The organism is Streptomyces sp. PL-25, from assembly GCF_058344915.1.
In genome coordinates this window covers 2,336,560-2,451,902 of the sequence record NZ_CP136997.1, presented here as the reverse complement: position 1 = coordinate 2,451,902, position 115,343 = coordinate 2,336,560, and the positions used below count along the sequence as shown (strand labels likewise).

Below are 115,343 nucleotides of genomic sequence, written 5' to 3'. Positions count from 1 at the left end.
GCCACGACCGCGACGTCGGTCTTGCTGTTGCCCGCGTCGATGGCGAGGACGCTTGCGGTCAGGCCCACGCGAGATGCTCCCGGTTGTGTGCGATCAGCTGGTCGGTGAGGGTCTCGGCGTAGGAGTACTGGCCGATCAGGGGGTGGGCGAGCAGCGCGCGGAAGACCCGCTCCCGGCCGCCGTGCAGGGCCGCCTCCAGGGCGAGCTGCTCGTACGCCGTCACATGGGCCACCAGGCCCGCGTACAGCGGGTCCACGGGGGCCACCGGCAGCGGGGTGGCGCCCTTGGCGCCGACGGCCGCCTGCACCTCGATCACCGCGTCGTCCGGCAGGAAGGGCAGCGTGCCCCGGTTGTAGGTGTTGACCACCTGGTACGGGCTGCCGCCACCGCCGAGCAGGGCCGCGGCCAGGTCCACGGCCGCCTCCGAGTAGTAGGCGCCGCCGCGCTTGGCGAGCAGGGCCGGCTTCTCGTCCAGCGCCGGGTCGCCGTACATCTCCAGCAGCTCGCGCTCCATCGCGGCCACCTCGGCGGCCCGGGACGGCTTGGTGCGCAGCTCCTCCACCACCTGGTCGTGCGCGTAGAAGTAGCGCAGGTAGTACGAGGGGACCACGCCGAGGCGGTCCAGGACCGGGCGGGGCAGCCGCAGGTCCTCGGCGACGGCGTCGCCGTGCTCGGCCAGCAGCCGGGGCAGCACGTTCTCGCCCTCGGGGCCGCCCAGGCGCACCCCGGTCTCCCAGGTGAGGTGGTTCAGGCCCATGTGGTCCAGGTGGACGTCGTGCGGGGCCACGCCGAGCAGCTTCGCGAACTTGCGCTGGAAGCCGATGGCCACGTTGCACAGGCCGACCGCCCGGTGCCCGGCCTCCAGCAGGGCGCGGGTGACGATGCCGACCGGGTTGGTGAAGTCGATGATCCAGGCGTCCGGGTTGGTGCGGCGCACCCGCTCGGCGATGTCCAGCACGACCGGAACGGTGCGCAGCGCCTTGGCCAGGCCGCCGGCGCCGGTGGTCTCCTGGCCGACGCAGCCGCACTCCAGCGGCCAGGTCTCGTCCTGCTGGCGGGCGGCCTGGCCGCCGACGCGCAGCTGGAGCAGCACGGCGTCGGCGCCCTCCACGCCCGCGTCCAGGTCGGAGGTGGTGACGATCCGGCCGGGGTGCCCCTGCTTGGCGAAGATCCGGCGGGCCAGGCCGCCGACCAGCTCCAGCCGGTCGGCCGCCGGGTCCACCAGGACCAGCTCCTCGACGGGCAGGGTGTCCCTGAGCCGGGCGAAGCCGTCGATGAGTTCGGGGGTGTAGGTCGAGCCGCCGCCGACCACGGTGAGTTTCATGTCTGTCAACCCTTTACTCCGGTGAGCGTGACACCCTCGACGAACGCCTTCTGCGCGAAGAAGAACACGAGGATCACGGGGGCCATGACCAGCACGGTGGCGGCCATGGTGAGGTTCCAGTCGGTGTGGCGGGCGCCCTTGAAGGACTCCAGGCCGTAGGACAGGGTCCAGGCGGCCGGGTTCTCCGAGGCGTAGATCTGCGGGCCGAAGTAGTCGTTCCAGGCGTAGAAGAACTGGAAGAGGGCCACGGCCGCGATGCCGGGCTTGGCCATGGGCAGCACCACCCGCACCAGGGTGCGCAGCTCGCCGCAGCCGTCGACCTTCGCCGCGTCCAGGTACTCGTTCGGGATCGTCGTCAGGAACTGCCGCAGCAGGAAGATGGAGAACGCGTCGCCGAACGCCATGGGGATGATCAGCGGCCACAGGGTGCCGGACAGGTCCAGCTGCTTCGCCCAGAACAGGTACATCGGGATGATGATCACCTGCGGGGGCAGCATCATCATCGAGATGACCAGCATCAGCGAGAGATTGCGGCCGCGGAAGCGGAACTTGGCCAGCGCGTAGGCCACCGGGACGGAGGACACGACGGTGAGGACCGTGCCCGCTCCGGCGTACAGGAGGGTGTTCCGCCACCAGGTGAGGAAGCCCGGGGTGTCGAAGACCTTCCTGTAGTTGCCCCACTCCCAGGTGTGCGGGATCAGATCGCGGCTGAGCGCCTGGCTGTCGCTCATCAGCGAGGTCAGGAACACGAACACGAAGGGCAGCACGAAGAAGAGGGCGGCGGCCACGCCGAGCGCGTGGACCGCGATCCACTCCAGGAGGGCCTTGCGGCGGGCGGTGCGCTCCGCGGGCGAGACGGGGGCCTTGAGGGCGGCCGGGTGGTCCAGGACCTGGGTCATCGTCAGTCACCTGCCTGCATGAGACCGCCCCGGCGCCGCATCAGCAGTGAGGTGAACGCCATGGACAGGACGAACAGCACCAGCGCCACCACACAGGCCGAGCCGTAGTCGAAACGCTGGAAGCCGAGGTTGTACACGAGCTGGGGGAGGGTCAGCGTGGACTTGTCCGGGTAGCCGGGCTCGAACATGGTGCCCGCGCCCTGGATCACGCCCGAGGCGACCTTCCCGGCGATCAGCGGCTGCGTGTAGTACTGCATCGTCTGGATCACCCCGGTGACCACGGCGAACATCACGATCGGCGAGATGTTCGGCAGGGTGACGTACCGGAAGCGCTGCCAGGGCGAGGCGCCGTCCAGCTCGGCCGCCTCGTACTGCTCGGTGGGCACGTCGAGCAGGGCGGCCATGAAGATGACCATCAGGTCGCCGATGCCCCACAGGGCGAGCAGGGTCAGGGCCGGCTTGGACCAGGTGGGGTCGTTGAACCAGCCGGGCGCGGGGATGCCCGCCTTCTCCAGCAGGGAGTTGACCGGGCCCGTGCCGGGGTTGAGCAGGAAGGCGAAGGCCATGGTCGCGGCGACCGGCGGGGCCAGATACGGCAAGTAGAACAGGGTGCGGAAGACACCCGTGCCCGTCTTGATCTTGGTGATCAGCAGTCCGATGCCGAGTCCGAACAGGACCCGCAGGGCCACCATGATCACCACCAGCCACAGGGTGTTGCGCAGGGCCGGCCAGAACAGCGGGTAGTTCTCGAAGACGTACGTCCAGTTCTTCGCGCCGCTCCACGTCGGCGGGTTGAAGCCGTCGTAGTGCATGAACGAGAAGTAGACCGTGGAGATCAGCGGATACGCGAAGAAGACCGCGAATCCGATCAGCCAGGGCGACATGAAGGCGAGGGTCCGCAGGGCCGCGCGGCGGCGTTTCGACGCCAGGGTGACGGTGGTCATCGCGTGCCTACTCCGCCTGCGCGATGTCCGTGTCGATCTGGTGGGCGGCCTTTTCGAGACCGGCCTTCAGGTCCTTCTGCTTGCCGCTCTCGTAGTCGTAGCCGAGCTGCTGGACCGTGACCAGGTACTGGCCGCCGTTGATCGAGGCGGGCGTGGTCGTCGAGTTCGTGTCGGCCGCGATGTCCAGGAACGTCTTGAACCGCGGGTCGTACGTGAGCTTCGGGGACTTCAGGGCGGCCAGGGTGGAGGGCACGTTGTGGATGGCGTTGGCGAAGCCGACCACCGCGTCGGTGTCCGTGGAGATGTACTTCACGAATTCCCAGGCCGCGTTCTGCTTGCGGCTGGTGGCGGCGATACCGGTGATGGTGCCGGTGATGTAGCCCTTGCCGTACTGGCTCTCCTGGCCGTCCGGCACGGGCAGCGGGGCCACGCCGATCTCGAAGCCCGGCTTGGCCTCCTCGGCCATGCCCAGGCGCCATTCGCCGTCGAGCTGCATGGCCACCTGGCCGGTGTGGAAGGGGTGCTTGGGGCCCCATTCGTCCCCGAGCGTGGCGCGGTACTTCTCCAGCTTCTGGAATCCGCCGAGTTCGTCGACGAGCTTCTTCTGGAAGGTGTATGCCTTTTCGAAGGCCGGGTCCTTGGCGACGTTCGACTTGCCGTCGGCGTCGAAGTACCGCGGGGAGAACTGCGCGAAGAGGTGCTCGGTCGTGGTCTCCCAGCCGTGGTACGTCGGCATGACACCGAGCTGCTTGAAACCGTCCCCGTCGGGAATCGTCAGCGCCTTGGCGTCCGCCTCGAACTCGGACCAGGTCCTGGGCGCCTGCTTGATCCCGGCCTTCTCGAAAGCGGTCTTGTTGTAGTAGAGCCCGTACGCGTCGCCGAGCAGCGGTGCCGTGCACCGCTTCCCGGCGAACTGCGTGTATTCGTTCATCGCCTTCGGGAATGTTCTGCCGGCGTCGATGCCCGCCTTCTTGAAGAGGGGGTTGAGGTCGACCAGCGCGCCCGAGGAGCAGAACTTGCCCACGTTGTTGGTGGTGAAGGACGAGATCACGTCCGGTGCCTTGTCACCGCCGGTGCGCAGCGCCTGGTTCATCTTGTCGTCGGTCATGTTGCCGACGACGTTGACGTGGATGTTGGGGTGCGCCTTCTCGAAGCCGTCGACCAGCGCCTGGACGCCCTTCACCTCGTTCGGCGCGCTCCAGGCGTGCCAGAAGTTGATCGTGGTGTCCTTCGAGGCGTCGTCGTTCGCTCCGGAGCCGGGCTGGCCGGTGCAGGCGGTGGCGAACAGCGCGACGGAGACGGAGACGGCGAGGACGAGGGCCGCTTTCCGGGGCACTTCGGGCATGACGGGATCTCCCTGGGGCGGGGGGCGGGACGGTGCGGTGCGGACGGGGGAGGACGGGTGGTGCGGGGGGCGGTCGTGCGGTGGTTCAGCGCGAGGTGTCGAAGACCTCGTCGCGGGTGGCCGCGAGGGCGCTCTCCAGCGCGCCGCGCAGCACGGGTTGTTCGCGGACGTCGCCGACCACGAGGCGCGGCCGGGCGGCGGCCAGGTCCTCCAGCTCGGCCTGGACCAGGGCGCGCAGCACCTCGCCGCCGGCGGTGAGCGCGCTGCCGCTGAGCACCACCAGCTCCGGGTCGAGCACGGAGACCAGTGAGGCGAGACCGGTGGCCAGATGGGTCGCGTAGGTCGTCAGCAGGGTGCGGTGCGGGCCGCTCGCGTGGTCGGCGGCGCGGGCCACGAGCGCGGCGGCGGCGTCGGTGTACGGCCCGGTGGGCACGTCCGCGAGGCCGAGCGCGCGGGCCAGCTTGGGTACGGCCTGGGCTCCGGCGAGTTCCTGGTAGCCGCCGCTGTTGGCCTTGGTCACCTGGCGGACCAGGGGCGCGCCGGGCACCGGCAGGAAGCCGACCTCGCCGGCGCCGCCGGTCCAGCCGCGGTGCAGCCGGCCGCCGAGGACCAGGGCGGCGCCCATGCCCTCCTGGTTCCACAGCAGCACGAAGTCCTGGTGGCCGCGGGCCGCGCCGAGGCGCTGCTCGGCGATGGCGACGAGGTTGACGTCGTTCTCGTACTCCACCGGCATCGGCAGCGCCGCGGCCAGTTCGTCGAGGATCGTGGGGGAGTGCCAGCCGGGCAGGTGGGAGGCGTAGCGCAGCCGGCCGGTGTTCGGGTCGAACGCGCCGGGGGTGCCGATGACGAGGCGGTGCACGTCGGCGCGGGCCAGGCCCGCCGCCTTCACCGCGCCGTCCAGCGCGTCGGTGACCTGCCGCACGACCGGCTGGGTCGGGTGCCGGCCGGGTGTGGGCAGCTTGAACTCGCCCACCGTGCGGCCGGTGACGTCGGCGACGGCGGCGCGGATGCGGTGCGGATTGACGTCGAGTCCGGCGGCGTGCGCGGCGGCCGGATTGACGGAGTACAGCTGCGCGTTCGGACCCGGCCTGCCCTCGCTGGTGCCGGTGGCGAGCACCAGCCCGGCGGCCTCAAGACGCGCCAGCAGCTGCGAGGCGGTCGGCTTGGAGAGACCGGTCAGCTTGCCGATCCGGGTGCGCGACAGCGGCCCGTGCTCCAGCAGCAGATCGAGGGCGGCCCGGTCGTTCATGGCGCGCAGGACGCGCGGGGTGCCCGGCGTACCGGCGGTCCCTGCCATGCGTCTCGCCCCCTGCCCTGGAAGATCACTGTTAGGAAAGTTTCCTGTTCGAGTGCCAGGAACCTAAGCCCGAGATGAAGGGGGCGTCAAGACCGGGCGACGGGGAGGCTGCGGAGTCGTTATGCGCGGGTGCCGGAATCCGGGCTCAGCCCGCGACGAACGGGGCGGTGTCGAGCGTGGGGTACGGGACGGGCAGAGGGAGAGCCTGTCCCAGGTCGACCTTTTCCTCGGTGTCGTAGTAGGCCCTGGTGGGCTCGCCCCCGGGAACGACCGGGTCGGTGAGGCAGTGAGCCGTCCTCGACTCGCGGTTGATGAGAACGTAGACGGGGACGCCCGCTGCGGCGTATGTGCGGAGCTTCGGGCCGGTGTCCGTCTCGTGGTTGGTGGAGGTGACCTCGCCGACGAGGGCGAGCATGTCGATCGGGTACCAGGACTTGTGCGCCCGGTGGTAGGACTCGTCCAGCTCGGTCGGCCTCCGACGGCGGACGTAGAAGTCCGGGACGACCAGGGCCATGGTGCTGCCGTCCTTGTGGGCGGCGCGATAGCTGTTTCCCATGCCGACGAGGCGGAAGCCGGCGGTACGGAACTGATGGGCCAACTCGAACACGCCGTCGTTGTGGTTGTCGTTCGGCTGCGGTGGCACGATGGCCGTCCCCTCGACGTACTCGGGTCGAATCGGCGCCACGGACGCCTTCTCGATCGCGATCAACAGATCGATGGGGTCCTGCTGCGTCATGACCGGCTCCGTGATGGGTTCGGCGCTCACCGCTGGTTCTCCTTGTCGCGGCTGGTTCTCCTTGTCGCGCTGCTGCCAGGCTAAGCCCGCGCCGGGTGCCCCGGCGCAACGATGGAGCATGCGACCCGCGCGTCACGCCGTAGCAGCGGGTCCTTCACTCGAACGAGTGTGCTGAACCGTTCCGTCCCGGCCCGTCCCTACTTGCCCGTCGGCTGCTGCGGCGGGATCGGGGTGGTGGCCTTGGCCTGGTCGGAGGCCGGGTTGGCGAAGGCGGAGGGGGCGGCGATGGTGGCCGTCGGGTCGGGGGCCTCGTCGTCGGCGGGGGCCGTGGCGCCGCCCACGATGCGGATGTCCGCCTCGTCGAAGGCGCGCTTGATGCGCCAGCGCAGCTCTCGCTCGACCGCCGTCGACCTGCCCGGCATCGTCTTGGCCGAGACCCGCACCACCATCGAGTCGATCAGCACGCTGTCCAGGCCCAGCACCTCGATCGGGCTCCACAGCAGCTCGTTCCAGGGCTCTTCCTTGCCCATCTTCTCCGCGACCTCGGTCAGCGTCGCCCTGAGCCGGTCCAGATCCTCACCCGCCCGGACGGTCACGTCCACGCCCGCCGTCGCCCAGCCCTGGGAGAGGTTGCCGATCCGCTTGACCTCGCCGTTGCGGACGTACCAGATCTCGCCGTTGTCGCCGCGCAGCTTCGTCACCCGCAGACCGACCTCGATCACCTCACCGGAGGCCACGCCCGCGTCGATCGTGTCCCCGACGCCGTACTGGTCCTCCAGGATCATGAAGACACCGGAGAGGAAGTCCGTGACCAGGTTCCGGGCGCCGAAACCGACCGCGACACCCGCCACACCGGCCGACGCCAGCAGCGGCGCCAGATTGATCTGGAACGCGGACAGCACCATCAGCGCGGCCGTCCCCATGATCAGGAAACTCGCCACCGAGCGCAGCACCGAACCGATCGCCGCCGACCGCTGCCTGCGCCGCTCCGCGTTGACCAGCAGCCCGCCCAGGGCCGTACTGCTCGCCTGCTGCGCGGTGCGGTTCATCCGGTCGATCAGCTTGGTGATCGCCCGCCGCACCACCACCCGCAGCACGCTCGCTATCACCAGGATCAGCACGACCCGCATACCGATCGCCAGCCAGGTGGACCAGTTCTGCTCCACCCAGCTCGCGGCCTGGTTCGCGCTCTCCTGGGCGTCCTGGAGCGTGGGGACCGTCACGGAGGGTGACTCCGAGGGGGACGGCGAGAGGCCGGCGGCCAGCAGGACGGCGGACAAGGACACGGCGGGTACCTCCAGGTGCGCCTGCCCGCCGGCGCCGCGATCCGAAACGCGGCGGTCGATATCGTCTGGGTCACGAAGTGGTCACCGCACGGGCAGGGCAACCACACTAACGGGGCACGGAACGCCGCTCCCCGCGAACTCCCGGACCGGCCCGCCCCCGGCACCGCCCTTCCCCCTCTGATCAGGCCGTGTGGGCGCGCGGCGTCCCGAGGCCCGCGCCGGGTGTGGTCGAAAACACTCCCGGCCCGTTACCGGGACATGGTGGCGCGTCCACCAGGCATGAGGGGAGACTGACTCCAGATCGTCCCGGCGCGAGCCACGCGCCGCCGGCGTACAAGGAGGCACCCGTGCCGCATGTCCTGGTCCTCAACGCGTCGTACGAGCCCCTCGGCGTCGTACCGCTCCGCCGCGCGCTCGTCCTCGTGCTGGAGAACAAGGCGGTCTGCCTCGAGGAGTCCGGCGCCCATCTGCACAGCGCGACCGTCACCGTCCCCGCACCCAGCGTGGTCCGGCTCAAGCGTTTCGTCCGGGTCCCCTACCGGGGGCCCGTCCCCCTGACCCGCAGGGCGCTGTTCGCCCGGGACGGGGGCCGCTGCATGTACTGCGGCGGCGTCGCCACCAGCGTCGACCACGTCGTCCCGCGCTCGCGCGGCGGGCTGCACGCCTGGGACAACGTGGTGGCCTCCTGCCGCCGCTGCAACCACGTCAAGGCCGACCGCCACCTCGTCGAACTGGGCTGGCGCCTGCGGCACAAGCCGGCCCCGCCGACCGGTCTGGCCTGGCGCATCATCGGCACCGGCCACCGCGACCCGCGCTGGCTGCCCTATCTCCAGCCGTACGGCGCGGACGACGCGCTGGCGCGGATCGACGGGATCTCCGCCTGAGGGGCCGCCCCGCCTCGGCCTGCCGCGCCTCTCGGGACGAGACCGGTCACCCGCGTTCCGCCGTCCGCGCGGGCGGAAGTGGCCGCCGGGCCGTGCGTAGCGCAACCTGGTGGGAGCGGAATGTGACCGAGAGCACGTAGTTCGCTCGCGTGCGTCTGCCATCGCGCGCACTGGGTAGGGCTGCGGTAATCCGCTCGATGCCGTAGCCGACAAGGAGACCCCCGTGACCGCACCGGCGCACCTGCTGCTCTCGGCCCTGACCGACACCGTCCTCTCGGACACCGCCCTGTCCGACGCCACATCCGAGGGCACCACCTCCTCCGATGTGCCCGGACCCGACCGGACCCTGCCCAAACCCGCGGCGGGGCCGGACCACCGGCTCCGCCCGGACACCACCGGTCTCGTCCAGACCGGTCTGGACGCCCTCCACCCCGGCGCCCCCTACCCGGACGTGTTCACCTCGGAGGCGCCCTGGGCCGAGGCCCCGCTGACCAGCGAACCGCCGCTGCCCGACGCCGAACCGCTCACCAGCGAACCACCCCTCGCCGAGGCCGCGCCGCTGACCAGCGAGTCCACCGCCGACCCCGGCCCGCGCGACGCGGAGCGGTAGATGGCCGCGCCACGGCCGGCCGGAACCGCCGGACCCGCCGGATCCGCCAGATCCGCCGGGGATACCAGGGGCGCGGGGGGCGCCGGGGACGACGACCTCGCCCGGCTCGCCGCGCTGCACGGCGTCGCCACCTCCTACAGCCCCGCCCCGGGCCGTACGGTGGCTGCCTCGCCCGGCGCCGTCGTCGCCGCGCTCGCCGCCCTGGACGTCGACGCGAGCACCCCGGAGGCGGTCCGCGCCGCGCTCACCGCCCGCGAGAGCGCCCTGCGGGAACGCTTGCTCCCGCCCACCCTGGTCCACTGGACCGACGCCGGACCCCCCGAAGCCCTCACCGCGCTCCCGCCCGGTACCCGGCTCACCGTCGAGACCGAGCAGGGCGGGACCCGCTCCGGCGCCGACGACCTGCCCCCGGGCGTCCACCGGCTGACCGCCACCGCCCCCGACGGCCGGAGGGCCGAGGCGCACCTGATCGTCGCCCCGCCCCGGCTGCCCCCGCCGCCCGGACGCTCCTACGGGCTGCTCGTCCAGCTCTACTCCCTGCTCTCCCACCGCTCCTGGGGCATGGGCGACCTGGGCGACCTCGCCGAGCTGAGCGGCTGGGCCGGGCGGACCCTGGGAGCCGGGTTCGTCCAGGTCAACCCGCTGCACGCGGCCGTGCCCGGCGACCCCACCGATTCCGCCGGCCCCACCGACCCCTCGCCCTACCGCCCCTCCTCGCGCCGCTTCCCCGACCCCGTGCACCTGCGGATCGAGGACGTCCCCGAGTTCGCGTACGTCACCGGCGACGCGGACCGCGCACGGCTGCACACCCTGGGGGAACGGGCCGCCCGCCTGCGCGCCGAGGTCCTCGGCAAGGGCGCCCTGATCGACCGGGACGCGGTGTGGGACCTGAAACGCGAGGCCCTGGAGATCCTGCACCGGGTCCCGCTCGGCCCCGGCCGAGCCGCCGCCCACGCCGCCTTCCTCGCCCGCGAGGGCCGGGCCCTGACCGACCACGCCACCTGGTGCGCCCTCGCCGAGGCGCACGGCTCCGACTGGAGCCGCTGGCCCGAGGGCCTGCGCGATCCGCGCTCGCCGCAGACGGCCCGCGCCCGCGCGGAACTGGCCGACCGCGTCGACTTCCACTCCCGCCTCGCCTGGCTCACCGACGAACAGCTCACCGCCGCCCAGCGCGCCGCCCGCGAGTCCGGCATGCCGCTCGGGATCGTGCACGACCTCGCCGTGGGCGTGCACCCCGGCGGCGCCGACGCGTGGGCGCAGCAGGACGTCTTCGCCGCCGGGATGTCCGTCGGCGCCCCGCCGGACGCCTTCAACGCGCACGGCCAGGACTGGGGCCTGCCGCCCTGGCGCCCCGACCGCCTCGCCGCCTGCGGCCACGCGCCCTTCCGGCGGCTGCTGCGCGCCCTGTTCCGCTCCGCCGGCGCCCTGCGCATCGACCATGTGATGGGCCTGTTCCGGCTCTGGTGGGTGCCGCGCGGCCACCCGCCCACCGAGGGCACCTACGTCCGCCACGACGCCGAGGCCATGCTCGCCGTGCTGGTGCTGGAGGCCGCGCGGGCCGGCGCCGTGGTGATCGGCGAGGATCTCGGCACCGTGGAACCCGGGGTGCGCGAGACCCTGGACCGGCGCGGAGTGCTCGGCACGTCGGTCCTCTGGTTCGAACGGGACTGGGACGGCGACGGCCGCCCGCTGCCGCCCGCCCGCTGGCGCGCCGACTGCCTGGCCACGGCCACCACGCACGACCTGCCGTCCACCGCCGCCCGCCTCACCGGCGAGCACGTCGCCCTGCGCCACCGCCTGGGCCTGCTCACCCGCCCGCTGGAGCAGGAACGCGCGGAGGCCACCGCGGACGTGGACGAGTGGCTGGCCCTGCTGGGGGAACTGGGACTGCTCCTGGGGGCGGCGGGTGAGGGAGCGGGGGCCGGGACCACGGCAGGGGGCCCCGGGGACGAGGCCCGGGTCGAGGCCGGGATCCAGGCCGTCCACCGCTTCCTGCTGCGCACCCCCGCCCGGATGGTGGGCCTCTGGCTGCCGGACGCCGTGGGCGACCGCCGCCCGCAGAACCTGCCCGGCACCTCGGCCGAGTACCCCAACTGGCGCCTGCCCGTCGCCGACGCCGAGGGCCGCCCGGTGACCCTGGAGGACCTGGCCGCCTCGCCCCGTCTGCGCGCCCTGGCGGACGTGCTGCGCGCCGGGGTGCGGGCAGGGGTGCGGAAGGACGAAGGAGGAGGGGCGGAGGGCTGACGGCGGGGGCGCGCGGGCGGTCCGCGCGCCTCATACGGCACCCCGGACGCGCGGCCCGTTCCGGCGTTCGCTACTTTGGCACCGTGGACAAGAAGAACGCCCTGCGCGCCGGCACCCTGGCGGCCGGTACGACGCTGATGATGCTGCTCATGTCGTCCCCCGCGCTCGCGGTGATCCGTGACGACGGCGACGACCCCGGCAAGGGCCTGGGCGTCGCCGAGACGCTGGGTCTGTTCGTCGGGATCCCGCTGGCCCTGTTCGTGATCATCGGCGGTCTCGTCATGGTCCTGGACCGGTCCCACAAGCACCAGGACACCAGCCGGAACGTGAACGTCAAGGCCTGACGGCCACCGGCGGTCCCACGCCTGGTCCTACGCCGAGGGCGCCCGCCCCGCCGTACGTACGCGCATGAGCCGTACGTACGCGACGGGGCGGGCGCCCTCGCCGTGTCCGCCCCTCGGGCCGGGCGCGGTCAGGGGCTGGGCGCCGTGAGATAGCGCTGCACGGTGGGCGCCAGCCAGGCCAGCGCCTCCTGGCGGGCCAGGGCGACGGCCGCCGGGATGCGCAGCACGTACCGGGTGAGCGCCAGCCCGAGCAACTGGGACGCGCACAGCGCCGCCCGCGCCGGAACCTGCTCGGGGTCCGGGCACACCGCCTGCGCGACCGGCAGCAACTGCTCCCGGAACACCCGTTGCAGCCGCTCGGCCCCGGCGGTGTTGGTGACACCGACGCGCAGGATCGCCGTCAGCTCGCCGCTCTCCTCCCAGAGGTCGAGGAAGTGCGAGACGAGAGCGTGGCCGACCTGGTCGCGGGGGAGCGCGGACAGGTCCGGGAGCCGCAGATCCACGGAGACGGCCGCCGCGAACAGGCTCTCCTTGTTGCCGTAGTAGCGCATGACCATCGACGGATCGATCTTCGCGTCCTTGGCGATGGCCCGGATGGTCGCCCGTTCGTACCCGTCCGCCGCGAAACGGGCCCGCGCGGCGGCGAGGATGGCGGCGCGGGTGGCGTCGGAACGTCGGGCCGAGGCGGAAGGGGGAGGAGAGGCGGGTGCGGCAGAGGAGGCAGGTGACGTGGCTGGGGTGGCGCGATCTGGCATGCCTACGAACGTAGGCCAACACTCGTAGGCCAACAAGCGTTGACGCGCCCGCGTCGCCGGGTTTACGTTTGCCAACAGATGTTGGCCCACGCATGTTGGCCGACGCATGTTGGCCCGCAAGCGTTCACTCACGGGCGTTCGCCTACAAGTGTTCGCCCACGAGTGTTGGCGCCCGAACCACCACGCACTCGCTCGCCCACAAGCGTTTGCCCACAAGCGTGGACCGGCCGAAGCAGCCATCGAGGAGGCCCCTCATGACCACCACCCCCGTGATCGTCGTCGGCGCCGGCCCCACCGGACTCCTGCTGGCCGGCGACCTCGCCGCCGCCGGTGTCCCCGTCACCCTCGTCGAGAAGCGCCCCCACCGGATCAGCAACCTCTCCCGCGCCTTCGTCCTGCACGCCCGCACCCTCGAACAGCTCGACGCCCGCGCGCTCGCCGACGAACTGGAGGCGATCGGCCGCCCCCTGGACCGGCTGAACCTCTTCGGCCGCCTCTCCCTCGACCTCACCGCCCTGCACTCCCGTTTCCGCCATGTCCTCGTCCTGCCGCAGTACGAGGTCGAGAAGGTGCTGGAGCGGCGCGCGGCCGAGAGCGGCGTGGACTTCCGCTACGAGACCGAGGTGACCGGACTCGCCCAGCACGCGGACGGCGTGACCGTGGCGGTGCGCGGCGCCGACGGCCGGTCGGCGTCGCTGCGCGGGTCGTACGTCGTCGGCGCGGACGGGATGCGCAGCGCGGTGCGGCGGGCGGTCGGGCTGCCGTTCCCGGGGCGGTCGGTGATCCGTTCGGTGGTGCTGGCGGACGTACGGCTGGCCGAGCCGCCCGAGACGCTGCTGACGGTCAACGCGACCGGGGACGCGTTCGCCTTCCTCGCGCCCTTCGGGGACGGCTACCACCGGGTGATCTGCTGGCGCCGGGGCCGGGAGGAGGCCGACGACGCGCCGGTCGGCCTCGACGAGGTCAAGGAGATCACCCGGCTCGCGCTCGGCCGCGACTACGGCATGCACGACGCCCGCTGGACCTCACGTTTCCACAGCGACGAGCGACAGGCGCCCGCCTACCGCGTCGGCCGGGTCCTGCTCGCCGGGGACGCCGCCCATGTGCACAGCCCGGCCGGCGGGCAGGGCATGAACACCGGCCTCCAGGACGCGGCCAACCTCAGCTGGAAGCTCGCCCAGGTCGTCACCGGGCACGCACCCGAGGCGCTCCTCGACACCTACCAGGCCGAACGCCACCCGGTCGGCAGGGCCGTGCTGCGCAGCAGCGGAGGCATCGTGCGGCTCGCGATGGCCGGGCGCCCCTGGACCCTGGCCCTGCGCGCCGCGCTCGTCACCGCACTCGGCGCCTGCGCCCCGCTCCGCCGCCTGGTCACCGGCCAGGTCACCGGCATCGGCTACCGCTACCGGGCGCCGCGCGGCGCGCACCGGCTCGTCGGCACCCGCGTCCCGGACGTGGCGCTCGCGGACGGCGGCCGGCTGTACGAGGCCCTGCGCGGCGGCCGGTTCGTCCTCCTCGCCCCCCAAACCCACGAGGTGACCCCGGAGCGCGCCGCCCGCCTGACCGCCGCGCGCTGGGCGAGCGGGCGCCGTACGGCCCTGCTGGTCCGCCCCGACGGCTACGCGGCCTGGGCGGCGGACACGCCCGACCCGGCGGAGATCGAGGCCGCGCTCGCCGCCCACGTGGGCTGAGCCGCCACAGCATCCTTCAGCCGCTCATCAACCTTTCAGTTCTGCTGAAAAGACCGCTCGAAAAGTTTCGATGGACCTGACAGGTCGGCCGCTGTCACGGTGGTTCCGGACCGGGTGGGACGCCTCCGCCCCGCCCGCCGTCCCGCCCCGTCCAGCGAAAGGACCCCCGTGGCCTCCGTCCGGAACCGGACACCCCGCCCACCCGTGGCGCCACCGACCCCGGCGACCGCGTCCGCCGCGCGGCCCGTCGCCCTCGGGACCGCCCTCGCCGCGCTGGCCACCGTCGTCTGGGCGGGCAGTTTCGTCACCTCCCGCGCGCTGCACGACAGCGTGCCGCCGGTGCAGCAGGCGTTCTGGCGCTGGGTGGTGGCGCTCGTGGCGGTGGCACCCTTCGGTGCCCGCGCCGCCTGGCGGCAGCGGGAGCTGATCCGCCGCCACGCGGCCTTCGTCCTGCTGGCCGCGCTGCTCGGCATCGCCGTCTACAACACCCTGGTCAACCAGGCCGGACTGACCACCCCGGCCGCCAACATGGGCATGATCATGGCCGCCTCGCCGGTGCTGATGGCGGTCCTGGAACGGGCCGGCGGCGCCCGGCTCGGCGCCCGCCGGGTCGCGGGCCTGCTCACCGCCTGCGCGGGTGTGGTGCTGCTGGTGGCGGGCGGCGGCGGGGCCTCCTTCGCCGCCGGGGACCTGTGGATGATCGCCGCGGCCTGCTGCTTCGGCGGCTACAGCGCCCTGCTGCGCCGCCGCCCCGCCGGGCTGGACGGCGCCGGGTTCCTCTTCACCACCTTCCTGGCCGGCACGCTCATGCTGGTGCCGTGCCAGCTCGGCAGCCTCGCGCTCCAGGGCGGGTTCGCCCCCGCGCCCGGCACCCTGCTCCCGCTCCTCTACGTCGGCGTGATGTCCTCCGCCCTCGCCTTCTTCGCCTGGAACAAGGCGATCTCCCTGGTCGGCCCGACCCGCGCCGGACTCGTCTACTACCTCCAGCCGGTCTGTGTGGCGCTGCTGTCCTGGGCGCTGCTCGGCGAGGCGGCGGGTCCGCGCCAGGCACTGTGCATGGTGCTGATCCTGGGCGGCGTCGTCCTCGGCTCGGCGGCCCGCCGCTGACGCCGCTGACGCCGCTGAGGACCGTACGGCCGTACGGGTCGTACGGCCGTATAGGTTGCCGCCATGGCCGAGTGGGAGATCCGGAAGCTGCGCATCCTGCGGACGCTGCGGGAGCGGGGGACCGTGACCGCGACGGCCGAGGCGCTGCACATGACCCCGTCCGCCGTCTCCCAGCAGCTGACCAACCTCGCCGCCCAGCTCGGGGTGCCGCTGCTGGAGGCGCGCGGGCGGCGGGTGCGGCTCACGGACGCGGCCCGGCTGGTGCTGCGGCACGCCGACGCCGTGTTCGAGCAACTGGAACGCGCGGACGCGGAGATGGCGGCGTACACGCGCGGCGAGGCCGGTGAGGTGCGGGTCGCGGCCTTCTCGACCGCGGTGCCCGCCCTGGTGGTCCCGGCGGTACGGGCGCTGCGCGCGAGCCGGCCCGGGGTGAGCGTACGGGTGCGGGAGGCGGAGGCGGGCGAGGCGTACGACCTGCTGGCCGCCGGTGAGGTGGACCTCGCGCTGTCGCTGGCCGCGCACGCGCCGACCGCGGTCGACCCGGGCTTCACCCGCGTACCGCTGCTCGCCGACCCGCTCGACCTCGCCCTGCCGCCCGGCCACGCGCTGGCCTCGGCGCCCGAGGTGCGGCTGGCCGATCTCGCCGCCGAGGCGTGGATCTTCGGCGGCAGCGGCCCGTGGTCCGACATCACCCGTACGGCCTGCGAGGCGGCCGGGTTCAGCCCGCACCAGGGGCACACGGCGGCCGGCTGGACGGCCATCCTGGCGATGGTGGAGGCGGGCATGGGCGTCGCGCTCGTACCGCGCATGGCCGCCCTGCGCCGCGACGGCGTGGTGCTCCGCGAACTGGCCGCCGACCGCCCCCGCCGCCACGTCGTGGCCGCCCTGCGCAAGGGCGCCCGTGACGCCCCCGCCCCCCGGACCGTCCTGGCGGCCCTGCGCACAGCGGCCACGCACCTGACGACCGCCCAGGACGCCCGGACCGAGGCGGGCGAGGGCTGACCGGGAAGCACGCAGACAGGCGCCCCGGCGGTCAGTCGGGTGTGAACTCGTACTGCAGCTCGTAGAGGTGCCCGGCCTTGACCATGACCTTGGCCTCGATGGGGAAGTCGTCGTCGCTGAACACCACGCGCAGGGTCCGCAGCACCGGCAGGTCACTGGGCAGTGCCAGCGCCTGGAACTGCTCCTGCGTGGGGACCCGGGCCGAGACCCGGTCCACGCTGAGGCGCGGGGGATACCCGAGTCCGGCGAGGAGCGCTGGGGTGCCGCCTCGGATCTTCCGCTTCTCGGTGATGGCGGTACCGCGGGCCACCGCCATCGGGTAGTAGGACTTGACCAGTTCCACAGGTTCGCCGTCGAGGGAGAGGACCTGGTGGCGCAGAAGCGCCGTCTCACCGTCCGCGAGGTCCAGCGCGGCGCGGACGTCGGCAGGCGGGTTCGATTCCCGTACGTCCAGGAGCGTGCTGTGCGCGCGGCTGCCGAGCTTCGCCGCCTCGGTCAGCCACCTGTAGGGCTCTCCCGGGGTGGCCGGGCTCATGAACGCGGCCGGACGCATGGTCCGCTGGCGGTGCTCCCGCACCGTGATCGCGGCACCGGCGCGGCCGACCACCAGTTCCTCGTCCTTGAGGATCTGCACCGCCTTCTGGATCGTGGCGTTCGAGGCGCCGAACCGGTCCTTGAGCTGGGCGGTGGAGGGCAGGCTGGTGCCCGGCGCCAGGTCGCCGCTCATGATGTCGTCCCGGAGGTCGGCGGCGATCCGCTCGTGCAGTGAGCGCCGGTCCGGGAGTCCGTTGTCGTCGGGCACGGTCATCCGATTCGCATCTCGTAGCGCAACTGCTGCCGGTGGGCGGGCATGAGCATCTGATCGACCTGGATGGGCCGGTCGGTTCTGTCCAGCGTGACGCGGCTGAGGCGAAGCACCGGCTGGTCCGGTGCCATGCGCAGGGCCTCGCACTCGTCCGGATCGGGCATACGCGCTGTGACGTCCTCGCGTACGCGCGCGCCGACATGGCCGAGTCCGGCGAGAAGGGTCACGGCCCCGCCCGGGATCCTGGCACGCTCGGCGAGGCGGGTGCCGCGCGCGATGGCCAGGGGATAGTAGGTGTCCGTCAACTCGGTGGGCCACCCGTCCAGTTCGATGACCCGGCGGCGTACCACGACGGCTTCTCCGGCGGGCAGTTCGAACAGTGCGGCGACCTCGTCCGGAGCGGGCACCTCGCCCGCGTACGTGATGCGCTGGCTGCCCTTCCCGCCTCGCGCCGCCGCTTCGGCCGCCCAGGCGTCAGGCTGCCCGGATTCGTGCGGAGCCAGGTACGGCATCGAGGTGCTGACCCAGGTGCTGTCACTCACGCGGTCCTCCTGTGTTCGGGCCGACCTTCTGCCGCCCACCGCGTTGGCGACCGGCTTCACGGCCACTCGGCCGCAGAGCGGTGGGCAGGGCGCGGCACGGTCCGTGCCCGTGCCGGTGGCCCGGGACGGGGACGCAGGGCCGGTCACACGCTGAAGAGGCGCGCGCAGGTGGGCGTACGCACGCCCGCGCGCGCCAACAGCGGGGGGCGCCCGGCATGCGCACCGGGCGCCCCTCAACTCGCCGTCGCGGGCAGCGCGGCGGGCGCCTAGCGGCCGCCCGCCGCCGCGTCCGCCGCCTGGGCGCGCAGGGAGCGTTCGATGCCCGCGCGGGACTCCGAGACGAGGCGGCGCAGGGCCGCGTTCGGCGGGGTGGAGGCCAGCCACTCGTCGGTGCGGCGCAGGGTGTCCTCCGAGACCTGGACCGACGGGTACAGGCCGACCGCGATCTGCTGGGCCATCTCGTGGGAGCGGGAGTCCCAGATGTCCTTGAGCACCTCGAAGTACCGCTCGGTGTACGGCGCCAGCAGCTCGCGCTGGTCGGTCTGGACGAAGCCGCCGATGACCGCCTCCTGGACGGCGTTCGGCAGCGTGTCGGAGTCGACGACCGACGCCCACGCCTCGGCCTTGGCCTCCTCGGTCGGGCGGGCGGCGCGGGCGGTGGCCGCGTGCCGCTCACCGGCGGCGGTGCGGTCGCGCTCGTACTCCCCGGCGATCTCCGGCTCGTCGAACCGGCCCACCGCCGCGAGCCGCTGCACGAAGGCCCAGCGCAGCTCGGTGTCCACGGCCAGGCCCTCGATCGTCTGCGAGCCCTCCAGCAGCGCGTTCAGCAGGTCGAGCTGCTCGGGCGTGCGGGCGGTCGCCGCGAAGGCGCGGGCCCAGGCCAGCTGGTGGTCGCTGCCCGCCTCGGCGGTGCGCAGATGGGCCAGCGTGGCGTCCGTCCAGCGGGTCAGCAGCGCGTCGCGGGCGGCCGGGTCGGCGTACAGGTCGATGGCCAGCTTCACCTGGCGCTGGAGCGACTGCACCACGCCGATGTCGGACTCCTTGCCGATGCCGGACAGCACCAGCGACAGGTAGTCGCGGGTGGCCAGCTCGCCGTCGCGGGTCATGTCCCAGGCCGAGGCCCAGCACAGCGCGCGCGGCAGCGAGGACGCGAAGTCGCCCAGGTGCTCGGTGACGACCGCGAGCGAATGCTCGTCAAGACGGACCTTGGCGTACGACAGGTCGTCGTCGTTGAGCAGGACGACCGCCGGGCGGCGCCGGCCGGCCAGCTGCGGCACGGCGGTCAGCTCGCCGTCCACGTCCAGCTCGATCCGGCCGTCCTCGGCGCGCACCAGCTTGCCGCTCGCCTCGTCCAGGTCGTACAGGCCGATCGCGATGCGGTGCGGGCGCAGCGTGGGCTCGCCCTTGGCACCGGCCGGGAGCGCGGGGGCCTCCTGGCGGACGGCGAAGGAGGTGATGACGCCGTTCTCGTCGGTCTCGATCTCCGGGCGCAGGATGTTGATCCCGGCCGTCTCCAGCCACTTGTGCGACCAGGTCCTCAGATCGCGGCCGGAGGTCTCCTCCAGGGCGCCCAGCAGGTCCGACAGGCGGGTGTTGCCGAAGGCGTGCCGCTTGAAGTACGCCTGCACGCCCCGGAAGAACTCGTCCATGCCGACGTAGGCCACCAGCTGCTTGAGGACGCTGGCGCCCTTGGCGTAGGTGATGCCGTCGAAGTTGACGAGGACGTCGTCCAGGTCGTTGATGTCCGCCATGATCGGGTGGGTGGACGGCAGCTGGTCCTGCCGGTACGCCCAGGTCTTCATGGAGTTCGCGAACGTGGTCCACGAGTGCGGCCAGCGCGAGCCGGGGGCGTGCGCCTGGCAGGCGATGGAGGTGTAGGTGGCGAACGACTCGTTCAGCCACAGGTCGTTCCACCACTCCATGGTGACCAGGTCGCCGAACCACATGTGGGCCAGCTCGTGCAGGATCGTCTCGGCCCGCATCTCGTACGCCGCGTCGGTCACCTTGGACCGGAAGACGTACTGGTCGCGGATGGTCACCGCGCCCGCGTTCTCCATCGCGCCCGCGTTGAACTCGGGCACGAACAGCTGGTCGTACTTGGCGAACGGGTAGGCGTAGTCGAACTTCTCCTGGAACCAGTCGAAGCCCTGCCGGGTGACGTCGAAGATCGCGTCGGCGTCGAGGAACTCGGCGAGCGAGGGACGGCAGTAGATGCCGAGCGGCACGGACTGCCCGTCCTTCTCGTACACGCTGTGCACGGAGTGGTACGGGCCGGCGATCAGCGCCGTGATGTACGTCGAGATGCGCGGCGTCGGCGCGAACTCCCAGACGTTGTCGCGGGGCTCGGGGGCCGGCGAGTTGGACACGACGGTCCAGCCCTCGGGCGCCTTCACGGTGAACCGGAAGGTCGCCTTGAGGTCGGGCTGCTCGAAGGCGGCGAAGACGCGGCGGGCGTCCGGCACCTCGAACTGCGTGTACAGGTACGCCTGGTCGTCGACCGGGTCGACGAAGCGGTGCAGGCCCTCACCGGTGTTGGTGTACGCGCAGTCGGCGGCGACGCGCAGCACGTTGGGGCCCGCCAGCAGGCCGGGCAGGGCGATCCGGGAGTCCTTGAAGACCTCCGCGGGGTCCAGCGCGTCGCCGTTGAGGGTCACCTCGTGGACGGCCGGGGCGATCAGGTCGATGAAGGACTCGGCGCCGTCCTCGGCGACGTCGAAGCGCACCGTGGTCACCGACCGGTAGGTACCTCCCCCGCTCTCGGCTTCGTCCGAGCGGGAGGTGCCCCCACCCTGCGCGCCGGAGAGGTCGAGATCGATCTCGTACGAGTCAACGGTCAGCAGCTTCGCCCGCCGCCGCGCCTCTTCGCGAGTCAGGTTTGTGCCAGGCACGCGGTCATCTCCTCGTGATGTGTGGATTGCGTCATCCTTCCATGCGAGCCGCACGGAACGCGACGACCGGATTCCGCCGGTGGGCGGCCGGTCGCGGCGCGAGGCTGGAGCCATGACGACAGGGCGAGACACCATGGTCCACCAGGCACGCGCCGTCGAACCGGCCGTGCTGAGCCGACTGCGCGAGCGGGACGACGCCGGACGCCCGGCGATCCCCTTCACCGACCCGGAAGGCGGCGCTCCGCTGCGCTGCTGCCTGCGCAGGAGCGAGCCCGGCGAGCGGCTCGCGCTGGTCTCCTACGCGCCGCTGCGGCGCTGGGCGGCCGCGACGGGCGCCGACCCCGGCGCCTACGACGAGCAGGGGCCCGTCTTCGTGCACGCCGGGGAGTGCGCGGGCCCGGACGCCGGCGACCGGCTCCCCTTCGCGAACGCGCCCCGCGTGGCGCGCCGCTACTCCGCCCAGGGCCGCATCCTGGGCGGGGCGCTGGTGGAGGCGGGCGCCGGGCGTTTCGACGCCGCCCTCACCGAGGCGTTCGACGACCCGGCCGTGGCACTGGTCCACATCCGGGCCGTCGAGTACGGCTGCTTCCTCTACGAGGTGCGCAGGCCGTAGGGCCTCCACGAGGTGCGCGGGCCCCGGGTGCTTTGGGGCCCGCCGCCCGGGTCAGCCCTTCAGCTCCGCCGCCACCAGCTCCGCGATCTGCACCGCGTTCAGGGCCGCGCCCTTGCGGAGGTTGTCGTTGGACAGGAACAGGGCGAGGCCGTGCTCCACGGTCTCGTCGCGGCGGATGCGGCCGACGAAGGACGGGTCCTGGCCGGCGGCCTCCAGCGGCGTCGGGATGTCCGAGAGGACGACACCGGGGGCGCCGGCCAGCAGCTCGGTGGCGCGCTCCGGGCTGATCGGCCGCGCGAAACGGGCGTTGACCTGGAGGGAGTGCCCGGAGAAGACGGGCACCCGCACACAGGTGCCGGAGACCTTCAGCTCCGGGATCTCCAGGATCTTGCGGGACTCGTGGCGGAGCTTCTGCTCCTCGTCGGTCTCGTTCAGACCGTCGTCGACGAGGTTGCCCGCGAAGGGCAGCACGTTGAAGGCGATCGGGCGCTTGTAGACGGCCGGCTCGGGGAAGTCGACGGCCGAGCCGTCGTGGGTCAGCCTGTCGGCGTCGGCGACGGTCTTCTGCGTCTGGCCGTGCAGCTCGGCGACGCCCGCGACGCCCGAGCCGGACACCGCCTGGTAGGTGGCGACGACCAGCGCCTCCAGACCGGCCTCGGCGTGCAGCGGCCTGAGGACCGGCATCGCGGCCATGGTCGTGCAGTTCGGGTTGGCGATGATGCCCTTGGGGCGGTCCGCGACCGCGTGCGGGTTCACCTCGGACACCACCAGCGGCACGCCCGGGTCGCGGCGCCAGGCCGAGGAGTTGTCGATCACCACGGCGCCCTGCCCGGCGACCTTCTCGGCCAGCGCCTTCGAGGTCGCGCCGCCCGCCGAGAACAGCACGATGTCCAGGCCGGAGTAGTCGGCGCTCGCCGCGTCCTCCACCGTCACGCCGTCCAGCACCCGGCCCGCCGAGCGGGCCGAGGCGAACAGGCGCAGCTCGGTGACGGGGAAGTCGCGCTCCGTGAGGATCCTGCGCATGACCGTGCCGACCTGACCGGTGGCTCCGACGATTCCGACCCTCACGGTGTCTCCTCTGTGTGCTGTGCGTGCGTCTGCCGCGCGTGTCGCCCGGCCGCGGCCTTTCCATCATGCGGCCGACCCGGGCCCGGGTGTCCAGTTCTTTGCGCCGCGTGCCCGGCGCCCCCGCGGAAATGGGGACGACTCGGACCGCCCCGCGGTTGCGGTTCTGCGGCACGCACCCGGTGTGAGCTGGAGAAATTCGCCCGTCCTCGGCCGTGCGCCGCAAGCTGTGCTGCTGGGTGCCTGCCCATCCCGCGCGGGCGTATCCGACGATGTGACGTACGCAACGGGAGCGGGCGGCCGTCCGTGGCACGGGAAAGGGCGGGCGCCCCGGTGGACGCCCGCCCCTCAGCCGTCACGGCGGCCCCGCGCGAGAGCTACGGCAGGACGGTGCCGATCCGCACGCTGCCGGTGCCCGCGACGGTGCCCCGCGCGTTCACCAGCCGCACCTGCCCGAAGAACTCGCGTCCCTCGGGTGCCTGGGCGGCGGCGGTGACCTGGCCGGTCACGGTCGCGGAGGCGCCCGTGCCCAGCTTCACCGGCGCGCCGTCCACGGAGACGGTGCCGAGCGTGGTGGAGAAGAACACGTCACGGTAGTCGTACTCCGTCGAACCGGACGGCACCGAGTACGCGGCGACCTCGACGGTGTACGTCCCGGCGGCCGGCGAGGCGATCGACACCGACTCCTCCGAGTCGCCGTCGGCGGACTTGGCGACCTGCTTGCCGCTCGCGTCGTAGACCGCGAGGTCCAGGTCGGCCGACTTGTCGGAGACACCGCCGATGGCGACGTCCAGCGAGGCGGCGCCCGCGGGCACCGTCACCGTCGTGGTCTGCTTCTCGCCATGGGACACGGTCGGCCGGGCGGACTTGGCCGAGCCGAGCGGGCCGCCGGTGAGGCGGCCGTCCAGCGCGGCGTACGTGTTCGTCACCTTCCAGGAGGCGGTCACCGGCGTGCCGGTCTTCGCCTCGGGCACGGTCACGGTCTGCGGGTCGAAGGCCGCACCCAGCACGGTGACGTCGAGCCGGTAGGGGTTGTCGAGCTGCGGCGAGGTGCGGCGCGCCTCGACCTCGACCTCCCACACGCCCGGCTGCGGGTCGGCGTAGGAGCGGACGTCCGGCTTGCAGCCGTTGCCGTCGAGGTAGTTGTTGTAGCAGTACGGGGTCGAGGTGTTGTCGACCGGGACGCCGTACGGGTGGATGGCGATGAACCGGGTCTGGCTCTTGTCGGCGAGGCCGCCGATGGCCACCTCCAGCGACTTCGCGCCCGCGGGCACGGTCAGGAAGTAGGAGCGGGTGGCGTTGCGCTGCACCGACGCCTTGGCGGAGTAGGTGTACGCGACCGGGTCCGCGACCACGACCGTGGTGAGGATCTGCCGGTCGACGCCGGTGGTGAACGGGTCGTCGACCTCGAGGATCGCGCTCTTCAGGCCCGCCGAGCGCGGCGCGGCCTGCACCTTGACCGTCACCGGCCGGTTCAGCGGCAGCCGCACCAGCGGCGAGCCGACGACGCGGAACGTCTGCTCGGCGTTGTTCGCCAGGCGCAGCGTGTGCCACACGGCGGCGGGCGAGCCCGAGGTACGGGTGACGGTGATGTCGTACGTCTTCTTCTGGCCGGCCTTCAGGCCGCCCTCGCGGTCGTAGAGGCCGGTGCCGTGGCCCGGGGTCTTCAGCGCCTCGTCGATCGCGGTGTCGACCGGGGCGTCGACCGTGTAGTCGTGCGCGCCCGCGCCCAGCCGGATCAGCTTCCAGGCGTCCACGATGTCGATGCGGCCCGCGCCCTCCTCGTAGGCCTGGACGCCCGGGATGTGGTGGGCGCTGGAGGTGAGGGCGGTGCGCAGCTTGGCCGGGGTCAGCCCGATGCGGTGCTGCGCGGCGGCGCTCAGCAGCAGGGCGGCGGCGCCGGTGGCCTGCGGGGAGGCCATCGAGGTGCCCTGGAGCATCGAGTAGCCGGCCGGCAGCGTGTAGCCCGCCTCGGCGACCGGGCCGCCGGGCAGCCAGGTCTGGGTGGTGTTGATGGCGGCGCCGGGCGCGACCAGGGTCGGCGTGAAGCCGCCGTCCTCACGCGGGCCGCGCGAGGAGAACGGCATCATCGCGTACGGGGTGCGCACCGCGGAGCCGTAGTCGGCGGCCCAGGTCTCCTTGGAGATGCCCGCGCCGACCGAGATGACCTTGTCGGCGAGGCCGGGGTCGCCGATGGTGTTGGCGCCGGGGCCGGAGTTGCCCGCGGAGATGACGAGCTGGACGCCGTAGGTGTCGATCAGGCGGGTGTACAGCTCGGCGCGGGCGTTGTTGCCGTCGTTGAGGGCGGGCAGTCCGCCGATGGACATGTTGACGATGTCCACGCCGCGCTCGGCGACGAGGTCGATCATGCCCTCGGTGAGCGCCACGTTGGTGCAGCTGCCCGTCCAGGTGCAGGCGCGCGAGGAGACGATCTTCGCGCCGGGCGCCGCGCCGTTCATCTTCCCGCCGAACAGGCCGTTGGCGGCGGTGATGCCGGCGACGTGGGTGCCGTGCTCGGACTCGATGAGGCCGATGTTGACGAAGTCGGACTTCTTGCCGGTCCAGGACCCGCCGTAGGGGTCCATCGGGACGTCCTTGCGGATCTGCACGACGAACGGCTGGCGCTCGGCGACGTCCGTCTTCGGGTCGTCGGTGCCGAACCAGCCGACCTGGTAGCCGTCCTTGTACGGCTTCATCGGGGTGTCGTCGGTGAAGTCGTGGTTGTTGTTCAGGTCGACGCGGACCGTGCCGGCGGCCGCGTCGTAGAGGACGCCCCAGGAGTCGGTGGTGTCGCCGTCGCGGTTCACGTCGCCGCCCGCGTCGCCGCCCGTGGTGGCGGACTCCTTGAAGGTGCTGATCCGGTACGAGCCGGCCGGGGCCTTCCAGGTCTGGCCGCCGTAGGCGAAGGCCGGTCCGGACACCGCGTCGACCATGGGGCGCCAGGTGGCGTCGCCGTCGACGATCGGGTCGGTCGCGGTCACCCAGTCGACGATCTTGCGCTCGCCGGTGGTGGTGCGCTGGAGCGCCGGGTGGGAGAGGTCCACACCGGAGTCGAGGATGCCGATGGTGACGCCCCGGCCGTCCGCCTTCGGGTTCTGCCGCACGAAGTCGACGGCACCGGTCTCGAAGGACGGGTTGTACGGGTTGACGGCGGGCGTGTTCTTCCCCGGGGCGGAGGGGGAGGCGCCGCTTCCCTTGCCGCCCTTGCTTCCCTTGCCGTCCTTGCCGTGCGCGGTCCCGGCCGGGTCGGTGTCCGGGCGCGGGTCGTCGAGGGTTATCTCCTGGCGCAGGTCGATGGCGTGCACCGTGGACAGCTTCTCGGCGGCGGAGATCACCGCGTCCGCCTGGGCGGTCGGCACGGTGGCCCGGACGTAGCCGAGCTTGTCGTGCGTGCGGCCGACCGAGCCGCCCTTGACCGCGTCGAGCTGGCGCGCGACCTGGTCGGTGCGGCCGGGCGCGGTCGCGATCATCATCGTGACGTTCTTGTCGCCGTCGGCCTTGGCGGTGGCGAGCAGATCGGCGTCGTCCGCGCCGAGCTTGGCGCTCGCGGACCGGACGGGCGGGTCGGCGGGGAGCGGGCCGTCCTGGGCGAAGGCCATGGGGAGCGGTCCGGCGGCGCAGAGCGCGGCGGCCACGCCGGTGGCCGCGGCGAGGCGTGCCAGGCGTCTCGCGCCCGGAGCGCGGGGGGAGTCGGGGGTCATCGGCATCCTCTGTCAATGAAGGAACCAGGCGAGGTGCGACCGGATGTGATCGCGGTCGTCCGGAATTCGGTGCCGGACGATCGCTCAGCTTTACTCAAGCGACAGAAGTTTGGGGAGAGTTGGTCGGGACGGGATGGACACATGGCGGGATCCCGCCATACGCCACGGTGGACGCATACCCTCAAACCCCCTTGTTCCGCCGTATGTCGCGGGCGGACGAACGCGCTCGGTGGCGTCCCGGGTCCGCTGGGTGGCCGTCGCGGCGGACCGCCCGCGCCTGGCGCGTACCGCCCCTTGACCGCCGCTCGGGGGAGGGCGCCCGCAGGCCGCCCGCGCGCCCCTCGGTGCCCGAACGGCCCCCGCCCGCCGCCGTGCTGCCGTAACGTCTCCCCATGCGTGAGGAGTTGCGGGTGGCGGCCTACGCCGTGTGTGTGCGGGACGGACAGGTACTGCTGGCCCGCTGGGTCGCGCGGGACGGCGCACGCCGGTGGACCCTGCCCGGCGGCGGCATGGAGCACGGCGAGGACCCCTACGACACCGTGGTCCGCGAGGCCGAGGAGGAGACCGGCTACGCGGTCGAACCGGTCACCCTGCTCGGCGTGGACTCCATCCGCCGCACCTATCCGCGGCCCCTGGGCAGCCACGCCGACTTCCAGGGGCTGCGCATCGTCTACGAGGGCCGGGTCACCGGCGGCGAACTGCGCCACGAGACGGGCGGTTCGACCGACATGGCGGCCTGGCACGACCTGGCCGCGGTGGGCGGACTGGAGCGGGTCGGCCTGGTCGACGTGGGGCTGCGGCTGTGGCGGGAGCGCCCGGCGGCGGGCCGTGTGGCGCCGGAACGGGCCGAGGAGGCGTAACGGCCGGATCCGGCTCAACCGGACCACCGCCCGGCAACCGTCCGCACCGCCCCCGGGTCCTTGCGCCCGACAGGAGCGGACGGCGACGAGGGGAAAGACGATGTCGGTACGGACGAGCTGGGTGGGCGCGACGGCCCTGGTCATGGCGGTGGCGGCGGCGGGACCCGCCGCGGCGGCACCGTCCGCGCGGGGCGGCCACGGCCCCCACGAGGCGACCCGCGCGGCGGTCCGGGCGCTCGTCGCGGACGGGGTGCCCGGCGTGACGGCGACCGTGCGCGGGCGGGCGGGCACCTGGAGCACCACGGCGGGCACGGGCGACCTGCGCACCGGCGCCCCGCGCGGGGCGCACGACCGCTACCGGGTGGGCAGCATCACCAAGACCTTCACGGCCACGGTGCTGCTCCAACTGGAGGCGGAGGGGCGGCTGTCGCTGGACGACACGGTCGAGCACTGGCTGCCCGGCGTGGTGCGCGGTCACGGCAACGACGGCGGCCGCATCACCCTGCGGCACCTGCTCAACCACACGAGCGGCCTCTACAACTACACGGCCGACGACACGTTCGGCCGCACGTATTTCCAGAAGGACGGCTTCCTGAGGCACCGCTACGACACGGTGTCCGCCGAGGACCTGGTGCGGATCGCGGTCTCCCACGCGCCGGACTTCGCCCCCGGCACCTCCTGGCAGTACTCCAACACCAACTACGTCCTGGCCGGCCTGGTGATCGGACGCGTCACGGGCCGTTCCTACGCCGACGAGATCCGTGACCGCGTCCTGCGGCCCCTGCACCTGAACGCCACCTCGCTGCCCGGCACCCGCACCGCCGTGCCGCACCCGAGCGGCCGCGCCTACTCCAAGCTGTCCGACAAGACGACGGGCCCGACGTACGACGTCACCGAACTCAACCCCTCCATCGCCTCCTCGGCAGGCGAGATGATCTCCGACTCCGCCGACCTGACCCGCTTCTACACGGCCCTGCTGCGAGGGCGGCTGCTGCCGCCGAAGCAGTTGGAGGAGATGAAGACCACGGTCCGGGACACCGGCGACCCGCACATCGCCTACGGCCTCGGCCTGATGGACCGCCGGCTCTCCTGCGGCGTGCACGTGTGGGGCCACGACGGCGGCATCCACGGCTCGTCCTCGCTGGCCGCGACCACGGCCGACGGCCGCCACGCCGTGGCCCTCAACCTCGACGCCGACTGGACGGGCGACCCGGAGACGGTGCTGGAGGCGGAGTTCTGCGGCCGGTGACCGGCTGACCGACGGCGACCGTCGCGCCCCCCCGGCGCCGAGGGGGGGCGCGACGGTCGGCAGGTCCTAGCGGGGCAGTACCACCACGTACGCGGCCGGGTCGCGGTCGGCCGCCGCCATCAGGGCCGTGCGGACGACCGTGGCCTGCTGGTCCATCGCGTCGCGCAGCTTGCGGGGCGTGAGGTGGACGACCGTGATGCCCAGCCGCTCCAGGTGCTCGCGCTTGCGGGTGTACTCCACGCCCAGGGTCTCGTCGCCCGGCCGGCCCGGCAGCGGGGCGCGGGTGTCCAGTTCCAGGGCGACCGCGTGGTCGGGCCAGTAGGCGTCCAGGCCGCCCAGGTGCGGGCCGCCCGGCAGGCGCAGGTCCACGTTCCACACCGGGTCGGGCAGGCCGTGCTCGGCCACCATCCGGTACAGCCGGTCCTCCGCGACCGAGCGGCCCTCGGCGAGCAGCGAGTCCACCGCGTCCACCACGTGCGGCCGGGTCAGCAGCCGCGCACCGGTCAGCGCCCGCACCACGGCGGCCGGTTCGCAGTGCCCGTCGCGCACCGCCTCCGTCAGCAGCCGCTGCACGGCGAACGCGTCGGACAACCGGGCCACCGCGTCCGCCAGCGCGCGCGGCACCGGCGCCACCGGCACCCCGCCGGCCGTCTCGGGCACGGGCGGCTCGGCCGCCTTGACGACCCGGGCGCAGCCCGTCGAACGCAGCCGGCGCAGCCGCGGCACCAGCACGTCGATCATGTCCAGCGCGAGCAGCGCGGGCGCCGCCGCGAATCCGTGCAGGGCGAGCGCCGCCAGACCGGTGATCATCACCTCCGCGCGGGCCGGGCGGTGCGGCTCCCGGGCGGTCGGCTGGGCCGGCACCCCGTCCCTCCGGCGCGGCACCGGCCCGCGCGTGGCGTACGCGAGCACCGCGCGCAGCCGCTCCTCCCCGGTGGGCGGCCCCGGATGGAGCAGATAGACGCCCGGCAGGAACTGCTGCCAGGGACCGCCGGGCCGGCACTGCGCCGACGTCTCGGCCGCCGACACACCGTGCGCGCGCAACTGGGCGGTGGTCAGGACCCGGTGGTGCGCCTCGGCCAGATGGCTCAGCGGGCGGGGGGAGAGCGGGGTGTCGTGGTTCATGCCACGGGACGTTCCCGCACCCGGTCCCCGCGCTAACCGCTGTTACAAGAGCGTGGCGCAATACGCACAACACCGCCCGTATGCACAGGCGTTCGGGTGCCGGAAACCCCTGGTCCGCCGGGCACGGACCAGGGGTTACGGCCTCCGGGGCACGCGTTCTGTAACGGTTACCGCGCGCTCCGGCTCTGGCCAGAGCTGCGGCCGCAGGGGTGACGGCTCAGCGCGGGCCGGCCGCCGCGTCGCACGCCTGTCCGCGCAGCGCCCGCGCCAGGTCGTCGCGCTCCTCCAGGACCAGTCGGCGCAGCGCGGGCGCGGCCTGCCCGTGCGCGGCGAGCCACGCGTCCGCGGCCTCCAGCGTCTGCCGCGAGTCGCGCAGCGAGGGGAAGAGACCGCGCACCACGACCACGCCGATCTGGATCGACCGCTCCCGCCACACGCGCTCGATCTCGGCGAAGTACTTCTCGGTGTACGGCGCCAGCAGCTCGCGCTGCGAGGGCCGGACGAAGCCCGCGATGGTCGCCTCCACCAGCGCGTTCGACAGCGAGTCCGACTCCACGACCCGCTCCCACGCCGCCGCCTTCACCGCGACCGAGGGGCGCGCGGCCAGGCAGCGCACATGGTGCCGCTCCCCGGAGGCGGTGTCGTCCCGGGCCAGCTCCTCGTCGAGGCGCTGCTCGCCGGCCGCCCCGTGGGTGGCCAGCGGCTCCAGGAACGCCCAGCGCAGCTCCTGGTCCACGGCGAGACCGGGGATCTCCTCGGTGCCGTCCAGCAGGCCCGCCAGCAGGTCGAGGTCGCCCGGGTCCGACGCCAGCGAGGCGAAGAACCGCGCCCAGGCGAGCTGGTGCTCGCTACCCGGCTCGGCCTGCCGCAGCTCGGCCAGCGCGCCCTCGGCCAGCGCCCGCGCACCGCTCGGGCGCCACGCGGGCGCCGCGTAGTGCACCAGCGCCGACTCCGCCCAGGCGTGCAGCATCTGGAGCACGCCGATGTCCGTCTCGCGGCCCGCGAAGCGCAGCACCAGGTCCACGAAGTCACGGGCCGGCAGCAGCGCGTCCCGGGTCAGGTTCCACAGCGCCGACCAGCACAGCGCGCGGGCGAGCGGGTCGGTCAGCGCGGCCAGGTGCTCGCGCAGCGTGGCCAGCGACGTCTCGTCGAAGCGGATCTTGCAGTAGGTGAGGTCGTCGTCGTTGACCAGCACCAGCTCGGGCGCGTCCTGCCCGGCCAGCTCCGCCACCAGCGTGCGGGGGCCGTCCACGTCCACCTCGGCGCGCGCGTACCGCTCCAGCGCGCCGACCTCCGAGCGCCGGTACAGGCCGATGGCCACCCGGTGCGGGCGCAGCTCGGGATACGCCTCCACGGCCTCCTGCACCACCGCCAGCTCGGCGACGCGCCCCTCGGCGTCCAGGATCACCTGCGGGGTCAGCGTGTTGACGCCCGCCGTCTGGAGCCAGGACCGCGCCCAGGCGCCCATGTCCCGGCCGCTGGTCTCCTCCAGCACCGCCAGCAGGTCGCCCAGGCGGGTGTTGCCGTAGGCGTGCCGCTTGAAGTAGCGGCGGGCGCCCTCCAGGAACGCGTCCCGGCCCACGTACGCCACCAGCTGCTTGAGGACGCTGGCGCCCTTGGCGTAGGTGATGCCGTCGAAGTTCAGCTTGGCGTCCTGGAGGTCGCGGATGTCCGCGGTGACCGGGTGCGTGGACGGCAGCTGGTCGGCGCGGTACGCCCACGCCTTGCGCCGGTTGGCGAAGGTGATCCAGCCGTCGGTGAAGCGGGTCGCGCCCACCAGCGAGAAGGAGCCCATGAAGTCCGCGAAGGACTCCTTCAGCCACAGGTCGTCCCACCACTCCATGGTGACCAGGTCGCCGAACCACATGTGCGCCATCTCGTGCAGGATGACGTTGGCCCGCGCCTCGTAGGACGCCTGCGTCACCTTGCCGCGGAAGATGTACTCCTCGCGGAAGGTCACCAGGCCCGGGTTCTCCATCGCGCCGAGGTTGTACTCGGGCACGAACGCCTGGTCGTACTTGCCGAACGGGTACGGGTAGTCGAAATGCTCGTGGAAGAAGTCCAGGCCCTGCTTGGTGACCAGGAAGACGTCGTCGGCGTCGAAGTGCTTGGCGAGCCCCTTGCGGCACAGCGCGCCCAGCGGGATCTCCAGCCGCGTCCCGTCCGGCAGCTCCCGCTCGTAGGAGTCGGTGACGTAGTGGTACGGGCCCGCGACCACGCAGGTGATGTACGTGGAGATCGGCTTGGTCTCCGCGAACCGCCACACCCCCTCCTGCTCCGTGCCGACGCCGTTGCTCCACACCGTCCACTCCTCGGGCGCCCGCACCTCGAAGCGGTAGGGCGCCTTGAGGTCGGGCTGCTCGAAGTTGGCGAAGACACGGCGCGCGTCGGCCGGCTCGTACTGGGTGTAGAGGTAGACCTCGCCGTCCTCCGGGTCGACGAAGCGGTGCAGGCCCTCGCCGGTGCGCGAGTAGGCGCACTGCGCGTCCACGACCAGTTCGTTGTCGGCGGCCAGGTCCTCCAGGGCGATCCGCGTGCCGTCGAAGACCTCGCTGGGGTCGAGGTCCTTGCCGTTGAGGGAGACGGCGGTGACGCTCGGCGCGATCAGGTCCGCGAAGCTGGACGCGCCGGGCTCGTTGCACCGGAACCGGATCGTGGTGACCGACCGGAACGTCAGCGGCCCCTCGCCCTCTGTGTCGCCGACCGCCGACCGCACGTCGAGGGACACCTCGTACCCGTCGACGGACAGCAGGGCGGCCCGCTCCCGGGCCTCGTCGCGGGACAGATTCTCACCGGGCACTGACGGCACTCCCTCAGATGTGTTCAAGATGCGGACAGCACCGATCCTGCCATGCGGTCCTGTTGCGCGACATTGGGGAATGCCCTGCGTGACGATCGATGTTGCCCGAGACGAGGGCCCCGTCGGGCCCGCCCCGTACGCGCACACCCCGTACCGAGGAGAGCCATGTCCCAGACCGCCCCCGAGGCGACCCCCTCCGGCAGGACCCCCGTCGACTTCTGGTTCGACCCGCTGTGCCCGTGGGCCTGGATGACCTCCCGGTGGGTGCTGGAGGTGCAGAAGCAGCGCGACATCGAGGTCCGCTGGCACATCATGAGCCTGGCCGTGCTCAACGAGCCCCGGATCGACGAGCTGCCCGAGGAGTACCGCGAGCTGCTCACCACCAAGGCGTGGGCACCGGTCAAGGTGGTGACAGCGGCCTGGCAGAAGCACGGCGAGGATGTCCTCGGCCCGCTCTACACCGCGCTCGGCACCCGCTTCCACAACCGGGGCGAGGGCCCCACCCGCGAGGCCATCGCGGGCGCGCTGGCGGACGCGGGCCTGCCCGCCGACCTGATCGACTACGCCGACCAGGAGGACTTCGAGTTCGACGCCGAACTGCGCGCCTCCCACAAGGAGGGCATCGACAAGGTCGGCCAGGAGGTCGGCACCCCGGTCATCGCGCTGCCCGGCCCGGACGGCCGGCAGCTCGCCTTCTTCGGCCCGGTCGTCACCCCGGCCCCGAAGGGCGAGGACGCGCTGCGCCTGTGGGACGGCACCATCGCGGTCGCCTCGGTGCCCGGCTTCTACGAGATCAAGCGGACCCGCACCGAGGGGCCGGACTTCAGCAACCTGTAGTCAGAAGCGACCTGTGGTCAGAAGCGGCCTGTGGTCAGGGGCCGCCGCCCGACGGGAGAACCCCCGCGAGTCATGTCCTCGCGGGGGTCTCCTTCATTCCGCCCGCCCGCGCGAAAGGTGAGAAGACGATCACGAGGGGGGACGATCCGGGGTGCGCGGTCAGGGCGCGAGGAGCAGGACGTTGGTGCGTTCCTTGGCGGCGGCGTAGCGCCTGGCGACGTCCTGCCAGTTGACGACGGCCCACATGGCGTCGATGAAGTCGACCTTCTGGTTCTTGTACTGGAGGTAGAAGGCGTGCTCCCAGGCGTCGAAGACGAGGATGGGGGTGGAGCCCTGTCCGACGTTGCCCTGGTGGTCGTAGACCTGTTCGACGACGAGGCGTCCGCTGAGGGGTTCGTGGGCCAGGACGCCCCAGCCGGAGCCCTGGGTGGTGGCCGCGGCCTTGGTGAGCTGGGCCTTGAACCCGGCGAAGGAGCCGAAGGACTCGGTGATCGCGTCGGCCAGCTCGCCCACGCCGTCCTGGGCCAGCGGCTCGCCGCCGCCGTCGCCCGTCATGTTCTGCCAGTAGATCGAGTGCAGGATGTGCCCGGACAGATGGAAGGCCAGGTTCTTCTCCAGGCCGTTGATCGAGCCCCAGGTCTCCTTGTCACGCGCCTCGGCGAGCTGCTCCAGCGTGTCGTTGGCGCCCTTCACATAGGCCGCGTGGTGCTTGTCGTGGTGCAGCTCGATGATCTCGGGGCTGATGACCGGCGCGAGCGCCGAGTAGTCGTACGGCAGTTCAGGCAGCGTGTAGACGGGCATGACAGGTCCCCTCCGACCATTATTGCAAAGGGCTTGCAACTACAAACTACCAACAACAGTGCGGGCGCGAGCAACAGGAAGGCCCCCACGTGTCCCGTGGGGGCCTTGCGGTGAGCGGAACCGGTACCGGTGTGTGTCAGTCGCGGGCGCGGGCGCGCTGCCAGGCGTACCCGGCCGCCGCCAGCACCAGGGCCATCGTGCCCGTCGAGTAGAGCTGCACCCGGGTGCCGGGCTGCCGGGCCATCAGGACGAAGATCGCCGCCATGCCCGCCAGGGCCACCCAGGTGAGCCAGGGGAAGGCCCACATCCGCACGGCAAGCCGGTCCGGTGCCTCCCGCTCCAGCCGTCGCCGCAGCCGCAGCTGCGCGGCGGCGATGAAGATCCAGACGACCAGGATCACCGCGCCGATCATGTTCAGCAGCCAGGGGAAGACGTCGTCGGGCCGCCAGTAGCTGAGCAGCACACAGCCGAACCCGAAGACGCTCGACACCGCGACCGCGGTCCGCGGCACCCCGCTCGGGGCCTTCGCCAGCACCCTGGGGCCCTGGCCGCGCCCCACCAGCGAGTACGCGATGCGCGACGATCCGTAGATGTTGGCGTTCATCGCGCTGAGCAGCGCCACCAGGACGACCACGTTCATCAGCTGCCCGGCGCCCGGTATGCCCAGGTGGTCCAGCGTGGCCACGTAGGGGCCCTTGTCGACGACCTCCGGCGCGTCCCACGGGACCAGGGTGACGATGACGGCCATCGAGCCGATGTAGAAGAGGGCGATGCGCCACATGGAGGTGCGCACCGCGCTCGCCACGCCCCGCACCGGGTCCCGCGACTCGGCCGCCGCGATGGTGACCGTCTCCAGGCCGCCGTAGGCGAACACGGAGGCGAGCAGGCCGACGATCAGCCCCTGGCCGCCGTGCGGCAGGAAGTCGCCCAGATGCGAGGTGCCCGGCGAGTCGGTGCCCGGCAGCACGCCCGCGACGGCCAGCACGCCCAGCACCAGGAACAGGCTGATGGCGCCGACCTTCAGCGCCGCGAACCAGAACTCGAACTCGCCGAAGTTCTTCACCGCGGCCAGGTTCGTCCCGCAGAACACCACCATGAACAGGGCCACCCACAGCCACTGCGGGGTGCCCGGCAGCCAGCCCGTCACGATCTTCGCGGCGCCCATGCCCTCCAGGCCGACCGCCGTGCACAGCAGCACCCAGAACGACCAGCCCGCGGTGAAGCCCGCCCAGGGCCCGAACGCCCGTTCGGCATGCGCGGAGAAAGACCCCGAGGAGGGATACGCGGCCGACATCTCGCCGAGCATCCGCATCACCAGCATCACGAGGACACCGGAGACGGCGTAGGCGACGACGATCGACGGCCCGGCGGCGGCGATACCCGCCCCGGAGCCGACGAACAGCCCGGCGCCGATCACCCCGCCGAGGGCGATCATCGACAGATGGCGCTGCTTGAGGCCATGGCTCAGAGAAGCCTCGCCCGACTGCTCCGTGGGGGGAGCGGGGGAGGCGGTGGTGCGGTGGGGCATGAACACGCTCATCCAGTGGGGGGAGGGGCGAAAGTGCCCACAGTGTGGGCAGCCCGTCCGCTCAGGGCGAGGAGCTGCCCACTATCCGGACGTGTGTCCTACGGTACGTGAACGCCGGGTTACGCGGCGACGGCGACCGGGGCGACGGCCGTGTAGTGCGAGGCGTCCCCCTCCAGGGAACGGCTCTCCGCGCCGTCGACGCCGACCGGGACGTCACCGGCCACCGTCACCCGGTTCAGGCGGCGCGGCAGGCCGTCGTAGTTGTCGATGGCGTAGTGCTGGGTGATGCGGTTGTCGAACAGCACCAGCTGGTGCTCCGACCAGCGCCAGCGCAGCACGTTCTCCGGCCGGGTGACGTACGCCTGGAGCAGGTCCAGGATCTTGCGCGACTCCGGCACCGACAGGCCCGCGATCCGCTGCGCGAACCCGCCGATGAACAGCCCGCGCTCGCCGGTCAGCGGATGCACCCGCACCACCGGGTGCACGGTGCGGTACCGGATCGAGGTGAACTGCGCGCGCCGGACGGCCTCCTCCTCGTCGACCGCCTCCTCGGGCACGGCGTAGTCGTAGTCGTTGGTGTGCTCGGCCCACAGCGTGTCGGCCAGTCGGCGCAGCGGCTCGGGCAGGTCGCGGTAGGCCGCCGCGGCGTTCGCGATCAGTGTCTCGCCCCCGTACGGCGGGACCGTGACGCTGCGCAGGGTGCTGGCCTGCGGCGGGTTGAGCACGAACGTGACGTCGGTGTGCCAGTGGTTGGCACGGCCCTGCTCGCTGTCCACGGGCAGCACGTTCGGGGCGCCCTCGACCGCCGGCACGGTCGGATGGGCGGTGGTGAGGTCGCCGAAGTGACGGGCGAACGCCTCCTGGCCCGCGTCGTCCAGGCGCACATCGTCGAAGACGAGCGCCTTGTGCGTGTTCAGGGCCTCGCGCAGCGCGGCGACGGTCCGCGCGCCGAGCGGCCGGGCGAGGTCGACGCCGCCGACCCGGGCGCCGATGCGGGCGGTGACCTTGTGGATCTCGATGGACATGATCAGGTCCTCTCGGAGAGCGGCCGGTCCGCGGACCGGCCGTCGGACGGCGGACGGTCAGACGGTGGTCAGGGCACTGGACAGGGCGGGGGCCAGGTGCTGGTTGGCGGGCCGCGGCAGGCCGTAGCGCTCCCGCAGGGTCTGCCGCGGCCCGTACCCGGAGCGCAGCAGCCCGCGGGCGCGCAGCAGCGGGACGACATGCTCGACGAAGGCGTCGAGACCGGACGGCAGCACCGCGGGCATGATGTTGAACCCGTCGGCGGCGCCCTCGGTGAACCACGTCCCGATCGCGTCCGCGACCTGCTCGGGCGTCCCCGCGAAGGTCAGATGGCCGCGCCCGCCGCCGAGCCTGCCGATCAGCTGCCGCACGGTCAGCCGCTCGCCGCGGGCCAGCTCCACCACGAGCGTGTACCGGCTCTTGGCGCCCTCGACGGCCGACTCCGGCGGCAGGTCGGCGGGCAGCTCGCGGTCCAGGTGCAGCGTGCCCGGCTCCAGCCGCAGCAGGTTCTCCAGGCGGAGTCGGCCGTGCTCGGGCACGATGTGCTCGTCCAGGACCTGCTCCGCCGCCCGCGCCTCCGCCTCGGTCGACCCGAGCACCGGCACGATGCCGGGCAGCACCTTCAGCAGCTCCGGGTCGCGGCCCGCCCGCCGGGTGAGCCGCTTCAGATCGGCGTAGAACGCCCGCGCGCCCGCCAGCGACTGCTGCGCGGTGAACACCGCCTCCGCGTACCGCGCCGCGAACGCCTTCCCGTCGGCGGAGGAGCCCGCCTGCACCAGCAGCGGGTAACCCTGCGGGGAGCGGGGCACGTTGAGCGCGCCCGCCACCTTGAAGTACGACCCCTCGTGCCGGGCCGGATGGATCTTCGCGTCGTCGCCCCACACCCCGGCCGCCTTGTCGGCGACGATCGTGTCGTCCTCCCAGCTGTCCCACAGCTTGCGCACCACGTCCACGAACTCGGCGGCCCGCGCGTACCGTTCGGCGTGCGCGGGCTCCGCGTCCAGACCGAAGTTGCGGGCCGCCTCGGCACCGGCGGTGGTGACGATGTTCCAGCCCGCCCGGCCGCCGCTGACGATGTCCAGCGAGGCGAACCTGCGCGCCAGGTTGTAGGGGGAGTTGTAGGAGGTCGACGCGGTGGCGATCAGACCGATGTGCTCGGTGGCGGTGGCCAGCGCGGTGAGCAGGGTGAGCGGTTCCAGGGCGCCCGCGGGCCGCTGCGCGACCGTGTTCCACAGCTGCGGGCCGTCCGCCAGGAACAGCGAGTCGAAGGTGCCGCGCTCGGCGGTCCGGGCCAGTTGTGTGTAGTGCGCCAGGTCGACGTGCGCGTACGGGTCGCTCTCCGGCAGCCGCCACGACGCCTCGTGGTGGCCGGTGTTCATCAGGAACGCGTTGAGGTGCAGCGTGCGCGGGCCGGGGCCGGTGCTGCCGGGTGCGGGGGTGCGGATGGTCATGCGGGGTCCTCCGTGACGCCCAGGGCGGTGAGCAGCCGCTCCCGGTACGCGCCGAGCAGCGGGTCCCGGTACGAGCGCGGATGCGGGCGGTCGATGGTCAGGTCGAGGCCGATACGGCCCTTGTCGAGGACGAGGACACGGTCGGCGAGCACGATCGCCTCGTCCACGTCGTGGGTGACGAGCAGCACCGAGGGCCGGTGGCGCTGCCACAGCCGGCGCAGCAGCGCGTGCATCCGGATCCGGGTGAGGGCGTCCAGCGCGCCGAACGGCTCGTCGGCCAGCAGCAGTTCGGGCTCGCGGACCAGGGAGCGGGCCAGTGCCGCGCGCTGCGCCTCACCGCCCGACAGCTCGCTCGGCCAGGCCCGCTCCCGGCCCGCGAGGCCCACCTCGGCGAGGGCGGCCCGGCCGCGTGCGGCGGCGTCCTTGCCGTCCGCGCCGAGCAGGACGTTGTCCAGCACCCGCCGCCAGGGCAGCAGCCGGGAGTCCTGGAAGACCACCGACACCCGCTCCGGCGCCCGCAGTTCACCGCTGCCGGCCACCTGGTGGTCCAGGCCCGCCACGGCCCGCAGCAGGGTGCTCTTGCCGGAGCCGCTGTGCCCGAGCAGCGCGGTGAACTGCCCGGCCGGCAGGCTGAGATCGATGCCGTCGAGCACCGTACGGCCCTCGAACGACCGGGTCAGGGAGCGCAGTTCCACCGCGGTGGAGGTGGCAGGGCCCCCGGTCAGCTGCTCAGTGTGCGGCGCCACGACAGCACCCTCCGTTCGATCAGGCGGACCACGCTGTCGGAGACCAGGCCGAAGACGCCGTAGATCAGCAGGCCGACGAGGATCACGTCCGTCTGGCCGTAGTTCTGCGCCTGGAACATCAGATAGCCGAGGCCGCTGGTGGCGTTGATCTGCTCCAGCACCACCAGGCCCAGCCAGGACCCGGTGACCCCGAGGCGCAGGCCGACGAAGAAGCCGGGCAGCGCGCCGGGCACGACGATCTGCCGTACGAACGCCCACCGGGACAGGCCCTGCACCTCGGCCAGCTCCACATAGCGGCTGTCGATGCCGGACAGCGCGGCGTGCGTGTTCAGATAGACCGGGATGTAGACGACGATCGCGATGATCGCGACCTTGAAGGTCTCGCCGATGCCCAGCCACAGGATGAACAGCGGGATCAGCCCCAGGGTGGGGACGGCGCGGTTGAGGTTGACGGTCCCGTCGATCAGCGCCTCGCCGGTCCGGGTGAGCCCGGCGGCGAGCGCCAGCAGCACCCCGCCGGTCAGACCGAGCGCGAAGCCGTAGGCGGCCCGGCGCAGCGAGGTCAGCACATCGGTGGGCAGCGTCCCCTCGGTCCACAGGTGACCGGCGGTGCGCAGCACCGTCCAGGGCGCCGGGACCGCGCCCGGGTCGAGCCGCCCGGCGGCGGAGGCCGCGGCCCACAGGACCAGGACGAGGAGGGGACCGGCCAGCCGGGCGGCGGGCAGCCGCCGGCCGGGCGTCAGCGGGCGCGGCCGACGGGGGCGCCGGGTGCGCGGCGCCGGACCCCCGGGGGCCGGTCCCGCCGGTCCCGCGGAGACCCGGGCGTCCGGGGCGTCGGGGATGCCGGGGGTGTCCGAAGGCGTGGTGGAGGGGGTGGCCGAGGTCGTCACCGCGCTCACCTCCGGTACTCGGCCGGTACGGCACGGGCCGCGAGCGCCTCGAAGCGCCGGTCGAACAGCGAGCCGACCTCGAACCGCTTCACGAACCCGCCCTCGGCGAGCAGATCCGCCGTCTCCTGCTCCCACCTGACCGCCTCGTCCCAGCTCGGCGGGAACAGCGGCTTGTTGGCGAGCTTCGTGACCGCCTCGGCCTGCGCCAGGGACAGGTTCTGCGTCTTCACGTAGAACTCCCGGTTCCACTCGTCCGGGTGCTCCCACTGCCACACCTGGCCCCGGGCCCAGTGCGGTATGTACGCGGCGATCGCGGCGGCCTTCGCCCGGTCGGCCAGCACCGCGGCCGGCGCCCACAGCAGATTGAGCAGGTCGACGACGTCGGTGGGGATGGTGCGCGCGCCCTTGGACCCGTACTGGTTCAGATAGGCGGGCGCCTGGCTGTTGCCGAGCGGGGCCACGTCCACCTGGCCGGACTGGAGGGCGGTGAGGAACTGGTTGCTGGTGAGCGGCACCAGCCGTACGTCGTCGTGGGCGAGGCCCGCCTCCTTCAGCGCCCGCAGCAGCACCACCCCCTGCGCCTGCCCCTGGGAGAAGGCGAGTTTGCGCCCCTTGAAGTCCGCGGTCGTGCGGATGTCGCTGCCGGGTGCGGTGGCGAACAGGTAATTCGGCTTGCGGGTCAGGCCGATCGCGACGATCCGCGCGTCGTAGCCCTGGTAGTGCGCCTGGATCGGCGGAATGCCCGCGTTGGTGGCGACGTCCAGGGAATGCGCGCGGAAGGCGTTGATGACATCCGGCCCGGCGCCGATGTTCAGCCAGTCCGACACGGTGAACGGCAGCTTCCCCAGTTTCCCCAGCCGGAACTGGAGCTGCTGGGTCTCCTGGTACGAGGCGATCTTCAGGCTGGTGCCCGGCGGCACCGTACCGGCGAGCGGGGCGGACAGGTCGGCGGACGACCCGGAGGCGGCGGCACTCGGCCCGGCGCAGCCGCTCAGTCCCGTCACCGCGACGGCGGCACCGAGCAGGGAGGAGAGGAGCAGGCGCCGGTCGGGGCCGGACACCGGTACGGAAGGCATGGCGGAACTCCACGGGTTCACGGGGGCGGCAGACATGCGGAATTCCGGGCGGCGGCCTGCGCGGCGGGCGGCAGGCACGGGCAACACGGAGGGAATTCACACACGACGGGAACGAGTGCCGGAAGCACACGGGGATCGAGTGCCGGAAGCACACAGGGATCGAGTGCGGAAAGCACACGGGAAGAACCGGAGGGAAAGCGCTCCGGGGCGCGTCAACGGGTCAGCAACAAAGAGTGCGACAGCTCGTGAGCGGGCTCATGGGGAAATGTTCCCGTTCTCGCGCAACCCCTGTCAACATTCGGAGTTTTTGAATTAATGAACGTCGTGTGACACGGCCAGTGGATCCCGGTACAGCACGTCCAGGGCCACCGCGCCGCCCGCCACCGCGAGCACGGAGTCCGTGAATCCGGTGGGCACCACCGCCTGCGCCCGCCGCGCCCCGACCGCCTCCCGCAGCGCCGCCAGACAGTCCGCCCGGTACATCGCGCCGACCTCGGTGACCACCACGGTCTCCGGGTTGAGCACGTCCAGCAGCAGCCCCGCCGCCCGCCCGGTCAGCCGCGACCGCTCCACCAGCAGCCGTACGGCCGCCGGGTCGCCCGCCCCGGCCGCGGCGAGCACGCGCATCGGGTTCGCCCCGGCGGCCACCCCGGCCGCCCGCGCCCGCCGGCACAGGGTCCGCTCGCTCAACTCCGCCTGGAGGCAGCCGGTCCGCCCGCACGCGCAGGGCTCCGTACCGCCCGGCAGCGGCAGATGGGCGATCGCTCCCGCCTGCGACCGGGGCCCGTGGTGCACCTCGTCGTTGGTGGCGAAGGCCGCGTCGACCACATTGCCGACGAACAGCTTCAGCACGCTCCGGCTGCCGCGCGCCCGCCCGAACAGCCGCTCCGCGTTGACCAGCGCCCGCGCGTGCCCGTCCACGTGCACCGGCAGCCCCGTACGGGCGCGCAGCACGTCCCGCACCGGCACGTCCCGCCAGTGGAGCAGGGGGTGTTCGACGACGGTCCCTGAGTCCCGGTCCACCCAGCCGCCGGAGGCGAACCCGATCCCGAGGGGCCGTGCGCCGGGCACCTGGGCCAGCAGCGCGGCGAGCCCCTCGGCGGCGCGTTCGAGCACCTGGAGCGGCCCGGCACCGGCGTGCCCGGTCCGCCGCTCGGCGACGACCCGGCCGCGCAGGTCGAGCAGGGCCACCGTGGTGTACGGCACGGCCAGGTGCACCCCGCCGACCAGGAACCCGCGGCCGTCCAGCTCGACGGGCACATGTGGCCGGCCCGCGCCCCTGGACCGGGCGGGCACCGCGGCCTCGCGGATCAGCCCCAGCCCGGCGAGCCGGGCGCAGTGCTCCGACACGGAGGCCGGGGAGAGACCGGTCAGCCGGGCGATGGTGCTGCGGGCCACCGGTCCGTGCTCCAGCACCGAGCGCAGCACACCGCTGGCGCTGGTGCGGCGCCGGTCGGGATCGGCCACCCGGGAGACCGGGGGCGCGGGAGGCACGGGGCCGGGCGCGGGCCCGGGGAAGGACGTCCGGGTGGTTGCCGCGGCGGCTCGGGGCATGAGGAAGCTCCTGGCGGGATGAGGGGGAGGGGGCCGGCACTGCACCGTCTGCGAGGAGAAGCGGGGCGGACCGGTCTCCCGCCCCTACCGGGAGCGGCGACAGGTGGCCGTGCCCTGGCGTCGCAGGTCGACATAGCGACGCGACGAGAAGTACCGGGCCTGGGCAACCACGTGTTCGAAGCTAGCGCAACGCCCCACCGCTGCCCAGACCGCGACCGACGGGCGAGACGACGACCGGCGACCGGGGGCCGGGCGGGGGGAGGAGGAGAAGAGGGGGACCGGAGCACGCGCCGGGCCGCGGGCCGTGTCGGGGAGGCCACGCCCGCTCAGTGACCGGTGTCACGTCGGGCCGCTTGCCCCCGCCGTTCTTTGTGCGGAGCCGACCAAGCCCGCGTTCCAGCCTTTGTCGAGCGCGGACGGTGATCGGTTCGAGCACGCTGGGATAGCGTCACGGTGTTCCCGACTGTCCTCACCCCGCGGAGTCCCCATGAGCACCGCTGCCGTTCCTGCCCGCACCGGCCAGGTCCTCGCCGACCTCCTGCCCGCCTCCCGTGTCCGGGACGCCGCTCTCGTGCTCGGCGGCGCCGCGCTCACCGGGATCGCCGCCCAGATCGCCGTCCCCGTGCCCGGCTCCCCGGTGCCGGTGACCGGCCAGACCTTCGCCGCGCTGCTGGTCGGCACCGCGCTCGGCGCCCGCCGCGGTCTGCTCTCCCTGATGCTGTACGCGGTCGCCGGTGTCGCGGGCATGCCGTGGTTCGCGGAGGGCGGCTCGGGCGCGGGCGCCCCCTCCTTCGGCTACGTCCTCGGCATGCTGCTCGCCTCCGCCGCCGTCGGCGCGCTGGCCCGCCGCGGCGCGGACCGCGACGTGTGGCGCATGGCCGGCACGATGCTCCTGGGCGAGGCGGTCATCTACGCCATCGGCGTGCCCTACCTGGCCCTGGCCACCGGCATGTCCGCCTCCGCCGCCGTCGCGGCCGGCCTGACCCCGTTCCTGATCGGCGACCTCCTCAAGGCCGCCCTGGCGATGGGCGCGCTGCCCACCGCCTGGAAGTTCGCCGGCAAGCGCTGACCCGCCCGCGCGGCGAAGCCCGCGAGCGAGCGCACAAGAGCGGAGGGAGCCTCTCGGGGCTCCCTCCGCTCTCGCGTTCCCGCGCCCGCCGCCGGCGGACCCGCGGGGCGGTCAGCCGGCCGTGACGTGCTCGGTCCCGCCCGCGCCGTCCGCGCTCTCGTCGGTGGCGGCGGTGTCAGCGGCCGTACCGGCCACGGCCGCCCGCCGGTGCCCGCCCAGCCGCTCCCTGGCCACGGCGATCACCAGTACGACCGCCGCCACCAGCAGCGACAGCAGTACGGTCTCGCGGCCGTCGTGCTCGGTGTCGGTGAGCATGTAGCCCAGGACGAAGACGATCACGGCCGCCGCTGCCCAGGTCAGATACGGGTACAGCCACATCCGCACGACCAGCTTCTCCGGCGCCTCACGCTGGATGATCTTCCGCATGCGCAGCTGGGAGAAGCAGATCACCAGCCACACGAACAGGGCGACCGCACCGGAGGAGTTGACGAGGAAGAGGAAGACGGAGTCCGGGAACTTGTAGTTGAAGAAGACGGCCACGAAGCCGAAGGCGACCGAGACGAGGATCGCGGTCCGCGGCACCCCGCGCCCGGTGGTGCGGGCGAACGCCCTCGGCGCGTCCCCGCGCTCGCCGAGCGAGAAGGCCATGCGGGAGGCGGTGTAGAGGCCGGAGTTGAGACAGGACAGCACCGAGGTCAGCACGATGAAGTTCATGATCTGACCGGCGTGCGCGATACCGAGGGAGTCCAGGGCGGCGACGTAGGAGCCCTTGTCGGCGATCGACTTGGCGTCCCAGGGGATGAGGGAGACGACGACGAGGATCGAGCCGAGGTAGAAGACGGCGATGCGCCAGATGATGCTGTTGGTCGACTTGGTGACCGCGCGCTGCGGGTCCTCGGACTCACCGGCCGCCAGGGTGGCGATCTCGCTGCCCATGAAGGAGAAGACGACGAGCAGCACACCGGTGAGGATCGAACCGGGGCCGTGCGGCAGGAAGCCGCCGTGGCCGGTGAGGTTGCCGAAGGACGCCTGGTCGGCGTGGACGCCGGGCAGCACGCCGAAGATGGCCAGCAGGCCGACGACGATGAAGGCGCCGATCGCCACGACCTTGATCCCGGCGAACCAGAACTCGAACTCGCCGTAGGAGCCGACGGAGATCAGGTTGGTGGCGGTGAGCACCAGCATCACGATCAGCGCCCAGCCCCACTGGGGCACGGCGGGCACCCAGCCGGAGAGGATCTTCGCGCCCGCCGTGGCCTCGACGGCGAGCACGACGACCCAGAAGAACCAGTACAGCCAGCCGATGGAGAACCCGGCCCAGCGCCCGAGCGCTCGGTCGGCGTGCGCGGAGAAGGAGCCGGAGGCGGGGTTGGCGGCGGACATCTCGCCGAGCATGCGCATCACGAGGACGACGAGGGTGCCGACGAGGGCGTAGGAGAGGAGGATGCCGGGGCCGGCGGTGGCGATTCCGGAACTGGAGCCGACGAAGAGGCCGGCGCCGATGACGCCGCCGATCGCGATCATCGACAGATGTCGGTTCTTGAGTCCGGCCTGGAGCCCGGAACCGGGTCCGTCCGGGGTGGGGTGGCCGCTTCCAGCCTGCTGCAGGGTCGGCTGCGAGGTCATGGGGGATTCCTTTTGCGCCGGGTGAGCGTTTTCCCGTACGAGCGGCGTACGAGTCGGTTCAGTGAATCGGAGGCAAAGGAATTCGTGAACCTTCGAAACGTAATCGTTACTTGAGGTTTCTTTGAGGTTCGCAGTTCGCCCTGCATTTCTTCCGTGCATATCCCGGACACAATGCGGGCACGCCGCGGGCACGATCCGGGCGGCGGGGCGGGCTCGACCCGAGCCGCCCGCCCGGGATCCGCCGTGTCACACTCGGACCATGCGCGTGTATCTCGGCTCGGACCATGCGGGCTTCGAACTCAAGAACCACCTCGTCGAATGGCTCAAGGAGGCGGGCCACGAGCCCGTCGACTGCGGACCGCACCTCTATGACGCCCAGGACGACTACCCGCCCTTCTGCCTCCGCGCCGCCGAGCGCACGGCGGGCGACCCGGACGCCCTCGGCATCGTGATCGGCGGCTCCGGCAACGGCGAGCAGATCGCCGCCAACAAGGTCAAGGGCGTCCGGGCCGCCCTCGCCTGGAGCGAGGAGACCGCGTCCCTCGGCCGCCAGCACAACAACGCCAACGTCGTCGCGGTCGGCGCGCGCATGCACTCGACCGAGGACGCGACGAAGTTCGTCGAGACCTTCCTCGCCACCCCCTTCTCCGGTGACGAGCGCCACATCCGCCGCATCGACATGCTCTCGGCCTACGAGACCACCGGCGACCTGCCCCCGATCCCGCCCCACCACCCGCAGCAGTAGCGTCCGGACACCCGCCCCTCCGACCGGCCGACCGGGGCTTGCCCCCTCGGAAGGGGCGGGACCGGCCGGCCTCCCCAGGGCCGTCCCAGAGCCTGTCCCCAGGGGCTCCCCAGGCGTCCCGTAGCCTGTCCTCCCCGGGGCGGCTTCCCGAGGGATGCCCTCTCCAGGAGGCTTCCCGAGGATGTCCTCTCCGGGTGTCCCCCTCGGTGTCCTCCCCGGGGCCGCAAGGGGCGGAGGATGGAGAGCTTCAGGTACTCCCTGCTCATCGTGTCCTCCCCGGGGGCGCAGGGGGCGGAGCCCCCGCCGGGGGCCGGGGGCGGAGCCCCGGGGCGGGTGACTTCTCGACTCACCGAGACGGGCGGGTGGGTGGGAAAGGACGGGGTCCGGGGCGAAGCCCCGCATGGGCGCCCGTCCCCACCCCGACCACCCCCACCGCGCCCCGCGACAACTCACCCACGCCCACGAAAGGAACCCGCACCGTGCCGGAAGGGCACACCATCCACCGCCTGGCACAGGACTACGCCGCCCGCTTCGCCGACGGCACCCCCACCCACGTGACCAGCCCCCAGGGCAAGTTCTCCGCCGCCGCGACCCTGCTCACCCCAGCGGAGCTGACCCGCACCGAGGCCCACGGCAAGCACCTCTTCCTCCGCTTCCGCACCGCCGACTGGGTCCACATCCACCTCGGCCTCTTCGGCAAGGTCACCTTCGGCGACGCCCCCGCGCCCCCGCCCACGGACACCGTCCGCCTCCGCCTCGCCAACGCCACCGCGTACGTCGACCTGCGCGGCCCCACCACCTGCGCCCTGATCACCGAGCCCGAGAAGCAGGCGATACACGACCGCCTCGGCCCCGACCCGCTGCGCCCCGACGCCGACCCGGCCGCCGCCTACGCCCGGGTGCGCCGCAGCCGTACGACGATCGCCGCCCTGCTGATGGACCAGAAGGTCATCGCGGGCGTGGGCAACGTCTACCGCGCCGAGGTCCTCTTCCGGCACGGCATCGACCCGTACCGGCCGGGCAAGGACATCACCCCCGCCGAGTGGGACGCGATCTGGACCGACCTCGTCGCCCTCATGCGCGAGGGCGTCCGCAACAACCGCATCGACACGGTCCGCCCCGAGCACACCCCCGAGGCCATGGGCCGCCCGCCGCGCGTCGACGACCACGGCGGCGAGGTCTACGTCTACCGCCGGGCCACCCTGCCCTGCCACATCTGCGCGACCGAGATCCGCACCGCCGACCTGGCCGCCCGCAACCTCTTCTGGTGCCCCGCCTGCCAGCAGCGCTGACCGCCGCTCCGCCCGCCGCCGTTCTGCCCGCCGCCGCCCCGCCCCCACCCCGGGGCAGGCGACGGGAACGTACCGGCCGGTCCGGTCCTAGAACCCGTGCGGCAGCCAGGGCGCGACCGCCGAGCCGAACCCCACGGCCGCCTCCGCCAGCGTCCCGCCGCGCAGCTCCCGTACCCGCCCGGCCGCGGCCAGCGCGGTCAGCGGCACCCCGCCGAGATACGCCGCCCCCAGCTCCCGTACGGACAGCGCGAGATCGGCGGCGTCCGACGTGCGCTCGCACACCGCGCCCTTCGCGTCCCCGCTCAGCCGCCACCGCCCGGCGTTCCACCCGCAGAAGGCGTCCTCCACCTCCAGGACCACGTCCACCGGCGCCTGGTACGTCCGCGCGGCCAGCGCCGCCCCGACGTCCACGAGACGTACGTACAGCGAGTCCCGCTGCCGCGTCCGGCACCGCCGGATGTCGCTCACCAGGTACTGCCAGGCGTCGTCGACCGGCCGGTTCCGCAGCGACAGCCGCGACGTCAGGTCGATGTCGAACAGGAACCGCCACAGCGCCGCGTCGGACAGCGGATCGAGCGCGCCCAGCTCGGCGAGTTCCACCGTGCCCTCGGGCCCGCCGTCCTCCCAGACCGGCCTGACCCGGTACCGGGCGTACCCGGTGACCTCTCCGCCGCGCTCGGCGAGCACGCACTGCAACGGCGAGGCGCCCCCGCGCAGGCTCTCCACGTCGAGCAGCCCGAGCCGTTCCCAGCCCGGCCGCCGGGCCAGCATCCCGGGCCGGCCGGGCACCAGCCGTGCGTACACCGCCTCGCACGCGTCGACCGCGTCGGCGGGCTCCGCGTACCGCAGCCGTACGCCGTCCGTGCCGTCCGGGACGGACAGCCCGGCCCGGCCGGTGTCGATGTCGGCGCGCAGCTGGAAGCTCGCCGCGCCGTACCCGAACCGGCCGTAGATCCCGGGCTCGGAGGCCGTCAGCAGGGCCAGCGGCTCGCCCGAGGACCGCACGTCGTCGAGCTGGCGCCGCATCATCGACGTCAGCAGTCCGCGCCGCCGGTGCGTGGCGGCCACGCCGACCATGGTCACTCCCGCGGCCGGCACCGCGGCGCCGCCGGGCACGGTGACCCGGAAGCTGAACGCCCCCGCCGTGGCCACGCACGTGTCCCCGTCCCAGACGCCCAGCGAACGGCCGCACTCGGTCAGGGTGCGGTAGAGGTCCCTCTCCTCGCCCGGCTCCGGGACACCGCCGAAGGCGCGGATCAGGTTGTCGTACCACGTGTCCCACTCGTCGGGCCGCAGCACCCTCAGCTCGGTCGCAAGATCGGTTGCCATGTGCCATCCCTACCAGCACCCCACGGCCCGGTCGAAACAATTTTGCCGGGGGTGGCGACGCGGAGGCTTCCTGTGAAGTTCACTGTGAAGTCGAGCCCCGGACGGGGGATAAGTCGGACCTCCCGTGCCAACCGGCGGGTCCGATGGATAGGGTCCCGAACTAATGGCAGCAGAACGAGGGCGGCGCGCGGAAGCCGAGACGTTCACGGCCCGGTTGAAGATGCAGTGGCACCGGGCCCGCGTCGGCGTGCGCCGAGCCGCCGTCGACTACTTCCGCGGCGACGGCTCGGACTGGATCGCGCTGGGCGGTCTGCTGGTGACCATTCCCGTGATCGCCGCGCTGACGCTCGTCGACTCGGTGTGGTTCTCGCCGGTCGCGCTCGTCCTGCCCATCGTCGCCGGCGGCCTCCTGCTGCGCCCGGCCAGCCTGCTCGGCCTGTACGCGGCGGCGGCCACGGCCCTCATCGTGGAGTCCGTCCGGCTCGGCCCGTACACCGAGGGCCCCTCACGGGTGACACCGGGCGTGGTGCTGGTGGTCGCCGCCTGCGGCTTCTTCGGCCTGCTGATCGCACAGTTCCGCAGCCGCGTCGGCGTGCCCTGGCGGCGCGGCGGCACCATGCTCTTCGACCTGCGCGAACGCATCCGCGTACAGAGCCAGCTGCCCCGGCTGCCCGGTACCTGGCACCACGAGATGGCGCTGCGCCCCGCCGGCGGCCAGTCCTTCTCCGGCGACTTCGTCGTCGCCGCCCGCACCAACGGCGGCCGCACCCTGGAGGTCGTCCTCACCGACGTCTCCGGCAAGGGCATGGACGCGGGCTCGCGGGCGCTGCTGCTCTCCGGGGCGTTCGGCGGTCTGCTCGGCAGCCTGCCCCCGCACGCCTTCCTGCCCGCCGCCAACGGCTATCTGCTTCGCCAGGACTGGGAGGAGGGCTTCGCCACCTCCATCCACCTCGTCCTCGATCTGGACTCCGGCGACTACGAGCTGTACTCCGCGGGCCACCCGCCGGGCCTCCAGCTCAGCGCGGGCACCGGCCGCTGGGAGGAGAAGGCCGCCGAGGGGCCCCTGCTCGGCGTGTACGACGGCGCCCAGTTCGACTCGGTCAAGGGCTCCCTGCGCCCCGGCGACGTCCTGATGCTCTTCACCGACGGCCTGGTGGAGACCGCCGAGCGCGACATCGCCGAGGGCATCGACCGCCTCACCGGCGAGGCCGACCGCTATGTCGCCGGCGGCTTCCACGGCGCCGCCTGGCATCTGATCGAGGCGGTGGCCAAGGACGTCAACGACGACCGCGCGCTCCTGCTGATCTGCCGCGAGGGCCCGACCGCCACCGCCCGTTGAAGACCGGCCACCCTGGCCGGTATGTGATGCATCTGTGGATGTTCCGACCCCGGATTGCACCCGCGATCCGGCAGTTGGTAGAGATGGGACGGCTGTGTCGTGACTCCGGGACCCGGACGTCGACGGTCCACAGCCCTGGACATCCGTCATGTCTCGTACATCTCGAATGTCCAGATGTTCGGAAGTCCTGATGGGGGAGGCGAGTTCGGCGTGAAGTTCGATATGGGTGCGCAGACGTTGTCGACGTTGACGCGTGATTCGCGTGGGTCGAGTGATGATCTGGGGTCGTTGATCCGTCAGTTGGTGCAGGCGGTGGAGCCGTTGGAGGGGAAGTTCAACGGTACGGGGCGGCGGATGTTCGATGAGTTCAAGGGGCGGGCGGACGGGATCGCGCGTGAGTTGAATGCGTCGTTGTCGGCGATTGTGGGTGGTCAGTCGGGGATGGACGGTGCGTTCTCGTCGGGTGATCAGGAGCAGGGTGACAATGCGCGGCATCACATGGGTGCGGCGAATTTCGATGCGGCGCGGTTCCGCTGATCCGTCGGGGTCGTTCGTGTCGTTCGTGTCGTTGGTGTTGTCTGTTCGGTTGTTTTTCTGTTTCACGGGGAGTGGTGTGTGATGGCGGGTTCGGGTTCGGATCGTCGTTCGTATGACACGGGTGCGTCGTCGGATGTGCAGGGGAGTCTTCAGGCGGTGGTGGCGCGGTTGGAGGAGGTGATCGGGCAGCGTGATCGTCAGGTGAAGGCGGCGATGGCTGATTTCACGGCTGATGGTGTGGCGGATGAGTATCACGGCAAGGAGCAGCGGTGGAATCGTGCGTCGCAGGAGGTGCGGAACATCATCGGGCTGGTGAAGTCGACGTTGGAGAAGAATGATGCGACGGCGCAGTCGACGTTGGCGAAGGCGAAGTCGGCGGTGGACAACATCGGCTGAGGGGCCGGTTTCGTGGGGTCTGCTGTAGGTCGTGGTGGGTACGGGGGTTGTCGGTGTCGGGCTGGGATCTGAAGCCGCAGGGTATTTCGGGTGTGTTGAGGACGACGGGTGAGTCGGCGTCGCATCTGGAGACGTACGGGAAGGCGTTCGGGGAGCATTTGACGTCGGCGGCGACGTATGCGGGGACGATCTCGGCGGATGCGGGCGGGGGCGGTGGCTCCGGGGGTAAGGACGGTAAGGGGCAGGGGGGTCTGGTGGCGTTGGCTCTGTCGCAGTGGGCGGAGCATGCGTCGAAGGATCTGCAGTTCGTGGCGGCGCGGGCGGGTAAGTCGTTGCAGGGTGTGGTGGATGCGACGACGGCGTATCTGAATGGTGATGAGGAGATGGCGGCGCGTGCGCAGCGTGCTGCGTTGAAGGCGCCGAAGCTGGATGCTCCCGGGGTGGGTGCGGGGTGATCAAGCCTGAGGAGATTCCGCAGTTCACGGGTGATCTGGAACTGCTGGAGAAGGCGTACGGGAACCTGAAGACGGACGCGGGCCACATCCGCTCGACCGGTCAGGACGTCCATACCAGGTTCCAGGGGTTGTCGGCGTATTACAGGGCTCCGGAGGCGGAGCAGTTGTTCGCGTCGACGAAGCCGGTGAAGGATCGTGCGGACACGTTCGCGACCGGGCTGGAGTCGGTGTCGGGGGCGTTGTCGGGGTATGCGACGGAGATCCGTCCGCTGGTGAAGAAGCTGGAGGATCTGAAGGACGAGGCGACGACGTTCGTCGATTCGGTCAAGGACGATGACGACTGGCAGTACGACGGTGACAAGGTCGATCACCACAACCGGATCCGGGACGAGATCACGCGGACGGTCGCGGCGTTCTGGGCGGCGGAGCGTACCTGTCACAACAAGATCACCGCGTTGTTCCACGGTACGCAGATGGTCGCGGGGGACGGTTCGGACCGCAAGGACCAGTACGGGTTCGACGCGGATGATCTGAAGAACGCGAAGCTTCCCTGGGGTGACCCGGTGGAGGAGAAGCATCACTGGTACGAGGTGGGTCACTGGGTCAAGTCGTTCGTGTGGGACGGCCTGATCGTGGACGGTGTGTGGGGCACGATCAAGGGCCTGGGGACGCTGGTCGGTTTCGGTGGCTGGGAGGCGATGGGCCAGGCGTGGAAGGGCCTCGCGCAACTCGCCACCGGCCTGGTCCTGACCTCCCTGCCGGGTCTGGGCACGCTGTTCTGGGCGCTGCCCGACGACAAGCTCCCGTCCTGGATCCGTGATTCGCGCACGGCGATGAAGGAGACGGGGAAGGCGCTGGTGGCGTGGGACGAGTGGGGCAAGAACCCCGCCCGCGCGGCCGGTGCGGTCACGTTCAATGTGCTGACCACGGTGTTCACGGGTGGTGCGGGGGGTGCGGCGTCGGGTGCGGGCAAGGCCGGCGCGGTCGCCAAGGCACTGTCGGTGGCGGGCAAGGCGGGCAGGGTCATCGATCCGATGACGTATGTGGCCAAGGGTGCGGGTGCGGGCCTGTCGAAGATCGGGGACATCACCAAGGCTTTGAAGGGCATCGGCAAGATCGACATGCCGACGCTGCCGGACGGTTCGGTCCACCTGCCCGACGGACGGCTGCTGGACCCGCACGGCAACATCACGGCTGCCAACGGCATCCCCGAGACCACACCGGTCCCGCACGAGACCGTCCCGAACGCCCCGAAGGTCCCGGGCCTTCCCGACAGCTGGACGATCCACGGGCAGCAGCCTGTCCACACCGGCGTACACACCGGCGCGGACGGCGTGTCCCACACGGCCGACCCGGCCGCGCACTACGGCCACACGCCGTCACCGTCGCCGTACGACCACACGGTCCCGCCGTCCTCGTACGACCACACGCCGCCGCCGTCGTCCTACGACCACGCCCCGGCCTCGTACGACCACACCCCGACGCACACGCCGACGCACGACGTCCCGACGCACACGCCGACCCACGACGTGCCCACGCACGACGTCCCCGGCAGCGGCGGGCACGGTCACACCTCGGACGCGCCGAACGGCCACGGTCACGGTCACGGCCATGACGGCACGGGACACACCGAGCACGGCGGTGGTGACCACACCGACCACCACGGCGGCGGGCACCACACGGACGGCCATGCCGACGACGCCTCGCACGTGGGCGACCACGTGGACCTCGACCACCCGGTCCTCGACGCCACCGCGCACCACGGCGCCGACGCCCCGGCGACCCCGGTCCACGACCACGCGGACGTGCCGGGACACGGCACCGGGGAACCGTTCGAGTACAAGCCCCTCATGTCGGGGGACGAGTTCGACAACCTGGCCACCGACGCGGAGAAGCACGCGGTGGCCGCGGCCGAACTGACACCCGGCACGAACCTGGAGCCCAGCTTCAGCGACGAGGCGGGACAGGCGTACGGCGACAGTTACTGGAACGATTTCCTGGACGACCTCGATCCGGACGCCAGGGATGCGCTGTACACCTACAGCGATCACTACTACACACAGATCAACGGCCATCTCCGCTCCGGGATGGACGTGTCCCAGCACATCCTGGACACCATTGACAACATGGACGAGGTGATGGGCACCCGGCCAGTGCCCGAGGACGTCATGGTCATCCGAGGCACCGGCATTGACCACCTCAATTTGAGGTCGCCCCTCGAGATGGAGGGCCGTGTCTTCGGCGATCTCGCCTACACCTCCACGGCGTTCGGCGAGACGGTACCGCCAGCGTTCAGGTACAAACCGGTGGTCATGCACTGGAGGGTCCCCAAGGGTACGCCCGCCCTCTGGATCGACCACATCTCAGCCAACCCGGGAGAACGGGAAATCCTTCTTGCCCGCGGTACGGACTACAAGGTGACGCGGGTCTTCATGGACGACGCGGGCAAGTGGCATGTTTACGGTGAGGTCCTCCCGAGGCCGTAACCTCGTTGAGCATCGGGCACAGGTAAAGGAACGTGGACTTCATGAGTAATGAACAGCCGGTCAACCCGCGCTTGGAAGATGACCTGAGGTTCGTGGAGAGGGCGGGTGGCCCGCCCCGCTATCAGGACTGGACCGAGAAGCCGGTGCGGTACTTCACGGTGGTCGACAAGCAGGGCGGGGCCATTCTCGGTTACGTGTGGGCCGGTGACGAGGATGATGCCGCCGCGTACGAGCCTCGGCAGGCGGCCGGTCCTCGTGGCGTGAACGAGGGCGGCTCCTGGGGACGTCGGCTGCGTGCGGCCAAGGAACGGGGAGTCCGCCCGACCCAGGCGCTCGCGGAGCTGTACGGCGACCCCGAGCCGGGCGGCAAGGGACGCCCCCTTTCTGGTTCCTTGGCGGATGCACCGAACGCGGCGGCCGTCGAAGCCCTCGCCAAAGGCGACTGAACTGCCGCCTCTCGGCGGGTGAGCTGCCTTTGTGAAGGAACCCGCCCCGGCCGCCGGGACCGGTCCGCCGGATGCCGTGGCGGTCTCGCCGGGTACGTGGCACGCTGCCCGTCAGGGCACGGGGGAAGGGGCCGTGGGGCTCCACCCCGGGTGTACGGGCGGCCCGGCCATGCCATATGTTGCGGAAGCGAAGTAGGGGGATCCGCGATGCCGCAGGAAAGGCCGCCCCGGACGGGGCGGGCGCAGGCGCCGGTGCGCGCCGGGGCGGAGATGAGTCCGGCCGAGGTCGAGGCCGTCGCCCGTGCCGCGCACGCCGGGCAGACGGACAAGGCCGGACGGCCGTACGCCGAGCACCTGTCGGCCGTCGCCGAGGGCGTCCGCGCCCGCGGCGGAGGCGACGACCTGGTCGCCGCCGCCTGGCTGCACGACGCCCTGGAGGACGGCGCGCTCAGCGAGGAGTGGCTCGACGCGGCCCCGCTGCCCGCCCGTACCAAGGACGCCGTACGGGCCGTGACCAAGCGGCCGGGCGAGGAACCGGAGGCGTACGCGCGCCGGATCCTGGCCGCGCCCGGCGCCCGTCTGGTCAAGGCGGCCGACCTCGCGCACAACGCCGACCCGCGGCGCCTGGCCGCACTGGACGAGCCCACCGCACGGCGGCTCGCGCACAAGTACGCCACGATGCGCGGCCACCTCGGACTCGGCCCGGACGACTGACGAGCGCGCGGACGACGGGCACCGGCACGGGCGACGAGCACGGGCGCGGAGCCACGAGACACGGTCACAGCAAACAGCTACTGCACAGGACGACGGGATGGCACGGGACTACGACAGCCAGCTGCTCGAGTCGGTGGCGGTGCGCCGGCGCCGGATGCGCGACGCACTGCTGTTCGGCGCGCAGCGCGGACGGCGCACGGTCGACGAACGGCTCGGCAAGGTCTTCGCGGGCATCGCCATCGCCGCCGTCCTGTGCGCGGGCTGCGTCGGCTGGTCGTTCCTCCAGGCGACCCTGGCCAAGCAGAAGGCCGACCAGAAGAAGCAGCAGCAACAGCAGGAGCAGATGTACAACCCGTCGGGTACGCCGGCCCCTTCGGCGACCGGCGGCGCCAAGGCTACGGAGAAGCCGTGAAGACGATGTGCGTGGTCACCATGGTCACGTCACGCGGACCCGTGACGGAGAAGACGCGATGATAGGTTCCGGTGAGTGGTGAGCACAGCAACGACGTCCCGGACCCAGCTGAGCCGGGTCACCCTGGTCGGTGAACGCCGACGTGCCGACATCGTCCTGCCGTCGGACACCCCGATCGGCCAACTGCTCCCCGACATCCTGCGGCTGCTCGACGACCGGGCCTCCACCCGCCCGGCCACCCGGCAGCTGATCACCTCCGACGGCTCGGTCCTGCCGCACGACGCGACCCTGTCCTCGGCCGGGATCCCCGACGGTGCCGTCCTCCAGCTCGTGCGCGCCCACGCCGCGCCGCCGGCCCCGGTCGTGCACGACGTCACCGACCAGGTCGCCGACGACCTCGACCTGCGTGCCTGGCGCTGGCGCCCGGCCGCGCGCCGGGCCAGCGCCGGGGTCGCCACGGTCGGCTTCGCGGTGGCCGCGGGCGTGCTCGCCCGGCGCGAGTTCGCGCTGGAGAGCGTCACCACCGCCCTCGCGGTGGTCACCGTGGTCTGCCTGGTCGCCGGCGCCCTGGTGGCCCGGATCGGCCAGGGCAACCGGGGGCTCGCCACCGCGCTGCTGCTCGCCACCGGCGGACTCGGACTGCTCACCGCCTGGACCGCCGCCGACGCCTACGACTGGTCCGGGACCGCCCGGCTGGCCGGTGTCGTCGCGGCCCTGGTGGTCACCCTCGTCCTCCTCGCGTACTTCTCGCCCCTGGGCCGCGGCGGACTCGTCGGCGCCGGTGCGGCGACCGCGATCGCCGTCGTGTGGGAGGCCGTCGCCGCGCTCCAGGACCGGCCGGACCGGCTGGGCGCGGTGATGGCGGTCTTCTCCGTCGTGCTGCTCGGCCTGCTGCCCCGGCTCGCGCTGATGGCGTCCGGGCTCACCGGACTCGACGACCGGCGCTCCTCGGGCGCGTCGGTCAGCCGCCACCAGGTCGCCAACGCGCTCGCCGCCACCCACCGCGGACTCGCCCTGGCCACGGTGGTCACCGCGGTCTCGGCCGCGGCCGGCGGCTGGCTGCTGACCACCGCCCACGAGCCGACCGTGTGGACGGTGGCGCTGGCCGCGCTGACGGCCGTCGTCCTGCTGTCGCGGGCGCGGGCCTTCCCGCTGGTCGCGGAGGTCGTGGCGCTGCTCGCGGCGGCGGCCGTGCTCGTCGTGCGGCTGGCGGTGCTGTGGCTGCACCACGCGGGCGGGGCGGGCGCGCTGGTGCTGCTCGGCGCGGCCGGGCTGCTGCCGCTGCTCGTCCTCGCGGTGGAGCCGCCCGAGCACGTACGGGTGCGGCTGCGCCGGTTCGCCGACCTGATCGAGTCCCTCGGCGTGATCGGGCTCTTCCCGCTCGCCGTCGGGGTGTTCGGCATCTACGGGCAACTGCTCGACAAGTTCTGAGACTCACGGACCACTCACGGACGACGCGCCGGCGCTCCGGGCGGGACGACGAGGCGGGGAAGAAGGCGACATGCCCAACGGGGACAACTGGCAGAACGACGTGCTGCGCGACTTGAGGAACACCGCGCCCCGGCGCGGCCCGCAGGAGGAGACCGCGGCGCCGCGGCCGGCGGGACCGGAGGGGCAGCAGCCCCCGGCTCCGGGCCCGGCCGCACCGGCGTACGGCTATCCGCACCCGAACCCGAACCCGCAGGCGGAGGCCCAGGCCCCCGCTCCGGCGTACGGCTACCCGCACGCCCAGACCCCCGCCGGGCCGCAGGCCCAGGCCGCCCCCTACCCGGCCCAGCCCCAGGCACCCTTCCCCGCGGAGGCCCAGGCCCCGGCCCCTTTCCCGGCGCAGGCCCCGGCCCCGCAGGCGTACCAGCCCCCGCGGGCCCAGCCCCAGCAGCCGTACCAGCCCCAGCAGCCCGCCGCGCCCCAGCAGCCGTACCAGCCGCAGCAGCCCGCCGCACCCCACCAGCCCGCCGCCCAGTACCCCGGCACCCCGCAGCGCGGCGCCGCCCCCGACTCGCGTCCCGTGGTCGACAAGCGGCTGGCCGCCACCGGGGGCAAGCCGCGCCGCGGCGAGCCGTTCGCGGCGCGGGCGCTGCGCGCGGTGCGCCGTACCGTGTCCTCCTCGGCCGCGCGCGAGGTCGCCGAGACCACCGCCGTCGCCGAGGTGCTCCAGCAGGCCGTCACCACCGGCCGGCAGATCGCCGTGACCTCCATCCGCGGCGGTTCCGGCAAGACCACCGTCGCCGCGCTGCTCTCCACCACCTACGCGCACTACCGGCAGGACCCGGTGCTGGTCGTGGAGGCCGACCCGGCGCTCGGCTCGCTGCCGCTGCGCCTGGGCGCCGAGAGCCTGCGCTGGACCACCGGCGACCTCGCCGGACTGGTCGAACCGCAGATGTCCCTGCTGGACGTCACCGGCTACCTGGTCCAGCTGCCCGACAACGCCTGGCTGCTGCCCGGCAGCCAGGGCCAGGTCGGCGCGATGCTCGACACCCGCGGCTACGAGCGCGTCATGGTGTCGTTGCGCCGCTACTTCGGCGTGACCGTCGTGGACTGCGAGACGCTGCCCGCCGAGGTCGCCCGCACGGCGCTGTCCGCCGCCCAGGCCCGGGTGCTCACCGTGCCCGCCACCCTGGAGGGCCTGGCCAGCACGCACGCCGTCCTGGAGTGGATGCGCGGCCTGCCCCGGTCCGTCACCACCTCCACCGTCGTCCTGCTCACCGAGACCGTGCCGCACACCGGGCTCGACCTGGACAAGGCGGCCGAACAGCTGAAGGAGACCGGGGCGAGCGTGCGCGTCCTGCCCTACGACCGGCATCTGGCGGCCGGCGGCGCGATCCGCACCGACCTGCTCGCCCGCGCCACCCGGCAGGCCGCCACCGAACTGGCCGCCGAGGTCTTCCGGCTGTCCCAGACACGCCGCTGAACCCCGTAGCCGAAGGGCACTTGAGGACGACGAGGCACCCACGATGAGCACCCGACTGATCCACCGGCCCGCCCGGACCACCCGGCCCGCGGCGGCCCCCGAACCGCGCACCATAGAGGCGCCGCCCAACCTGCCCGAGGGCAAGGCCGGTTCCATCGCGACCTCGCTGCTGCCGGTGGCCGGTGTGATGTCCTCCGTCGTGATGATGACGGTCGTGCGCAACAGCCAGTTCGCCGGTCTGGGCGCGATCATCCTCGTCGTCACCCTGGCCGGTTCGATGACGCTGGTCTTCTCCCAGCGCGGCAAGGCCCAGCGCACCCGCCGCACCCAGCGCGAGGCGTACCTCGCCTATCTGGAGGACCTGCGCGAGGAACTGTCCGGGGAGGAGCGCGAGCGGCGCGAACGCGCCCAGGTGCTCAACCCGCCGCCGGACGCCCTCTACGACATCGTGCGCGACCCGGCCCGGCTGTGGGAGCGGCGCCGCGTGGACGGGGACTTCCTGCGGGTGCGGGTCGGCACCGGCGAGATGCCCGTACGGGACCTGAAGGTGGCCCAGCAGGGCTCCTCCGTGCTCACCCCGCCCGACCAGTTCATGCTGAACGAGGCGTCCGCGCTGATGTCCCGCTTCAGCAGCGGCACCGAACTGCCGCTCACCGTCCCGCTCGACCGGGTCGGCAACATCAGCGTCATCGGCCGCCGCGAGGACACCCTGCGGGTGGCCCGCGCCCTGATGGTGCAGACCGCCGCCACCCACGCCCCCGACGACGTCGCCATGGCGCTGGCCGCCCCCGGCGACCGGATCGCCGACTGGGAATGGGCCAAGTGGCTGCCGCATCTGCTCGACCCCGAGCAGTTCGACGGGCCCGTCGCCGCCCGTCGCATCGCGCCCTCGCTGCCCCAGCTCGCCCGGCAGACCGGCCCCGAGCTGCGCCGCCGCGCCTCCTACGCCGCCGAGGTGCGGCGCGGACTGTCCGGCCCGGACGCCCTGGCCATGACCTCCCGGCTGCTCGTGGTCGCCGACGGGCACGGCGCCGACGCCGTCGAACTGCCGCGCCCCGACGACGCGGTGGGCCTGCGCGAGATGAGCGTCACCGTGCTGCACCTGCTCGACGAACGCGTCCAGGAGCCCGGCAGCGTCGGCGTGCGCATCACCGTCGACGGGGACCGCGTCCTCATCGAGGACCTGCGCGAGGCCGAACCAATCAGCGCCCACGGCACCGTCGACGAGGTCGGCGTGCCCTTCGCCGAGGGCCTGGCCCGGATGCTCGCCCCGCTGAGGCTGTCCGCCGAGTCCATGGTCGACGCCCCGCTGACCGGGCCCGTCGACTTCGCCGAACTCCTCGGCATCGACGACGTCGCCCGCCTCGACCTGGACCGGCTGTGGGCGCCGCGCGGCGAACGCGCCTTCCTGCGCGTCCCGATCGGCGTCAGCGACGCCCACGAGCCGGTCCTGCTCGACCTCAAGGAGTCCTCCGAGCTGGGCATGGGCCCGCACGGGCTGTGCGTCGGCGCCACCGGCTCCGGCAAGTCCGAGCTGCTGCGCACCCTGGTGCTCGCCCTGGTCGCCACCCACCCGCCGGACGACCTCGCGCTCGTCCTCGTCGACTACAAGGGCGGCGCGACCTTCGCCCCGTTCGCCGACCTGCCGCACGTCGCCGGAGTCATCACCAACCTGGAGAACCAGGCCGGTCTCGTCGAACGCGTCCACGCCTCCCTCGCCGGTGAGGTCAAGCGCCGCCAGCAGGTCCTCAAGGACGCCGGGAACGTCGCCGACATCGGGCACTACGCCGCCCTGCGCGCCGAGAAGCGCCCCGACCTCGAACCGCTGCCGCACCTGTTCGTCGTCATCGACGAGTTCGGCGAACTCCTCACCGCCAAGCCCGACTTCATCGACCTGTTCCTGTCCATCGGCCGGATCGGCCGGTCCATCGGCGTGCACCTGCTGCTGTCCAGCCAGCGCATCGAGGGCGGCAAGCTCAAGGGCCTGGACACCTATCTGTCCTACCGGCTCGGCCTGCGCACCTTCTCCGCCGACGAGTCCCGTACGGTCCTGGACACCACCGACGCCTTCCACCTGCCCCCGCTGCCCGGCTTCGGCTACCTCAAGGTCGACACCAGCCACTACGAGCGGTTCAAGGCGAGCTATGTGTCCGGCGCCTACCGCGGCCCGGTGGAGCGCGAGACCGAGGACACCGGGCCGCTGGCCCTGGAGTACGCGGCGTACAACACCCTCGGCCAGGACGAGTCCGCCGGGGCCGAGGAACCGCAGATGCGGCGCCGCGAGACCGGACCCACCGAGATGGGCGTCCTGGTCCAGCAGATCGAGGACGCCGGCGCCCGCACCGTACGCCGGATCTGGCTGCCCCCGCTGCCCGACGCCGTCGCCCTCGACCAGGTCGCCGGACCCGTCGAGGTGGGCGCGCGCGGCATGCAGCTCGCCGGGCGGCGCGGGCCGCTCCGGGTGCCGCTCGGCCTCCTGGACGACCCGACCAAGCAGTGGCAGGGCCAGTGGTACCTGGACCTCACCGTCGCGGGCGGCCACGCCGCCGTCATCGGCGGCCCCCAGTCCGGCAAGACCACCCTGCTGCGCACCCTCGCCCTGTCCCTGGCGCTCACCCACACCCCGCAGGAGGTCGGCGTCTACGGCCTCGACCTGGTCGGCGGCGGCCTCCAGGCGCTGGCCGGACTGCCGCACGTCGGCGGTGTCGCCGGCCGCGCCGACCGCGAGCGCGCCGCCCGCACCATCGACTCGGTGCGCGGCATGCTCGACCAGCGCGAGGAACTGTTCCGCGTCCACAACATCGACTCCCTGGAGCAGCTGCGCACCCTGCGCGCCGCGGGCCGGCTGCCCGAGCTGGCCTCCACCGAGATCGTGCTGCTCATCGACGGCTTCGGCGCGCTGCGCGACGACTTCGAGGACCTGGACGACGCGGTCGTCGACATCCTCAAGCGCGGCAGCGGCTACGGCATCCACGTGGTCGCGGGCATGCTGCGCTGGAACGACGTGCGGATCGCCACCCAGTCCCAGTTCGGCACCCGCGTCGAACTGCGGCTGAACGACCCCACCGAGTCCAGCATCGACCGCAAGCTCGCCGAGACCCTCTCCCCGGAGGAGAAGGGCCGCGTCCTCACCGACGGCAAGCTCTTCGCACAGGTCGCGCTGCCCCGCACCGACGGCCTCGGCGACAGAGCCGAACTCGGCGCCGTCCTGGAGCGCACGGCCCGTACCGTCCGCGCCACCTGGACCGGCGAGGTCGCCCAGCCCGTCCGGGTGCTGCCGCACCTGCTGGAACCGCAGCTGCTGCCCGGCCCGGCCGCCGAGCCGCGCCGGGTGCCCATCGGCCTGGACCAGACGAAGCTGGCGCCGGTCCCGCTGGACCTGTTCGCGCACGACCAGCACCTGATGATCATGGGCGACAGCGAGTGCGGCAAGACCAACCTGCTCAAGGTGGTCGTCGAGGGCCTGATCGAACGCCACGGCGACGACGAGCTGGTCTTCGGCGTCTTCGACCCGCGCCGCGGACTGCGCGGCGCCGTCCCCGAGGAGTACCGCGGCGGCTACGCCTACAACGCCAAGCTGGCCGGTGCGCTGGCCCAGGGCATCGCGGGCGAACTGGACAAGCGGCTGCCCGACGAGAGCGCCGACCCCGCCGACCTGGAGCCCGGCAGCTGGGGCTCGGGCCCGCGCATCGTGATCCTCGTCGACGACTACGACGTCCTGACCACCGCGGGACAGCAGCCGCTCGCCCCCTTCGTGCCGTACATCCCCTCCGCCGTCGACATCGGCCTGCACTTCGTCCTCACCCGCCGGGTCGCGGGCGCCTCGCGCGGCCTGTACGAACCGCTGCTCCAGGGGCTGCGCGAATCCGGCTCCACGGCGCTGGTGATGTCCGGCGACCGCAGCGAGGGCCAGCTCTTCCCCGGCGTGTACGCGAGCCAGCAGCCGCCCGGCCGCGGCGTGCTGGTGCGCAGGGGCGAGCCGAACCGGCTGATCCAGACCGTCTACGCCGGGAACAGGTGAACCAGCCATGACCAAGGACGTCGTCACCCTCACCCAGAAGATGCCCGATCCGCTGAGCGTGATCGCGGGCCTGCTCTCCGGCGGCCCGGACAAGCTGGTCGGCGCCGAGGACGGGGGCGCCGTGGTGCGCCTGTGCGACGAGCAGGGCCGCCCGCTCATGACCGTGGAGGCGCCGCTGCTCGTCCAGGTCAGGGGCGAGGCGCAGCGGCTGCTCGGCGCGAGCGAGCCCGAGGTGCCGTACTGGTGGACCGAGGCCCGCGCCACCACCGGCGTCAAGGAGGGCGAGGAGCTGGCCGGCGCCTTCGCGGCCCGGCTCGCCACCCTCGTCGGCGGCACCGCCTGGCCGCCCCGGGCCGCCCGCTCGCTGGCCGTGGTGAAGACGGACGGGGTGAGCGCCGTCCCGGTGCCCGCCGCGGCCCAGCCCGCCGTGGACGTCCTCACCGACAAGGTCGCCGTGGTCATCCAGGACCGGCCCGTGGTCGCCCTGTCCGCCTGGCTCGCCGACGCCTTCCGCGCGGCGGCCGAGGCCCAGCTCGGCCTCCAGATCGTCACCCCGGCCGGCACCCGGCTCTCCCCGGCGGTCCGCAACGCCCTGCCCGGCTGGCCCTCGCGCTGGGTCGTCCAGGACGAGCGGGACGGCTACTACGACGGTCTGTCCGGCGCCGTACTGGAGTGGAACAACGGCCTGTTCGTGACCGTCGAGTCCCCGCAGGCCACCCCCGAGGACCCGCGCACGCCCCTCGCCGCCGCCTTCACCCGGGACACCGCCGACACCGGCGAACGCCAGCTCGCCGTCTCCTACCGGGCGATCCACCCCGCCGACGACCGGCTCGTCCTCGGCGGCGCCCTGGAGGCCGTCTGGCGCGAGATCACCGGCGAGCCGCCGGCCGGCTGGGGCACCGAGGAACCCGCCAACCTGCCGTGGTCGCTGCGCCAGTTCACCGACGTCGCCCACGAACGGGCCCCCGCGCCGACCTGGTTCGTGGTCGTCGGCAGCCCCGAACGCCCCGCCCTCGCCACGGTCCGGGTCAGCCGCACCAAGGGCGGCGTCGAGGAGGACGTCACCCTGGCGTTCGGCTTCGGCCCCGGCGAGGAGATCCCCCGGGAAGCGGTGCCGCGCGCCGCCGAGATCCTCGCCACCCGGCACGACCTCCAGTCCATGCTGGTGCAGATCCGCAGGGCCCGCCGCGACCTGTCGGTGCCCCCGCGCTTCGAGGGCCCGGGAGTCCCGTACGCCTTCGTCCTGGGCGCCGAGGAGGTGCGGGCCATGCCCGGCGACCGCGCCCGCAACACCCCGCTCGACCGGCGCCCGCGCGAACTGGGCCCGCGCACCCGTCCGGCGCTGTACTACCCGTTCCCCGGCGATCCGTCCGACCTGTCGGGCTGGCAGCACTTCGAGCGGCTGATGCGGCACCTGAAGGGCGGGCCGCCGGCCTGACGCCGGGCGCGGGGCGGACGGCTCAGCGGACCAGCGCGGTGCCGCGCCCGGAGGCACCGGAGGCACCGGCGGCACCGGCGGCACCGGCGGTGCCGGTGGGACCGCTGCCGCTGTCGCTGCCGCCCGGCCGCCCGCTGCCCCGGCCGTCCGCCGTCCCGGTCCCGGCGGTGTCCCGGCGGAAGGCCCAGTCCATCCGCGGCTCCACGACGCACCGGAAGACGCCGCGCACCGGCCGGGTGCACAGCAGCGTGACCCCGCCCGCCGCGACCACGGTGACCACGAGCGCGCCGAGCGGCCGGTGCAGCCACGCCGTCTCGAACCAGCCCGCGTACAGCACGCCCTTGATCACGAAACCGTGCAGCAGATAGCCGTACAGCGTGCCCGTGCCGAGGGCGGTGCACCACATCCGGCGCCCCGGCACCAGCGCCAGGAAGCAGCCGGTCAGCAGCACGGACCCGGCGAACAGCAGCAGCACCATCACCGGCCCGGCCCACCAGGGCGCGCCCAGGTCCTGCGCGGCGCCGTTGCGGTAGACCCAGGCGGTGTTCAGGTCCGGCACGGTCCACCAGCCGGCCACGAGCGCCACCGCGAACACCGGGACCGCCACCAGCCGTGCCGCACGGCGGCGCACCAGCCGGAAGTGCTCGGGCCGCAGGCAGAGCCCCAGCACGAAGCAGGGCAGGAACTGGAGCACACGCGGCAGGTCGAGCGAGCCGCCCATGGCCGGTGACACCGACGCCAGCACCGCGATCCCGAGGGCCACCGGCAGGGGATGGCGCACCAGCTTCCACACCGGCGCCGTCACCCGCCAGATGAACAGCGCGCACAAGAACCAGGTCAGGTACCACGGTTCGAGAAGGCTGATCGCGTGGTCGCCGGAACGCCCGACGAGGACCCGGAAGAGTGAATACGCCGTCTCGAAGACGACGTAGGGCACGACGACCCCGGTGATCAGCCGTTTCAGCCGGCTCGGCCGCAGATCGAAATCGCGGGAGAAGAAGCCGGAGATGATGACGAACGCCGGCATGTGGAAGGTGTACACGACGTTGTACGCGCCTTCGAGGAACCGGTTGCCGCTCATGACCGGCGCCCAGGAATGCCCCAACGCCACCAGCACGATGGCCAGATACTTCGCATTGTCGAAGAACGGATCGCGCTGCTTTCCGGACCGCCCGGCGCCGTCACCGGGTCTGTGCGGCACCGGAGCGGCGGGGTCCGGCGCCTGTGCCGGGGGAAGGGGTGTTCTGCTCTGGCCGGGGGAGGAGGCAGCGTGGAACATCTCAGGCACCTTAGCGTCGTCCGTGCGCGATTCGCGGAACCTCCGTCGGCGATCCCGGCTCTGCGCGGCGGCTGCCCCGGATTCGCCCGGGAATACCAGTCCTGCGGGGTGTCGCCCACCACAGGACGACGGGTGCGAGAACCCTCGATGTCGGGATTGTTCAGGACGAGTTGACGCGCGGCGCACCGCCCGGCGACATCAATTCGAATTACCGGCGAACGAAATGTGCAGACATCGAAACGGAAACCTCCGGCATTTCGGCGGCCGCCCCGCCGGTCACCGCCCCGCGGCCCCGCGGGGCCCCGGCCCGCACCGCCGTCCTGCGTGCCGCGCGTGTCACAGACCCGGCCGATGATGCGTCAGGCACGGCATAGGCGGCCCGTGTTGGTGGCACGATGGTTCCAGCGGGGGCGCGGACAGGCACCCGGCGGGAGAGCGGACCGATCGAAGGTGTGATCAGTTGTGGCCATTTCACTGTCAGTGGTGCTGATGTTGGCGATCATCCTGGTGGTGCTGCTCCGGGGCGGCTCCATCAAGGCCGGCCCCGCCATCGTCGCCGTGCTCTTCGGCTTCTTCCTCGCCTCCACCGGCATGGCCCCGTCGATCAACCGCTTCATGAACTCGATAGCGGACACGATCAACTCGATCAACTTCTGAGCCGGCGGCCGACCGGTCCGCACGGGGCCGGTCCCTGCCCGCGCCCACCGCACCCCGGCGCACCCGGGAGAACACCTCGGGGCCGGTCCGGGAATCGATCCCCGGACCGGCCCCGAGCCGTCCTGGAGCGGGCGACGGGAATCGAACCCGCGTAGCCAGTTTGGAAGACTGGGGCTCTACCATTGAGCTACGCCCGCACACAACACGCGCCGCCGGTCGGACACCGACCGCGGCACACAGGCATCGTAGCGGGTCGCGCCCCGTCCCCGCACACCCCCTTCCGGGGCGGCCGCGCTTCCGGGGCGGCCGCGCGCGAGCGGGCCGTCCCGAGGGGCGGTGTCCGCGTCCGGCCCGCCCGGCCGGCACCCGGCCGGCCGTACGCGGTGGCCGGGAATCCGCCCCGGCGGAGCAGGTGCCCCGCGCGTCCGGCGGCCCGTGTCCCCGCCCGCCGCCCTCCACGGGTACGTACGGCGTATACGTACCCCGTCCGCGCGCCGGGTGAGCGGGTGGGCGCGGTGGGTGAGCCGCCTGCCGGGGGAAGGCGGCCCGGCGGGCGGGAAATGCGGCGGCCGTACTGCCTGCGGGCATGTACCCTACGTGTCGCACCAGACGGGGTGTGGCGCAGCTTGGTAGCGCGTCCGCTTTGGGAGCGGAAGGCCGTGGGTTCAAATCCCGCCACCCCGACCACTCGCCGGCCGCAGGTCGGCGCCACCTCATGTGATTCCCGTGATCGCCTTTTGGGGCGCTGAGCGGCTGCGGTTACTATGCAAGCTGCGCGCCCGTGTGTCCGGCCCAAGTGGGCCTGCGAACTCCTCCGGGCGGCTAATCCGCCGGACCCCCTCTGGCTCCGGCGAAACCAAAGAAGTCAGCCACAAGGAGACCGAACCGTGAAGAGCGCCGTGGAGACCCTGAACCCGACTCGGGTTCGGCTCACTGTCGAGGTGCCCTTCGAGGAGCTCAAGGACAGCCTCGACGCGGCGTACAAGAAGATCAACCAGCAGGTCACGGTGAAGGGCTTCCGCAAGGGCAAGATCCCGGCCCGGGTCATCGACCAGCGGTTCGGCCGCGGTGCGGTTCTGGAGGAGGCGGTCAACGACGCGCTTCCGAAGTTCTACACCGACGCGGTCAACGAGGCCGAGCTGACCCCGCTGGGCCAGCCCGAGGTCGACATCACGGAGCTGAAGGACGGCGAGACGCTGAACTTCACCGCCGAGGTCGACATCCGCCCGGCCATCGAGATCCCGGACTACTCCGGCATCGAGGTCGAGGTCGACGCGGTCGAGGTGACCGACGAGGACGTCGACAAGGCCGTCGAGCAGCTGCGCGAGCGCTTCGCCTCGACCAGCCCGGTCGAGCGGGCCGCCGAGGACGGCGACGTCGTCACCATCGACCTGGAGGCCAAGGTCGACGGCGAGGTGCTGGAGGACGGCATCGCCGACGGCGTCTCCTACACCATCGGCTCCGGTGAGCTGCTGGACGGCATCGACGACGCCGTGAAGGGCGTGGAGGCCGGTGGCGAGGCCACCTTCACCTCCGAGCTGAAGGGCGGCTCCGCGGCGGGCAAGGAGGCCGAGGTCACCGTCAAGGTCACCCAGGTCGCCGCCCGCGAACTGCCCGCGCTGGACGACGACTTCGCGCAGCTCGCCTCGGAGTTCGACACCCTCGACGAGGTCCGGGCCGACAGCCGCAAGCGCCTGGAGAGCATGAAGCAGTACGACCAGGCCACGCAGGCCCAGGAGCGCGTGCTGGACAAGCTGCTCGAGCTGGTCGAGATCCCGGTCCCCGAGAAGCTCCTCGAGGACGAGATCAACACCCGCAAGCACAACCTGGAGCACCACCAGCTCGGCCAGATGGGTCTGACCCTCGACAAGTACCTGGAGATCCAGGGCAAGACCGCCGAGGAGTTCGAGACCGAGACCCGTGAGGCCGCGGTCAAGGGCATCAAGACCCAGTTCGTCCTGGACGAGCTGGTCAACAAGGAGAAGCTCAACGTCAGCCAGGAAGAGCTGACCGAGCACCTCATGCGCCGCGCCGCCTCCTCCGGCATGTCGCCCGACCAGTTCGCGCAGGCGGTCGTCCAGAACAACCAGGTCCCGCTGCTGGTCGGCGAGGTCGCCCGCGGCAAGGCCCTGGCCGTCGTGGTCGAGGCCGCGACCGTGAAGGACACCAACGGCGAGGTCGTCGACCTGGAGGACGAGGAGGACGAGTCCGCCGAGGGCGAGACCGCCGAGGCCGCCGCCGAGGGCGAGGGCGAGGAGAAGGCCGAGGCCTGATCCGCGCGGCGTCCCCGACGTACGTACGATGGGCCCTGGGGCATGTTCCCCAGGGCCCGTCGTCACACCTGGCCACCCCCGCCCCACGGGCCCCGGACTACGCCCCCGGCGAACACTCCCCTTCGCGGGATTCCCCGAAGGGGCCCGCGCGTTAGGGTCCATGAATACGAGGGCAGGGGAGTCCCCGGAACCGGCCGGACGGCCCACGCCCCGGCAGTACACGTGAGACGGCCCGGCGCCGTCGTAAGACGAGCAGGTGGATACGTGACGAATCTGATGCCCTCCGCCGCCGGCGAGCCCTCCATCGGTGGTGGCCTCGGCGACCAGGTCTACAACCGGCTGCTCGGCGAGCGGATCATCTTCCTCGGCCAGCCGGTGGACGACGACATCGCCAACAAGATCACCGCACAGCTGCTGCTCCTTGCCGCGGACCCGGACAAGGACATCTTCCTCTACATCAACAGCCCCGGCGGTTCGATCACGGCCGGCATGGCGATCTACGACACCATGCAGTACATCAAGAACGACGTGGTGACCATCGCCATGGGCCTGGCGGCCTCCATGGGCCAGTTCCTGCTCAGCGCCGGCACGCCCGGCAAGCGCTTCGCCCTGCCGAACGCGGAGATCCTGATCCACCAGCCCTCCGCCGGCCTGGCCGGTTCGGCCTCGGACATCAAGATCCACGCCGAGCGGCTGCTGCACACCAAGAAGCGCATGGCCGAGCTGACCTCGCACCACACCGGGCAGACGGTCGAGCAGATCACCCGCGACTCCGACCGCGACCGCTGGTTCGACGCCCACGAGGCCAAGGAGTACGGCCTCATCGACGACGTCATCACGCACGCCGCCGGCATGCCGGGCGGCGGTGGCACCGGGGCCTGAGCCGAGCAGCCCAGCCAGCCCCCAGCCGACCGTCCAGCCCCTTTCCAGGAGACACCGTGAACGTTTTCCCCGGCAGCGGCATCCACAGCCCGAAGGGCGTGGGAGGTGCCCCCAGCGCCGAGTACACCGGCCCCAGGGCCGAGTCCCGCTACGTCATCCCGCGCTTCGTCGAGCGCACCTCGCAGGGCGTCCGCGAGTACGACCCGTACGCGAAGCTCTTCGAGGAGCGCGTGATCTTCCTCGGCGTCCAGATCGACGACGCCTCCGCCAACGACGTCATGGCGCAGCTGCTGTGCCTGGAGTCGATGGACCCCGACCGGGACATCTCGATCTACATCAACAGCCCCGGCGGTTCCTTCACCGCGCTGACGGCCATCTACGACACGATGCAGTTCGTCAAGCCCGACATCCAGACGGTCTGCATGGGCCAGGCGGCCTCCGCCGCCGCGGTCCTGCTGGCCGCCGGCACCCCGGGCAAGCGCATGGCCCTGCCGAACGCCCGCGTGCTGATCCACCAGCCCTACAGCGAGACCGGCCGCGGCCAGGTCTCCGACCTGGAGATCGCCGCCAACGAGATCCTCCGGATGCGTGCGCAGCTGGAGGAGATGCTGGCCAAGCACTCCACCACGCCGATCGAGAAGATCCGCGAGGACATCGAGCGCGACAAGATCCTCACGGCCGAGGAGGCCCTGTCGTACGGGCTGATCGACCAGATCATCTCCACCCGGAAGCTGAACAACGAAGCCGTCCGCTGACGCGGAAGCCGTACCCCTCGCCGCCCTCCGGCACGGTCACGTCGAAGTGAACCGTGCCAAGGGGGGCCCGGACGGGGGGCCCGGCAAGGTACCGTCGACATAAGGCAGCACCAGGAGTCGCTGGACGAGCGCGTCCAGGCGGCCCCCAGGCGAAGGGGAAGCACACCGTGGCACGCATCGGTGACGGCGGCGATCTGCTCAAGTGCTCGTTCTGCGGCAAGAGCCAGAAGCAGGTCAAGAAGCTCATCGCAGGGCCCGGTGTGTACATCTGCGACGAGTGCATCGATCTCTGCAACGAGATCATCGAGGAAGAGCTCGCCGAGACGAGCGAGGTGCGCTGGGAGGAACTGCCCAAGCCCCGCGAGATCTACGAGTTCCTCGACGGCTATGTGGTCGGCCAGGAGGCGGCCAAGAAGGCCCTCTCCGTCGCGGTGTACAACCACTACAAGCGGGTCCAGGCCGGGGAGAACGGCGGCGGCCAGGGCCGCGAGGACGCCATCGAGCTGGCCAAGTCCAACATCCTCCTGCTCGGCCCCACCGGGTCCGGCAAGACCCTCCTGGCCCAGACCCTGGCCCGCATGCTCAACGTCCCGTTCGCCATCGCGGACGCCACGGCGCTGACCGAGGCGGGGTATGTGGGCGAGGACGTCGAGAACATCCTCCTGAAGCTGATCCAGGCCGCCGACTACGACGTCAAGAAGGCCGAGACCGGGATCATCTACATCGACGAGATCGACAAGGTCGCCCGGAAGAGCGAGAACCCGTCGATCACCCGGGACGTCTCCGGCGAGGGCGTGCAGCAGGCCCTGCTGAAGATCCTGGAGGGCACCACGGCGTCGGTCCCGCCGCAGGGCGGCCGCAAGCACCCGCACCAGGAGTTCATCCAGATCGACACGACGAACGTGCTGTTCATCGTGGGCGGTGCCTTCGCCGGCCTGGAGAAGATCATCGAGGGCCGCGCGGGTGCCAAGGGCATCGGCTTCGGCGCCACGATCCGCTCCAAGCGGGAGCTGGAGGCCAAGGACCAGTTCGAGGACGTCATGCCCGAGGACCTGGTCAAGTTCGGCATGATCCCCGAGTTCATCGGGCGCCTCCCCGTCATCACCTCGGTCCACAACCTCGACCGCGAAGCCCTGCTGAAGATCCTCGTCGAGCCGCGCAACGCGCTGGTGAAGCAGTACCAGCGGCTCTTCGAACTCGACGGTGTGGAGCTCGACTTCGAGCGCGAGGCGCTGGAGGCCATCGCCGACCAGGCCATCCTCCGCCAGACCGGCGCGCGCGGCCTGCGCGCCATCATGGAGGAGGTCCTCCAGGGCGTGATGTACGAGGTCCCGTCCCGCAAGGACGTCGCCCGCGTCGTCATCACCGCCGACGTGGTCCTCTCCAACGTCAACCCCACCCTGATCCCCCGCGACGCCCGCGGCCGGGGGCCGGGGGAGCAGAAGACGGCGTAGCCGCCCTTCGCCACCGCATACGGAAGGGGCCCCGGTCACTGGACCGGGGCCCCTTCCGTATGCGCCGAACGCGCGAGCGCGGGTCAGATCTTGACCCGGACCTCCTTGCGGAGCTTCGCGGTGGTCTCGGCGGCGGCCGACGGCTCGGTGGCCTTGCCCGACAGGATGTCGGCCATGTCCATCGGGATGACGAAGCCGAGCGTGCTGTGGTCGCCCCAGACGCAGACCGTCATGTTCAGGATCTTCGGCGCACCGGTGTCCTTCTCGGAGGAGTTGTCTATCTTCGCCTGCTGGCACTTGAGGACCGCGCCGTCGAGCCCGGCGGGCGAGTACGCCTTCGGCTCGCCGACCAGGGTGGTGTCCGCGTCGTCGCCGTCCTTCTTGCCGGACTCCGACTTCATGTGGGCGAACATCGCGTCCACGGTCTTCGCGGGGTCGTCGATGGTGCCGTAGACGCCGTTGAACTGGAGCTGCTTCATGGCCAGCGGCGCGCTCTTGTCGCCGGACTGGTAGCTGGCGCCGATGTCCTTGGGGTTGTGCACACCCCACTTCTCGGCGTCCTTCATGTCGTCCTTCGACATGGTGCCGCTCTCGCCGTCGGACTTGGCGTAGTTCCCGAGCACCGTCGCCGGCGTCACCAGCTTGTGCGGGCCGTCGTCGGCCACCGAGCCGCTGCCGCCGCTCCCGCCGATCAGGAAGTACGCGCCCACCGCGATCGCCGCCACGACCGCGACCGCCCCGATGATCACCGCCGTCTTCTTGCCGCCTCCGCCGCCACCGCCGGCCGGGGGCTGGGGCATCCCGCCGTAAGGGGGCTGCTGGCCGTACTGCGGCTGCTGCTGCCCGTACGGGCCCGGCTGCTGGGGCTGCTGCGGGTAGCCGTAGCCCGGCTGGGGCTGCGGGGCCTGCTGCGGGTAGCCGTAACCCGGCTGGGGCTGCTGCGGCGGTGTCTGCTGGGGGTAGCCGTAGCCGGGCTGCGCGGGCGGCGCCTGCGGCGGCTGCTGGCCGTAGGGGCCCGGCTGTCCGTACGGTCCGGGCTGCTGGGGCTGCCCGCCGTACGGGCCCGGCTGGTTGTAGCTCATTCCTGGGTTCCCCTCCAGATGCTTATGCGTACCTGACATCCTGGCCCAGCCGGACGCGGCCCAGGCCACCGGGGTGCGCACCGTTACAGAACAAATGCGGTTCGGGACACGGCCGTGACGCCTCTAAACTGGGCGCGTGACCGAGAACGCTCAGCAGCAGCCACCAGCGCCCGACACCGAACTGCCGACCCAGTACGCGCCGGCCGATGTAGAGGGGCCGCTGTACGAGCGCTGGGTGGAGCGGGGTTACTTCGAGGCGGACGAGAAGAGCGACAAGCCGCCCTTCACCGTCGTCATCCCGCCGCCGAACGTCACGGGCAGCCTCCACCTGGGCCACGCCTTCGAGCACACGCTCATCGACGCCCTCACCCGCCGCAAGCGCATGCAGGGCCACGAGACGCTGTGGCAGCCCGGCATGGACCACGCCGGCATCGCCACGCAGAACGTGGTCGAGCGCGAGCTGGCCAAGGAGGGCAAGTCCCGCCACGACCTGGGCCGCGAGGCGTTCGTCGAGCGCGTCTGGCAGTGGAAGGGCGAGTCCGGCGGCCAGATCTCCGGCCAGATGCGCCGCCTGGGCGACGGCGTCGCCTGGTCCCGTGAGCGCTTCACCATGGACGAGGGCCTGTCCCAGGCCGTCCAGACCATCTTCAAGCGGCTCTACGACGACGAGCTGATCTACCGCGCCGAGCGCATCATCAACTGGTGCCCGCGCTGTCTGACCGCGATCTCCGACATCGAGGTCGAGTACCAGGACGACGACGGCGAGCTGGTCTCGATGACGTACGGCGAGGGAGACGACACCATCGTCGTCGCCACCACCCGTGCCGAGACGATGCTCGGTGACACCGCCGTCGCCGTCCACCCCGACGACGAGCGGTACAAGCACCTGGTCGGCAAGCTGATCAGGCTGCCGCTGACCGACCGCTCCATCCCGGTCGTCGCCGACGAGCACGTCGACCCCGAGTTCGGCACGGGCGCCGTCAAGGTCACCCCGGCCCACGACCCGAACGACTTCGAGATCGGCCGCCGCCACGACCTGCCGTCCATCACCGTCATGGACGAGCACGCCGTCATCACCGCCCCCGGGCCCTTCCAGGGCCTGGACCGTCTGGAGGCCCGCTCCGCCATCGTCGGCGCGCTGCGCGCCGAGGGCCGGATCGTCGCCGAGAAGCGCCCCTACGTCCACTCCGTCGGGCACTGCTCGCGCTGCAAGACCACGGTCGAGCCGCGCCTGTCCATGCAGTGGTGGGTCAAGGTCGGCCCGCTGGCCGAGGCGGCCGGTGACGCGGTCCGCGAGGGCAAGGTCACCATCCATCCGCAGGAGATGGAGAAGCGGTACTTCGACTGGGTCGACAACCTCCACGACTGGTGCATCTCGCGGCAGTTGTGGTGGGGCCACCGCATCCCGGTCTGGTACGGCCCGGACGGCGAGACCGTCTGCGTCGGCCCCGGCGAGGAGCCGCCGTCCGGCGAGGGCTGGCACCAGGAGACCGACGTCCTGGACACCTGGTTCTCCTCCGGCCTGTGGCCGTTCTCCACGCTCGGCTGGCCCGAGCGGACCGAGTCGCTCGCGAAGTTCTACCCGAACTCCGTCCTGGTCACCGGCTACGACATCCTCTTCTTCTGGGTCGCCCGGATGATGATGTTCGGCCTGTACGCGATGGACGGCACCCCGCCGTTCCACACCATCGCCCTGCACGGCATGGTCCGCGACCAGTTCGGCAAGAAGATGTCGAAGTCCTTCGGCAACGCGGTCAACCCGCTGGACTGGATGGACAAGTACGGCTCCGACGCGCTCCGCTTCACCCTGGCGCGCGGCGCCAACCCGGGCGTCGACGTCCCGATCGGCGAGGACTGGGTCCAGGGCTCGCGCAACTTCGCCAACAAGATCTGGAACGCCACCCGCTTCGCGCTGATGAACGGCGCGACGGTGGAGGGCCCGCTGCCGGAGCCGTCGGCGATGTCGGCGACCGACCGCTGGATCCTGTCCCGGCTCAACTCGGTCGTCGCCGAAGTCGACGCGTACTACGACGACTTCCAGTTCGCCAAGCTGTCCGACGCGCTGTTCCACTTCGCCTGGGACGAGGTCTTCGACTGGTACGTCGAGCTGTCCAAGACCACCTTCCAGGCGGGCGGCGAGGCCGCCGAGGTCTCCAAGCGGGTCCTGGGCGAGGTCCTGGACGTCACGCTGCGGCTGCTGCACCCGGTCGTCCCCTTCGTCACCGAGACGCTGTGGACGACCCTCACCGGCGGCGAGTCGGTCGTCATCGCCGCCTGGCCGGCCGACAGCGGCTTCCGGGACGCGGACGCCGAGCGGGAGATCGAGACGCTCCAGACGGTCATCACCGAGGTCCGCCGCTTCCGCGCCGACCAGGGCCTCCAGCCGGGCCAGCGGGTCCCGGCCCGGCTGACCCTGGACGGCACGGCGCTCGCCGCGCACGAGGCCGCCGTCCGTCAGTTGCTGCGGCTCCAGCCGGAGGGCGAGGCGTTCACCGCCACGGCCACCCTGCCGGTCGCCGGGGCCGAGGTCGCCCTCGACCTGTCGGGCACCATCGACGTCGCCGCCGAGCGCAAGCGGCTCGCCAAGGACCTGGCCGCCGCCGAGAAGGAGAAGGCCCAGGCGAACGGCAAGCTCGGCAACGAGGCGTTCCTGTCGAAGGCACCCGAAAAGGTGATCGACGGCATCCGCGCCCGGCTCGCCAAGGCCGAGGAGGACATCGCCCGCATCACCGCCCAGCTGGAGCGGCTGCCGCAGGCGTGACGTCCCGTACGCCCGAAGGCCCCGGAGTCCCTGAGACCCCGGGGCCTTCGGGCGTTCGTGACGGGACGTGACGGGACGTGACGGGACGGGACGTGACGGGACGGGATGGGGCGGGGCGGTCCGGGACGCGGGTGTCCGCGAGCGGGAGTCCGCACGACCGCCCATGACCCAGTCGTCCCTCCCCGCACACGCACCGGCGCCGGGGGAGCGCGCCCCCGAACCCACGCCTTGAACGTAGCCGCCCCGCCCCCGGCCTCGCGTCCGCGCCGGGTCTGTACCGCGTCCGCAGCCGGGCGCGCGCCCGGCCCCGCTCCCGTGCCTTGAGCGCGTGGCCGCCGTCCGCGTCCGGTCGGCCCCGGCCTCGCGCACTCCCACGCCGAACCGGCGCCGCGCCTCGTCCCGCCGCTCCGTAGACTGAACCCGTGAGCGACCTCCCGCACGAGAACGACCGGCCCGACCCTCTCGACTCCTTCGACGAGATCATCGAGGCCGAGACCACCCGTGACCCCGATCTCGCGGTGATCGAGGCCGGCAGCCGCACCCTGCGCACGCAGGGCGGCCCGCCGCAGGCCGACGTGCCCGGCCGCCCCGAGGACCCCGAGGTCGACAAGGCGCTGCGGGAGGTCGAGGCCGAGCTGGCGACCCGCTGGGGCGAGACCAAGCTGGAGCCCTCGGTCAGCAGGATCGCCGCGCTGATGGACGTCCTGGGCGAGCCGCAGCGGTCGTACCCCTCGATCCACATCACCGGGACCAACGGCAAGACCTCCACCGCCCGCATGATCGAGGCGCTGCTCGGCGCGTTCGAGCTGCGCACCGGCCGCTACACCTCGCCGCACGTGCAGTCGGTGACCGAGCGGATCAGCCTGGACGGCGCGCCGGTCTCCGCGGAGCGGTTCGTCGAGACGTACCAGGACATCAAGCCGTACGTGGAGATGGTCGACGCCGCGCAGGAGTACCGGCTGTCGTTCTTCGAGGTGCTGACCGGCATGGCGTACGCGGCCTTCGCCGACGCGCCGGTGGACGTGGCCGTGGTCGAGGTGGGCATGGGCGGCACCTGGGACGCCACGAACGTCATCGACGCGGATGTCGCCGTCGTCACCCCGATCGGCCTGGACCACACCGACCGGCTCGGCTCGACCACCGGGGAGATCGCCGGGGAGAAGGCCGGGATCATCAAGCAGGGCGCCACGGTGATCATGGCCCAGCAGCCGGTGGACGCGGCGCAGGTGCTGCTGAAGAAGGCCGTGGAGGTCGATGCCACGGTGGCCCGCGAGGGCCTGGAGTTCGGCGTCGTGGCGCGCCAGCCCGCCGTGGGCGGGCAGCTGCTGACGCTGCGCGGCCTGGGCGGCGAGTACCCGGAGGTGTACCTGCCGCTGCACGGCGCGCACCAGGCGCACAACGCGGCCGTGGCGCTCGCCGCCGTGGAGGCGTTCTTCGGGGTGGGTTCGCAGCGCGCCGAGTCGCTGGACCCGGAGACCGTCCGCAAGGCGTTCGCCGCGGTCAGCTCGCCGGGCCGGATGGAGGTCGTGCGGCGCTCGCCGACCGTGGTGCTGGACGCCGCGCACAATCCGGCGGGCGCGCAGGTCACGGCGGAGGCGGTGCAGGAGGCGTTCGACTTCAGCCGGCTGATCGGGGTGGTCGGCGCCAGCGGCGACAAGAACGTGCGCGGGCTGCTGGAGGCGTTCGAGCCGATCTTCGCTGAGGTCGTGGTCACGCGGAACTCCAGCCACCGCGCGATGGACGCCGACGAGCTGGCGGCGATCGCGGTGGAGGTGTTCGGCGAGGAGCGGGTCCAGGTGGAGCCGCGGCTGCCGGACGCGCTGGAGGCCGCGATCACGCTCGCCGAGGAGGAGGGCGAGTTCGCCGGCGGCGGTGTGCTGGTCACCGGTTCCGTCATCACCGTGGGTGAGGCCCGACTGCTCCTCGGGAGGGGCTGACTCTCGTGCGTACGCTGTGTTCCTCGACCCTGATCGGCGAGTTCTTCGTCATCGGTTTCGCCGCGCTGGTCGCGATGAAGGACCCGGACCTGTCCATGGGGGCGGTGTGGACGGTCAGCGGCATCGCGATGGTGCTGTGCGTGCTGCTGTGCGGGATGCTGGGCCGGCCCGGCGGGGTGGCCCTCGGCTGGGCCCTCCAGATCGCGCTGGTCGCGTCCGGCGTCGTGGTGCCGGTGATGTACTTCCTGGGCGCGGTGTTCGCGGGGCTGTGGTGGGCGTCGGTGCACTTCGGGCGGAAGATCGACGAGGCGAAGGCGAGATTCGCGGCGCGGGCCGCCGAGGCGGAGGCGGCTTCCGCGGCCGCCGCCTCGGCTGACGCTGTGTGACCGCGACCTTGTAGGGTCGTGCCACCGCACATCTGTACAGCAGAAGGAGTCCACCGTGACCCAGCGCACCCTCGTCCTCCTCAAGCCCGACGCGGTCCGTCGCGGCCTGACCGGCGAGATCATCAGCCGTATCGAGCGCAAGGCCGGCTGGCAGATCACCGCGCTGGAGCTGCGCACCCTGGACCAGGACACGCTGGAGCAGCACTACGGCGAGCACAAGGGCAAGCCCTTCTACGAGCCGCTGATGGTGTTCATGGCCTCGGGCCCGGTGGTCGCGATGATCGTCGAGGGCGAGCGGGTCATCGAGGGGGTGCGCGCCCTGGCCGGTCCGACCGACCCGATCGCCGCCGCGCCCGGTTCCATCCGCGGGGACTACGGTGTGATCGTGCGGGAGAACCTGATCCACGCCTCCGACTCCGAGGAGTCCGCCGAGCGCGAGGTGAAGATCTTCTTTCCCGGTCGTGGCTGAGCCGTCGGCGCCGCTTCCTGACGTATCGTCAGTTCATCAGCCCGCCTGACCTGGGCGGCCGTGGACATGCGGCCGCCCATCGGCATACCCGAAGGCGATCGGGGGAACGCGTGCCCCCGATGGACCGTCTCCACAAGCGAGGCGGTACGCCATCTGCTGACAATGGCGAAGACCCTCGCGCGGTGTTCGTGCAGGCGCGTTTACGATGGAAGCCTTCACGTCACAGCACCCACCTCGCCGTACCTGAAATGCCCTCAAAAGCTCCCAGGGAAGGCCAGACGAATCCTGATGGGGAACTCAATGTCGTTCATCGGCCGTGACATGGCTGTCGACCTCGGGACCGCCAACACGCTGGTGTACGTCAGGGGTCGCGGGATCGTACTCAACGAGCCGTCCGTCGTCGCGATCAACACGAACACCGGTGGCATCCTCGCCGTCGGCGCCGAGGCGAAGAAGATGATCGGGCGCACGCCCGGCAACATCGTCGCCGTGCGCCCGCTCAAGGACGGCGTCATCGCGGACTTCGAGATCACCGAGCGGATGCTCCGCTACTTCATCCTGAAGATCCACAAGCGGCGCTATCTGGCTCGTCCGCGGGTCGTGGTCTGCGTGCCCTCCGGCATCACCGGCGTCGAGCGGCGCGCCGTCATCGAGGCCTCCTCCCAGGCCGGCGCCCGCCAGGTGCACATCATCGAGGAGCCCATGGCCGCGGCCATCGGCTCCGGCCTGCCGGTCCACGAGGCCACGGGCAACATGGTGGTGGACATCGGCGGCGGCACCACGGAGGTCGCGGTCATCTCGCTCGGCGGCATCGTCACCGCCCAGTCCATCCGCGTCGCCGGCGACGAACTGGACAACGCGATCATCCAGTACGTCAAGAAGGAGTACAGCCTTCTGCTGGGCGAGCGCACGGCCGAGCAGATCAAGATCACGATCGGCTCCGCGTACGAACTCGACGCCGACGAGCACACCGAGATCCGCGGCCGGGACCTGGTCTCCGGCCTGCCCAAGACCGTCGTCATCTCGGCCGCCGAGGTGCGCAAGGCGATCGAGGAACCGGTCAACGCGATCGTCGACGCGGTCAAGACGACCCTGGACAAGTGCCCGCCGGAGCTGTCCGGCGACATCATGGACCGGGGCATCGTGCTGACCGGCGGCGGCGCCCTGCTGCGCGGCCTGGACGAGCGGCTGCGCCGGGAGACCGGCATGCCGATCCACATCGCCGAGGACCCGCTGGACAGCGTGGCGCTCGGCTCCGGGAAGTGCGTCGAGGAGTTCGAGGCGCTGCAGCAGGTGCTGGACGCCCAGCCGCGCCGATGACACGACGTTTCGATTCCGCCGTACGAGATGATCTCCTCTCGTACGGCGGATCGTTGATATAGAGGCATAAGCTCCCACAAACGGCCCCCGAGGGTGTGCGCTTCCCCACCGGCGCTCACCGGGGGCCACCCGAATTCCTACGAGGAAGGGCACGGCCGCCGCACGTGAGGGACACGAAAGAGAGCCGGCTGCTCCTGGTGCTGCTGATCGCCGTGGCGTTCGCGCTGATCACGGTCGATATCCGCGGCGGGGAGAATTCCCCGGTGGACGGCGCCCGGCGCGGCGCCGCCACCGTTTTCGGCCCGATCGAGAACGGCGTGTCGGGCGCGGTGGACCCGGTCGGCGACGCGGTCTCCGCGGTCCGCGAGTCCGGCGGCCGCCACGACCGGCTCGCCGCACTGGAGAAGGAGAACGCGGCGCTCAAGGCCAAGCTCGGCAGCGACGACCGCAACCGCAGCCGTCTGAGCCAGCTCGACAAGATGCTGAAGCTCGCCGGCCAGGGCCAGTACGGCATCAAGGGCGCCCAGGTCATCGCCATAGGAGCCGCGCAGGGCTTCTCCTGGACCATCACCATCGACGCGGGCGCCGACGACGGCATCCGGCGTGACATGACCGTCCTCAACGGCGACGGCCTGGTCGGCCGCGTCACCACCGTCGGCCCCGGCACGTCGACCGTGCTGCTCGCCAACGACCCCGACTTCACCGTCGGCACCCGCATGGAGGGCACCGACGAACTCGGCTTCGCCTCCGGCCAGGGCGACCGGCCGATGCGCGTGCAACTCCTCAACGGCAAGGCGGAGGTGAAGAAGGGCGACCGGCTGGTCACCTTCGGCTCCCAGGCCGACAAGCCGTTCGTGCCCGGTGTCCCGGTCGGTGTCGTCTCCCGCGTCGACCCCTCCGGCGGCGACCTGACCCGCACCGTCTATGTCACGCCGTACGTCGGCTTCACCAAGCTCGACGTCATCGGTGTCGTCGTCCAGGCCCCGAAGAAGGACCCGCGCGACACGGTCCTGCCGGCCAAGCCCAAGCCGGCCCCGACGCCCACCGTGACGGTCACGGTCACCCCGACCGGCGGCGCGAACGACACGTCCGGCCGCTCCGGGAACGGCGCGGGCCTGCCCGACGCCCAGGGCACCGGGGAGCGCGACACCCAGGGCACCGGGGAGCCCGACCCGCAGTCCACCGACGACCAGCAGCCGTAGGAGCGAGAAAAGTCCCCATGCGTCTCAACCGGATCCTGCTCTCCACCGTGCTGGTCGTCGTCGCCCTGGTGATCCAGGTGAGCGTCCTGGCCCGGCTGCACCTGCCCGGCGCCGTGCCCGACCTGCTGCTGCTCACCGTGCTCGGCCTGGCCATGGTCTACGGGCACGTCGGCGGCTGCCTGGTCGGCTTCGGCGCCGGACTCCTCGCCGACCTCGCCCCGCCCGCCGACCACGCCGCCGGCCGCTACGCCCTCGTGCTCTGCGTCATCGGCTATCTGGCCGGGCTCATCAAGCCCGAGACCGGCCAGGTCAAGTCGGCCACCGGCCCGATGGCCGTGGTGGTCGCCGCCGCCCTCGGCTCCACCCTGCTGTACGCCGGTGTCGGCGCCCTCGTCGGCGACACCGCCGCCCGCCACGTCGGCCTGCCCGGACTGCTGATCAGCGCGGCCGTCTACGATCTGCTGCTCGCCCCGTTCGTGGTGCCCGGCATCATGGCGCTGGCCCGGCGCGCCGAGAACGACCCGCTCGCCGAGGCCGGTTCCGCCGCCAAGAAGGCCGACATCTCCTCCGGCTGGCTCTCCTCGGGCACCGGACTGCGCATCGGCGGCCAGCGCGGCGCGCTCGGCTCACTGAAGACCAAGGCCCGCTCCCGCTCCACCCGGGTCGGCCGCATCAAGGGGGTCAAGCGCCTGTGACAGGCCCGCACGCACACGACTCGTCCGGACACTGAGAGGGGGAGGCAGCACCAGTGACCAACATTCCCGAGACCGGTCGGACCCCACGCGTCCAGACCCGGCTCATCGTCCTCCAGATCCTCGTCCTCTCCCTGCTCGGCACCCTCGGCGGCCGGCTGTGGTACCTCCAGATCCGCGAGGGCGCGCAGTACCAGAAGGAGGCGTCGGGCAACCACGTCCAGCAGGTCGTCCAGCCCGCCGTGCGCGGCTCGATCCTGGACGCGCGCGGTGTCCCGCTCGCCGACAACGAGACCCGGCTCGTGGTCTCCGCCTCCCGCACCGACCTGCTCAAGCAGAAGGACGACGGCAAGGCGGTCCTCGCCAAGCTCGCCGGGGTCCTCGGCATGGACCCGCAGGAGATCCAGCAGAAGGTCCGGCTGTGCGACGCCAAGACGCCGCAGCCCTGCTGGAACGGCTCGCCCTACCAGCCCATCCCGCTCACCGACGAGGCCACCCCCAAGCAGGCCCTCCAGATCCGCGAGCGCGCCGAGGACTTCCCCGGCATCACCGCCGAGCCCGAGGCCGTGCGCCGCTACGCGGGCCCCGGCAAGTCCAACACCGCGCAGGTCCTCGGCTACCTCTCACCGGTCACCGACGACGAGATCCAGCAGGCCAAGGACACCTCCTCGCCCTATCTGCGCTCCGACATGGTCGGCCGCTCCGGTCTGGAGCGCCAGTACGACAAGGAACTGCGCGGCAAGGCCGGCGTCACCCGCTACGAGGTCGACAACCTCGGCCGGGTCATCGGCAAGGCCAAGTCGGACGCCGCCCAGCCCGGCTCCAACCTGGTCACCAGCATCGACGCCCGGGTCCAGCGGGTCGCCGAGTACGAGCTGGACAAGGCGATGAAGGCCGCCCGCCAGCAGTACGACAGCATCACCGGCACCAACTACAAGGCCGACTCCGGCGCCGTCGTCGTGATGGAGGCCAAGACCGGCCGGATCGTCTCCATGGCGTCCGCGCCGACGTACGACCCGAACGTCTGGGTCGGCGGCATCTCCGCCAAGGACTACGCCGAGCTCACCGGCAAGAACTCCGACTACCCGCTGCTGAACCGCGCCATACAGGGTCAGTCCGCGCCCGGTTCGACCTTCAAGGTGGTCTCCACGGCCGCCGCGGTCGAGGCCGGCTACGACTTCAACGGCAACTACCCCTGCACCAGCTCGTACTCGGTCGGCGGCCAGGTCTTCAAGAACTTCGAGGGCGAGAACTTCGGCAACATCTCCCTGGGCCGGGCCCTGGAGGTCTCCTGCGACACCGTCTTCTACGGCCTCGCGGACAACGAGTGGAAGAAGGACGGGGGCATCAACCCGAAGAAGGGCCAGCCCAAGGACTACTTCTTCAAGGCCGCCCACCAGTTCGGCCTGGGCAAGGAGACCGGCATCGACCTGCCCAACGAGGTCACCGGCCGCGTCCCCGACCGCCAGTGGAAGCAGAAGTACTGGGAGGCCAACAAGGACGCCTGGTGCAAGTCCGGCAAGAAGAACGGCAGCTACGTCGAGAAGATCGCCTACGAGAACTGCCTCGAAGGCAACAAGATGCGCGAGGGTGACGCGATCAACTACTCCATCGGCCAGGGCGACACCCTGCTGACGCCGATCCAGGAGGCCGTCATCTACGGTGCCATCTCCAACGGCGGCACCATGTACACCCCGACCATCGGCAAGGCCGTGGTCAGCCCCGACGGCAAGCACGTCACCGAGATCAAGCCCAGGTCCCACGGCAGGCTGCCCATCACCAAGGCCACCCGCGACATGATGGACCAGGCGCTCGCCGGCGTCGCCACCCGCGGTACCGCCGCCTGGAAGTTCAACGGCTGGCCGCAGGACAAGATCCCGCTGCACGCCAAGACCGGTACCGCCGAGGTCTACGGCAAGCAGACCACGTCCTGGCTCGCCACCTACAGCAAGGACTACACGGTCATCATGACCATCGCCCAGGCCGGTACCGGCTCCGGCGCCTCCGGCGAGGCCGTGCGCAACATCTACAGCGCCCTGTACGGCGTGCAGGCCGACGGGTCCGTCGACAACAAGAAGGCCCTGCTGCCCACCCCGATGAAGGGCCTGCCGAAGATCCAGGCCGACGGCACCATCCCCGCCCCCAAGATCAAGGGCGACCCCGCCAAGGACCAGGAGAAGGTCGCCAAGGAGGTCGCCCAGCAGGGCACCACCACCGCCCCGGACGGCGACCAGGACACCCCGGCGACCACCAACAACACGGGGGCGGGCAACCGCGACACCCGAAGGCGCCCGCGCAGGCGCCCGCAGCGCGGAGGAAGGCGGAGGACGACCGCATGACCGGCGCGAACAACTTCTCCGTCTCCGGGTACGGACCCGAGCGGGCCGGCTGGACCCGGCTGCTCGCCCGCGACTCGGTCACCCGCCGCCTGGACTGGCCGATACTGCTGTCGGCGCTCGCCCTCTCCGGGATCGGCTCCCTCCTGGTCTTCTCGGCCACCCGCAACCGCACCGAGATCAACCAGGGCGACCCGTACTACTTCCTGATCCGGCACCTGATGAACACCGGCATCGGACTCGCCCTGATGTTCGGCATCATCTGGCTCGGCCACCGCACCCTGCGCACCGCCGTGCCGATCCTCTACGGCGCCTCGGTCTTCGGCATCCTGCTGGTGCTCACCCCGCTCGGCTCCACCGTCAACGGCGCGCACTCCTGGATCGTCCTCGGCGGCGGCTTCTCCATCCAGCCGTCCGAGTTCGTGAAGATCACGATCATCCTGGGCATGGCGATGATGCTCGCCGCCCGGGTGGACGCGGGCGACAAGGAGCACCCCGACCACCGCACGGTCCTCCAGGCCCTGGGCCTGGCCGCGGTTCCCATCCTGATCGTCCTGCTCATGCCGGACCTCGGCTCGGTCATGGTCATGGTGGTGATCATCCTGGGGGCGCTGCTCGCCTCCGGCGCCTCCAACCGCTGGACCCTGGGCCTCGTGGCCACCGGCACGCTCGGCGCCGTCGCGGTCTGGCAGCTGCACATCCTCGACGAGTACCAGATCAACCGGTTCGCGGCCTTCGCCAACCCCAGCCTCGACCCGGCCGGCGTCGGCTACAACACCAACCAGGCCCGTATCGCCATCGGCTCCGGCGGACTGACCGGCTCGGGCCTCTTCCACGGCTCCCAGACCACCGGCCAGTTCGTGCCCGAGCAGCAGACCGACTTCGTCTTCACCGTCGCGGGGGAGGAGCTGGGCTTCGCGGGCGCCGGGCTGATCATCGTGCTGCTCGGGGTCGTCCTGTGGCGCGCCTGCCGCATCGCCCGCGAGACCACCGAGCTGTACGGCACCGTCGTCGCCGCCGGGATCGTCGCCTGGTTCGCCTTCCAGGCGTTCGAGAACATCGGCATGACCCTGGGCATCATGCCGGTCACCGGCCTGCCCCTGCCGTTCGTCTCCTACGGAGGCTCGTCCATGTTCGCGGTCTGGGCGGCGGTCGGACTGCTCCAGTCGATCAGAGTGCAGCGGCCCATGTCGGCGTAGCACACGCCTCCTGCGCACCGGATCCGTGCGCAGGAGGCGCCCCCGGCGGCGGGGACCACTACATTCGGTGCATGGCGGCCGTCCGGCGCGAGATCGAGCGGAAGTACGAGTCCGGTACGGGCCGACTGCCGGACCTCACCGGCGTCGGTCCGGTCGCCGCCGTCGCCGACCGGGGCACCGCCGCCCTCGACGCCGTCCACTACGACACCGCCGACGAACGCCTGGCCGCCGCCGGACTCACGCTGCGCCGCCGCACCGGCGGCACCGACGCGGGCTGGCACCTGAAGATCCCGGTCGCCCCCGACGTACGCGACGAGATCCAGGCCCCGCTCTCCGACGAGGTGCCGCCCGCCCTCGCCGCCCTGCTCCGCTCCCGGGTCCGCGGCGCCGCGCTGCGCCCCGTGCTCCGGCTGCGCTCCACCCGCGCCGTCCACCACCTGCTCGACGCCCGCGGCACGCTGCTCGCCGAGCTGAGCGTGGACACCGTACGGGCCGACCGGCTGACCGGCACGACCGGCACCGCGCACACCCGCGGCGGCCACGACGACCGCTCCGCCACGGCCCGCTGGACCGAGATCGAGGTGGAACTCGCCGAGGACGGCGACCCCGCCCTCCTCGACCTGCTGGACGACCGGCTGCGCGCGGCGGGCGTACGGCGCTCGGACGCCCCCTCCAAGGCCGCCCGCGCCCTGGCGGAGACGGCCCCGCCCGGCCACCGCCCGCTGCCCGGACCGCCCGCCTGGCCGGTCACCGCGGGCGACCACGTCCTCGCCCGGCTGCGCGCCCAGCGGGACGTCGTCGTCGCCCTCGACCCGGCGGTCCGCCGCGATCTGCCCGACTCCGTGCACCGCATGCGCGTCGCCACCCGCCGGCTGCGCAGCGCCCTGCGCACCCACGGCCGGGTCCTGGACCGCGCCGCCACCGCCCCGCTCGCCGCCGAACTGAAGTGGCTCGCCGGGGAACTCGGCCTCGACCGCGACCACGAGGTCCTCGCCGAACGCCTCACCGCCGCCCTCGGCGCGCTGCCCGAGTCCCTGGTGACCGGGCCGGTCCGCACCCGGCTGCGGCTGTGGTCCGCGAGCCGCCGCGCGGGCGCCCGCAGCCGGGTGCTGGCCGTCCTGGACGGCGGCCGGTACCTGGCCCTGCTCGACGCGCTGGACGCCCTCACCGCCCGGCCGCCGCTGCGGCCCGCGGCCGGCGGCGACCCGGCCGAGGTGCTGGGCCGGGCCCTCGGCGAGGAACACGCCCGGCTGGCCGCCGCCCTCGACCGGGCGCTCGCCCTGCCGCCCGGACCCGCCCGCGACCTCGCCCTGCACGAGGCCCGCAAGCAGGCCAAGCGCACCCGCTACGCGGCCGAGACCGCCGCCGGGGCCCTCGGCGCGGCGGCCGGGCCGCCGGGCGCGGACGCCAAGGCCCTCCAGACGCTGCTCGGCGACCACCAGGACGGCGTGCTGGCCCGCCGCGCCCTGCGCGAGCTGGCCGGGCAGGCGCAGGCGGCCCGGGAGAGCTCCTTCACCTACGGGCTGCTGTACGGGCGCGAGGAGCACCGCGCGGCCGTGCTGGAGGCGGAGCTGTCCCGGCTGCGGGCGCGGCTGCGGCCGTTCGGGACAGGCCGCCGACCGGGTTAGGCTAGATGGTCACCCCTGTCAGCTGACGAAAGTTCCCGCGATGACCGTCGAGTCGGTTTTCCCGCAGCTCGAAGCCTTGCTCCCGCATGTGCAGAAGCCGATCCAGTACGTGGGCGGCGAGCTCAACTCCACCGTCAAGAGCTGGGACGAGTGCGACGTCCGCTGGGCGCTCATGTACCCGGACGCGTACGAGGTCGGCCTGCCCAACCAGGGCGTCATGATCCTCTACGAGGTGCTGAACGAGCGGCCGGGCGTCCTCGCCGAGCGCACCTACAGCGTGTGGCCGGACCTGGAGGCGCTGATGCGGGAGCACGGCGTCCCGCAGTTCACCGTGGACAGCCACCGCCCGGTGAAGGCGTTCGACGTGTTCGGCCTGTCCTTCTCCACGGAGCTGGGCTACACCAACATGCTCACCGCCCTCGACCTGGCCGGCATCCCGCTGGAGGCCCGCGACCGCACGGTCGACGACCCGATCGTGGTGGCCGGCGGCCACGCGGCCTTCAACCCCGAGCCGATCGCCGACTTCATCGACTGCGCGGTCATCGGCGACGGCGAGCAGGCGGTCCTGGAGATCACCGAGATCGTCCGCGCCTGGAAGGCCGAGGGGCGCCCCGGGGGCCGGGAGGAGGTGCTGCTGCGCCTGGCGAAGACCGGCGGGGTCTACGTCCCCGGCTTCTATGACGTCGAGTACCTCCCCGACGGCCGGATCGCCCGTGTCGTGCCCAACCGCTCCGGTGTGCCCTGGCGGGTGTCCAAGCACACCGTGATGGACCTGGACGAGTGGCCCTACCCCAAGCAGCCGCTGGTCCCGCTCGCCGAGACGGTGCACGAGCGCATGTCGGTGGAGATCTTCCGCGGCTGCACCCGCGGCTGCCGGTTCTGCCAGGCCGGCATGATCACCCGCCCGGTGCGCGAGCGCTCCATCACCGGCATCGGCGAGATGGTCGAGAAGGGCCTGAAGGCGACCGGCTTCGAGGAGGTCGGCCTGCTCTCCCTGTCCTCCGCGGACCACAGCGAGATCGGCGACATCGCCAAGGGCCTGGCCGACCGCTACACGGACGACAAGATCGGCCTGTCCCTGCCCTCCACCCGCGTGGACGCCTTCAACGTCGACCTGGCCGACGAGCTGACGCGCAACGGCCGCCGCTCCGGTCTGACCTTCGCCCCCGAGGGCGGCTCCGAGCGGATGCGCAAGGTCATCAACAAGATGGTCTCCGAGGACGACCTGATCCGCACGGTCGCCACCGCGTACGGCAACGGCTGGCGCCAGGTCAAGCTGTACTTCATGTGCGGCCTGCCCACCGAGACCGACGAGGACGTGCTCCAGATCGCCGACATGGCGACCCACGTCATCGCCAAGGGCCGCGAGGTCTCCGGCTCGGGCGACATCCGCTGCACGGTCTCCATCGGCGGGTTCGTGCCCAAGCCGCACACCCCCTTCCAGTGGGCGCCGCAGCTGAGCGCCGAGGAGACCGACGCCCGCCTGCAGAAGCTCCGGGACAAGATCCGCGGCGACAAGAAGTACGGCCGCTCCATCGGCTTCCGCTACCACGACGGCAAGCCCGGCATCATCGAGGGCCTGCTCTCCCGCGGCGACCGCCGCACCGGCGCGGTGATCCGCGCGGTCTACGAGGACGGCGGCCGCTTCGACGGCTGGCGCGAGCACTTCTCCTACGACCGCTGGATGAACTGCGCCGCCAAGGCCCTGGCCCCCTACGGCGTCGACGTCGACTGGTACACCACCCGCGAGCGCTCCTACGAGGAGGTCCTGCCCTGGGACCACCTCGACTCCGGCCTCGACAAGGACTGGCTCTGGGAGGACTGGCAGGACGCCCTCGACGAGACCGAGGTCGAGGACTGCCGCTGGACGCCCTGCTTCGACTGCGGCGTGTGCCCGGCGATGGACACCAGCATCCAGATCGGCCCGACGGGCAAGAAGCTGCTGCCGCTGACGGTGAAGAACAGCACTGTGGCGGGCTGAGGCGGGGAAGCGGAGGGCGACCGGGTCACCGCGGCGCATCGCTGAGGCCGTGGTGGACGCCGCGGAGGACGAGGTGGCCTCAGCCATCGCCAGGGAGGCGATCGCCGCGGCGATCGCCTCGGGGCGGCCCATGCGGTGCGGGGACAGCGAGCCGAGCAGGGCCGCGAAGGTCTCGGGACGTACTCGCGGCACCGCGCCAGCCTCTCCGGCACCCCGGGCGGAACCTTTCTGCTGGGTGCCCGGGGCTCGGCGGGACGGCAGCTCAGTCGCACTGGCTCGGCAGCCAGCCGCGCTGGACCGCCCGGACCCCCGCCTCGAACCGGCTGCGCGCGTTCAGGCGCTCCATGAGGTCGGTGGCGACCCGGCGGGCGGTGCGCTGGGAGACGCCCAGCCGTTTGGCGATGGCCTCGTCGGTGTGGCCCTGGGCGAGGAGCTTGATCGTGGTGCTCTCCTGGCGGGTCAGGCCGTGGCCGTCGCGGACCAGGACCTCGCCCAGCGGTCGCGCGGCGTGCCAGATGCCCTCGAAGAGTGCGCACAGCGCGGTGAGCGTGCCCTGTCCGGTGAGGATCACGGCGCCGGACGCGGTGTCCGCGCTGCTGACCGGCAGGACGGCGGTGGTCCGGTCGATGATGATCATGCGGGTGGGCAGCGCCGGCACGGTGCGGACCTGGGCGCCGTGAGCGGTCAGCCAGTTCGCGTGGTCCACCGTGGGCTGGTGGTTGCGCAGGCTGTCCAGGTAGACGGTCCGCATGACCACGTCGCGTTCGAGGACCTCGCGGTTGAGCGGCCGGGACGCCTCCATGTTCGCCGCGGTCTGCGCGCCGTCGGGTGCGAAGGTCAGCACCTCTTTCCGCACGGACCTGCTCAGCAGGGCGACCCGGTCCCGGACCGCGTCCAGGCCGTTGAGCTGCTCCGCGCCGGGGTCCTGGGCGCGGTTGAGTTCGGCGTGCTCGGCGATCAGGCGGACGGCCGCGGCGCGTGAGGCCTCCAACTGGGCCTGCTGCGCGGCCAGCTCCGCCTGCTGGCGCGCGATCAGGACCTCCATGCCGAGGTCCGGGGCGATGGCGCGCAGCCGCCCGTCGTGTTCGCCGGACGGCTGGACCAGGGTCAGTTCGCTCAGCCGGTCACAGGCTTCCCGTACGTCTTCCACCGCGTGTCCGGTCCGCTCGGCGAGCGCCGCGACGCCCTCCAGCGGATGGGCCAGCATTTCCCTGTATACGGACTCCGCGACGGGATCCAAGCCCAGAACGGGTCGCATCCCCACCCCCTTCGGTCACTTGCCTTTCCCGTGAACTTCGTGATCGTGCCATGGAATAGTTGTTCAGTCTCTGTACAGATTCATGGACCAAAGCGGCAAAGGACGAAACCGGCCACCTGATTGCTCTGGCGGCAAGGGCTTGCGGCTTGTGATGTTCGGCACCATGTACTTGATCCATACGCGTCTGGGAGGCGCGGACGGAGCCGTCCTCCCGGACGGTGTCGCCCAACTGGTGCTCGCCGCGGCGAGCCCGGCCGACGGCGTCGAACACGTCCGTGCGCACCCCGACGCGCTGCCCCACCCCGTCTTGGCCCTCTTCGTGCTGGCCGGTTCCCTGGAAGAGGCCGAGGCGCGCGCGCTGGAGGTGTGCCGGCGCGCGCTCGCCGACGCGCCGGAGCTGCGCGGGTGGGAAGCGGTGAGCTCGGGCGCCGCCTTCGTGGCGCCGTACTACGAGCGGCTGCTGTTCCCCTCCGGCCCCGGCTGAGGACGGCGCGACCGGGCCTGGACGGAAGGGGCCATGGCCGATTGGGGCCAGCCTCCAGCCCTTCTCCAGCCGCTGAGCAGCGGAGAAGCTGATGACCGAAGCCGAGGGACGCGGCCCACGGGCCCAGGGCCCCGCATCCTCAGGCGGACCGCACCGCCCGCACTCGTGTCATCGCTTCTCAGGGGAAAGAGTCATGCACGCCATGCACATACGTATGAGCCAGGTCGCCGCCACCGCCCTTCTCGCTCTGGGTGCCGTCCTCTTCGGCCAGTACACCGCCGCTCCGGCCGGGCCCGCCCAGATCCTCGGTGCGCACAGCGCCCGGACGGCCATGGACACGCAGGACGACCTCGGCTGGCAGTAGGTCCGCCGCTGGAGGCGCCGCAGGACGGCGGCGGGACGCGCGACGAAGCGCGTCGAAGTGCTTCCACGGGTGACGGCCCGCACACGGCGCAGGTGCCCGCCCGCGCGGAAGACCGGACCGGCACACCTGTGAGGCACCCATCCGGTGCCAGGCACCGGATGGGCGAGCCCGATGGCACCTGAGCGGAGCGGCCCCCGCTTCTCCCGCACACCTTTCACGGTCTCCCTGATTTTCCACACCCTCCCACGCCCGTCCACGTCCTTCCGTGCTCTTCCACGCCCTTTCACGCCGCGGCGCGGCTCAGCCGTGCCCGAAAACGGAGGAAATCCATGTCTGTGTACGCGAAGGCCAACCGCCGCGCGCTGTCCGCTCTCGGTGCCCTGGTCGCCGCGACCGTCATCACGGGTCTCGCGGGTGTCCCGGCCCAGGCCGCCGGCACGCCCCAAGAGCAGATGGCCGCCACGGCCACTGCCGAGAACGGCAACGGGCCGTGCGCCCACGGCGGTTACGACGACGGCCTGAGCCAGAGCAACAGCTGCGACGGGCACGGCGGCCAGTCGCAGGCGTGGTGCGCCGACTTCGTCGGCTGGGTGTGGGCCCACCACGATGTCTCCGGTATGGGAATGCTCACCGATGCCGCCGCGAGTTTCTACCAGTACGGCCTGAAGTACGGGACGAAATCCAGTACCCCGCATGTCGGCGACGCCGTCGTCTACGGCTACTCCAACGGCTGGGCCCAGCACGTGGCGATGGTCACGGGCGTCAGCAACGGCACCGTCACCATCACCGGCGGGAACCAGGGCCACGCCACCAGCTCCGAGGGCCTGGTCAGCACCAACAGCACCATCCACTACGCCGTCGGCGACGCGCCCTGGGGCCAGACCATCAGCGGCTACATCTCCCCGGTGATCCAGAAGGCCACCCCGCCGAAGGTCTCCCTGAAGGGCCTGCCCGGCACCTCGGTGACCGGTGTCGCCTCCCTCTCCGCATCCGTCACCGCCGGCACCTACGGCATCAAGACCGTCGAGTACTACCTGGACGGCGAGAAGATCGCCACCCGCAGCACCGCGCCGTACACCTACTCCCTCGACACCAGCCGGGTGCCGGACGGCAAGCACACCCTCTCCGTCGAGGTCACCGACACCCAGGGCAACACCGGTGGCGACCGCGCCCAGATCATCACCTCCAACGGCGACTCGGGCTCGACCTTCGACGCCGACTTCAACGGTGACGGCAAGTCGGACGTGGGCGTGCTGTACGACTACGGCCAGACCAGCGACGGCACCAACCACGTCGGCCTGTGGACCTACCTCAGCAACGGCTCGGGCTTCGACAAGCCGGTGAAGGTCTGGGACAACATCGACGCGGGCAGCGGCAGCTGGAACTGGGACCGCTCCAAGGTCACCTCGGGTGACTTCAACGGTGACGGCAAGACGGACGTCGGCGTGCTGTACAACAACGGCGAGCAGAGTGACGGCAGCAACCGCACCAGCCTGTGGACCCTGACCAGCAACGGGACGGGCTTCAACAAGCCGGTGAAGGTCTGGGACAACATCGACGCGGGCAGCGGCAGCTGGAACTGGAACCGCTCCAAGGTCACCTCGGGTGACTTCAACGGCGACGGCAAGACGGACGTCGGCGTGCTGTACAACAACGGTCAGCAGAGCGACGGCGGCAACCGCACCAGCCTGTGGACGTTCACGAGCACGGGCAGCGGGTTCGGGAAGCCGGTGAAGAAGTGGGACAACGTCGACGCGGGCAGCGGGAGCTGGAACTGGGACCGTTCGAAGGTGACGGCGGGTGACTTCACCGGGGACGGCAAGGCGGATGTCGCGGTGCTGTACGACAACGGTGAGCAGAGCGACGGCAGCAACCGGACCACGTTGTGGACGCTGACCAGCACGGGCGGCGGGTTCAACGCTCCGCTGCGCAAGTGGGACAACACCGAGTCGGACGTGAAGAGCTGGAACTGGGACCGCTCCAAGCTGACCTCCGGCGACTACACCGGCGACGGCAAGGCCGACATCGGGATCCTCTACAACAACGGCCAGACCGAGGACTCCCGCAACAAGTCCGCCCTGTGGACCTTCGCCAGCACCGGCGCCGGCTTCAGCAACCCGCTGCGCAAGTGGGACTCCGGCTCCGACAGCTGGAACACCGCCACCAGCAAGCTCACCTCCGGCGACTTCGACGGTGACGGCAAGAGCGACATCGGCGTCCTGTACGGCTACGGCCAGCAGGACGACGGCAGCAACCGGACCGGCCTGTGGAAGTTCACCAGCACCGGCCCCGCCTTCAACAACCCGACCCTCGCCTTCGACAGCAAGAACTTCACCAGCTGGAACTGGGAGAACAGCAAGCTCGCCTGACGGCATCGGCCACCCGCGTGGGCGGCGGGACCCGCTCCCGCCGCCCACGCGGCATCCCTCCCGCACATCCGACCCTTGTGAGGAATCCCGATGCCGTCCCGATCCGTACGCCCGCACGCGGCCCTGGCCGCCCTGACCGCCGTGGCCGCCCTGGCGGGCGGCACCGTCCTGGCCTTCCCCGGCCCCGCACGAGCCGCCTCGGTCAGCACCTGGGACAAGGTCGCCGACTGTGAGTCCAGCGGCGACTGGAGCGCCAACACCGGCAACGGCTATTACGGCGGAATCCAGTTCAGCCCGCAGACCTGGGCGGCCTACGGCGGCACCGCCTACGCCCCCCGGGCGGACCTGGCCACCAAGAAGGAACAGATACTCATCGGCGAGAAGGTCCTCGCCGACCAGGGCGAGGGTGCCTGGCCGAAGTGCGGCCTCAAGTACCACCTCGGCTCCGACCACGCCGACCCCTACCCCTCGCCGACCCCGCCCGTCTCCCGGGTCACCGCACCGGCGGGAGGATCGGTCCTCACCGGCTCCGTCCGGCTGACCGCCTCCGTCACCGACACGGTCGGCACCCCGACCCGGGCGTCCTTCTACGTCGACGGCGTCCTGGTCGGCACCGCCACCGGGTCCGGCCCGTCCTACGCGGTGACGCTGGACACCGCCGTACTGCCCGACGGGCCCCACGCGCTCACCGTCGCCGCCGTGAACGACGCCGGACAGACCGGCCCCCGCTCCGGCGCCACCAGCTTCTTCGTCGCGAACCGGGCCACCGCCTCCCAGACCACCGGCGACTTCGACGGCGACGGCAAGGCCGACATCGCCGTCCTCTACAACAACGGTCAGCAGAGTGACGGCACCAACCGCACCAGCCTGTGGACCCTGACCAGCAACGGGACGGGCTTCGGCAAGCCGGTGAAGGCGTGGGACAACGTCGACGCGGGCAGCGGCAGCTGGAACTGGGACCGCTCGCGGGTGACCACGGGCGACTTCGACGGCGACGGCAAGGACGACATCGCCGTCCTCTACAACAACGGTCAGCAGAGCGACGGCGGCAACCGCACCAGCCTGTGGACGTTCACGAGCACGGGCAGCGGGTTCGGGAAGCCGGTGAAGAAGTGGGACAACGTCGACGCGGGCAGCGGGAGCTGGAACTGGGACCGTTCCAAGGTCACCTCGGGTGACTTCAACGGTGACGGCAGGACGGACGTCGGTGTGCTGTACAACAACGGCGAGCAGAGCGACGGCGGCAACCGCACCAGCCTGTGGACGTTCACGAGCACGGGCAGCGGGTTCGGGAAGCCGGTGAAGAAGTGGGACAACGTCGACGCGGGCAGCGGGAGCTGGAACTGGGACCGTTCGAAGGTGACGGCGGGTGACTTCACCGGGGACGGCAAGGCGGATGTCGCGGTGCTGTACGACAACGGTGAGCAGAGCGACGGCAGCAACCGGACCACGCTGTGGACGCTGACCAGCACGGGCGGCGGGTTCAACGCTCCGCTGCGCAAGTGGGACAACACCGAGTCGGAGGTGAAGAGCTGGAACTGGGACCGTTCCAAGCTGACCTCCGGTGACTACACCGGCGACGGCAAGGCCGACATCGGCGTCTTCTACGACAACGGGCAGGCGGCCGACGGGAGCAACAGATCCGCCTGGTGGACCTTCGCCAGCACCGGCGCCGGCTTCAGCGACCCGCTGCGCAAGTGGGACTCCGGCTCGGACAGCTGGAGCGCCGGCTCCGCCAAGCTCACCACGGGCGACTTCGACGGCGACGGCAGGGCGGATGTCGCGGTGCTCTACAACTACGGACAGCACACGGACGGCACCAACCGCACCGGCCTGTGGAAACTCTCCAGCACCGGACCCGCGTTCAAGCCACCGGTCCTCTCCTGGGACAGCGACGACACGGGCAGCTGGAACTGGTACCGCAGCGACCTCGCCTGACCGCTCCCGGTCACGGCCCGTCAGGACCGACGACCCCGCCCCACACAAGGATGATCACACCATGAGACCCCTCGCCCTCCTGCGCCGCCTGCTGGCGCCCGCGGCAACGGCGGCCCTGCTGCTCGGCACGGCCCTGCAAGGAACCGCCGCACATGCCGACACCCCGTCCACGGACTGGCCCGCGCCGCGCTTCGTCAGCTACAACGTCTGCGGCGCCGCCGCCGGCTGTCCCACCAAACCCGGCAACGACACGGCCGGGAAGAACGCCTGGCGCGACCAGATCGTCCACGCCGTGGACTACTGGGACGCCGACGTGGTCATGCTCCAGGAGGTCTGCTACGGCCAGTACGCCCTGCTGAGGGACGGCCTGGCCGACCGCTCCGGCACCCCCTACACCGCCGTGTGGGGCGCCACCCTCAGCGGTATCGGCAACTGCACCCAGTGGGGCAGCGACCAGCGCTTCGGCCTCGCCATGCTGGTCAAGGGCAGCGCCGCGGCGGTCGCCAACCGGACCATGACGATGCTCTACAACGACCCGGCCGTGGCCGACGAGCAGCGGGGCCTGCTCTGCGTCGACGCACAGGTGCGGGGCCGTACCGTCCGCGCCTGCGACACCCACCTCGACTGGCGCGGGAAGACCCCGGAGGAGCAGACGCACCAGATCTACCAGAAGCTGGAACCGGCCACCCGCACCATGCCCGTCGTCCTCGGCGGCGACTTCAACATGACGCCCACCGCCGCACCCCTGCGCTGGCTGTACGACAGCGACCAGGGCACCGGCCCCTTCCGCGAGGTCGACGACACCGACAAGGACCACTTCGCCGCCCGCTGCGCCGGGCAGAGCACCTGCCGCACGGGGGAGAACACCGTGGACGGCCAGTGCGAGGACACCACCGACGCCAAGAAGATCGACTACATCTTCGTGAGCGACCGGCACTTCCGCGACGAGCACGGTGACGCGGCCGGCTGCTCCAGCCCCCCGCTCTCCGACCACCACCTGCTGCGGGGCGCCGCCGCCTGGTCCTGAGCCCTGACCACCGGCACCGCCACCCGCGAAGCGCCCCCGGCACGCCGCCGGGGGCGCTTCGCGCCGTCCTGGACCGGGAGGAGCCGCCACGGCCCGGGACACGTACCCTGGGAGACGTACGCTCGGAAGCGGCAGAGCCGCTCTCACGAAGGACTGAACGAAACTGGGCAAGCGACAGCCCGAAGGCCCGCCGCCCGCACCCACGGTGCAGCGCATCCGACTGCGCTACACCAAGCGTGGCCGCCTCCGGTTCACCAGCCACCGTGACTTCCAGCGCGCCTTCGAGCGCGCGCTGCGCCGCGCCGAGGTGCCGATGGCGTACTCGGCCGGGTTCACTCCGCACCCCAGAGTGTCCTACGCCAACGCCGCGCCCACCGGCACGGCCAGTGAGGCGGAGTACCTGGAGATCGCGCTCACCGCGCCCCGTGACCCGGAGCGGCTGCGCGGTCTCCTCGACGAGTCGATGCCCACCGGCCTCGACATCGTCGACGCGGTCGAGGCCCGTACCCCGGGACTCGCCGACCGGCTGACGGCCTCCGTCTGGGAACTGCGCCTGGACGGCGTGGACCCGGCCGAGGCGGACCGGGCGGTCGCGGCCTTCGACGGCGCCGAGACCGTCGAGGTGCAGCGCCAGACCAAGAACGGCGTCCGCACGTTCGACGCCCGCTCCGCGGTGGTGCGGCTGGCCCGGGTGGAAACGCCAGGTGCGGCGGCCGATAGGCCGAGCGACCGGCCCTGTGCGATACTGCGGCTGGTTGTTCGGCACGTGACGCCTGCCGTACGACCCGACGACGTCCTGTCCGGTCTCCGCGCCGTGGCCGACCTGGCGCCGCCGGTCCCCGCAGCGGTGACCAGGCTGGCGCAGGGGCTGCTCGATGAAGAGACCGGCACGGTGACCGACCCGCTCGCGCCCGACCGCGAGGCAGACCCGGCCGCCCCGGCCGCTTCAGAAGGGGCCGCCGAAGCCGCCGCCGCGAAGGTGCCTGCTTAGGGAAGGTTCCGTAGGGACGGACGTCGAAAGCGCCGCCCTCGTACTCGGGAGCCACCTGGGTCGGGCAGCGCACCGACCACAAGACTTTCGCCAGGCCGTACGCGACAAGGTGTACGGAACCGGCGAGACAGGACACAGAGAGCTCCCGTGCGGCGCCCGCGCCCCGGACGGCGGCCATCGCGCAACCGCGAGGCCGCGGACGTCAGCGGTGTCCGATCGATGCGATCGGACACCGGACCAGCGCGGCGCCCGGGGGCCTGACGGGAGATTCGCCCGCATGCTCGAACCGACCGAGCCCACCCAGGGTTCCGAAGAACTGAACACCCCCAGCGACACGCTGCCGCCGCGCCGCCGGCGCCGCGCCGCGTCGCGTCCGGCGGGGCCGCCCGGTGCCGCCGAGGCACCGGCCGAGGTCACCGCTCCGGCCGTATCGCCTGCGTCCGCCGAGGACGTCGAGGCCGCCGGGACTCCGGCCGCCGAGGAGCCCGCCGCTCCCGCGCGCCGCACCCGCCGTCGGGCCTCCGCGCCCACCGGGACACCGAAGACCACCGAGGCCCCGGCCGCCGAGACCGTCGTCCCGGCGACCGCCGCCGAGGAGACCCAGGCGGTGGACGAGACGTCCGCCGGGACCGTCGAGAGCGGCGAGGCCGCCGCTCCGCGCCGTACCCGCCGCCGCGCCACGCGCAGCGTGTCCGCGCCCACCGGTGCCGCCGACGAGGCCGCCGAGAGCGGTGCCGTGAGCGGTACGGAGGAGCCGGCCGCGCCCGCGGAGGCCGCCGCCGAGACCGCCGCGCCCGTCCGCCGGGCCCGCCGCCGCGCGTCCGCCGCCGCCGGTGCGCCGCAGCCCGCCGAGACCGCCGCGCCGGCCGAGGAGCCCGCCGCCGTCGAGGCCGCCGAGGAGCCCGCCGCGCCGCGTGCCCGTCGACGTGCCACGCGCAAGGTGTCGGCGCCCGCTGCCGAGGCCGCCGTGGAGACGGCGGCCGAGGCGCCGGTCGCCGAGGAGTCCGCTCCCGCCGCAGAGGTCGCTGAAGAGCCCGCCGCGCCGCGTGCCCGTCGCCGTGCCACGCGCAAGGTGTCGGCGCCCGCCGCCGAGGCCGCCGTGGAGACGGCCGAGGCCCCGGCCGCGGAGGAGTCCGCTCCCGCCGCGGAGGTTGCCGAGGAGCCCGCCGCGCCGCGTGCCCGCCGCCGGGCCACCCGCAAGGGCGCGGCGTCCGCCGCCGAGGTGAGCGAGCCCGCCGCCGCGGCTCCCGCCGCCGAGTCCGCGTCCGCCGCCGAGGAGTCCGCGCCGCGTCGCGGCCGCCGCCGGGTGGAGCGGCGCGCCGCGACCGGGTTCTCCGAGCCCGCCGCGCGCTCCGGCGCCGGGGACGACGCGCCGAGCAAGCCCGCGCGGCCCGCCGTCGCCGTCTTCCAGCCGCCGGTCTTCGCCGAGCCGAAGTTCCAGTTCCAGACCCCGCAGCGGGCCGCCGCCGAGGCGGCCGCCGAGGCCGCGCACGACGAGGAGCCCGACGGGACCGAGACCCCCGTGGCGGAGCCGGCCGCGCGGACCGAGCCGGCCGAGCAGCCCGGGGCGCGGCGCCGCCGCCGTCGCCGGGGCGCCGCCGACGAGGAGCCCGAGGCCCGTACCGCCGAGGACGCCGTCGAGGCGCCCGCCGAGCCCGCCGACGACGAGGCGGAGTCCGCCAAGGGCGCCGAGTCTGCCGAGTCCGCCGAGTCCGCCGAGGAAGCGGATCTCACGGACGGCGACGACGGCGACGACGGTGAGGAGTCCGGTTCCCGCCGGCGCCGCCGCCGCGGTGGCCGCCGCCGGCGCCGCGGCGAGGCCGCCGAGCACGGTGACGAGGAGCCGGAGGAGAGCGGTGAGCTCGCCGCCGCGCAGGCCGCGCAGGACGCCGAGGACACCGCCGAGCAGGTCGAGGAGGACGCCGAGGACGCGTCCGAGGAGAGCGACGAGGGCGAGGAGCACGCGGGCGGCGGCAACAGCAGCAGCCGCCGCCGTCGCCGCAGGCGTCGCCGGGCCGGGGACGGCGCCCAGGACGGCGAGCCGTCCGCCGACGACCCCGAGCGCACCGTCGTCAAGGTCCGCGAGCCGCGCGGCAAGAAGGACGAGCGGCCCGGCGGCGGCAGCGACGAGGTCCAGTCCATCAAGGGCTCGACCCGCCTGGAGGCGAAGAAGCAGCGCCGCCGCGAGGGCCGCGAGCAGGGCCGGCGCCGCGTCCCGATCATCACCGAGGCCGAGTTCCTGGCCCGCCGCGAGGCCGTCGAGCGCGTGATGGTGGTCCGGCAGAACGGCGACCGCACGCAGATCGGCGTCCTCGAGGACGATGTGCTCGTCGAGCACTACGTCAACAAGGAGCAGGCCGTCTCGTACGTCGGCAACGTCTACCTCGGCAAGGTGCAGAACGTCCTGCCGTCGATGGAGGCCGCCTTCATCGACATCGGCAAGGGCCGCAACGCCGTGCTGTACGCGGGCGAGGTCAACTTCGAGGCGCTCGGCATGGGCAACGGGCCGCGCCGCATCGAGTCCGCCCTGAAGTCCGGGCAGTCCGTCCTCGTCCAGGTCACCAAGGACCCGATCGGACACAAGGGCGCCCGTCTGACCAGCCAGGTCTCCCTGCCGGGCCGCTACCTCGTGTACGTCCCCGAGGGCTCGATGACCGGCATCAGCCGCAAGCTGCCCGACACCGAGCGGGCCCGGCTGAAGACCATCCTCAAGAAGATCGTCCCCGACGACGCGGGCGTCATCGTGCGCACCGCCGCCGAGGGCGCGAGCGAGGAGGAGCTGCGCCGCGACGTCGAGCGGCTCCAGGGGCAGTGGGAGGACATCCGCAAGAAGGCGAAGAACGGCAACTCCAGCGCGCCGACCCTGCTGTACGGCGAGCCGGACATGACCGTCCGCGTGGTGCGCGACATCTTCAACGAGGACTTCTCCAAGGTCGTCGTCAGCGGTGACGAGGCGTGGGAGACCATCCACGGCTATGTCGCGCACGTCGCCCCGGACCTCGCCCCGCGCCTGTCGCGCTGGACGAGCGAGGTCGACGTCTTCGCCACGTACCGGATCGACGAGCAGCTCGCCAAGGCGCTGGACCGCAAGGTCTGGCTGCCCAGCGGCGGTTCGCTGGTGATCGACCGGACCGAGGCGATGGTCGTCGTCGACGTCAACACCGGCAAGTTCACCGGCCAGGGCGGCAACCTGGAGGAGACGGTCACCAGGAACAACCTGGAGGCGGCCGAGGAGATCGTGCGCCAGCTCAGGCTGCGCGACCTCGGCGGCATCATCGTGATCGACTTCATCGACATGGTCCTGGAGTCCAACCGCGACCTGGTGCTGCGCCGCCTGCTGGAGTGCCTGGGCCGCGACCGCACCAAGCACCAGGTGGCCGAGGTGACCTCGCTGGGCCTGGTGCAGATGACCCGCAAGCGGGTGGGCCAGGGCCTGCTGGAGTCCTTCTCCGAGACCTGCGTCCACTGCAACGGCCGCGGTGTCATCGTGCACATGGAGCAGCCCACGGCCGTCGGGGGCGGCGGCAAGCGCCGCAAGCGCGCCCGCGCCGGTGCCGAGCAGCCGCACGAGCACGAGCACGAGACCGCGGCGGTCCAGGCCGCCGTGCCCACCGCCGAGGAGGAGGCGGAGGCCGAGGCCGACGTCGTCGTCGAGGCGCAGGCCGAGCCGGTCGAGGTGCCCGCGTTCGAGCTGTCCCCGGACGAGGAGCTGTACAGCTCCGTCGCCGAGGCGGAGGCCGCCGCGTCCCGTGGCCGCGGCCGGCGCCGGGCGAGCCGGCGGGCGTCCGCCCCGGCGGGCGCGCCGAAGGCGGCGGCGGACGGCGCGGCCCCGGCCGCTCCCGAGGTGCCGACCGCTCAGCAGGTGACCGCGGAGCAGGAGGCCGGGCGCCCGGTGCGTCCGGAGCCAGCCGAGGCGGCGCAGGCCGAGCCGGTGGCCGCCGAGGACCCGGTCGTCCCGGCCGCCGGGCCGGAGGCGCCGGTGGCCGAGGAGGCCGCGCCGAAGGGCCGTACCCGCCGCCGCGCGACCCGCAGGGCGTCGGCTCCGGCCGGTTCCCCGGCGGGAGCCGAGGCGGCCGTGGTGACGGTCGCGGAGACCGCGCCCGAGCCGCAGCCGGTCCCGGCCGAGGAGGCCGCCCCGGCGGTCGCTCCGGCCGAGGCCGAGGCGCCCGCGGAAGAGGCGGCTCCGGCCCGTCCGCGCCGCCGTGCGGTGCGCAAGGCCACCGCGCCGACCGCGTCCGAGGAGGCGGCCGTCGTGGTCGTCCCGTCGGGCCAGGCCGGTGCGGAGGAGCCCGCTGCGGCCGCCGAGTCCGAGGCGGCCGAGGAGGCTCCGGCCAAGAAGACGGTCCGCAAGGCCGCCAAGAAGGCCACGGCGAAGAAGGCCGCGACCAAGAAGACGGCGGCCAAGAAGACCGTGGCGAAGAAGGCGACGGCCAAGAAGGCGACGAAGACCGCCAAGACGGCCGGCGCCGCGAAGAAGTCGGCGGCGAAGAAGACCGCGGCGTCCCCGGCCTCCGCCGCGGCCGACGAGAGCTGATCCGTCCGCACCGGGAGGCGGGCCGTCCCCGGCCCGCCTCCCGCATCCGCCCGCCCGGTGATCGCACATGATCACTGGGCGTGGCGAACGGGACACAACACGGTCGTATCCGGTGTGTTCCCGGTCCGGCCCGTAGGAAAAGATCTTCTTTCCGGGCTGATAACGTGACCCCGGGCTCGGTGGCTGCTACGCGCGTCGGCCCGCAGCCGATGTGCAGCACCCGCGTCACGTCGTCCGCACAGCGGCTGCTCTCGCGAGGACACCTGCGGGGCAGGTCCGCTGCGAAAGCCGTTCGCCGCCCACCGGTCGGCGAGCGACCAGGGGCGCGGACGCGTGATTGGCACGCCGCCGCTTCCCGACCCTTGAACATGGTGCGCCGTCGAGGTCGCCGAATGAGGAGGGGGATGTCGTGAGCGACACCCATGAGTTGATACCGGCCGCCAAACCCGTCATCGGGGAGGACGAGATCGAGGCGGCGGTGCGCGTGCTGCGCAGCGGCCGGGTCGTCCAGGGCCCGGAGGTGGCCGCGTTCGAGGCGGAGTTCTCGGACCTGGTGGAGGGGCGGCACTGCGTCGCGGTCAACTCCGGCACCTCCGCGCTGCACCTCGCGCTGCTCGCCCTCGGGCTCGGCCCGGGGGACGAGGTGATCGTCCCGTCCTTCTCCTTCGCGGCCTCGGCCAACGCCGTGCGCCTGGTCGGCGCCGAAGTGGTCTTCGCCGACATCGAGGCGGACACCTTCTGCCTGGACCCCGCGGCCGTCGAGGCGGCCCTCACGCCGCGCACCGCCGCGATCATGCCGGTCCACCTGTACGGCCACCCCGCGGCGATGGACCGGATCATGGCCATCGCCGAGAAGCACGGCCTGGCCGTGGTCGAGGACGCCTGCCAGGCGCACGCGGCCGCGCTGCACGGCACGCCGGTCGGTGCCTTCGGCGCCGCGGGCACGTTCAGCTTCTACCCCACCAAGAACATGCACGCCCTCGAGGGCGGCCTGGTCAGCACCGCCGACGCGGAGCTGGCCCGCACCCTGCGCCTGCTGCGCAACCAGGGCATGGAGCAGCGCTACGCCAACGAGATCGTCGGCGCCAACATGCGCATGACCGACGTGGCCGCCGCGATCGGGCGGGTCCAGCGCGCCAAGCTGGACGGCTGGACCGAGCAGCGCATCGCCAACGCCTCCTACCTCACCGAGCACATCACCGCGCCGAACGTGGTCACGCCGAAGGTCGCCGAGGGCGCCCGGCACGTGTACCACCAGTACACCGTCCGGGTCCGGGGCGACCGGGACGCCGCGATGGCCCGCCTGACCGAGGCCGGCATCGGCAACGCCGTGTACTACCCGACGCCGATCCACCGGCTCAAGCCGTACTGGGAGCCGGACCAGAAGGCCGGCCGCACCTGGGACCTGCCGGAGACCGAGCGCGCCGCCGCCGAGGTCGTGTCGCTGCCCGTCCACCCGGCCCTGGCCCAGGCGGACCTGGAGCGCATCGTGTCCGCCGTGAACGCGCTGGGAGAGCAGCAGTGACCACCACCAAGGCCCTGCGGGCGGGACTCGTCGGACTGGGTTCGATGGGGCGCCACCACGCCCGCGTCCTGGCCGGCCTCGAAGGCGTCGAGTTCGTCGGCGCCGTCGACCCGATGGGCGACAAGCACGGCGCCGCGCACGGCGCGCCCGTGCTGAGCACCGTCCAGGAACTGATCGACCTGGGCGTCGACTACGCCGTCGTGGCGTGCCCCACCGGGCTGCACGAGGAGGTCGGCCTGGCGCTCGCCGAGGCCGGTGTCTGCGCGCTGGTGGAGAAGCCGGTCGCCGACACCGTGGCGGGGGCGCGGCGCCTGGTCGAGGCGTTCGAGTCGCGCGGCCTGGTGGCCGGAGTCGGCCACATCGAGCGGTGCAACCCGGCGCTGCGTTCGCTGCGGGCCCGTCTGGAGGCCGGTGAGCTGGGCGACGTCTACCAGGTCGTGACGCGGCGTCAGGGCCCCTTCCCGCACCGCATAGCCGATGTCGGCGTGGTCAAGGACCTGGCGACGCACGACATCGACCTCACCGGCTGGGTGACGGGCAGCCCGTACGTCTCCATCACCGCGCACACCGTCTCCAAGAGCGGCCGCGAGCACGAGGACATGGTCTCCGCGGTCGGCCGCCTCGAAGACGGCACCATGGTGAACCACCTGGTCAACTGGCTGAGCCCGCTCAAGGAGCGCTTCACCTCGGTCACCGGCGAGCGCGGCTGCTTCATCGCGGACACCCTCACCGCCGACCTGACGTTCCACTCCAACGCCGCGGTGACGACCGAGTGGGAGGCCCTCCAGGCCTTCCGCGGTGTCTCCGAGGGCGACATGATCCGGTACGCCATCCAGAAGCGCGAGCCGCTCCTCGTGGAGCACGAACTGTTCCGCGACGCGGTGCTCGGCAAGCCCGCGGACATCTGCACCCTGCGCCAGGGCATGCGGACGGTGGAGGTGGCGGCGGCGGTGCTGGAGTCGGCCACGCAGAACCGGAGCGTCTCCCTTCAGCCGGAGGACCTGGCATCCCATGCCTGAGAGAGCGGTGAGTGCCACACCCGACGTGAGTGTGGTCGTCGCCGTCTACAACACCATGCCCTACCTGACGGAGTGCCTGAACTCCCTGGTGGGGCAGAGCATCGGCCGCAAGCGGCTGGAGATCGTCGCGGTCGACGACGGCTCCACGGACGACAGCGGTCGTGAACTCGACCGCTTCGCCGCGCTCTACCCGGACACCGTCAAGGTGATCCACCAGGCCAACTCCGGCGGCCCGGCCGCACCCAGCAACCGGGCGCTGGAGGTGGCCACGGGCCGGTACGTGTACTTCATCGGCTCCGACGACCACCTCGGGGAGAAGGCGCTGGAGCGCATGGTGGCGTGCGCCGACAAGCACGGTTCGGACGTCGTCGTCGGCAAGATGGTCGGCACGAACGGCCGGTACGTCCACCAGGCCCTGTTCAAGAAGAGCGACCCGGACGTCAGCCTCTACGACTCGGCGCTGCCGTTCACGCTGGCCAACACCAAGCTGTTCCGGCGCGAGCTGGTCGAGCGGCACAAGCTGCGGTTCCCGGAAGACATGCCGGTGGGCAGCGACCAGCCGTTCACCATCGAGGCGTGCGTGCGCGCGCGCAGGATATCGGTGGTGGCCGACTACACCTGCTACTACGCGGTCAAGCGCGGGGACGCCAGCAACATCACCTACCGCGCCGACCATCTGGCCCGGCTGCGCTGCGCGGCGCAGATCATGGACTTCACGGCCGGTCTCATCGAGCCGGGGCCGCGGCTCGACGCCGTACTGCTGCGGCATTTCACCTGGGAGCTGTCCAAGCTCGTCCAGGACGACTTCCCCGCCCTCGACCGCCAGGTGCAGCGGGAGATCTGCGCGGGCATCGGACGGCTGGCCGACGCCTACTTCACCGACGGCATCCGGGACGCCCTGGACGTCAGGCGCCGGGTGCGGATCTGCCTGGCCCAGGCCGGCGCGGTCGACGCGCTGTGCGAGGCGATCACGTCCGAGACGACGGGCGAGGGCCCGTCGCTGCTCATGGAGGACGGACGCGTCCACGTCCGCTACCCGGGCTTCCGCGCCGCGTGGCCCGGACTGCCCGACCGCTGCTACGAGGTGTTCCAGGACAACGTCGCCGGGCAGCTCGCCCGGGGGACGGAACTGCTCGACAGCGCCTGGGAGCAGCACGGCGAGCGGATCACCTACCGGGCGTCCGTCCGGGTCCCGGTGACCGGTGACACCGGCGGTGCCGGGATCACGCTGCGCCTCACGCAGGGCGCCCTGCCCAAGTCGGCGGACAAGGCCGGCGGCAGGCCGCTGCCGGCCGGGGCCCGGCTCGCCGACCCGGTGGGGGAGATCACCCGCGAGCCCGCCGCCGACGGCCGCGGGACCGTGGTGGACGCCCGGATCCCGCTGGCGCGGCGCACCGCCAAGCTGGGGGTGCGGGTCTATCTGGACATCGCCGGTTCGACGTACGAGATCCCCGTGCCCGGCAAGGACAAGCCCATGCCGTTGGCCCGTCTGTGGGGCGGCAGCGACGCCCCCTACCGGGCGAGCGCCGTCGTGAACGGCAAGGGCCGTGTGGTGGTTTCCACCGCGCAGCTGTATCCGCCGCTGACCACCCGGGTGAGGACGGTACTGGCCTCCTCGCAGAAGCGCGTGCTGACCCCCCGGGTGCGGGCGGCCCTCGCCCGGCGTCTGAAGAGACTCCGGGCGGTCGGCCTCCGGCCGACCGGTGCCAAGAAGCCGAACGGTTCGAAAAGGAAGTAACGACCGCTCATGAACATCTGTGTAGTAGCGCTCGGCAAGATCGGGCTTCCGCTGGCGGTGCAGTTCGCCGCCAAGGGGCACCGGGTCATCGGCGCGGACGTCAACGAGAAGGTCGTCGAGCTGGTCAACGCCGGTACGGAGCCGTTCCCCGGTGAACACGAGCTGGACGTCAAGCTCAAGGAGGCCGTCGACGCGGGACTGCTCAGCGCGACCACGGACACCGCGGCGGCCGTCGCGCAGTCCGAGGCCGTCGTCGTCGTCGTTCCGCTGTTCGTCGACGCCGAGGGCGTGCCGGACTTCGGCTGGATGGACTCGGCCACCGAGGCGATCGCCAAGGGCCTGAAGCCGGGCACCCTCGTCTCGTACGAGACCACGCTGCCGGTCGGCACCACCCGTACCCGCTGGGCGCCGATGCTGGCCGAGGGCTCCGGCCTGAGTGCGGGCGAGGACTTCCACCTGGTCTTCTCGCCCGAGCGCGTCCTCACCGGCCGGGTCTTCTCCGACCTGCGCCGCTACCCGAAGCTGGTCGGCGGCATCGACGAGGCCTCCACGGCCCGCGGTGTGGCGTTCTACGAGCAGGTCCTCGACTTCGACGAGCGGGACGACCTGCCCCGGGCGAACGGCGTGTGGGACCTGGGCACCGCCGAGGCGTCCGAGCTGGCCAAGCTCGCCGAGACCACCTACCGGGACGTCAACATCGGCCTGGCCAACCAGTTCGCGCGCTTCGCCGACGGCAACGGCATCGACGTCAAGAAGGTCATCGAGGCCTGCAACTCGCAGCCCTACAGCCACATCCACCAGCCGGGCATCGCGGTCGGCGGCCACTGCATCCCGATCTACCCGCGGATGTACCTGTGGAACGACCCGTCCGCCACGGTCGTGCGCTCCGCCCGCGAGGCGAACGCGGCGATGCCCGAGTACGCCGTCGACCTGCTGGCCGCCGCCTACGGCGACCTGACCGACGTGCACGTCCTCGTGCTCGGCGCCGCCTACCGCGGCGGCGTCAAGGAGACCGCGTTCTCCGGTGTCTTCCCGACCGTGGAGGCGCTGAAGGCGCGCGGGGCCGTCCCCTTCGTCTCGGACCCGATGTACACGGCCGAGGAGCTCGCCGCGCACGGCCTGGCCCCGCACCAGGGCGAGAAGGTCACCGCCGCGATCCTCCAGGCCGACCACGCCGAGTACCGCTCGCTGACCCCGGCCGACCTGCCGGACGTCACCGTGCTGGTCGACGGCCGCCGTACGACCGACCCGGAGGCGTGGAAGGGCGTGCGCCGGGTCGTCATCGGCGGCTGACCCGCCCGCCCAGCGGGAGGCGGCACCCACCGGTACGACCGGGGTGCCGCCTCCCGCGTTTCCCGCCCGTGGATACGACGACGGCCGGTCCCCTGCTCCCGCGGAGCGGGAGGGGGACCGGCCGTCGTCGTGCGCGGGACGTCCTAGTCGAGCACGGGCAGGTGCTCGAACAGGGTGAGGTCCATGCGGTTGGTGACCGTCAGATGCGGGTGCGTCCGGGCCATCCGCCACGCCGTCGTCGTGGCGTTGGTGTCCGCCAGGAAGACGTGCTGCGTCTCGTCGAGACGCAGCTGCGGCAGCGCCTCGTTGGCGGCGATCTTCGCCAGGATCCGCGGGCGCACCACCCGGTACCCGCGCTGGAACACCTTCTTGTGGAAGCCGTGCGCCACCTTGTTGTGGGCGCGCCGGGCGACCTTCACCGCCAGCTCGGGCGCGACCGCGTCGCGCTGCCGCTCCGCCAGCCGGTCGGCGCGGCGCAGCACCGCGCGGGGCGCCCGGTACACGACGAAGCGCTCACCGCGCGGGATGAACAGCGACGCCTCGGCCGTCTCGATGGTGACGAAGGAGACGCGCGGGTCGAGGTCGGTCCGGGTCCACGCCTTGCGGCGGGCGGTGACCAGGTCGACCTGGACGCCACGGCGGACGAGTTCGTTCGCGAAGTTGGCGACCCGGCGCGGGCGGGCCGGCGTGTAGGCGAGGATGACGACCCGGCCCGGCTCCGCCGCCGAGACCTCGACGGCCGCGGACTCCGCTCCGGCGGGGATCTCCCGCGGCGCGGACGGCTCCGGTGCCTCCGGCGCCTCCGGTGCCGACGGGATCTCGATGGCCGGTGCCCGGTCCTCGTACACCTCGATGAGCTGCCGCCCGACCACTTCGCGGCTGTACTTGGCCATCAGCTCCCGGCGCGCCTTCTCCAGGTCCAGCTCGTGGAAGCGCTCGCGCAGCTTCCAGTACGCGTCCGTGATGACGGTCGGGTCGTCGCTGACGTCCATCAGCGCGCCGGCGAGGTCCTCCAGGCCGGCCAGTGTCTCCTCGGGCCCGTGGCTCTTGGTCACCAGGACCGGCAGGCCGGCCGCGTTCGCCTCGACGACGGTCATGCCGAAGGTCTCGAAGCGGCTGGCGTGCACCAGCAGGTCGTACTGGTGCATGAGCGCGTTGACCTCCTCCGGCGGCACCGGCGGGAGGACACGGAAGCGGTCGCCCAGGCCCAGCTCCGCGGCCCGCTCGCACAGGTCGTCCTCCAGCGCGCCGGCGCCGACCATGGTCAGCGTCGCCTCCGGCTCCTGCTCCGCGACCAGGGCGAACGCCTCCAGCAGCGGCATGACGCCCTTGTGCGGGAGCAGACGGCCGAGGTACAGCCACTTCAGCAGCTTCTCGGAGGGCGTGGCCTCGGGCGTGAACCGGTCGAAGTCGATGACGTTCGGAAGGATCCGGATCTTGCCCGCGTGGTGCGGGAACTCGCGGACGATCTGGTCGCGCAGATAGCTGCCGACGCACAGGAACTCGTCCGCGCGCTCCAGCACCTCGTCGTACAGGCGGCGCCCGGCCGACTGCTTGAAGATCTTCTCCAGGAAGGTGGAGTGCTCGGTGATCACGATCCGCGCGTCGGGCCGGGCCAGACGCATCGCGTGCACACCGCCGTAGATCGCGGTGTGGGCGTGGACGACCGGTGCCTCGATCCGGCCGGTCGGCAGCGCCTTGCGCAGCGCGGCCTCCTGCGCGGTGGCCCAGGCGGCGTAGTTGCGGCGGGTGGTCAGCGGCACCGGCACACGGGTGACGACCCCGGTCGGGGTGTCGAGGACGGGGATCAGCTCGCGGCGGTCCAGCAGGCGGTCGGCCGTCACCTTGACGGCGTCCTCGAGGAGGGCGGGCGCGGATCCCGACCAGTCCTCGGTGTGCAGGATCGAGATGCGGTCGTAGTGGTCCCGCACGGCCTCGGTGGCGGCCTGCACGAACGACCCGGCGAACGGGTTGTTCGGCGACGGGTACCAGGGCGTGACCACCGCGAGGTCGGCGGGCTCGCTGACCCGGCCGCCGTTGTCGTACGGCTCCAGCCGGAACTCGATGCCCGGCCGGCGGCGCAGTGCCGCCCACGCGAGCGGGAGCGCCTGGGCGTCACCGGCGACGAGCAGCCCGGCGCCGCGCAGCGGGCCGTTCGAGGCCAGGACGAGCTTGCGCGCCGCCCGCCACGCGGAGCCCTTCTTGTCCCGCTCGACGCGCAGCACGCGCACGCCGGGGATCTCCGGCAGGTCGTCCCATTCGGGGCGGTCCGCGATCACCAGGACGACGGGGCGTCCCTCGGCCGCGAACCCCTCGACGTGGGCCCGGGTGGCCCGGACCCGGTACTCGCCCAGGGCGAGGTACAGGACGTGGCCGGTCGTGGTCGTGCTGGTGCTCATCGGGTCCCTCCCACCAGGTCGCGCATCCGCTGCTCCCACGGCCCGAGAGTGGCCTCGCGGGTGTATGTCTGGGCGTGGGCCACGGCCTGGTCGTGCTGTGCGCGGTCGATGCCGCGGGCACCCTCGGCGGCCGCGATGAACGACTTGGCGACCTCGTCGGCGGTCAGTTCGCTGCCGCGGTACCACAGCGGGTAGCCGTCGAGCACCTCGGTCGCGGCGATGTCGGGCCGGTGCACCGAGACGATGGGCTTGCCGGACGCCATGTACTCGAAGACCTTGCCGGACGTCACATAGCGGGCGCCGGGAACGCAGAAGACCAGCGCGTCCGTCCGCTCGTAGACGGCCCTGGCCTCGGTCTTGCCGAAGGCGCCGCGGTAGTGGACGCCGATGTTCTCCTCCACCGGCAGCCGCTCCATGAGCGGCGCCACGTCCTGCGGGAAGAAGCCCAGGTGGCCGTGGATGTCCAGTTCGGCGTCGCGGAGCAGCGGATGGCTGCGGGCCAGCCGCCAGCCCTCGAAGAGCTCTTCGAGGGGGAGGTAGGAGGTGACGGTGCCCAGATAGCCGAAGCGGAGCGGGCGGTCGGCGGGGGGCGGCGAGAAGGGCAGGTCGCCCATCAGCTCGGGCTCCCAGCCGTTCGGCACCACGGTCATGCGGTCCGCGGCGTACGGGTAGCGGTCGATGTGCCACTGCCGCATGCCGTCGTTGACGAAGACGATCTCGGAGGCGTCCCGCAGCACCTTCGCCTCCCACTCGAAGGCCTTGCTGTCCTCCGGGAACTTCAGCTCCTCGGTGAACTGGTTGAAGGTCCACGAGTCGCGGTAGTCGACCGCGTAGGGGACGCGCAGGAGCTTTCCGAGCACCTGGGCGGCGGCGAAGGAGACGAAGGGGTTCCCGGTCGCTATGATCAGGTCGAATTTCTGCTTGAAATGCGCCTTCACCGCGTGGGAGAGAACACCGGGTATCCAGGTGAGGTAGTGCTCGGGGAACACCTTGTTCTGGAAGAGCTTGTACAGGTTCCCGGCGACGGTCGGGAAATTACGGCGCAGCCGGCCGTACTTGCGTATCTCCTTCTCCCAGGCGTAGTACCCCATGGGGGGCCGCACCACGGTGACATCGGGGTCGATGGTGTCCTCTAGGGACGGGTCGCAGGCGTTGTGCAGGTACGTCTGGAAGAACTCGCGCGGGGCGGTGTAGACGGTGACGTCCCATCCGGCCTTCGCGAAGTGGTTGGCCGTGGCACGGGCCCGGAATATGCCGCTCGCGCGGCTCGGAGGAAAGTAGTACGCGAGATAGAGAACGCGTGGACGGCGTCCGCGTGATCCAAGCGGCATGGTGGTCGGGGAACCCTTTCTATGGGCACATTGGGTAGAGAATTACCGCCGCGCGCCACATGTCACGTGCTGTCTTTGTGCTCGGTGTGCGGTTCAGCGCTCGGTGAGAACGCCGTCCTTCTCGTCGTACAGGGAACCGGTCTGCGGGCACTCCCAAGTGCCGCTGCCGTCCTCGTGCTCGGTCAGCCGGACACCGGCCCGCCCGACCCAGCCGATGCGGCGCGCGGGGACTCCGACGACCAGCGCGAAGTCCGGCACGTCCTTGGTCACGACGGCGCCGGCGGCGACCATCGCCCAGCGGCCGACCCGCACCGGGGCGACACACACCGAACGCGCCCCGAGCGAGGCGCCCTCCTGGACCTTGACGCCCACGGCCTCCCAGTCGCCGCCGCGCTTCTGCTTGCCGGCGGGGTCGACGGAGCGCGGGTTGTGGTCGTTGGTGAGCACCACGGCGGGGCCGACGAAGACACCGTCGCCGAGCTCGGCGGGTTCGTACACGAGAGCGTAGTTCTGCAGCTTGACGTTGTCGCCTATCCGCACACCGGTGCCCACGTACGCTCCGCGGCCCACCACGCAGCCTTCGCCGAGCCGGGCGTCCTCGCGGATCTGCGCGAGCTCCCAGACGCTGCTCCCGGCCCCGATCTCGGCGGTCTCGGCGACCTGGGCAGTGGGCTGAACCCTGTAGTTCACTCTCTATGCCTTCCGGTGTTGGGCTTTGCCCAGGAAGCATACGGGGTGGCTGGAACGGGCCATGTCCCGTGCCGAGCGCCCTCGGCCGGACGTGCGGAGGGCGTCCGCCGCCCCCGGCCCGTGCCCGTCGGCCCGCACCTCCGCGACCGCGTCGAACACCTCCCGGACGCCCCCTGACGTGCCGTCGGGCGGTGGCCGCGACCGGTGTCAAGGAGGTCTTCCTGTGCGGCGGCTGTGATCCTTGTCATGCCCCGGAGGAGGGCGCGGCGGACGGCGTGCGGGGGAGGGGCGCCCGCTCCCGGCGGAAAGCTGTCCTTATATACGCGCGGTGTACGCGCGGTGCTGCGGCGGTGCTGCGCCCCGGTGGCCTGTGGTGCGCCCCCGGTGGCCTGTGTGGGGTCCGCGGGCCCGGTTTGACCCCTCACGCCGGGCCCCGTAACCTTGACCGTCGGCGTGTCGATCGGCACGCCACATCCCCGTAAACCTCTTCCTTCCGGGCACGGGCCGTGACCGGGAGAGGCCGTGCGTGTCCTGTGTCCGGGCGGCTGGACTGCGGGGGTGCCGTTTCCGAGCGAGAGAGTGAGATCCGCGTGTACGCCATCGTGCGCAGCGGTGGTCGCCAGCACAAGGTTGCTGTCGGCGACATCGTTGAGGTTGACAAGATTTCCACTGCCAAGGTTGGCGACACGGTCGAGCTCTCGACCCTGCTCGTTGTCGACGGCGACGCTGTGACCAGCGACCCGTGGGTGCTGGCCGGCATCAAGGTCCAGGCCGAGGTCGTGGACCACCACAAGGGCCAGAAGATCGACATTCTGCGCTACAAGAACAAGACCGGCTACCGCCGTCGTCAGGGCCACCGCCAGCAGTACACGGCGATCAAGGTCACTGAGATCCCCGCGGCTGCGAAGTAAGGGACTGAGGAGACATGGCACACAAGAAGGGCGCATCGTCCACCCGGAACGGTCGCGACTCGAATGCCCAGCGGCTCGGCGTGAAGCGCTTCGGCGGTCAGGTCGTGAACGCCGGTGAGATCATCATCCGCCAGCGCGGCACCCACTTCCACCCCGGCGCGGGCGTCGGCCGTGGCGGCGACGACACGCTGTTCGCGCTCCAGCCCGGCGCGGTGGAGTTCGGCACCCACCGCGGCCGCAAGGTCGTGAACATCGTCCCGGTCGCCTGACCGGAGGCTTTCGCGAGGCGGACCTCACTTCCCGGTCGGGAAGGCGGGTCCGCCTTTCGCGTGTTACCCAAGAGATATTCCCGTAGTTTCTGGAGGCACCAACATGACCACCTTCGTGGACCGCGTCGAACTGCATGTCGCCGCGGGTAACGGGGGCCACGGCTGTGCCTCCGTGCACCGTGAGAAGTTCAAGCCGCTGGGCGGCCCGGACGGCGGCACCGGCGGACGCGGCGGGGACGTGATCCTCACCGTCGACCAGTCCGTCACCACGCTGCTCGAATACCACCACTCGCCGCACCGCAAGGCCACCAACGGCAAGCCCGGCGAGGGCGGCAACCGGTCCGGCAAGGACGGCGAGGACCTGGTGCTGCCGGTGCCGGACGGCACGGTCGTGCTGGACCGGGCGGGCAACGTGCTGGCCGACCTGATCGGCCACGGCACCTCCTACGTCGCCGCGCAGGGCGGCCGGGGCGGCCTGGGCAACGCGGCGCTGGCCTCGGCACGCCGCAAGGCGCCCGGCTTCGCGCTGCTCGGCGAGCCCGGTGACCTCGGGGACATCGTCCTGGAGCTGAAGACCGTCGCCGACGTGGCGCTGGTCGGCTACCCGAGCGCCGGCAAGTCGTCGCTGATCTCCGTGCTCAGCGCCGCCAAGCCGAAGATCGCCGACTACCCGTTCACCACCCTGGTGCCCAACCTCGGTGTGGTGACGGCGGGTTCGACCGTGTACACCGTCGCCGACGTGCCCGGTCTCATCCCCGGCGCCAGCCAGGGCAGGGGGCTGGGCCTGGAGTTCCTGCGGCACGTGGAGCGGTGCAGCGTCCTCGTGCACGTACTGGACACCGCCACCCTGGAGTCGGACCGCGACCCGGTCTCCGACCTCGACATCATCGAGGAGGAGCTGCGCCAGTACGGCGGCCTGGGCAACCGGCCGCGCGTGGTCGTCCTCAACAAGATCGACGTACCCGACGGCAAGGACCTCGCCGAGATGGTCCGGCCCGACCTGGAGTCGCGCGGCTACCGCGTCTTCGAGGTGTCGGCGGTGGCGCACACCGGCCTGAAGGAGCTGTCGTACGCCCTGGCCGAACTGGTCGCCACGGCGCGGGCCGCCCGGCCGAAGGAGGAGGCGACGCGCGTCGTCATCCGGCCCAAGGCCGTCGACGAGGCCGGTTTCACGGTCACCCGCGAGGAGGAGGGCCTGTTCCGCGTGCGCGGCGAGAAGCCCGAACGCTGGGTGCGGCAGACCGACTTCAACAACGACGAGGCCGTGGGCTACCTCGCCGACCGGCTCAACCGCCTCGGTGTCGAGGACCAGTTGCTGAAGGCGGGCGCCCGCTCCGGCGACGGCGTCGCCATCGGCCCCGAGGACAACGCGGTCGTCTTCGACTGGGAGCCGTCCGTGATGGCGGGTGCCGAGATGCTCGGCCGCCGCGGCGAGGACCACCGTTTCGAGGCGCCCCGCCCGGCCGCCCAGCGCCGTCGCGACCGGCAGGCCGAGCGCGACGAGACCGAGCAGGAGTACGACGACTTCGAGCCGTTCTAGGGACGGGCGCGGGTGCCCGGCGGCACCCGCCGCCGCGCACCCGGGCACACCCTGTGGTCGCGGCGTGACGGACGGTCATGTGGCGGGCGTCGCTCACCTTGCACAGCGCTTACCCGGAGTGGGAACATTCCGGGGTTCCCCTTTGCCACAAGGTAGGTCACCTGTGTCCCAGCACATAGCCAAGCCCCGTACCGCCGCAGTGATCCTGGCCGGGGGTACAGGTCAGCGCGTGGGCCTGTCGATCCCCAAGCAGTTGCTGAAGATCGCCGGCAAGGCGGTCATGGAGCACACTCTGGCCACCTTCGAGAAGGCGGACTCGATCGACGAGGTCATCGTGCTGATGGCGCCGGGCTATGTGCCGGACGTGGAGAAGATCGTCGCCAAGGCCGGATTCCGCAAGGTCTCCCGCATCATCGAGGGCGGCGCCACCCGCAACGAGACCACCGAGCGCGCCATCACCGCGCTGACCGAGGGCCTGGCCGAGGGGGAGGACCTCAACGTCCTCTTCCACGACGCCGTGCGCCCCCTGCTGTCACAGCGCGTGATCGACGACTGCGTCACCGCGCTGCGGCGCTACCAGGCGGTCGACGTCGCCATCCCGTCCGCGGACACCATCATCGTGACCCGCACCCACGGCGAGGACGGCGAGTTCATCACCGACATCCCGGACCGCTCCCGGCTGCGCCGCGGCCAGACCCCGCAGGCGTTCAAGCTGTCCACCATCCGGCGCGCCTACGAGATCGCCGCGGGCGACCCGCACTTCCAGGCCACGGACGACTGCTCCGTCGTGCTCAAGTACCTGCCCGACGTGCCGATCCACGTGGTGGCGGGCGACGAGTACAACATGAAGGTCACCCAGCCCGTCGACGTGTTCATCGCCGACAAGCTCTTCCAGCTCGCCTCCACGGCCGCCCCGGAGCAGAACGGCGAGGCGGCCTACCGGGAGCTGCTCACCGGCAGGACCGTCGTCGTCTTCGGCGGCTCGTACGGCATCGGCAAGGACATCGCCGAACTGGCCAGGTCCTACGGCGCGCACGTCTACGCCCTCGCCCGTTCCACCACCGGCACCCATGTGGAGCGGCCGGAGGAGGTCGAGGAGGCGCTGTCCAAGGCGTACGCCGAGACGGGACGCATCGACTACGTCGTCAACACCGCCGGCGTGCTGCGCATAGGCCGGCTCGCCGAGACCGACAACGCCACCATCGAGGAGGCGCTGAAGGTCAACTACCTGGCCCCGGTGCAGATCGCGCGCTCCGCGTACAAGTACCTGGCGGAGAGCGGCGGGCAGCTGCTGCTGTACACCTCCAGCAGCTACACCCGCGGCCGCGCCGAGTACAGCCTCTACTCCTCGACCAAGGCCGCCATGGTGAACCTCACCCAGGCGCTGTCCGACGAGTGGGCCGGCGACGGCGTCCGGGTCAACTGCATCAACCCCGAGCGGACCGCCACCCCGATGCGCACCAAGGCATTCGGCCAGGAACCCGCGGGCACCCTGCTCTCCTCCGAGGCGGTGGCCCGCACCTCGCTCGACGTGCTGCTGTCGGAGCTGACCGGACATGTGATCGACGTCCGCCAGCAGGACCCGACGGCGGCCGCGGACCCGGCCTCGGGGTTCGAACAGGCGCTGGCCGGAGTCCTGGACCGCGAGGACGGCGTGGCATAATCCACTGCAAAAAGCGAATTGCCGCCCAGGCCGCTGTGATTGCCCGTCGGGGGTGTCGTGCACAGGGGCCTGAGTTCCTCAGTTTCACCCCCTTCGATTCTCACGGCCGTCGTCCGATCGGCTCGACACGCGACGAGGTAACCCGGTCCAGGGCCGTGCAGTGACGAAACCGGCACCCTCCTGGAGCAGGTTCCCTGTGATATCCACCGCTATACGCGTCGCCCGGGTGGGCAGTGCGGTCGAGTTGGCCGCGGCGGCCCTCATGCTGCTGGGCTTCCCCCTCCTCACGCTGGCAGCGCTGCTCCCGAACGTCTACGCCTTCGCGGCCGTGGCCCTCATGACGTATCTGACGGACCACTACCTGCACCGCAAGGGCAGCTACCTGGTCGAGCGGCTCGGCAGGACCCGGGCCGGACTCCCCGTCCGGTTCCTGATCCGGCAGCTGCTGCTGATCCTGCTGCTGGCCCGG

The 115,343-nt window shown here is 72.1% G+C and carries 90 protein-coding genes and 2 tRNA genes (2 of these 92 only partly in view); 59 read left to right on the top strand and 33 right to left on the bottom strand.

Annotation, left to right across the window (positions count from 1 at the left end):
- The 8 genes from R4Z62_RS10870 to R4Z62_RS10835 all read right to left on the bottom strand — a co-directional run.
- Nucleotides 1–68, bottom strand: partial view of an N-acetylglucosamine kinase gene (locus R4Z62_RS10870; RefSeq protein WP_064533189.1) — the 5' end (the start) only. 904 nt of this gene lie to the left of the window's left edge; the window shows 68 of its 972 coding nt (coding positions 1–68); the start codon lies at nt 66–68; its stop codon lies beyond the left edge, outside the window.
- On the bottom strand, nt 59–1,324 hold the full coding sequence (locus R4Z62_RS10865; RefSeq protein WP_491519687.1) for a 6-phospho-beta-glucosidase: 1,266 nt from the start codon (nt 1,322–1,324) through the stop codon (nt 59–61). The genes R4Z62_RS10870 and R4Z62_RS10865 overlap by 10 nt, the downstream gene beginning before the upstream one ends.
- Nucleotides 1,325–1,329: 5 nt before the next feature.
- A complete protein-coding gene (locus tag R4Z62_RS10860) occupies nt 1,330–2,223 on the bottom strand; it encodes a carbohydrate ABC transporter permease (RefSeq protein WP_491519686.1) in 894 nt (297 codons plus the stop codon).
- 2 nt (nt 2,224–2,225) lie between these two features.
- Complete coding sequence (locus R4Z62_RS10855) at nt 2,226–3,167, bottom strand: carbohydrate ABC transporter permease (protein ID WP_064533186.1); 942 nt, start codon at nt 3,165–3,167, stop codon at nt 2,226–2,228.
- A gap of 7 nt (nt 3,168–3,174) precedes the next feature.
- Nucleotides 3,175–4,512, bottom strand: a complete 1,338-nt coding sequence (locus R4Z62_RS10850) for an ABC transporter substrate-binding protein (protein WP_491519685.1) — start codon at nt 4,510–4,512, stop codon at nt 3,175–3,177.
- An 85-nt stretch (nt 4,513–4,597) separates the two neighbouring features.
- The gene (locus R4Z62_RS10845) at nt 4,598–5,809 is read right to left on the bottom strand and encodes an ROK family transcriptional regulator (protein ID WP_064533184.1); all 1,212 of its coding nucleotides are present in this window, start codon (nt 5,807–5,809) and stop codon (nt 4,598–4,600) included.
- 145 nt (nt 5,810–5,954) lie between these two features.
- On the bottom strand, nt 5,955–6,575 hold the full coding sequence (locus R4Z62_RS10840; RefSeq protein ID WP_491519684.1) for a Uma2 family endonuclease: 621 nt from the start codon (nt 6,573–6,575) through the stop codon (nt 5,955–5,957).
- A gap of 167 nt (nt 6,576–6,742) precedes the next feature.
- Complete coding sequence (locus R4Z62_RS10835) at nt 6,743–7,831, bottom strand: mechanosensitive ion channel family protein (protein ID WP_491519683.1); 1,089 nt, start codon at nt 7,829–7,831, stop codon at nt 6,743–6,745.
- Nucleotides 7,832–8,178: 347 nt separating this feature from the next.
- Between R4Z62_RS10835 and R4Z62_RS10830 the strand changes: the two genes are divergently transcribed.
- The 4 genes from R4Z62_RS10830 to R4Z62_RS10815 all read left to right on the top strand — a co-directional run bounded on the left by R4Z62_RS10830 (nt 8,179) and on the right by R4Z62_RS10815 (nt 11,913).
- Nucleotides 8,179–8,715, top strand: a complete 537-nt coding sequence (locus R4Z62_RS10830) for an HNH endonuclease (protein WP_018568451.1) — start codon at nt 8,179–8,181, stop codon at nt 8,713–8,715.
- Nucleotides 8,716–9,130: 415 nt separating this feature from the next.
- Entirely contained in the window at nt 9,131–9,325 is a 195-nt protein-coding gene (locus R4Z62_RS10825) for a hypothetical protein (protein ID WP_389599255.1), read from the top strand.
- Nucleotides 9,326–11,569 carry a 4-alpha-glucanotransferase gene (malQ, locus tag R4Z62_RS10820; RefSeq protein ID WP_491519682.1) on the top strand — a complete coding sequence of 748 codons (2,244 nt, stop codon included), beginning with the start codon at nt 9,326–9,328 and terminating at the stop codon, nt 11,567–11,569.
- Between the two features lie 83 nt (nt 11,570–11,652).
- Nucleotides 11,653–11,913 carry a hypothetical protein gene (locus R4Z62_RS10815; protein ID WP_064533181.1) on the top strand — a complete coding sequence of 87 codons (261 nt, stop codon included), beginning with the start codon at nt 11,653–11,655 and terminating at the stop codon, nt 11,911–11,913.
- A gap of 128 nt (nt 11,914–12,041) precedes the next feature.
- Here the strand turns inward: R4Z62_RS10815 and R4Z62_RS10810 are convergent, their stop codons facing one another.
- Complete coding sequence (locus R4Z62_RS10810; protein WP_389599154.1) at nt 12,042–12,668, bottom strand: TetR/AcrR family transcriptional regulator; 627 nt, start codon at nt 12,666–12,668, stop codon at nt 12,042–12,044.
- A gap of 254 nt (nt 12,669–12,922) precedes the next feature.
- On the opposite strand from R4Z62_RS10810, the gene R4Z62_RS10805 reads away from it, so the two are divergent.
- The 3 genes from R4Z62_RS10805 (at nt 12,923) to R4Z62_RS10795 (ending at nt 16,468) form a co-directional block, all read left to right on the top strand.
- Nucleotides 12,923–14,359, top strand: coding sequence for an FAD-dependent monooxygenase (locus tag R4Z62_RS10805; RefSeq protein WP_491519681.1), 1,437 nt, complete (start codon nt 12,923–12,925; stop codon nt 14,357–14,359).
- A 204-nt stretch (nt 14,360–14,563) separates the two neighbouring features.
- Nucleotides 14,564–15,466 carry a DMT family transporter gene (locus tag R4Z62_RS10800; RefSeq protein WP_491519680.1) on the top strand — a complete coding sequence of 301 codons (903 nt, stop codon included), beginning with the start codon at nt 14,564–14,566 and terminating at the stop codon, nt 15,464–15,466.
- A gap of 63 nt (nt 15,467–15,529) precedes the next feature.
- Nucleotides 15,530–16,468, top strand: a complete 939-nt coding sequence (locus R4Z62_RS10795) for a LysR family transcriptional regulator (protein ID WP_491519679.1) — start codon at nt 15,530–15,532, stop codon at nt 16,466–16,468.
- Between the two features lie 31 nt (nt 16,469–16,499).
- Here the strand turns inward: R4Z62_RS10795 and R4Z62_RS10790 are convergent, their stop codons facing one another.
- From R4Z62_RS10790 to pepN (R4Z62_RS10780), 3 genes are all read right to left on the bottom strand, one after another.
- Entirely contained in the window at nt 16,500–17,276 is a 777-nt protein-coding gene (locus R4Z62_RS10790; RefSeq protein ID WP_491519678.1) for a GntR family transcriptional regulator, read from the bottom strand.
- On the bottom strand, nt 17,273–17,815 hold the full coding sequence (locus tag R4Z62_RS10785; protein ID WP_355480177.1) for a GntR family transcriptional regulator: 543 nt from the start codon (nt 17,813–17,815) through the stop codon (nt 17,273–17,275). Before R4Z62_RS10785 ends, R4Z62_RS10790 begins: the two co-directional genes overlap by 4 nt.
- Nucleotides 17,816–18,081: 266 nt before the next feature.
- On the bottom strand, nt 18,082–20,703 hold the full coding sequence (gene pepN, locus R4Z62_RS10780) for an aminopeptidase N (protein ID WP_491519677.1): 2,622 nt from the start codon (nt 20,701–20,703) through the stop codon (nt 18,082–18,084).
- 112 nt (nt 20,704–20,815) lie between these two features.
- Here pepN (R4Z62_RS10780) and R4Z62_RS10775 point away from each other — a divergent pair, with 112 nt between their 5' ends.
- Entirely contained in the window at nt 20,816–21,316 is a 501-nt protein-coding gene (locus R4Z62_RS10775; RefSeq protein WP_389599145.1) for a DUF1203 domain-containing protein, read from the top strand.
- Nucleotides 21,317–21,367: 51 nt separating this feature from the next.
- On the opposite strand, the gene R4Z62_RS10770 is transcribed toward R4Z62_RS10775, so the two are convergent.
- Nucleotides 21,368–22,384: an aspartate-semialdehyde dehydrogenase gene (locus R4Z62_RS10770; RefSeq protein ID WP_491519676.1), complete on the bottom strand. Its 1,017-nt coding sequence runs from the start codon at nt 22,382–22,384 to the stop codon at nt 21,368–21,370.
- A gap of 374 nt (nt 22,385–22,758) precedes the next feature.
- Entirely contained in the window at nt 22,759–26,082 is a 3,324-nt protein-coding gene (locus tag R4Z62_RS10765) for a S8 family serine peptidase (RefSeq protein ID WP_491519675.1), read from the bottom strand.
- 392 nt (nt 26,083–26,474) lie between these two features.
- On the opposite strand from R4Z62_RS10765, the gene R4Z62_RS10760 reads away from it, so the two are divergent.
- Both R4Z62_RS10760 and R4Z62_RS10755 read left to right on the top strand, forming a co-directional pair.
- The gene (locus R4Z62_RS10760) at nt 26,475–26,942 is read left to right on the top strand and encodes an NUDIX hydrolase (protein ID WP_064533170.1); all 468 of its coding nucleotides are present in this window, start codon (nt 26,475–26,477) and stop codon (nt 26,940–26,942) included.
- 100 nt (nt 26,943–27,042) lie between these two features.
- Nucleotides 27,043–28,191 carry a serine hydrolase domain-containing protein gene (locus R4Z62_RS10755; RefSeq protein WP_173860830.1) on the top strand — a complete coding sequence of 383 codons (1,149 nt, stop codon included), beginning with the start codon at nt 27,043–27,045 and terminating at the stop codon, nt 28,189–28,191.
- 66 nt (nt 28,192–28,257) lie between these two features.
- On the opposite strand, the gene R4Z62_RS10750 is transcribed toward R4Z62_RS10755, so the two are convergent.
- The gene (locus R4Z62_RS10750; RefSeq protein WP_064533169.1) at nt 28,258–29,316 is read right to left on the bottom strand and encodes a hypothetical protein; all 1,059 of its coding nucleotides are present in this window, start codon (nt 29,314–29,316) and stop codon (nt 28,258–28,260) included.
- Nucleotides 29,317–29,533: 217 nt separating this feature from the next.
- On the bottom strand, nt 29,534–32,116 hold the full coding sequence (pepN, locus tag R4Z62_RS10745; protein ID WP_491519674.1) for an aminopeptidase N: 2,583 nt from the start codon (nt 32,114–32,116) through the stop codon (nt 29,534–29,536).
- Nucleotides 32,117–32,281: 165 nt separating this feature from the next.
- Between pepN (R4Z62_RS10745) and R4Z62_RS10740 the strand changes: the two genes are divergently transcribed.
- Nucleotides 32,282–32,953, top strand: coding sequence for a mycothiol-dependent nitroreductase Rv2466c family protein (locus R4Z62_RS10740; protein ID WP_064533167.1), 672 nt, complete (start codon nt 32,282–32,284; stop codon nt 32,951–32,953).
- 159 nt (nt 32,954–33,112) lie between these two features.
- Here the strand turns inward: R4Z62_RS10740 and R4Z62_RS10735 are convergent, their stop codons facing one another.
- The 8 genes from R4Z62_RS10735 to R4Z62_RS10700 form a co-directional block, all read right to left on the bottom strand.
- Entirely contained in the window at nt 33,113–33,754 is a 642-nt protein-coding gene (locus R4Z62_RS10735) for a superoxide dismutase (RefSeq protein ID WP_385502723.1), read from the bottom strand.
- Between the two features lie 136 nt (nt 33,755–33,890).
- Complete coding sequence (locus R4Z62_RS10730) at nt 33,891–35,282, bottom strand: amino acid permease (RefSeq protein ID WP_491519673.1); 1,392 nt, start codon at nt 35,280–35,282, stop codon at nt 33,891–33,893.
- A 119-nt stretch (nt 35,283–35,401) separates the two neighbouring features.
- A complete protein-coding gene (locus R4Z62_RS10725) occupies nt 35,402–36,307 on the bottom strand; it encodes a TauD/TfdA dioxygenase family protein (protein WP_491519672.1) in 906 nt (301 codons plus the stop codon).
- 57 nt (nt 36,308–36,364) lie between these two features.
- Nucleotides 36,365–37,756: an LLM class flavin-dependent oxidoreductase gene (locus R4Z62_RS10720; RefSeq protein ID WP_491519671.1), complete on the bottom strand. Its 1,392-nt coding sequence runs from the start codon at nt 37,754–37,756 to the stop codon at nt 36,365–36,367.
- Nucleotides 37,753–38,502 (bottom strand): ABC transporter ATP-binding protein, encoded by a 750-nt coding sequence (locus tag R4Z62_RS10715; protein ID WP_491519670.1) that lies wholly within the window; start codon nt 38,500–38,502, stop codon nt 37,753–37,755. The genes R4Z62_RS10720 and R4Z62_RS10715 overlap by 4 nt, the downstream gene beginning before the upstream one ends.
- On the bottom strand, nt 38,478–39,392 hold the full coding sequence (locus R4Z62_RS10710; RefSeq protein ID WP_491519669.1) for an ABC transporter permease: 915 nt from the start codon (nt 39,390–39,392) through the stop codon (nt 38,478–38,480). The genes R4Z62_RS10715 and R4Z62_RS10710 overlap by 25 nt, the downstream gene beginning before the upstream one ends.
- A 5-nt stretch (nt 39,393–39,397) precedes the next feature.
- Nucleotides 39,398–40,468: an ABC transporter substrate-binding protein gene (locus R4Z62_RS10705; RefSeq protein WP_491519668.1), complete on the bottom strand. Its 1,071-nt coding sequence runs from the start codon at nt 40,466–40,468 to the stop codon at nt 39,398–39,400.
- A gap of 312 nt (nt 40,469–40,780) precedes the next feature.
- Nucleotides 40,781–42,022 (bottom strand): ROK family protein, encoded by a 1,242-nt coding sequence (locus tag R4Z62_RS10700; RefSeq protein ID WP_491519667.1) that lies wholly within the window; start codon nt 42,020–42,022, stop codon nt 40,781–40,783.
- 487 nt (nt 42,023–42,509) lie between these two features.
- Here R4Z62_RS10700 and R4Z62_RS10695 point away from each other — a divergent pair, with 487 nt between their 5' ends.
- Entirely contained in the window at nt 42,510–43,091 is a 582-nt protein-coding gene (locus R4Z62_RS10695; RefSeq protein WP_491519666.1) for a biotin transporter BioY, read from the top strand.
- A 111-nt stretch (nt 43,092–43,202) separates the two neighbouring features.
- On the opposite strand, the gene R4Z62_RS10690 is transcribed toward R4Z62_RS10695, so the two are convergent.
- The gene (locus R4Z62_RS10690; RefSeq protein WP_491519665.1) at nt 43,203–44,717 is read right to left on the bottom strand and encodes an amino acid permease; all 1,515 of its coding nucleotides are present in this window, start codon (nt 44,715–44,717) and stop codon (nt 43,203–43,205) included.
- Nucleotides 44,718–44,976: 259 nt separating this feature from the next.
- On the opposite strand from R4Z62_RS10690, the gene R4Z62_RS10685 reads away from it, so the two are divergent.
- Both R4Z62_RS10685 and R4Z62_RS10680 read left to right on the top strand, forming a co-directional pair.
- Nucleotides 44,977–45,462 carry a ribose-5-phosphate isomerase gene (locus R4Z62_RS10685; protein WP_064533157.1) on the top strand — a complete coding sequence of 162 codons (486 nt, stop codon included), beginning with the start codon at nt 44,977–44,979 and terminating at the stop codon, nt 45,460–45,462.
- A gap of 479 nt (nt 45,463–45,941) precedes the next feature.
- Nucleotides 45,942–46,754, top strand: coding sequence for an Fpg/Nei family DNA glycosylase (locus R4Z62_RS10680; RefSeq protein WP_064533156.1), 813 nt, complete (start codon nt 45,942–45,944; stop codon nt 46,752–46,754).
- An 87-nt stretch (nt 46,755–46,841) separates the two neighbouring features.
- Here R4Z62_RS10680 and R4Z62_RS10675 read toward each other — a convergent pair whose 3' ends face one another.
- Complete coding sequence (locus R4Z62_RS10675; RefSeq protein WP_491519664.1) at nt 46,842–48,083, bottom strand: GNAT family N-acetyltransferase; 1,242 nt, start codon at nt 48,081–48,083, stop codon at nt 46,842–46,844.
- A gap of 163 nt (nt 48,084–48,246) precedes the next feature.
- Between R4Z62_RS10675 and R4Z62_RS10670 the strand changes: the two genes are divergently transcribed.
- From R4Z62_RS10670 to R4Z62_RS10615, 12 genes are all read left to right on the top strand, one after another.
- Entirely contained in the window at nt 48,247–49,422 is a 1,176-nt protein-coding gene (locus R4Z62_RS10670) for a PP2C family protein-serine/threonine phosphatase (protein ID WP_064533154.1), read from the top strand.
- 210 nt (nt 49,423–49,632) lie between these two features.
- Nucleotides 49,633–49,959, top strand: a complete 327-nt coding sequence (locus R4Z62_RS10665) for a hypothetical protein (protein ID WP_382851107.1) — start codon at nt 49,633–49,635, stop codon at nt 49,957–49,959.
- A gap of 81 nt (nt 49,960–50,040) precedes the next feature.
- Entirely contained in the window at nt 50,041–50,355 is a 315-nt protein-coding gene (locus tag R4Z62_RS10660) for a pore-forming ESAT-6 family protein (RefSeq protein ID WP_389598429.1), read from the top strand.
- A gap of 53 nt (nt 50,356–50,408) precedes the next feature.
- Entirely contained in the window at nt 50,409–50,810 is a 402-nt protein-coding gene (locus R4Z62_RS10655) for a DUF6507 family protein (RefSeq protein WP_491519663.1), read from the top strand.
- Nucleotides 50,807–53,296, top strand: coding sequence for an ADP-ribosyltransferase (locus R4Z62_RS10650; protein ID WP_491519662.1), 2,490 nt, complete (start codon nt 50,807–50,809; stop codon nt 53,294–53,296). Before R4Z62_RS10655 ends, R4Z62_RS10650 begins: the two co-directional genes overlap by 4 nt.
- A gap of 41 nt (nt 53,297–53,337) precedes the next feature.
- Complete coding sequence (locus tag R4Z62_RS10645) at nt 53,338–53,742, top strand: hypothetical protein (protein ID WP_389602219.1); 405 nt, start codon at nt 53,338–53,340, stop codon at nt 53,740–53,742.
- A gap of 270 nt (nt 53,743–54,012) precedes the next feature.
- Nucleotides 54,013–54,456 carry an HD domain-containing protein gene (locus R4Z62_RS10640; protein ID WP_064537412.1) on the top strand — a complete coding sequence of 148 codons (444 nt, stop codon included), beginning with the start codon at nt 54,013–54,015 and terminating at the stop codon, nt 54,454–54,456.
- 97 nt (nt 54,457–54,553) lie between these two features.
- Nucleotides 54,554–54,868 carry a hypothetical protein gene (locus R4Z62_RS10635; protein ID WP_018570833.1) on the top strand — a complete coding sequence of 105 codons (315 nt, stop codon included), beginning with the start codon at nt 54,554–54,556 and terminating at the stop codon, nt 54,866–54,868.
- Between the two features lie 75 nt (nt 54,869–54,943).
- Nucleotides 54,944–56,299, top strand: a complete 1,356-nt coding sequence (eccD, locus tag R4Z62_RS10630) for a type VII secretion integral membrane protein EccD (protein ID WP_064533150.1) — start codon at nt 54,944–54,946, stop codon at nt 56,297–56,299.
- 70 nt (nt 56,300–56,369) lie between these two features.
- On the top strand, nt 56,370–57,779 hold the full coding sequence (locus R4Z62_RS10625) for a MinD/ParA family ATP-binding protein (RefSeq protein WP_491519661.1): 1,410 nt from the start codon (nt 56,370–56,372) through the stop codon (nt 57,777–57,779).
- Nucleotides 57,780–57,822: 43 nt separating this feature from the next.
- Nucleotides 57,823–61,800: a type VII secretion protein EccCa gene (eccCa, locus tag R4Z62_RS10620; protein ID WP_491519660.1), complete on the top strand. Its 3,978-nt coding sequence runs from the start codon at nt 57,823–57,825 to the stop codon at nt 61,798–61,800.
- Between the two features lie 7 nt (nt 61,801–61,807).
- Nucleotides 61,808–63,238: a DUF6177 family protein gene (locus R4Z62_RS10615; RefSeq protein ID WP_064533148.1), complete on the top strand. Its 1,431-nt coding sequence runs from the start codon at nt 61,808–61,810 to the stop codon at nt 63,236–63,238.
- Nucleotides 63,239–63,260: 22 nt separating this feature from the next.
- On the opposite strand, the gene R4Z62_RS10610 is transcribed toward R4Z62_RS10615, so the two are convergent.
- Nucleotides 63,261–64,517 (bottom strand): acyltransferase family protein, encoded by a 1,257-nt coding sequence (locus R4Z62_RS10610; RefSeq protein ID WP_491519659.1) that lies wholly within the window; start codon nt 64,515–64,517, stop codon nt 63,261–63,263.
- 462 nt (nt 64,518–64,979) lie between these two features.
- Here R4Z62_RS10610 and R4Z62_RS10605 point away from each other — a divergent pair, with 462 nt between their 5' ends.
- Nucleotides 64,980–65,174 carry a hypothetical protein gene (locus R4Z62_RS10605; protein ID WP_382848595.1) on the top strand — a complete coding sequence of 65 codons (195 nt, stop codon included), beginning with the start codon at nt 64,980–64,982 and terminating at the stop codon, nt 65,172–65,174.
- 123 nt (nt 65,175–65,297) lie between these two features.
- Here R4Z62_RS10605 and R4Z62_RS10600 read toward each other — a convergent pair.
- Nucleotides 65,298–65,371, bottom strand: a tRNA-Gly gene (locus R4Z62_RS10600).
- 413 nt (nt 65,372–65,784) lie between these two features.
- Between R4Z62_RS10600 and R4Z62_RS10595 the strand changes: the two genes are divergently transcribed.
- From R4Z62_RS10595 to clpX, 5 genes are all read left to right on the top strand, one after another.
- Nucleotides 65,785–65,861, top strand: a tRNA-Pro gene (locus R4Z62_RS10595).
- A gap of 200 nt (nt 65,862–66,061) precedes the next feature.
- The gene (tig, locus tag R4Z62_RS10590; RefSeq protein WP_382848594.1) at nt 66,062–67,447 is read left to right on the top strand and encodes a trigger factor; all 1,386 of its coding nucleotides are present in this window, start codon (nt 66,062–66,064) and stop codon (nt 67,445–67,447) included.
- Nucleotides 67,448–67,723: 276 nt separating this feature from the next.
- Nucleotides 67,724–68,329 (top strand): ATP-dependent Clp protease proteolytic subunit, encoded by a 606-nt coding sequence (locus tag R4Z62_RS10585; protein WP_026253037.1) that lies wholly within the window; start codon nt 67,724–67,726, stop codon nt 68,327–68,329.
- A 56-nt stretch (nt 68,330–68,385) separates the two neighbouring features.
- Entirely contained in the window at nt 68,386–69,084 is a 699-nt protein-coding gene (locus R4Z62_RS10580; RefSeq protein ID WP_064533146.1) for an ATP-dependent Clp protease proteolytic subunit, read from the top strand.
- A 167-nt stretch (nt 69,085–69,251) separates the two neighbouring features.
- Nucleotides 69,252–70,538 carry an ATP-dependent Clp protease ATP-binding subunit ClpX gene (clpX, locus tag R4Z62_RS10575; RefSeq protein WP_018570823.1) on the top strand — a complete coding sequence of 429 codons (1,287 nt, stop codon included), beginning with the start codon at nt 69,252–69,254 and terminating at the stop codon, nt 70,536–70,538.
- A gap of 83 nt (nt 70,539–70,621) precedes the next feature.
- Here the strand turns inward: clpX and R4Z62_RS10570 are convergent, their stop codons facing one another.
- Nucleotides 70,622–71,620: a hypothetical protein gene (locus tag R4Z62_RS10570; RefSeq protein ID WP_491519658.1), complete on the bottom strand. Its 999-nt coding sequence runs from the start codon at nt 71,618–71,620 to the stop codon at nt 70,622–70,624.
- A gap of 136 nt (nt 71,621–71,756) precedes the next feature.
- Between R4Z62_RS10570 and R4Z62_RS10565 the strand changes: the two genes are divergently transcribed.
- The 11 genes from R4Z62_RS10565 to R4Z62_RS10515 all read left to right on the top strand — a co-directional run bounded on the left by R4Z62_RS10565 (nt 71,757) and on the right by R4Z62_RS10515 (nt 87,531).
- Nucleotides 71,757–74,381, top strand: a complete 2,625-nt coding sequence (locus tag R4Z62_RS10565; RefSeq protein WP_064533144.1) for a valine--tRNA ligase — start codon at nt 71,757–71,759, stop codon at nt 74,379–74,381.
- Nucleotides 74,382–74,803: 422 nt separating this feature from the next.
- A complete protein-coding gene (gene folC, locus R4Z62_RS10560; RefSeq protein WP_355485031.1) occupies nt 74,804–76,318 on the top strand; it encodes a bifunctional tetrahydrofolate synthase/dihydrofolate synthase in 1,515 nt (504 codons plus the stop codon).
- Nucleotides 76,319–76,323: 5 nt separating this feature from the next.
- Nucleotides 76,324–76,704, top strand: coding sequence for a DUF4233 domain-containing protein (locus R4Z62_RS10555; protein ID WP_491519657.1), 381 nt, complete (start codon nt 76,324–76,326; stop codon nt 76,702–76,704).
- A gap of 55 nt (nt 76,705–76,759) precedes the next feature.
- Nucleotides 76,760–77,173 carry a nucleoside-diphosphate kinase gene (ndk, locus tag R4Z62_RS10550; protein ID WP_018570818.1) on the top strand — a complete coding sequence of 138 codons (414 nt, stop codon included), beginning with the start codon at nt 76,760–76,762 and terminating at the stop codon, nt 77,171–77,173.
- Between the two features lie 300 nt (nt 77,174–77,473).
- Nucleotides 77,474–78,493, top strand: coding sequence for a rod shape-determining protein (locus tag R4Z62_RS10545; RefSeq protein WP_018570817.1), 1,020 nt, complete (start codon nt 77,474–77,476; stop codon nt 78,491–78,493).
- 164 nt (nt 78,494–78,657) lie between these two features.
- Nucleotides 78,658–79,695: a rod shape-determining protein MreC gene (mreC, locus tag R4Z62_RS10540; RefSeq protein WP_355485034.1), complete on the top strand. Its 1,038-nt coding sequence runs from the start codon at nt 78,658–78,660 to the stop codon at nt 79,693–79,695.
- Nucleotides 79,696–79,712: 17 nt separating this feature from the next.
- A complete protein-coding gene (mreD, locus tag R4Z62_RS10535) occupies nt 79,713–80,390 on the top strand; it encodes a rod shape-determining protein MreD (protein WP_018570815.1) in 678 nt (225 codons plus the stop codon).
- Nucleotides 80,391–80,443: 53 nt separating this feature from the next.
- Complete coding sequence (gene mrdA / locus R4Z62_RS10530) at nt 80,444–82,726, top strand: penicillin-binding protein 2 (protein WP_491519656.1); 2,283 nt, start codon at nt 80,444–80,446, stop codon at nt 82,724–82,726.
- A complete protein-coding gene (gene rodA, locus R4Z62_RS10525; protein WP_064533139.1) occupies nt 82,723–83,922 on the top strand; it encodes a rod shape-determining protein RodA in 1,200 nt (399 codons plus the stop codon). Before mrdA ends, rodA begins: the two co-directional genes overlap by 4 nt.
- A 71-nt stretch (nt 83,923–83,993) precedes the next feature.
- Nucleotides 83,994–85,550, top strand: coding sequence for a CYTH and CHAD domain-containing protein (locus R4Z62_RS10520; protein ID WP_491519655.1), 1,557 nt, complete (start codon nt 83,994–83,996; stop codon nt 85,548–85,550).
- A gap of 40 nt (nt 85,551–85,590) precedes the next feature.
- Entirely contained in the window at nt 85,591–87,531 is a 1,941-nt protein-coding gene (locus tag R4Z62_RS10515; protein WP_355485040.1) for a TIGR03960 family B12-binding radical SAM protein, read from the top strand.
- A gap of 262 nt (nt 87,532–87,793) precedes the next feature.
- On the opposite strand, the gene R4Z62_RS10510 is transcribed toward R4Z62_RS10515, so the two are convergent.
- A complete protein-coding gene (locus R4Z62_RS10510; protein WP_355485042.1) occupies nt 87,794–88,789 on the bottom strand; it encodes a LuxR C-terminal-related transcriptional regulator in 996 nt (331 codons plus the stop codon).
- 163 nt (nt 88,790–88,952) lie between these two features.
- On the opposite strand from R4Z62_RS10510, the gene R4Z62_RS10505 reads away from it, so the two are divergent.
- The 11 genes from R4Z62_RS10505 to R4Z62_RS10455 all read left to right on the top strand — a co-directional run bounded on the left by R4Z62_RS10505 (nt 88,953) and on the right by R4Z62_RS10455 (nt 106,071).
- On the top strand, nt 88,953–89,273 hold the full coding sequence (locus tag R4Z62_RS10505; RefSeq protein ID WP_491519654.1) for a hypothetical protein: 321 nt from the start codon (nt 88,953–88,955) through the stop codon (nt 89,271–89,273).
- Between the two features lie 202 nt (nt 89,274–89,475).
- On the top strand, nt 89,476–89,637 hold the full coding sequence (locus R4Z62_RS10500; protein WP_385490376.1) for a hypothetical protein: 162 nt from the start codon (nt 89,476–89,478) through the stop codon (nt 89,635–89,637).
- A 329-nt stretch (nt 89,638–89,966) separates the two neighbouring features.
- The gene (locus R4Z62_RS10495) at nt 89,967–92,006 is read left to right on the top strand and encodes an FG-GAP-like repeat-containing protein (RefSeq protein ID WP_491519653.1); all 2,040 of its coding nucleotides are present in this window, start codon (nt 89,967–89,969) and stop codon (nt 92,004–92,006) included.
- A 90-nt stretch (nt 92,007–92,096) separates the two neighbouring features.
- Nucleotides 92,097–93,944, top strand: a complete 1,848-nt coding sequence (locus R4Z62_RS10490; protein WP_491519652.1) for a transglycosylase family protein — start codon at nt 92,097–92,099, stop codon at nt 93,942–93,944.
- A gap of 61 nt (nt 93,945–94,005) precedes the next feature.
- Nucleotides 94,006–94,971 (top strand): endonuclease/exonuclease/phosphatase family protein, encoded by a 966-nt coding sequence (locus R4Z62_RS10485; RefSeq protein WP_491519651.1) that lies wholly within the window; start codon nt 94,006–94,008, stop codon nt 94,969–94,971.
- 205 nt (nt 94,972–95,176) lie between these two features.
- On the top strand, nt 95,177–95,962 hold the full coding sequence (locus tag R4Z62_RS10480) for a TIGR03936 family radical SAM-associated protein (RefSeq protein ID WP_355475612.1): 786 nt from the start codon (nt 95,177–95,179) through the stop codon (nt 95,960–95,962).
- A gap of 277 nt (nt 95,963–96,239) precedes the next feature.
- A complete protein-coding gene (locus R4Z62_RS10475; RefSeq protein WP_491519650.1) occupies nt 96,240–100,496 on the top strand; it encodes an Rne/Rng family ribonuclease in 4,257 nt (1,418 codons plus the stop codon).
- Between the two features lie 409 nt (nt 100,497–100,905).
- Nucleotides 100,906–102,021, top strand: coding sequence for a DegT/DnrJ/EryC1/StrS family aminotransferase (locus tag R4Z62_RS10470; RefSeq protein ID WP_491519649.1), 1,116 nt, complete (start codon nt 100,906–100,908; stop codon nt 102,019–102,021).
- A gap of 44 nt (nt 102,022–102,065) precedes the next feature.
- Complete coding sequence (locus R4Z62_RS10465; RefSeq protein WP_064537408.1) at nt 102,066–103,040, top strand: Gfo/Idh/MocA family protein; 975 nt, start codon at nt 102,066–102,068, stop codon at nt 103,038–103,040.
- Nucleotides 103,033–104,778: a glycosyltransferase family 2 protein gene (locus tag R4Z62_RS10460; protein WP_389597991.1), complete on the top strand. Its 1,746-nt coding sequence runs from the start codon at nt 103,033–103,035 to the stop codon at nt 104,776–104,778. Before R4Z62_RS10465 ends, R4Z62_RS10460 begins: the two co-directional genes overlap by 8 nt.
- Nucleotides 104,779–104,787: 9 nt before the next feature.
- Nucleotides 104,788–106,071 carry a nucleotide sugar dehydrogenase gene (locus R4Z62_RS10455; RefSeq protein WP_491519648.1) on the top strand — a complete coding sequence of 428 codons (1,284 nt, stop codon included), beginning with the start codon at nt 104,788–104,790 and terminating at the stop codon, nt 106,069–106,071.
- A 143-nt stretch (nt 106,072–106,214) separates the two neighbouring features.
- Here R4Z62_RS10455 and R4Z62_RS10450 read toward each other — a convergent pair whose 3' ends face one another.
- The 3 genes from R4Z62_RS10450 to R4Z62_RS10440 form a co-directional block, all read right to left on the bottom strand.
- Complete coding sequence (locus tag R4Z62_RS10450; protein WP_355475617.1) at nt 106,215–108,470, bottom strand: glycosyltransferase family 4 protein; 2,256 nt, start codon at nt 108,468–108,470, stop codon at nt 106,215–106,217.
- Nucleotides 108,467–109,801 carry a glycosyltransferase gene (locus tag R4Z62_RS10445; protein WP_064533130.1) on the bottom strand — a complete coding sequence of 445 codons (1,335 nt, stop codon included), beginning with the start codon at nt 109,799–109,801 and terminating at the stop codon, nt 108,467–108,469. The genes R4Z62_RS10450 and R4Z62_RS10445 overlap by 4 nt, the downstream gene beginning before the upstream one ends.
- A 93-nt stretch (nt 109,802–109,894) precedes the next feature.
- Nucleotides 109,895–110,491 (bottom strand): acyltransferase, encoded by a 597-nt coding sequence (locus R4Z62_RS10440; RefSeq protein ID WP_064533129.1) that lies wholly within the window; start codon nt 110,489–110,491, stop codon nt 109,895–109,897.
- A gap of 590 nt (nt 110,492–111,081) precedes the next feature.
- Here R4Z62_RS10440 and rplU point away from each other — a divergent pair.
- From rplU to R4Z62_RS10415, 5 genes are all read left to right on the top strand, one after another.
- On the top strand, nt 111,082–111,402 hold the full coding sequence (gene rplU / locus R4Z62_RS10435) for a 50S ribosomal protein L21 (RefSeq protein ID WP_004931419.1): 321 nt from the start codon (nt 111,082–111,084) through the stop codon (nt 111,400–111,402).
- 14 nt (nt 111,403–111,416) lie between these two features.
- Nucleotides 111,417–111,671 (top strand): 50S ribosomal protein L27, encoded by a 255-nt coding sequence (rpmA, locus tag R4Z62_RS10430; RefSeq protein ID WP_018570808.1) that lies wholly within the window; start codon nt 111,417–111,419, stop codon nt 111,669–111,671.
- Between the two features lie 103 nt (nt 111,672–111,774).
- Entirely contained in the window at nt 111,775–113,211 is a 1,437-nt protein-coding gene (gene obgE / locus R4Z62_RS10425) for a GTPase ObgE (protein WP_491519647.1), read from the top strand.
- Between the two features lie 163 nt (nt 113,212–113,374).
- On the top strand, nt 113,375–114,874 hold the full coding sequence (locus tag R4Z62_RS10420) for a bifunctional cytidylyltransferase/SDR family oxidoreductase (RefSeq protein ID WP_064533127.1): 1,500 nt from the start codon (nt 113,375–113,377) through the stop codon (nt 114,872–114,874).
- A gap of 196 nt (nt 114,875–115,070) precedes the next feature.
- Nucleotides 115,071–115,343: the beginning of a hypothetical protein gene (locus R4Z62_RS10415; RefSeq protein WP_491519646.1), read on the top strand. The gene runs 1,827 nt beyond the window's last position; 273 of the gene's 2,100 nt are visible here — the first part of the coding sequence; its start codon is at nt 115,071–115,073; the stop codon falls past the right edge of the window.

Coding starts and splice junctions, on each gene's coding strand:
- R4Z62_RS10865 (WP_491519687.1), bottom strand. CDS start 1,324: ATGAAACTCACCGTGGTCGGCGGCGGCTCGACCTACACCCCCGAACTC.
- R4Z62_RS10860 (WP_491519686.1), bottom strand. CDS start 2,223: ATGACCCAGGTCCTGGACCACCCGGCCGCCCTCAAGGCCCCCGTCTCG.
- R4Z62_RS10855 (WP_064533186.1), bottom strand. CDS start 3,167: ATGACCACCGTCACCCTGGCGTCGAAACGCCGCCGCGCGGCCCTGCGG.
- R4Z62_RS10850 (WP_491519685.1), bottom strand. CDS start 4,512: ATGCCCGAAGTGCCCCGGAAAGCGGCCCTCGTCCTCGCCGTCTCCGTC.
- R4Z62_RS10845 (WP_064533184.1), bottom strand. CDS start 5,809: ATGGCAGGGACCGCCGGTACGCCGGGCACCCCGCGCGTCCTGCGCGCC.
- malQ (WP_491519682.1), top strand. CDS start 9,326: ATGGCCGCGCCACGGCCGGCCGGAACCGCCGGACCCGCCGGATCCGCC.
- R4Z62_RS10810 (WP_389599154.1), bottom strand. CDS start 12,668: ATGCCAGATCGCGCCACCCCAGCCACGTCACCTGCCTCCTCTGCCGCA.
- R4Z62_RS10805 (WP_491519681.1), top strand. CDS start 12,923: ATGACCACCACCCCCGTGATCGTCGTCGGCGCCGGCCCCACCGGACTC.
- R4Z62_RS10795 (WP_491519679.1), top strand. CDS start 15,530: ATGGCCGAGTGGGAGATCCGGAAGCTGCGCATCCTGCGGACGCTGCGG.
- R4Z62_RS10790 (WP_491519678.1), bottom strand. CDS start 17,276: ATGACCGTGCCCGACGACAACGGACTCCCGGACCGGCGCTCACTGCAC.
- R4Z62_RS10775 (WP_389599145.1), top strand. CDS start 20,816: ATGACGACAGGGCGAGACACCATGGTCCACCAGGCACGCGCCGTCGAA.
- R4Z62_RS10765 (WP_491519675.1), bottom strand. CDS start 26,082: ATGACCCCCGACTCCCCCCGCGCTCCGGGCGCGAGACGCCTGGCACGC.
- R4Z62_RS10760 (WP_064533170.1), top strand. CDS start 26,475: ATGCGTGAGGAGTTGCGGGTGGCGGCCTACGCCGTGTGTGTGCGGGAC.
- R4Z62_RS10755 (WP_173860830.1), top strand. CDS start 27,043: ATGTCGGTACGGACGAGCTGGGTGGGCGCGACGGCCCTGGTCATGGCG.
- R4Z62_RS10750 (WP_064533169.1), bottom strand. CDS start 29,316: ATGAACCACGACACCCCGCTCTCCCCCCGCCCGCTGAGCCATCTGGCC.
- R4Z62_RS10740 (WP_064533167.1), top strand. CDS start 32,282: ATGTCCCAGACCGCCCCCGAGGCGACCCCCTCCGGCAGGACCCCCGTC.
- R4Z62_RS10735 (WP_385502723.1), bottom strand. CDS start 33,754: ATGCCCGTCTACACGCTGCCTGAACTGCCGTACGACTACTCGGCGCTC.
- R4Z62_RS10730 (WP_491519673.1), bottom strand. CDS start 35,282: ATGCCCCACCGCACCACCGCCTCCCCCGCTCCCCCCACGGAGCAGTCG.
- R4Z62_RS10725 (WP_491519672.1), bottom strand. CDS start 36,307: ATGTCCATCGAGATCCACAAGGTCACCGCCCGCATCGGCGCCCGGGTC.
- R4Z62_RS10720 (WP_491519671.1), bottom strand. CDS start 37,756: ATGACCATCCGCACCCCCGCACCCGGCAGCACCGGCCCCGGCCCGCGC.
- R4Z62_RS10705 (WP_491519668.1), bottom strand. CDS start 40,468: ATGCCTTCCGTACCGGTGTCCGGCCCCGACCGGCGCCTGCTCCTCTCC.
- R4Z62_RS10700 (WP_491519667.1), bottom strand. CDS start 42,022: ATGCCCCGAGCCGCCGCGGCAACCACCCGGACGTCCTTCCCCGGGCCC.
- R4Z62_RS10695 (WP_491519666.1), top strand. CDS start 42,510: ATGAGCACCGCTGCCGTTCCTGCCCGCACCGGCCAGGTCCTCGCCGAC.
- R4Z62_RS10690 (WP_491519665.1), bottom strand. CDS start 44,717: ATGACCTCGCAGCCGACCCTGCAGCAGGCTGGAAGCGGCCACCCCACC.
- R4Z62_RS10685 (WP_064533157.1), top strand. CDS start 44,977: ATGCGCGTGTATCTCGGCTCGGACCATGCGGGCTTCGAACTCAAGAAC.
- R4Z62_RS10675 (WP_491519664.1), bottom strand. CDS start 48,083: ATGGCAACCGATCTTGCGACCGAGCTGAGGGTGCTGCGGCCCGACGAG.
- R4Z62_RS10670 (WP_064533154.1), top strand. CDS start 48,247: ATGGCAGCAGAACGAGGGCGGCGCGCGGAAGCCGAGACGTTCACGGCC.
- R4Z62_RS10660 (WP_389598429.1), top strand. CDS start 50,041: ATGGCGGGTTCGGGTTCGGATCGTCGTTCGTATGACACGGGTGCGTCG.
- R4Z62_RS10645 (WP_389602219.1), top strand. CDS start 53,338: ATGAGTAATGAACAGCCGGTCAACCCGCGCTTGGAAGATGACCTGAGG.
- R4Z62_RS10640 (WP_064537412.1), top strand. CDS start 54,013: ATGAGTCCGGCCGAGGTCGAGGCCGTCGCCCGTGCCGCGCACGCCGGG.
- R4Z62_RS10635 (WP_018570833.1), top strand. CDS start 54,554: ATGGCACGGGACTACGACAGCCAGCTGCTCGAGTCGGTGGCGGTGCGC.
- R4Z62_RS10625 (WP_491519661.1), top strand. CDS start 56,370: ATGCCCAACGGGGACAACTGGCAGAACGACGTGCTGCGCGACTTGAGG.
- eccCa (WP_491519660.1), top strand. CDS start 57,823: ATGAGCACCCGACTGATCCACCGGCCCGCCCGGACCACCCGGCCCGCG.
- R4Z62_RS10615 (WP_064533148.1), top strand. CDS start 61,808: ATGACCAAGGACGTCGTCACCCTCACCCAGAAGATGCCCGATCCGCTG.
- R4Z62_RS10610 (WP_491519659.1), bottom strand. CDS start 64,517: ATGTTCCACGCTGCCTCCTCCCCCGGCCAGAGCAGAACACCCCTTCCC.
- R4Z62_RS10585 (WP_026253037.1), top strand. CDS start 67,724: ATGCCCTCCGCCGCCGGCGAGCCCTCCATCGGTGGTGGCCTCGGCGAC.
- R4Z62_RS10570 (WP_491519658.1), bottom strand. CDS start 71,620: ATGAGCTACAACCAGCCGGGCCCGTACGGCGGGCAGCCCCAGCAGCCC.
- R4Z62_RS10545 (WP_018570817.1), top strand. CDS start 77,474: ATGTCGTTCATCGGCCGTGACATGGCTGTCGACCTCGGGACCGCCAAC.
- mreD (WP_018570815.1), top strand. CDS start 79,713: ATGCGTCTCAACCGGATCCTGCTCTCCACCGTGCTGGTCGTCGTCGCC.
- rodA (WP_064533139.1), top strand. CDS start 82,723: ATGACCGGCGCGAACAACTTCTCCGTCTCCGGGTACGGACCCGAGCGG.
- R4Z62_RS10520 (WP_491519655.1), top strand. CDS start 83,994: ATGGCGGCCGTCCGGCGCGAGATCGAGCGGAAGTACGAGTCCGGTACG.
- R4Z62_RS10515 (WP_355485040.1), top strand. CDS start 85,591: ATGACCGTCGAGTCGGTTTTCCCGCAGCTCGAAGCCTTGCTCCCGCAT.
- R4Z62_RS10510 (WP_355485042.1), bottom strand. CDS start 88,789: ATGCGACCCGTTCTGGGCTTGGATCCCGTCGCGGAGTCCGTATACAGG.
- R4Z62_RS10505 (WP_491519654.1), top strand. CDS start 88,953: ATGTACTTGATCCATACGCGTCTGGGAGGCGCGGACGGAGCCGTCCTC.
- R4Z62_RS10500 (WP_385490376.1), top strand. CDS start 89,476: ATGCACATACGTATGAGCCAGGTCGCCGCCACCGCCCTTCTCGCTCTG.
- R4Z62_RS10495 (WP_491519653.1), top strand. CDS start 89,967: ATGTCTGTGTACGCGAAGGCCAACCGCCGCGCGCTGTCCGCTCTCGGT.
- R4Z62_RS10490 (WP_491519652.1), top strand. CDS start 92,097: ATGCCGTCCCGATCCGTACGCCCGCACGCGGCCCTGGCCGCCCTGACC.
- R4Z62_RS10485 (WP_491519651.1), top strand. CDS start 94,006: ATGAGACCCCTCGCCCTCCTGCGCCGCCTGCTGGCGCCCGCGGCAACG.
- R4Z62_RS10475 (WP_491519650.1), top strand. CDS start 96,240: ATGCTCGAACCGACCGAGCCCACCCAGGGTTCCGAAGAACTGAACACC.
- R4Z62_RS10465 (WP_064537408.1), top strand. CDS start 102,066: ATGGGGCGCCACCACGCCCGCGTCCTGGCCGGCCTCGAAGGCGTCGAG.
- R4Z62_RS10460 (WP_389597991.1), top strand. CDS start 103,033: ATGCCTGAGAGAGCGGTGAGTGCCACACCCGACGTGAGTGTGGTCGTC.
- R4Z62_RS10455 (WP_491519648.1), top strand. CDS start 104,788: ATGAACATCTGTGTAGTAGCGCTCGGCAAGATCGGGCTTCCGCTGGCG.
- R4Z62_RS10450 (WP_355475617.1), bottom strand. CDS start 108,470: ATGAGCACCAGCACGACCACGACCGGCCACGTCCTGTACCTCGCCCTG.
- R4Z62_RS10445 (WP_064533130.1), bottom strand. CDS start 109,801: ATGCCGCTTGGATCACGCGGACGCCGTCCACGCGTTCTCTATCTCGCG.
- rpmA (WP_018570808.1), top strand. CDS start 111,417: ATGGCACACAAGAAGGGCGCATCGTCCACCCGGAACGGTCGCGACTCG.
- obgE (WP_491519647.1), top strand. CDS start 111,775: ATGACCACCTTCGTGGACCGCGTCGAACTGCATGTCGCCGCGGGTAAC.